The organism is Pseudomonas aylmerensis, from assembly GCF_001702265.1.
GTDB lineage: Bacteria > Pseudomonadota > Gammaproteobacteria > Pseudomonadales > Pseudomonadaceae > Aquipseudomonas > Aquipseudomonas aylmerensis.
In genome coordinates this window covers 173015-286705 of the sequence record NZ_MAUE01000026.1, presented here as the reverse complement: position 1 = coordinate 286705, position 113691 = coordinate 173015, and the positions used below count along the sequence as shown (strand labels likewise).

General features: G+C 63.5%; 103 protein-coding genes and 2 pseudogenes (2 of these 105 only partly in view). 44 read left to right on the top strand and 61 right to left on the bottom strand.

Annotated features, from left to right (window positions below; genetic code table 11):
* Nucleotides 1–722, top strand: the final stretch of a protein-coding gene (locus BBG20_RS18920) for an SMEK domain-containing protein (RefSeq protein WP_065905903.1). 883 nt of this gene lie to the left of the window's left edge; 722 of the gene's 1605 nt are visible here — the last part of the coding sequence; the start codon falls outside the window, past its left edge; it ends in the stop codon at nt 720–722.
* Between the two features lie 69 nt (nt 723–791).
* On the opposite strand, the gene BBG20_RS18915 is transcribed toward BBG20_RS18920, so the two are convergent.
* From BBG20_RS18915 to BBG20_RS18880, 8 genes are all read right to left on the bottom strand, one after another.
* Nucleotides 792–2036, bottom strand: a complete 1245-nt coding sequence (locus BBG20_RS18915; RefSeq protein ID WP_065905902.1) for an OprD family porin — start codon at nt 2034–2036, stop codon at nt 792–794.
* 88 nt (nt 2037–2124) lie between these two features.
* Nucleotides 2125–3510 (bottom strand): tripartite tricarboxylate transporter permease, encoded by a 1386-nt coding sequence (locus BBG20_RS18910; RefSeq protein WP_120448214.1) that lies wholly within the window; start codon nt 3508–3510, stop codon nt 2125–2127.
* Nucleotides 3510–3992 carry a hypothetical protein gene (locus tag BBG20_RS18905; RefSeq protein WP_065905900.1) on the bottom strand — a complete coding sequence of 161 codons (483 nt, stop codon included), beginning with the start codon at nt 3990–3992 and terminating at the stop codon, nt 3510–3512. The genes BBG20_RS18910 and BBG20_RS18905 overlap by 1 nt, the downstream gene beginning before the upstream one ends.
* A 51-nt stretch (nt 3993–4043) precedes the next feature.
* Nucleotides 4044–4439 carry a hotdog family protein gene (locus tag BBG20_RS18900; protein ID WP_065905899.1) on the bottom strand — a complete coding sequence of 132 codons (396 nt, stop codon included), beginning with the start codon at nt 4437–4439 and terminating at the stop codon, nt 4044–4046.
* A gap of 2 nt (nt 4440–4441) precedes the next feature.
* A complete protein-coding gene (locus BBG20_RS18895) occupies nt 4442–4897 on the bottom strand; it encodes an FAS1-like dehydratase domain-containing protein (RefSeq protein WP_065905897.1) in 456 nt (151 codons plus the stop codon).
* A complete protein-coding gene (locus tag BBG20_RS18890; protein WP_065905895.1) occupies nt 4894–6120 on the bottom strand; it encodes a CaiB/BaiF CoA transferase family protein in 1227 nt (408 codons plus the stop codon). The genes BBG20_RS18895 and BBG20_RS18890 overlap by 4 nt, the downstream gene beginning before the upstream one ends.
* A gap of 17 nt (nt 6121–6137) precedes the next feature.
* Nucleotides 6138–7034: a hydroxymethylglutaryl-CoA lyase gene (locus tag BBG20_RS18885; RefSeq protein ID WP_065905893.1), complete on the bottom strand. Its 897-nt coding sequence runs from the start codon at nt 7032–7034 to the stop codon at nt 6138–6140.
* Between the two features lie 2 nt (nt 7035–7036).
* Nucleotides 7037–8323, bottom strand: a complete 1287-nt coding sequence (locus tag BBG20_RS18880) for a hydroxymethylglutaryl-CoA reductase, degradative (RefSeq protein WP_065905891.1) — start codon at nt 8321–8323, stop codon at nt 7037–7039.
* A gap of 134 nt (nt 8324–8457) precedes the next feature.
* Between BBG20_RS18880 and BBG20_RS18875 the strand changes: the two genes are divergently transcribed.
* Complete coding sequence (locus BBG20_RS18875; RefSeq protein ID WP_065905889.1) at nt 8458–9834, top strand: aminotransferase-like domain-containing protein; 1377 nt, start codon at nt 8458–8460, stop codon at nt 9832–9834.
* 223 nt (nt 9835–10057) lie between these two features.
* Nucleotides 10058–10621, top strand: coding sequence for a manganese efflux pump MntP (mntP, locus tag BBG20_RS18870; RefSeq protein WP_065905888.1), 564 nt, complete (start codon nt 10058–10060; stop codon nt 10619–10621).
* 45 nt (nt 10622–10666) lie between these two features.
* Here mntP and BBG20_RS18865 read toward each other — a convergent pair whose 3' ends face one another.
* The gene (locus BBG20_RS18865) at nt 10667–11734 is read right to left on the bottom strand and encodes an NAD(P)-dependent alcohol dehydrogenase (protein WP_065905886.1); all 1068 of its coding nucleotides are present in this window, start codon (nt 11732–11734) and stop codon (nt 10667–10669) included.
* A 149-nt stretch (nt 11735–11883) separates the two neighbouring features.
* On the opposite strand from BBG20_RS18865, the gene BBG20_RS18860 reads away from it, so the two are divergent.
* Nucleotides 11884–12702, top strand: a complete 819-nt coding sequence (locus BBG20_RS18860; RefSeq protein WP_065905884.1) for an alpha/beta fold hydrolase — start codon at nt 11884–11886, stop codon at nt 12700–12702.
* Nucleotides 12703–12847: 145 nt separating this feature from the next.
* Complete coding sequence (locus tag BBG20_RS18855) at nt 12848–13846, top strand: NAD(P)H-quinone oxidoreductase (protein ID WP_065905882.1); 999 nt, start codon at nt 12848–12850, stop codon at nt 13844–13846.
* Between the two features lie 34 nt (nt 13847–13880).
* Here BBG20_RS18855 and BBG20_RS18850 read toward each other — a convergent pair whose 3' ends face one another.
* From BBG20_RS18850 to BBG20_RS18840, 3 genes are all read right to left on the bottom strand, one after another.
* A complete protein-coding gene (locus tag BBG20_RS18850) occupies nt 13881–15005 on the bottom strand; it encodes an alkene reductase (protein WP_065905880.1) in 1125 nt (374 codons plus the stop codon).
* An 80-nt stretch (nt 15006–15085) separates the two neighbouring features.
* Nucleotides 15086–15763 carry a type 1 glutamine amidotransferase domain-containing protein gene (locus BBG20_RS18845; RefSeq protein ID WP_065905875.1) on the bottom strand — a complete coding sequence of 226 codons (678 nt, stop codon included), beginning with the start codon at nt 15761–15763 and terminating at the stop codon, nt 15086–15088.
* Nucleotides 15760–16389, bottom strand: a complete 630-nt coding sequence (locus BBG20_RS18840) for a TetR/AcrR family transcriptional regulator (RefSeq protein ID WP_065905872.1) — start codon at nt 16387–16389, stop codon at nt 15760–15762. The genes BBG20_RS18845 and BBG20_RS18840 overlap by 4 nt, the downstream gene beginning before the upstream one ends.
* Nucleotides 16390–16561: 172 nt before the next feature.
* On the opposite strand from BBG20_RS18840, the gene BBG20_RS18835 reads away from it, so the two are divergent.
* The gene (locus BBG20_RS18835; RefSeq protein ID WP_065905870.1) at nt 16562–17500 is read left to right on the top strand and encodes a GlxA family transcriptional regulator; all 939 of its coding nucleotides are present in this window, start codon (nt 16562–16564) and stop codon (nt 17498–17500) included.
* On the opposite strand, the gene BBG20_RS18830 is transcribed toward BBG20_RS18835, so the two are convergent.
* The 3 genes from BBG20_RS18830 to BBG20_RS18820 are packed head-to-tail and all read right to left on the bottom strand — an operon-like array spanning nt 17487 to nt 21717.
* Nucleotides 17487–18908 (bottom strand): aldehyde dehydrogenase family protein, encoded by a 1422-nt coding sequence (locus BBG20_RS18830; RefSeq protein ID WP_065905868.1) that lies wholly within the window; start codon nt 18906–18908, stop codon nt 17487–17489. The two genes, BBG20_RS18835 and BBG20_RS18830, sit on opposite strands and share 14 nt — an antisense overlap.
* Nucleotides 18905–20200 carry an aminotransferase class III-fold pyridoxal phosphate-dependent enzyme gene (locus tag BBG20_RS18825; protein ID WP_065905865.1) on the bottom strand — a complete coding sequence of 432 codons (1296 nt, stop codon included), beginning with the start codon at nt 20198–20200 and terminating at the stop codon, nt 18905–18907. Before BBG20_RS18825 ends, BBG20_RS18830 begins: the two co-directional genes overlap by 4 nt.
* 11 nt (nt 20201–20211) lie before the next feature.
* Entirely contained in the window at nt 20212–21717 is a 1506-nt protein-coding gene (locus tag BBG20_RS18820) for a serine hydrolase domain-containing protein (RefSeq protein WP_065905863.1), read from the bottom strand.
* 140 nt (nt 21718–21857) lie between these two features.
* Here BBG20_RS18820 and BBG20_RS18815 point away from each other — a divergent pair, with 140 nt between their 5' ends.
* A complete protein-coding gene (locus BBG20_RS18815) occupies nt 21858–22736 on the top strand; it encodes a GntR family transcriptional regulator (protein WP_065905861.1) in 879 nt (292 codons plus the stop codon).
* Between the two features lie 146 nt (nt 22737–22882).
* Here BBG20_RS18815 and BBG20_RS18810 read toward each other — a convergent pair whose 3' ends face one another.
* The 7 genes from BBG20_RS18810 to BBG20_RS18780 all read right to left on the bottom strand — a co-directional run bounded on the left by BBG20_RS18810 (nt 22883) and on the right by BBG20_RS18780 (nt 30391).
* Complete coding sequence (locus BBG20_RS18810; protein WP_404940346.1) at nt 22883–24121, bottom strand: OprD family porin; 1239 nt, start codon at nt 24119–24121, stop codon at nt 22883–22885.
* A gap of 157 nt (nt 24122–24278) precedes the next feature.
* Nucleotides 24279–25907, bottom strand: coding sequence for an ABC transporter ATP-binding protein (locus tag BBG20_RS18805; protein WP_065905857.1), 1629 nt, complete (start codon nt 25905–25907; stop codon nt 24279–24281).
* A 2-nt stretch (nt 25908–25909) separates the two neighbouring features.
* The gene (locus tag BBG20_RS18800) at nt 25910–26764 is read right to left on the bottom strand and encodes an ABC transporter permease (protein ID WP_065905855.1); all 855 of its coding nucleotides are present in this window, start codon (nt 26762–26764) and stop codon (nt 25910–25912) included.
* Nucleotides 26761–27702, bottom strand: coding sequence for an ABC transporter permease (locus BBG20_RS18795; protein ID WP_065905853.1), 942 nt, complete (start codon nt 27700–27702; stop codon nt 26761–26763). The genes BBG20_RS18800 and BBG20_RS18795 overlap by 4 nt, the downstream gene beginning before the upstream one ends.
* A gap of 12 nt (nt 27703–27714) precedes the next feature.
* A complete protein-coding gene (locus tag BBG20_RS18790; protein WP_065905851.1) occupies nt 27715–29271 on the bottom strand; it encodes an ABC transporter substrate-binding protein in 1557 nt (518 codons plus the stop codon).
* Nucleotides 29272–29537: 266 nt separating this feature from the next.
* The gene (locus BBG20_RS18785; protein WP_226940003.1) at nt 29538–29804 is read right to left on the bottom strand and encodes a hypothetical protein; all 267 of its coding nucleotides are present in this window, start codon (nt 29802–29804) and stop codon (nt 29538–29540) included.
* A gap of 80 nt (nt 29805–29884) precedes the next feature.
* The gene (locus BBG20_RS18780) at nt 29885–30391 is read right to left on the bottom strand and encodes a GNAT family N-acetyltransferase (RefSeq protein WP_065906117.1); all 507 of its coding nucleotides are present in this window, start codon (nt 30389–30391) and stop codon (nt 29885–29887) included.
* A 180-nt stretch (nt 30392–30571) separates the two neighbouring features.
* Here BBG20_RS18780 and BBG20_RS18775 point away from each other — a divergent pair, with 180 nt between their 5' ends.
* On the top strand, nt 30572–31444 hold the full coding sequence (locus tag BBG20_RS18775) for an undecaprenyl-diphosphate phosphatase (RefSeq protein ID WP_065905849.1): 873 nt from the start codon (nt 30572–30574) through the stop codon (nt 31442–31444).
* Between the two features lie 64 nt (nt 31445–31508).
* On the opposite strand, the gene BBG20_RS18770 is transcribed toward BBG20_RS18775, so the two are convergent.
* From BBG20_RS18770 to BBG20_RS18750, 5 genes are read right to left on the bottom strand one after another with little or no spacing between them, the layout of a single operon-like run.
* Complete coding sequence (locus BBG20_RS18770) at nt 31509–32471, bottom strand: Dyp-type peroxidase (protein WP_065905847.1); 963 nt, start codon at nt 32469–32471, stop codon at nt 31509–31511.
* 49 nt (nt 32472–32520) lie between these two features.
* Nucleotides 32521–33339 (bottom strand): sugar phosphate isomerase/epimerase family protein, encoded by an 819-nt coding sequence (locus tag BBG20_RS18765; RefSeq protein WP_065905844.1) that lies wholly within the window; start codon nt 33337–33339, stop codon nt 32521–32523.
* 1 nt (nt 33340) lies between these two features.
* A complete protein-coding gene (locus tag BBG20_RS18760) occupies nt 33341–34540 on the bottom strand; it encodes an NAD(P)/FAD-dependent oxidoreductase (RefSeq protein ID WP_065905842.1) in 1200 nt (399 codons plus the stop codon).
* Nucleotides 34537–34863 carry a MocE family 2Fe-2S type ferredoxin gene (locus BBG20_RS18755; protein ID WP_065905839.1) on the bottom strand — a complete coding sequence of 109 codons (327 nt, stop codon included), beginning with the start codon at nt 34861–34863 and terminating at the stop codon, nt 34537–34539. The genes BBG20_RS18760 and BBG20_RS18755 overlap by 4 nt, the downstream gene beginning before the upstream one ends.
* 29 nt (nt 34864–34892) lie before the next feature.
* Nucleotides 34893–35987, bottom strand: a complete 1095-nt coding sequence (locus BBG20_RS18750; RefSeq protein ID WP_065905837.1) for a fatty acid desaturase family protein — start codon at nt 35985–35987, stop codon at nt 34893–34895.
* A 162-nt stretch (nt 35988–36149) separates the two neighbouring features.
* Between BBG20_RS18750 and BBG20_RS18745 the strand changes: the two genes are divergently transcribed.
* Complete coding sequence (locus BBG20_RS18745) at nt 36150–37199, top strand: LacI family DNA-binding transcriptional regulator (protein WP_065905835.1); 1050 nt, start codon at nt 36150–36152, stop codon at nt 37197–37199.
* 262 nt (nt 37200–37461) lie between these two features.
* Here the strand turns inward: BBG20_RS18745 and BBG20_RS18740 are convergent, their stop codons facing one another.
* Nucleotides 37462–39426 (bottom strand): sigma-54 interaction domain-containing protein, encoded by a 1965-nt coding sequence (locus BBG20_RS18740; RefSeq protein ID WP_065905832.1) that lies wholly within the window; start codon nt 39424–39426, stop codon nt 37462–37464.
* A gap of 184 nt (nt 39427–39610) precedes the next feature.
* Here BBG20_RS18740 and BBG20_RS18735 point away from each other — a divergent pair, with 184 nt between their 5' ends.
* From BBG20_RS18735 to BBG20_RS18725, 3 genes are read left to right on the top strand one after another with little or no spacing between them, the layout of a single operon-like run.
* Nucleotides 39611–40630 (top strand): Gfo/Idh/MocA family oxidoreductase, encoded by a 1020-nt coding sequence (locus tag BBG20_RS18735; RefSeq protein WP_065905830.1) that lies wholly within the window; start codon nt 39611–39613, stop codon nt 40628–40630.
* Nucleotides 40627–41406, top strand: coding sequence for a TIM barrel protein (locus BBG20_RS18730; RefSeq protein WP_065905829.1), 780 nt, complete (start codon nt 40627–40629; stop codon nt 41404–41406). The genes BBG20_RS18735 and BBG20_RS18730 overlap by 4 nt, the downstream gene beginning before the upstream one ends.
* A gap of 19 nt (nt 41407–41425) precedes the next feature.
* A complete protein-coding gene (locus tag BBG20_RS18725; protein ID WP_065905828.1) occupies nt 41426–42352 on the top strand; it encodes a sugar ABC transporter substrate-binding protein in 927 nt (308 codons plus the stop codon).
* 986 nt (nt 42353–43338) lie between these two features.
* Here BBG20_RS18725 and yghU read toward each other — a convergent pair.
* Genes yghU through BBG20_RS18705 form a run of 4 tightly spaced genes read right to left on the bottom strand, consistent with a single transcriptional unit; the run spans nt 43339 to nt 49966 of the window.
* Nucleotides 43339–44175, bottom strand: a complete 837-nt coding sequence (gene yghU, locus BBG20_RS18720) for a glutathione-dependent disulfide-bond oxidoreductase (RefSeq protein WP_065905826.1) — start codon at nt 44173–44175, stop codon at nt 43339–43341.
* 2 nt (nt 44176–44177) lie between these two features.
* Nucleotides 44178–45623: an efflux transporter outer membrane subunit gene (locus tag BBG20_RS18715; protein ID WP_083221434.1), complete on the bottom strand. Its 1446-nt coding sequence runs from the start codon at nt 45621–45623 to the stop codon at nt 44178–44180.
* The gene (locus tag BBG20_RS18710; protein WP_065905824.1) at nt 45616–46785 is read right to left on the bottom strand and encodes an efflux RND transporter periplasmic adaptor subunit; all 1170 of its coding nucleotides are present in this window, start codon (nt 46783–46785) and stop codon (nt 45616–45618) included. Before BBG20_RS18710 ends, BBG20_RS18715 begins: the two co-directional genes overlap by 8 nt.
* A gap of 1 nt (nt 46786) precedes the next feature.
* A complete protein-coding gene (locus BBG20_RS18705) occupies nt 46787–49966 on the bottom strand; it encodes an efflux RND transporter permease subunit (protein ID WP_065905822.1) in 3180 nt (1059 codons plus the stop codon).
* A 275-nt stretch (nt 49967–50241) separates the two neighbouring features.
* On the opposite strand from BBG20_RS18705, the gene BBG20_RS18700 reads away from it, so the two are divergent.
* Complete coding sequence (locus BBG20_RS18700; protein ID WP_207200648.1) at nt 50242–50715, top strand: MarR family winged helix-turn-helix transcriptional regulator; 474 nt, start codon at nt 50242–50244, stop codon at nt 50713–50715.
* Nucleotides 50716–50726: 11 nt separating this feature from the next.
* On the opposite strand, the gene BBG20_RS18695 is transcribed toward BBG20_RS18700, so the two are convergent.
* Nucleotides 50727–51953 (bottom strand): MFS transporter, encoded by a 1227-nt coding sequence (locus BBG20_RS18695; RefSeq protein ID WP_065905820.1) that lies wholly within the window; start codon nt 51951–51953, stop codon nt 50727–50729.
* 100 nt (nt 51954–52053) lie between these two features.
* On the opposite strand from BBG20_RS18695, the gene BBG20_RS18690 reads away from it, so the two are divergent.
* Genes BBG20_RS18690 through BBG20_RS18680 form a run of 3 tightly spaced genes read left to right on the top strand, consistent with a single transcriptional unit; the run spans nt 52054 to nt 54166 of the window.
* A complete protein-coding gene (locus BBG20_RS18690; protein WP_065906112.1) occupies nt 52054–53016 on the top strand; it encodes an AraC family transcriptional regulator in 963 nt (320 codons plus the stop codon).
* Nucleotides 53013–53525 (top strand): G/U mismatch-specific DNA glycosylase, encoded by a 513-nt coding sequence (mug, locus tag BBG20_RS18685; protein WP_065905818.1) that lies wholly within the window; start codon nt 53013–53015, stop codon nt 53523–53525. The genes BBG20_RS18690 and mug overlap by 4 nt, the downstream gene beginning before the upstream one ends.
* A 38-nt stretch (nt 53526–53563) precedes the next feature.
* On the top strand, nt 53564–54166 hold the full coding sequence (locus BBG20_RS18680) for a glutathione S-transferase family protein (RefSeq protein ID WP_065905816.1): 603 nt from the start codon (nt 53564–53566) through the stop codon (nt 54164–54166).
* A gap of 18 nt (nt 54167–54184) precedes the next feature.
* Here BBG20_RS18680 and BBG20_RS18675 read toward each other — a convergent pair whose 3' ends face one another.
* Nucleotides 54185–54952, bottom strand: coding sequence for an SDR family NAD(P)-dependent oxidoreductase (locus tag BBG20_RS18675; protein ID WP_065905815.1), 768 nt, complete (start codon nt 54950–54952; stop codon nt 54185–54187).
* 137 nt (nt 54953–55089) lie between these two features.
* Between BBG20_RS18675 and BBG20_RS18670 the strand changes: the two genes are divergently transcribed.
* Nucleotides 55090–56238, top strand: coding sequence for an aldose epimerase family protein (locus BBG20_RS18670; RefSeq protein WP_065905811.1), 1149 nt, complete (start codon nt 55090–55092; stop codon nt 56236–56238).
* A 102-nt stretch (nt 56239–56340) separates the two neighbouring features.
* On the opposite strand, the gene BBG20_RS18665 is transcribed toward BBG20_RS18670, so the two are convergent.
* From BBG20_RS18665 to BBG20_RS18645, 5 genes are read right to left on the bottom strand one after another with little or no spacing between them, the layout of a single operon-like run.
* Nucleotides 56341–57345 (bottom strand): substrate-binding domain-containing protein, encoded by a 1005-nt coding sequence (locus BBG20_RS18665; RefSeq protein ID WP_065905809.1) that lies wholly within the window; start codon nt 57343–57345, stop codon nt 56341–56343.
* Between the two features lie 37 nt (nt 57346–57382).
* Nucleotides 57383–58246, bottom strand: a complete 864-nt coding sequence (locus BBG20_RS18660; protein WP_065905807.1) for an SMP-30/gluconolactonase/LRE family protein — start codon at nt 58244–58246, stop codon at nt 57383–57385.
* 20 nt (nt 58247–58266) lie between these two features.
* On the bottom strand, nt 58267–59847 hold the full coding sequence (locus tag BBG20_RS18655) for an aldehyde dehydrogenase (NADP(+)) (protein WP_065905805.1): 1581 nt from the start codon (nt 59845–59847) through the stop codon (nt 58267–58269).
* Nucleotides 59848–59857: 10 nt separating this feature from the next.
* Nucleotides 59858–60847: an AraD1 family protein gene (gene araD1, locus BBG20_RS18650; protein WP_065905803.1), complete on the bottom strand. Its 990-nt coding sequence runs from the start codon at nt 60845–60847 to the stop codon at nt 59858–59860.
* A gap of 15 nt (nt 60848–60862) precedes the next feature.
* Nucleotides 60863–62185: an MFS transporter gene (locus BBG20_RS18645; RefSeq protein ID WP_065905801.1), complete on the bottom strand. Its 1323-nt coding sequence runs from the start codon at nt 62183–62185 to the stop codon at nt 60863–60865.
* 192 nt (nt 62186–62377) lie between these two features.
* Between BBG20_RS18645 and BBG20_RS18640 the strand changes: the two genes are divergently transcribed.
* From BBG20_RS18640 to BBG20_RS18615, 6 genes are all read left to right on the top strand, one after another.
* Nucleotides 62378–64114, top strand: coding sequence for an IlvD/Edd family dehydratase (locus BBG20_RS18640; RefSeq protein WP_065905799.1), 1737 nt, complete (start codon nt 62378–62380; stop codon nt 64112–64114).
* A 47-nt stretch (nt 64115–64161) separates the two neighbouring features.
* Entirely contained in the window at nt 64162–64884 is a 723-nt protein-coding gene (locus BBG20_RS18635; protein ID WP_065905797.1) for a FadR/GntR family transcriptional regulator, read from the top strand.
* Between the two features lie 259 nt (nt 64885–65143).
* On the top strand, nt 65144–66514 hold the full coding sequence (locus BBG20_RS18630) for an MFS transporter (protein WP_083221433.1): 1371 nt from the start codon (nt 65144–65146) through the stop codon (nt 66512–66514).
* Nucleotides 66515–66546: 32 nt separating this feature from the next.
* Nucleotides 66547–67536, top strand: a complete 990-nt coding sequence (locus BBG20_RS18625; RefSeq protein WP_065906108.1) for a LysR family transcriptional regulator — start codon at nt 66547–66549, stop codon at nt 67534–67536.
* Nucleotides 67523–68935, top strand: coding sequence for an aspartate ammonia-lyase (locus BBG20_RS18620; protein ID WP_083221440.1), 1413 nt, complete (start codon nt 67523–67525; stop codon nt 68933–68935). The genes BBG20_RS18625 and BBG20_RS18620 overlap by 14 nt, the downstream gene beginning before the upstream one ends.
* Nucleotides 68936–68996: 61 nt before the next feature.
* Nucleotides 68997–69674 carry an SOS response-associated peptidase gene (locus BBG20_RS18615; protein ID WP_065905792.1) on the top strand — a complete coding sequence of 226 codons (678 nt, stop codon included), beginning with the start codon at nt 68997–68999 and terminating at the stop codon, nt 69672–69674.
* Nucleotides 69675–69684: 10 nt separating this feature from the next.
* Here the strand turns inward: BBG20_RS18615 and BBG20_RS18610 are convergent, their stop codons facing one another.
* Nucleotides 69685–70776, bottom strand: coding sequence for an NADH:flavin oxidoreductase/NADH oxidase (locus tag BBG20_RS18610; RefSeq protein ID WP_065905789.1), 1092 nt, complete (start codon nt 70774–70776; stop codon nt 69685–69687).
* A gap of 78 nt (nt 70777–70854) precedes the next feature.
* Here BBG20_RS18610 and BBG20_RS18605 point away from each other — a divergent pair, with 78 nt between their 5' ends.
* Nucleotides 70855–71166, top strand: a complete 312-nt coding sequence (locus tag BBG20_RS18605) for an ArsR/SmtB family transcription factor (protein ID WP_027603612.1) — start codon at nt 70855–70857, stop codon at nt 71164–71166.
* Nucleotides 71167–71174: 8 nt separating this feature from the next.
* Here BBG20_RS18605 and BBG20_RS18600 read toward each other — a convergent pair whose 3' ends face one another.
* The 5 genes from BBG20_RS18600 to BBG20_RS18580 form a co-directional block, all read right to left on the bottom strand.
* Nucleotides 71175–71636: a metallophosphoesterase family protein gene (locus BBG20_RS18600; RefSeq protein WP_065905787.1), complete on the bottom strand. Its 462-nt coding sequence runs from the start codon at nt 71634–71636 to the stop codon at nt 71175–71177.
* 7 nt (nt 71637–71643) lie between these two features.
* On the bottom strand, nt 71644–72399 hold the full coding sequence (locus BBG20_RS18595) for a Fic/DOC family protein (RefSeq protein ID WP_065905785.1): 756 nt from the start codon (nt 72397–72399) through the stop codon (nt 71644–71646).
* A complete protein-coding gene (locus tag BBG20_RS18590; RefSeq protein WP_065906106.1) occupies nt 72396–72659 on the bottom strand; it encodes a hypothetical protein in 264 nt (87 codons plus the stop codon). The genes BBG20_RS18595 and BBG20_RS18590 overlap by 4 nt, the downstream gene beginning before the upstream one ends.
* 122 nt (nt 72660–72781) lie before the next feature.
* Nucleotides 72782–73810, bottom strand: a complete 1029-nt coding sequence (locus BBG20_RS18585) for a GGDEF domain-containing protein (RefSeq protein WP_065905782.1) — start codon at nt 73808–73810, stop codon at nt 72782–72784.
* Nucleotides 73795–74673 carry a hypothetical protein gene (locus BBG20_RS18580; protein WP_065905780.1) on the bottom strand — a complete coding sequence of 293 codons (879 nt, stop codon included), beginning with the start codon at nt 74671–74673 and terminating at the stop codon, nt 73795–73797. The genes BBG20_RS18585 and BBG20_RS18580 overlap by 16 nt, the downstream gene beginning before the upstream one ends.
* A gap of 261 nt (nt 74674–74934) precedes the next feature.
* Between BBG20_RS18580 and BBG20_RS18575 the strand changes: the two genes are divergently transcribed.
* From BBG20_RS18575 to BBG20_RS18565, 4 genes and pseudogenes are all read left to right on the top strand, one after another.
* Nucleotides 74935–75825 carry a bestrophin family protein gene (locus BBG20_RS18575; RefSeq protein WP_065905778.1) on the top strand — a complete coding sequence of 297 codons (891 nt, stop codon included), beginning with the start codon at nt 74935–74937 and terminating at the stop codon, nt 75823–75825.
* A gap of 145 nt (nt 75826–75970) precedes the next feature.
* Nucleotides 75971–77053, top strand: a pseudogene (locus BBG20_RS33530) (HAMP domain-containing protein); the annotation flags it as partial.
* A gap of 318 nt (nt 77054–77371) precedes the next feature.
* Nucleotides 77372–77914, top strand: a pseudogene (locus BBG20_RS33525) (methyl-accepting chemotaxis protein); the annotation flags it as partial.
* Between the two features lie 105 nt (nt 77915–78019).
* Nucleotides 78020–78841 carry a DeoR/GlpR family DNA-binding transcription regulator gene (locus BBG20_RS18565; protein WP_065905775.1) on the top strand — a complete coding sequence of 274 codons (822 nt, stop codon included), beginning with the start codon at nt 78020–78022 and terminating at the stop codon, nt 78839–78841.
* A 318-nt stretch (nt 78842–79159) separates the two neighbouring features.
* Here the strand turns inward: BBG20_RS18565 and otnI are convergent, their stop codons facing one another.
* The 12 genes from otnI to BBG20_RS18505 form a co-directional block, all read right to left on the bottom strand.
* Nucleotides 79160–79942, bottom strand: a complete 783-nt coding sequence (otnI, locus tag BBG20_RS18560) for a 2-oxo-tetronate isomerase (RefSeq protein WP_065905774.1) — start codon at nt 79940–79942, stop codon at nt 79160–79162.
* 15 nt (nt 79943–79957) lie between these two features.
* The gene (locus BBG20_RS18555; protein WP_065905773.1) at nt 79958–81418 is read right to left on the bottom strand and encodes a GntT/GntP/DsdX family permease; all 1461 of its coding nucleotides are present in this window, start codon (nt 81416–81418) and stop codon (nt 79958–79960) included.
* Between the two features lie 96 nt (nt 81419–81514).
* A complete protein-coding gene (gene otnC, locus BBG20_RS18550; protein ID WP_065905772.1) occupies nt 81515–82159 on the bottom strand; it encodes a 3-oxo-tetronate 4-phosphate decarboxylase in 645 nt (214 codons plus the stop codon).
* Nucleotides 82156–83448 carry a 3-oxo-tetronate kinase gene (otnK, locus tag BBG20_RS18545; protein ID WP_065905771.1) on the bottom strand — a complete coding sequence of 431 codons (1293 nt, stop codon included), beginning with the start codon at nt 83446–83448 and terminating at the stop codon, nt 82156–82158. The genes otnC and otnK overlap by 4 nt, the downstream gene beginning before the upstream one ends.
* A gap of 10 nt (nt 83449–83458) precedes the next feature.
* Entirely contained in the window at nt 83459–84433 is a 975-nt protein-coding gene (ltnD, locus tag BBG20_RS18540) for an L-threonate dehydrogenase (RefSeq protein WP_404940344.1), read from the bottom strand.
* Nucleotides 84434–84501: 68 nt separating this feature from the next.
* Nucleotides 84502–87606 (bottom strand): autotransporter outer membrane beta-barrel domain-containing protein, encoded by a 3105-nt coding sequence (locus BBG20_RS18535; protein ID WP_083221432.1) that lies wholly within the window; start codon nt 87604–87606, stop codon nt 84502–84504.
* Between the two features lie 106 nt (nt 87607–87712).
* Nucleotides 87713–88747, bottom strand: a complete 1035-nt coding sequence (locus BBG20_RS31930) for a fimbrial protein (RefSeq protein WP_083221431.1) — start codon at nt 88745–88747, stop codon at nt 87713–87715.
* Complete coding sequence (locus BBG20_RS18525) at nt 88744–91251, bottom strand: fimbria/pilus outer membrane usher protein (protein ID WP_158267394.1); 2508 nt, start codon at nt 91249–91251, stop codon at nt 88744–88746. The genes BBG20_RS31930 and BBG20_RS18525 overlap by 4 nt, the downstream gene beginning before the upstream one ends.
* Before the next feature lie 120 nt (nt 91252–91371).
* Nucleotides 91372–92067 (bottom strand): fimbrial biogenesis chaperone, encoded by a 696-nt coding sequence (locus BBG20_RS18520; protein ID WP_158267395.1) that lies wholly within the window; start codon nt 92065–92067, stop codon nt 91372–91374.
* Between the two features lie 91 nt (nt 92068–92158).
* Complete coding sequence (locus BBG20_RS18515) at nt 92159–92716, bottom strand: fimbrial protein (RefSeq protein ID WP_065905762.1); 558 nt, start codon at nt 92714–92716, stop codon at nt 92159–92161.
* Between the two features lie 370 nt (nt 92717–93086).
* Complete coding sequence (locus BBG20_RS18510; protein WP_065905760.1) at nt 93087–93725, bottom strand: response regulator transcription factor; 639 nt, start codon at nt 93723–93725, stop codon at nt 93087–93089.
* A 16-nt stretch (nt 93726–93741) separates the two neighbouring features.
* The gene (locus BBG20_RS18505) at nt 93742–96633 is read right to left on the bottom strand and encodes an ATP-binding protein (protein WP_065905758.1); all 2892 of its coding nucleotides are present in this window, start codon (nt 96631–96633) and stop codon (nt 93742–93744) included.
* Between the two features lie 301 nt (nt 96634–96934).
* On the opposite strand from BBG20_RS18505, the gene BBG20_RS18500 reads away from it, so the two are divergent.
* The 7 genes from BBG20_RS18500 to BBG20_RS18470 are packed head-to-tail and all read left to right on the top strand — an operon-like array spanning nt 96935 to nt 102123.
* Nucleotides 96935–97525 carry an amino acid synthesis family protein gene (locus BBG20_RS18500; RefSeq protein ID WP_065905755.1) on the top strand — a complete coding sequence of 197 codons (591 nt, stop codon included), beginning with the start codon at nt 96935–96937 and terminating at the stop codon, nt 97523–97525.
* Between the two features lie 45 nt (nt 97526–97570).
* A complete protein-coding gene (locus BBG20_RS18495; protein WP_065905753.1) occupies nt 97571–98404 on the top strand; it encodes an alpha/beta fold hydrolase in 834 nt (277 codons plus the stop codon).
* Nucleotides 98401–99882, top strand: coding sequence for an aldehyde dehydrogenase (locus BBG20_RS18490; protein ID WP_065905751.1), 1482 nt, complete (start codon nt 98401–98403; stop codon nt 99880–99882). The genes BBG20_RS18495 and BBG20_RS18490 overlap by 4 nt, the downstream gene beginning before the upstream one ends.
* Before the next feature lie 12 nt (nt 99883–99894).
* Nucleotides 99895–100380, top strand: coding sequence for a flavin reductase family protein (locus tag BBG20_RS18485; protein WP_065905749.1), 486 nt, complete (start codon nt 99895–99897; stop codon nt 100378–100380).
* An 11-nt stretch (nt 100381–100391) separates the two neighbouring features.
* Nucleotides 100392–100781, top strand: coding sequence for a carboxymuconolactone decarboxylase family protein (locus tag BBG20_RS18480; protein ID WP_065905747.1), 390 nt, complete (start codon nt 100392–100394; stop codon nt 100779–100781).
* A gap of 23 nt (nt 100782–100804) precedes the next feature.
* Nucleotides 100805–101557: a GntR family transcriptional regulator gene (locus BBG20_RS18475; RefSeq protein WP_065905745.1), complete on the top strand. Its 753-nt coding sequence runs from the start codon at nt 100805–100807 to the stop codon at nt 101555–101557.
* 2 nt (nt 101558–101559) lie between these two features.
* Nucleotides 101560–102123 (top strand): NUDIX hydrolase, encoded by a 564-nt coding sequence (locus BBG20_RS18470; RefSeq protein WP_065905743.1) that lies wholly within the window; start codon nt 101560–101562, stop codon nt 102121–102123.
* A 450-nt stretch (nt 102124–102573) separates the two neighbouring features.
* Here the strand turns inward: BBG20_RS18470 and BBG20_RS18465 are convergent, their stop codons facing one another.
* Entirely contained in the window at nt 102574–102867 is a 294-nt protein-coding gene (locus tag BBG20_RS18465; protein WP_065905741.1) for a DUF1330 domain-containing protein, read from the bottom strand.
* A 69-nt stretch (nt 102868–102936) separates the two neighbouring features.
* Between BBG20_RS18465 and ribBA the strand changes: the two genes are divergently transcribed.
* From ribBA to BBG20_RS18440, 5 genes are all read left to right on the top strand, one after another.
* The gene (ribBA, locus tag BBG20_RS18460; RefSeq protein WP_065905740.1) at nt 102937–104046 is read left to right on the top strand and encodes a bifunctional 3,4-dihydroxy-2-butanone-4-phosphate synthase/GTP cyclohydrolase II; all 1110 of its coding nucleotides are present in this window, start codon (nt 102937–102939) and stop codon (nt 104044–104046) included.
* Between the two features lie 227 nt (nt 104047–104273).
* The gene (locus BBG20_RS18455) at nt 104274–105299 is read left to right on the top strand and encodes an ABC transporter substrate-binding protein (RefSeq protein WP_065905739.1); all 1026 of its coding nucleotides are present in this window, start codon (nt 104274–104276) and stop codon (nt 105297–105299) included.
* On the top strand, nt 105296–106213 hold the full coding sequence (locus tag BBG20_RS18450; protein WP_065905738.1) for an ABC transporter permease: 918 nt from the start codon (nt 105296–105298) through the stop codon (nt 106211–106213). The genes BBG20_RS18455 and BBG20_RS18450 overlap by 4 nt, the downstream gene beginning before the upstream one ends.
* 6 nt (nt 106214–106219) lie before the next feature.
* On the top strand, nt 106220–107029 hold the full coding sequence (locus tag BBG20_RS18445; protein ID WP_065905737.1) for an ABC transporter permease: 810 nt from the start codon (nt 106220–106222) through the stop codon (nt 107027–107029).
* Nucleotides 107030–107046: 17 nt separating this feature from the next.
* Nucleotides 107047–108207, top strand: a complete 1161-nt coding sequence (locus BBG20_RS18440; RefSeq protein ID WP_065905735.1) for an ABC transporter ATP-binding protein — start codon at nt 107047–107049, stop codon at nt 108205–108207.
* Nucleotides 108208–108332: 125 nt separating this feature from the next.
* On the opposite strand, the gene BBG20_RS18435 is transcribed toward BBG20_RS18440, so the two are convergent.
* Genes BBG20_RS18435 through BBG20_RS18425 form a run of 3 tightly spaced genes read right to left on the bottom strand, consistent with a single transcriptional unit; the run spans nt 108333 to nt 110814 of the window.
* Nucleotides 108333–109073, bottom strand: a complete 741-nt coding sequence (locus BBG20_RS18435) for a PAS domain-containing protein (protein ID WP_065905734.1) — start codon at nt 109071–109073, stop codon at nt 108333–108335.
* Nucleotides 109074–109733, bottom strand: coding sequence for a response regulator (locus BBG20_RS18430; protein WP_065905732.1), 660 nt, complete (start codon nt 109731–109733; stop codon nt 109074–109076).
* The gene (locus tag BBG20_RS18425; protein ID WP_226940004.1) at nt 109702–110814 is read right to left on the bottom strand and encodes an ATP-binding protein; all 1113 of its coding nucleotides are present in this window, start codon (nt 110812–110814) and stop codon (nt 109702–109704) included. Before BBG20_RS18425 ends, BBG20_RS18430 begins: the two co-directional genes overlap by 32 nt.
* A 183-nt stretch (nt 110815–110997) precedes the next feature.
* Here BBG20_RS18425 and BBG20_RS18420 point away from each other — a divergent pair, with 183 nt between their 5' ends.
* The 4 genes in view from BBG20_RS18420 to BBG20_RS18405 are tightly spaced (at most 28 nt apart) and all read left to right on the top strand, a layout consistent with a single transcriptional unit that may run on beyond the window.
* Nucleotides 110998–111444: a dimethylamine monooxygenase subunit DmmA family protein gene (locus BBG20_RS18420; RefSeq protein ID WP_065905729.1), complete on the top strand. Its 447-nt coding sequence runs from the start codon at nt 110998–111000 to the stop codon at nt 111442–111444.
* Nucleotides 111441–112370 (top strand): PDR/VanB family oxidoreductase, encoded by a 930-nt coding sequence (locus BBG20_RS18415; protein ID WP_065905727.1) that lies wholly within the window; start codon nt 111441–111443, stop codon nt 112368–112370. Before BBG20_RS18420 ends, BBG20_RS18415 begins: the two co-directional genes overlap by 4 nt.
* Nucleotides 112371–112381: 11 nt before the next feature.
* Nucleotides 112382–113398: a heme-dependent oxidative N-demethylase family protein gene (locus BBG20_RS18410; protein WP_065905726.1), complete on the top strand. Its 1017-nt coding sequence runs from the start codon at nt 112382–112384 to the stop codon at nt 113396–113398.
* Between the two features lie 28 nt (nt 113399–113426).
* On the top strand, nt 113427–113691 hold the start of the coding sequence (locus tag BBG20_RS18405; protein WP_065905724.1) for an aminomethyltransferase family protein. It continues 866 nt past the right edge of the window; the window shows 265 of its 1131 coding nt (coding positions 1–265); the start codon lies at nt 113427–113429; the stop codon falls past the right edge of the window.

Sequence of the window (113691 nt, the reverse complement as noted above, 5' to 3'; positions counted from 1 at the left end):
TCGACACCCCCTTCGACTGCTTCCACGAAACGTCGCCGGGGGAATGGGAGGTGCCCTTGCTGGTGTTCTACAAAGCGCACGGACCCTACGGCGATGTCTATGCGCATTTAGGGGTACAGCCTTGGAATGTGCTGCATCACCGTCAGGCCGCGTTCTTTCTGGCCACCGCCATTCGCGACTTTGCGCGCCAGGGCTTGGGCCATTTCAGCGTCGAGTGGGAGCAGTGGCCGCGCAACGACATCCTCGCCAGTTGCACCGGTACGCTATTGGCCGAGCTGGTGCCAAACCGACGCGGGCGACCGCTGGACGAGCGCGACTGGATCCGTTTCGATGGCCGCTGGCAGTTCCCCGGCCGACCGGACCTGACCACAGCGTTCAACGATGAGTATCTGCCCACCGTGCTGCATGGATTCCAGCGCCTGCAACAGCGCCAGCACCGATTTCGCGTGCTGCAGGAATATGTCGATACCCAAGCCGCCTGGAGTGCCCTCGCGGCCCCGGCACCCGGCGCGAAGCGTGTCGACGGCTATGCGGCGTGTGACATCGCACAGATCTGCCACGTGCCCTTGCGCTGCGCCGACGCCCTGGGCAACGAGCATGAACTGTCGGTAGACAAGGCGCGCGAACTGATCGATGAGCAACTGGAGATGGCCGCTGCGGACCCGAAAAAGCGCTTCGTCTTCCTCGATATCCGCGTCGATCCGGCGCGCGCAGACAGTTAGCACCGGGCTCGGATTGTCTGGGGCAGGTATCTGCAGGCACGCCGGGCGGCGTGCCTGCCGATCAGTGGCCTAAAGCAACGAAAGCGGGTAGCTGATGATCAACCGGTTCTCATCGAACTCATTGGTGCTGAAGTCCCGGCGCAGGGTCGAATTGCGCCAGCGCACGTTGAGGTTGCGAGCCGGCCCGCTCTGCACCACATAGGCCAGTTCGGACTCGCGCCCCCATTCCTTGCCATCGGTGATCGCGCCGACATGCGCGTTGTCGCCACGGATATAGCGGGTCATCAAGGTCAGGCCCGGCAGGCCCTGGGCGGCGAAATCATAGTCGTAGCGTACCTGCCACGAGCGCTCCTTGGCCGCGTCGTAGCTGGAGTTGTAGCTGTCGTTGGCCAGGCTGGTGCCGGCCGTGCCGTTGACGCGCATCCAGCCGTTGTCGCCGGACATGCGCTGGGCGCCCAGGTAAAAGGTGTGCGCGCCAGTACGCGCCGAGAGCATCGCCGACATCGCGCGGTTGTCCAGGTTGCCGGCCAGGGCCTTGGCGTTTTCTTCACCGGAGAAATAGCCGAGGTTGGCGCCCAGTACCCAGCTGCCCACCGGTTGGCTGTGGGTCAGGTTGAAGTAGCGCTGCTGGTAGATGTCCGCCAGTTCCGAGTACCACACGCCGAGCTGGGTTTTCTTGTCGTTGAACTGGTATTCGGCACCGCCGAAGTTGAAGCGGTCGGAGGTGGCATCGGGGCGCCCGGCCATGAACATGTCGTCCATGCTCGCGTCGTTGCGCGGGCTGTTGGCGCGAAACTGGCCGCCGTACAGGCTCAGGCCGCTGATCTCCCTGGATGTCAGTTGCGCGCCACGGAAGGTCTGGGTCAGCGAACGACCGTCGTCGGACCGCAGCACCGGCAAGGCCGGCGCCCACTCACCGGCCTTGAGTTCGGTGTTCGACAGCTTGGCCTTGAGCGCCACGCCGAGCCGTCCGAAATCATCCGCCGGCCGCCCGTCATCGTGCACCGGCAACAGCTGGGTATTGGCCGTGCCCTTGCCGCCGTCGAGCTTTACCGAGTACAGGCCCAGCACGTCGACACCCAAGCCGACCACGCCGGCGGTGTATCCCGAGCGCGCATCGAGGATAAAGCTCTGGGTCCACTCCTCGGCCTTGGCCTGCGGGTAGTTGCCGTTGACGAAGTTGCGGTTGAGGTAAAAATTGCGCAGGTTCAGCGAGGCCTTGCTGTCGTCGATAAAGCCGTCGGCGTAGCTGCTGCCGGCCGTGAAGACCAGGCAGGTGAGCACCACAGGGTTGGCACGTAAAAGGATCTTCATTGTTATTATTCCTTTTCGGGAGGCGAACGCCTCCCCTCGCAGATAACGGGTATCTGCTGGCTTGAGAGATAAGGTGAGGTGGAGCGGTTTAGTTGCCGGTCAACGCAATGATCGCCGGCACCGTCAGCACGGCGGTGTAATAGCCCATGAACTGCACACCGATGTTGAAACCCAGGAAGCGTGCGAGGAAGCCGCCGAGCAGACCCACGGTGACAATCACCATCAACCCCAGCAGCCCGCCTTCCCAGATACCGATCACCAGCACCAGGCCGATAAAGGTCGCGATCACCGCTTCATGGCTGATCTTGCGCACCACAAAGGCGGCGGCGCCGTGGGCAAAGTTCATCGTGAAGGGGTACGCGACCAGGATCGCCACGATCACCGCGAGCATGCCGTAGCCGAGGAATTCCCAGGTGTTGAGCAGGTTGTGCAGGTTGTTGATCTCGCCGGTGGCGTTGTCGACGAAGAAGCGCGGCGGCGCGTTGAACAGCGGCGCGGCCGGGCCGGCGGCCACCGGACTCAGCGGCAGCCCGAAGGCCATCAGCGGGATCAGGGTTTCGGCGATGTAGGTCGACTCGGTGACGCCGTTACGCGCGGTGATCACCGTGGTCAGGCGGTCATAGGCCTGCTTGATCCGCGAGCCGATCACTTCGCCCATGATCACCGTCATCGCCACCGGGCTGAACACGAAGGTGGCGCTGGAAACGCTGGCAGCCATGGCCGTGACGCGCACCTGGCGCGGGTTGATGACCTTGAACGGGTTGGGAAAGTAGCCGCTCCAGCCCTTCACGTCCGGGGCCAGGGAAAACACCCGGTAGTGGTCCCGACGCATGCGCTGGCGCTCACTCGGTGCCAACAGCGAGAACAGCGAGGCAATCAACGGCGCCACGGCGATGCCGAGGAAGTAACTCACCGACAGCTTGACCCCGTATTGCCCGGTCAGCGCCTGCAACGCGACGATCACCACCACAAACGGCACCAGCGCCAGCACGGCGGCCCAACGCCCGGCAGAGAAATAGGCAATGGTGAACGCCGCGCACAGGAACACCCACGGCGCGAACTGCTTGATCACCGCACCGAACGGCGCCAGCAGCACCGCGAACAGCACCGACAACGGCACTGCGATCAACGCCGCCACCGCGCCACCGGAGATCATCTTGCGCAGGGCAATATGCGGCACGCCGAGTTTGCGCAGGTAATTGGCATCCGCCAGCAGGGCCGTGGCCGAGGTGTCGCCGGGAATCCCCAGCAGCGCGGTCGGCACGGCATGCGTCATGTGCTTGGCCACGGCGCCGGCCAGGAAGAACGTCAACACCCCGGCCGGCGGCGCGCCCAGCAGCACCACCAGCATGGTCAACGGTGCGAGGGTGGTGGTCTCATCCGTGCCGGAGACCAGGCCGATGGCTGCGAACACCACCGCGCCGAGCAGCCCGAGGGCGAAGGCCATCATGATTTCATGCAACAAGACTTCCATCACCCGCGCCCTCCGCTGAGGCTGGGGGTCAGTGCCGGTGCCTGGGCGACCGACACGTTTTCTTCGCGGGCCTGGGCTTCCCGGAACAGCTCATACAACTCCAGCTCGCGCAGTTCGGCGATCACCTCGGCGGACAAGTCCTCAAGGCGCCCGAGGCTGCCGTATTCCTTGAGCAGGTCAGCCACCACTTGTTCGCGAAAGCTCTGGTCGGCGACGTTTTCCTGCACGTCGCGCTTGGGTGCAAACAGCCTGGCACTGATGGCGCCACCGGCCAGGCAGCCGAGAATGCCGATCAGCATGGCGTAGGCTCGCGCCATCTGCGCCGACTCCACCAGGTGGTGCAGCACTTGCTGCGCGGCGAAGTAGGCGCCCAGGCTGACCACCGCGCCAATGCCGATGGACATCGCCAGGTCACGGCCATCAATGGTGTCGCCCCAGACCTCGTAGAGGTTTTGCCTTTTCGGCGGTAAACGTTGCTGCATGGTGCCCTCCGGCCCTTTCGGGCTTGTTGTTTTTATAGGGGGGTGAAGCGTTCAGGGTCGGCGCAGCGTGGCGCGCCCCACGGTGGTGGCCTGGCCCTGTTGATTGACGATCTGCAACGCCAGCGTGATGCGTTCGCCCTCCACGGCCTGGATTTCACCGTGGGCGGTCAACACGTCACCGACGTAGGCGGCGCGCCGATTGCTGTACTCGAAGGCCAGCAGTTCGTCGCTGTCCTCCATCCAGTCGTAGAGCAACTGCGTCAGCCAATCGCCCTGCAACGGGCCATCGACCAGCAGCGCCGGATGGCCTTCCTGGTGCTGCGCGTATAGCAGGTCATAGTGGATGCGGTGGGCATTCCAGATCGCCGCGTTGTACAGGAACAGTTGCACGGTGCCCGGCGTGTATTGCCGTGACGGCAAGGCCTGGCCGATGTCGAGGGTGGGCATGATTATCTCGCTATCCGGGTCAGGTATTCGGTCACGAGCGGCTCGCCCGCCTCGTTCTCGAAACGGTTTTCGAACACCAGGAAAATCAGCGGCCCTTCGGCGCCCTGTTTTTCGTGGATGTCCACCAGGGTCTGGCGGCACACCAGCACATCGCCGGGGTAAATGCGCCGATTCACTTCATAGCGGCTGCCGCCGGCGAGGATGCGCTTGAGCGGCAGCTCGGGCAGCAACGGGCTGTCCGGGCAATGGCCGTCTTCACGCAGGTGGTCGAGGGGCAGCACCGGCATCAGCACGCTGAACAAAAACATCAGCGGTGCTTCATCACCGGCGAGGAACCGCGCCTGGCGCTGCCCGGTGGCGACCGCGTATTTACGGATATCCTGGCGGTTGACTTGAAAACGCACCGGCGCCAATGCCTGGCCGATGCAGCCTGTGATTTCGGCGGTAAGCAGGCTCAAATCACACCTCGCCGGACCAGGTCCTCGTACTGCGCTGCGTCCAGGCCCAGCCAATCGCGGTAGACCTGCTGGTTATGCTGGCCGACACCCGGCGCGCTGGCGCCCTTCTCCAAGGTGCCGCCGGAGAGCTTCACCGGGTTACCGAACACCTCGAAATGCGCGCCCTGGCATTCGACGCTGACCACCATGTCACGCTCGCGCACGTGCGGGTCGGCGACCACTTCATCCATGCTCTTGATCGGCGACAACGGGAAGCGGTCGCCGGTCAAAGCTTCCAGCTCGGCCTTGGTGTGCGCCGCGCACCAGCCTTCGACGATGGGCTTGACCCGCCGCAGGTAAGTGGCCTGCTCGAAACGCTTGGCCATGGTGTCGATTTCCTGATCGCTGGCCAACGCCGCATCACCGAAGGCATGGCAGGCCTCGCGCCAGAACTTGTCCGTGTAGGCGCCGAAAAACACAAAGCCGTCCTTGCACGCATAGCGCCCGTAGGGTTTGACGAACGGATGGCCGTTGCCGGTCGGGCCGACCACTGCGCCGGTCTCGGTGTAGGTGACCAGGGCGTTTTCGGTCAGCGAGATAATCGAGTCCTGCTGGGACACGTCCACCAGTTGCCCCTGGCCGCTGCGCTCGGCTTCACGCAAGGCACCGAGGGTGCCAATCGCGGCATACAGGGCAGCGGACAGATCCCCCAGCACGGTGCCGACGCGCATCGGCTCTTCCACGGTGCCATTCATCGACCACAGCCCGCCGGCGGCCTGGGCGCTGCTGTCGAACGCCGGGCGCGACGAGTTCGGCCCATGCTGGCCGAAGCCGCTGATGGCGGTGAACACCAGTGCCGGGTTGACCGCCTTGAGCACCTTGTAGCCCAGGCCCAGCTTGTCCATCGTACCGGGGCGGAAGTTCTCGATGACGATATCGGCCTTGCGCACCATGTCGAGGAACGTCGCCTTGCCGTCGGCGTGCTTGAGGTCCAGGCACACCGCCTGTTTGTTGCGGTTGAACTGGGCGAAGAAACCGCTGACCGGCGCCTGGCTGCTGCGACTCATGGGCGGGAATTCACGGGTCAGGTCGGGGTCGGTGGGGTGCTCGATCTTGATCACCGTGGCGCCCATGTCCGCCAGCAGCATGGCGCAGTACGGCCCCGCCACTACACGGGTGAGATCGAGGATAGTCACGCCCTTGAGCGGGCCGAAGCCGGCCAGGGTGTCGGTAAGAGGGTTCATGGGTTCTCCAGTTATTGTTATTGGGGACGTGCACGCAGCGCCTTGGCCACCCGCGATTCGCCGGTGCGTTGCAGCCGGTTATCAATAAAGACGGCTACCTCCAGCAGTTTTGCAAGGTCGACGCCGGTGGCGATGCCCTGCCCCTCAAATAGATACACCAGTTCCTCGGTCGCGACGTTGCCGGTGGCCCCTGGAGAATAAGGGCAGCCACCCAGCCCCGAGACCGAGCTGTCGAACACCCGCACCCCGGCCTGCCACGCCGCCTGCACATTGGCCACGGCCATGCCGTAGGTGTCATGGAAATGCCCGGCCAGGGCACTCAGCGGCACCGCGTCGGCACAGGCCTGGATCAACCGCGTGGTCGCGCCCGGCGTGCCGGTACCGATAGTGTCGCCGAGGCTGACTTCGTAGCAGCCCATGGCGTACAGCGCCTGGGTCACCGCGACCACCTGCGGCACCGGCACTGCGCCGCTGAACGGGCAGCCGAGCACGCAGGAGACGTAGCCACGCACCGCCACGCCGGCTTCCAGGGCCTTGGCCAGCACCGGTTCGAAGCGCTTCAGGCTCTGGGCAATCGAACAGTTGATGTTCTTCTGCGAAAACGCTTCGGACGCCGCCGCAAACACTGCCACCTCGCGGCAACCGGCGGCCAGGGCCATGTCCAGGCCTTGCAGGTTGGGTACCAGCGCGGTGTAGGTCACGCCATGGCGCTCGCCCAGGCCACGCAGCACGGCAGCGGAATCGGCCATCTGCGGCACCCAGCGCGGCGACACGAAGGCCCCCGCCTCAATGGTGCGCAAGCCAGCATCGGCGAGGCGTTCCACCAGCGCGATGCGGGTGTCCACCGACAGGCTGCGCGCTTCATTCTGCAAGCCGTCGCGCGCGCCCACTTCCACCAGCCGAACGCTGTTCATGCTCACTGCCCGCGCTTGTCGAGCAACAGCGCCCGGGCACTGTCGGCGCGCACGTCATGGGTGGCGACCATGCGCTCGACCAGCCACTGCACTTCGTCCCCACGGGCACCAGCGGACAGCGCCACATTGCGCGCATGCAATGCCATGTGCCCGCGCTGGATGCCTTCGGTGGCCAGCGCGCGCAACGCGCCGAGGTTCTGCGCCAGGCCAACCGCCACGGCGATTTCACCGAGTTCCTGGGCGCTTTTCACCCCAAGGATGCGCAGGGACAACTGCGCCAGTGGATGGGTCTTGGTGGCGCCGCCGACCAGGCCGAGCGGCATGGGCATCTCCAGGGTGCCGACCAGGTGGCCCTCGCGGTCTTTCTCCCACGTGGTCAGCGACCCATAGTGCCCGCTGCGGCAGGCGTACGCGTGCGCCCCCGCCTCTACCGCGCGCCAGTCATTGCCGGTGGCGACTACCAGCGGGTCGATGCCATTCATGATGCCCTTGTTATGGGTGGCGGCGCGGTACGGGTCGATGGCGGCGAAGGTGTAGGCGTCGATCACCCCTTCGATCACCTCTTCACCGCTGTACTCGGCGGTGGCCAGGTGCTGCGGGGCAATGCGCAACTGGGCACGGCACAAACGCAAATCGGCCAGGTTCGACAGGATGCGCAGGCGCACCTTGCCGCCGGTGAGACGCTCCATCAGCGGCGCCACGGCCTCGGCCATGGTGTTGACCGTGTTGGCGCCCATGGCGTCGCGCACGTCGACGATCAGGTGCGCCACCAGCATCGGCCCGCGCGGGCTGTCGGCGAAGGTGTGCACCTCGATATCGCGGCAGCCGCCGCCCAGAGTGTTGAGCAACTGATCCTTGCTGTTGGCCAGGGCGATGATTTCATCTTTGTTGCGCAGCAGGCTCAGCCGCGCATTGAACGGGTCGCTGATGCCGATGATCTGCACCTGCGCGCGCATCAGTGGCGCGCTGCTGGAAGTCTGGAAACCGCCGGCCGGGCGCGTCAGCTTGGCCATGAACGAAGCGGCAGCCACCACCGACGGCTCTTCCACCACCAGCGGGATCACCACGTCGCGACCGTTGATGCGGAAATTGCTGGCCACGGCATACGGCAATTCGAATTTGCCGATGACGTTTTCGATCATGCCGTCGGCGATTTCCAAGGGCAGCGCACCGGCGTCACGCAGCAGCGCCACATCGTCATTGCTCAAGCCGAGCAAGGGTTGCAGGTGTTCAAGACGCTGGCGCGGGGACAGGCTGCGGAAGTTGGGCAAGCGGGAATCGATGGGCATTCAGGGGCTCCTCAAGGAGTCATTTGTTATTGGATGCCGCCAAATTGCCCCATCTGTAGCCTTGAAAGAAGGTACAGTTTTGCCGGACAGTTCAGCCACTGTACCCATAACAAGAACCCACGAGGAATTGCAGCATGTCGCGCCCGACCCTCGCGCAACAGGTGGCCAGCGCCATCGCCCAGCAAATCACCGACGGCGCCCTCAAGGCCGGCGAGAAGCTGCCATCGCTGCGCGAATACATGCGCCTGCATGGGCATTCCAAGAACACAGTGATCACCGCCTACGAGCACCTGGCCGCCGACGGGCTGGTGGAGGCGCGCCATGGCCAGGGCTTTTTCGTGATCAAGCGCGTGGCCCACACCAGCGAAGACGAAGAGAGCCAACCCTACAACCGAGCCCTCGACACCATCTGGATGATGCGCCAGCAATTTGTGCGCGACCCGGGCCACTCGCACCTGGGCGAAGGCTTCCCGCCGGTGGAATGGCTGATGGACATGCGCCTGGACAAGTTCCACCGCCAGGTGGTGCGCGCCGGGGTGACCACGCTGTTTCGCTACGGCACACGCCTGGGCAACGCCGGGCTGCGCGCACGCCTGGTGCAAAAGCTGGCGGACTACGCGCTGCCGGTGTCGCCGCGCCAACTGGTGACCACCTTGGGTGCCAACCATGCGATGGACTTGATCATCCGGCGCTACCTCAACCCCGGCGACCCGGTGCTGGTCGAAGATCCCGGCTACTACCCGCTGTTCGGCAAACTGCAGTTGCAGGGCGCGCGCATGTTCGGCGTGCCGCGCGAACCCGACGGGCCGAACCTGCAGGCGCTGGAGCAGTTGATCAAGGCCCATCGCCCGCGCCTGTTTTTCCTGCAGTCGATCGGCCACAACCCCACCGGCTCGGACCTGTCCCCGGCCAAGGCGCACCAGTTGCTGCGCATCGCCGAGACCTACGACCTGCTGCTGGTGGAAAACGATGCGATGGCTGACTTCAAGCCCAGTTCGGCGATCAAGCTGTCGGCCCTCGACCAACTCAACCGCACCTTGTACGTCGGCAGCTTTTCCAAATCGGTGTCGGCAGCCCTGCGCGTGGGTTTTATCGCTGGTAGCAAGCAGCGCGTCGAGGAACTGGCGGACATCAAGATGATCCTGCACAACAGCGGCGCCGAGTACAGCGAGCGCACCATCGACGTGATCCTCGGCGAAGGGCACTTCCTGCGCCACCTTTCGCGCCTGCAGGATCGCCTGCGCCACGCCACCGCCCGAGGCCTGGCGCTGCTCGACGAACTCGGCGCCGAGGTGTTCTGCCGGCCCGAGCAGAGCCTGTACCTGTGGGCCCGCTTCCCGACTGTCGAGGATGCCAACGCCCTCACCCGCCTGTGCCTGGCCCAGGGCGTGATGCTCGCGCCGGGGGCGATCTTTTCCACGCAACCGAAGAACACAGTGCCGTGGACGCGCCTGAACGTGGCTTACCTGGATGACCCGGTGTTCTGCCGGATCATCCGTGAACTGCAATAAGGCCTTTTGACAAATTTTTCATCTACGCTCGCCTAAGATCGCCCACCTCGTTGGGGAGTAACCTGCTTCTGATCCTGTCGGAAGCGTTCGTATCAACATATTCGGCAACCTGCCGTGGTGCGAACACCGTCTTTTCGGTTGGTGAGACCAGCGACACATCCATGCCTAAAGTCGGGCGTGTGGGTGTGTCGTTGTCTCATATAGCCCGACTGGAAGCCTGACCGTGAACCCCATTTCCCTGATCCTTCTCGCCCTTGCCATGTCCACGGACGCCTTCGCGGCGGCCATCGGCAAAGGCTCCAGCCTGCACAAGCCACGCCTGACCCAAGCCCTGCGCGCCGGCCTGATCTTCGGCGTGATCGAAGCCATTACCCCGATGATCGGCTGGGCCATCGGCCATGCTGCGACGCGTTGGGTGGAGAACTGGGACCACTGGATCGCCTTCACCCTGCTCGCGGTGCTGGGCCTGCACATGATCTACAACGGGCTCAAGGCCGACGATGAGGAGGCCGAGAAACCAACCCAGCATTCGTTCATGATCCTGGCGGTCACGGCGTTTGCGACCAGCATCGACGCGCTGGCGGTGGGCGTGGGCCTGGCGTTTGTCGACGTGAATATCCTGGTGGCCTCCGCCGCGATCGGCCTCGCGACCATGACCATGGTGACCATCGGCATGATGCTGGGCCGGGTGCTGGGCACCGTGGTGGGCAAACGTGCCGAGATCGTCGGCGGCGTGGTGCTGATGCTGGTGGGTGCGACAATCCTGTACGAACACCTCTCAGCCTGAATAAAACTGCAGGAGCCGGCAAGCCGGCTCCTGCAGGGACGAGCCTCAGGCCGCGTGGCTTGCTTTCTTCAGGCTGTCCATATCGATCACGAATCGATACTTCACATCGCCCTTGAGCATCCGCTCATACGCCTCGTTGATCCCCTGGATATCGATCATCTCGATGTCCGAGACAATCCCGTGCTTGGCGCAGAAGTCGAGCATGTCCTGGGTCTCCTGGATCCCGCCGATCAACGAGCCAGCCAGGCTGCGGCGCTTGAAGATCAGGCCGAATACCGCCGGCGACGGGTGCGGACTGTCGGGCGCGCCGACCAGGGTCATGGTGCCGTCACGCTTGAGCAGGTTGAGAAACACATCCAGGTTATGCGGTGCAGCGACGGTGTTGAGGATGAAGTCCAGGCTGTTGGCGACCTTGGCCATTTCATCCGCGTTCTTCGACACCACCACCTGATCGGCCCCCAGGCGCAGGCCGTCTTCGCGCTTGTTGGGTGAGGTGGTGAACAGTGTGACGTGTGCGCCCATCGCATGGGCGATCTTCACCGCCATATGCCCCAGGCCACCCAGGCCGACCACGCCGACTTTCTTGCCGGGGCCGACTTTCCAGTGGTGCAGCGGCGAGTAGGTGGTGATGCCCGCGCACAGCAGCGGCGCCACCGCTGCCAGGTTCGAATCATCGTGGGAGATGCGCAGCACGAACTTCTCCTTGACCACGATGCTGTCCGAATAACCGCCAAAGGTGTTTTCACCGCCGAACACCGGGCCGTTGTAGGTGCCGGTAAACCCGTTCTCGCAGTATTGCTCCTCGCCCTCGGCGCAGGACGCACAGTGCTGGCAGCTGTCGACCATGCAGCCGACGCCGGCGAGGTCGCCGACCTTGAATTTTTTCACGTTGGCGCCCACCGCTGTCACACGGCCGACGATTTCGTGGCCGGGCACCGAGGGATACAGGGTGTTGTTCCACTCATTGCGCGCTGTGTGCAGGTCGGAGTGGCAGACGCCGCAATACAGAATGTCGATCTGGACGTCCTCGGCCCCCGGCGCGCGGCGCTCGAAGGTGAAGGGCTTGAGGGCATCCTTGGCGTTCTGGGCGGCGTAGCTGTAAGTCTTGGCCATTTCGTTCACCTGTGTGATCTGACGGTAGAGGTCAGTGGACCAGCATAGACGCTGGACCGTTCAACCGAGCACACCGGTACAAGCCCTTCGTCCGGTTTCACGCAATAGTGCGCTAGAGTCTTTCAGCCCCCTCAACCAGGAGTTTTTGCATGAGCACATTTGTTGCAAAAGACGGTACCCAGATCTATTTCAAGGACTGGGGCAGCGGTAAACCGGTGTTGTTCAGCCACGGTTGGCCACTGGACGCCGACATGTGGGAATACCAGATGGAATACCTCAGCAGCCGCGGCTATCGCACCATCGCCTTTGACCGTCGTGGCTTTGGTCGCTCGGACCAACCCTGGACCGGCAACGACTACGACACCTTCGCCGACGACATCGCCCAGTTGATCGAACACCTGGACCTCGAGGACGTGACCCTGGTGGGCTTCTCCATGGGCGGCGGCGATGTGGCCCGCTACATCGCCCGCCACGGCAGCGCACGGGTGGCCGGCCTGGTGCTGCTGGGCGCCGTCACCCCGTTGTTCGGCCAGAAGCCCGACTATCCGCAGGGTGTCCCGCTCGATGTGTTCGCAGGGTTCAAGACCGAGCTGCTGAAGGATCGCGCGCAGTTCATCAGCGATTTCAACGCACCGTTCTATGGCATCAACAAGGGCCAGGTCGTCTCCCAAGGCGTGCAGACCCAGACCCTGCAAATCGCCCTGCTGGCCTCGCTCAAGGCCACGGTGGATTGCGTCACCGCGTTCGCCGAAACCGACTTCCGCCCGGACATGGCGAAGATCGACGTACCCACCCTGGTGATCCATGGCGATGGCGACCAGATCGTGCCGTTCGAGACCACCGGCAAAGTGGCGGCGGAGTTGATCAAGGGCGCCCAACTGAAGGTGTACAAGGACGCGCCCCACGGGTTCGCGGTGACCCACGCCCAGCAGTTGAACGAAGATCTGTTGGCGTTCCTAAAACGCTGAGTTAATGTCTGCCTTTATCGGCCGGGCTTGCCCGGCCTTTTTTTACGCGCTCGAATCTCGCGCGGTCGCCGGGCACGATCGTGCTGAACCGCCGCCCCCTCGCCACGGTCCCAACCCATACGTTCATCGCTGCAGGTAGGCTCAAATGACACTTCCCAAAGAAATGACCCTGATCGAAATCACCGCCCCCGGCGGCCCTGAAGTGCTGCAACCGCGCCGCGCCGATGTGCCGGTCGCAGGCCCCGGCGAGATCCTGGTCCGCGTGCATGCCGCCGGCGTCAATCGCCCGGATGCGTTGCAACGCGCCGGCAAGTACCCGATGAAACCCGGCATGAGCCCGATCCCCGGCCTGGAAATCGCCGGTGAAGTGGTGGCGCTGGGTGACGGTGTCAGCGAATACGCCGTGGGCGACAAGGTCTGCGCCCTGACCAATGGCGGCGGCTATGCACAGTTTTGCAGCGTGCCGGCCACCCAGGCGCTGCCGATCCCGCAAGGCATGGACTGGATTCAAGCCGCCGCCGTGCCGGAAACGTTCTTCACCGTGTGGGCCAACCTGTTCGGCCTGGGCGGCGCCCACGAAGGCCAGCGTGCGCTGATCCACGGCGGCACCAGCGGCATCGGCACCACCGCGCTGATGCTCTGCCGCGAGTTTGGCCTCCAGGCGTTTGCCACGGCCGGCAGTGCCGACAAGTGCGCCGCGATTGCCAAACTGGGCGGCGAGCCGATCAATTACCGCGAGCAGGACTTTGCCCAGGTCATCGCCGAAAAAACCGCCGACAAGGGCGTCAACGTGGTGCTGGATATCATGGGCGGCTCGTACCTGAGCAATAACCTCAAGGCCCTGGCCATGGAAGGTCGCCTGGTGATGCTGGGCTTCCTCGGTGGCGGCAAGGGCAATGACGTCGACCTGCTGACCATCATGGCCAAGCGCGCGATCATCACCGGCTCGCTGCTGCGCTCGCGAACCAAGGACGAAAAGGCCGCGATTGCCGCGCAGTTGCGTGAGCACGTGTGGCCGGTACTGGCCGCCGGGCGCTGCCTGCCGATCATCGATAAAGTCTACGAATACACCGATGCGGCCCAGGCCCATGCGCGCATGGAAGGTGGGGACCACATCGGCAAGATCGTGTTGCGGGTGGCGTAATCAGCGGGCAACCCCTCCCGGATTGGCGGCGTGATTACCCGAGGTAGGTGGGGTAGTCGATATAACCTGCTTCTCCCCCACCGTACATCCCCTCTTCGCGCAGCGGATTCAACGGCCAGCCCTTGAAGATCCGCTGCGGCAGGTCCGGGTTGGCAATGAACGGCCGCCCGAATGCGATCAGGTCCGCCAGCCCCGCCTCGACCAGGCGCGCGCCGCGTTCGGCGGTGTAGCGCCCGGCGTAAATGATCCGCCCGCTGAACGTCTCGCGCACAGCCTGGCGGAAGCTGTCGGGCAGGTCGGGCGCGTTGTCCCAGTCGGCTTCGGCGATGGACAGGTAAGCAATACCCGACGCCTCCAGCACCTTGATCGCCTCGATATAGGTGTGATGCGGGTCTTCCTCGACCAGGCCGATGTACACGCGGTCCTGGTCGGTGCCGCTGAACAACGGAGAAAACCGCACGCCCAGGCGTTCCGGGCCGACCACTTGGCACACCGCTTCAACAATCTCGCGCAGGAACCGCAGGCGGTTATCCAGCGAGCCACCGTATTCATCATCACGCTGGTTGGCATGCGCCGAGATGAACTGGTTGACCAGGTAACCGTTCGCCGAGTGGATTTCCACCCCGTCAAAGCCGGCGTCCAGCGCATTGCGGGCAGCCTGGGCGTACTGCGCGACCAATGCCTTGACCTCAAGCGTGGTCAAGGCGCGCGGCACCGGCGGTTGCTTCAGCTCGCCGACGCCAGGCCCGGTTTCGATAAAGGCCTTGGCCTGCAGCGCGGCAATCGCCGAGGGTGCGACCGGCGCCGCGCCCTCAGGCTGCAACGCGTTGTGCGACACACGGCCGACGTGCCAAAGCTGGGCAAAGATCACCCCGCCGTCGGCATGCACGGCATCAGTGACCGTGCGCCAGCCATCAATCTGCGCCGCCGAATAAATCCCCGGCGTCCACGCGTAGCCCTGGCCACGGGGCTCGATCTGCGTGCCCTCGCTGACCATGAAACCGGCACCGGCACGCTGGCGGTAGTACTCGGCCATCAGCGCGGTGGCGATATCGCCAGGTTGGGCACTGCGCTGGCGGGTCAGGGGCGGCAGTACGACCCGGTTGTTCAATGTGTGGTGGCCGAGGGTGACCGGCGTACTTAAAACAGGCTGGGTCATGTGAAATTTTCCAAATTCAGGACGAACAAAAGCGTTGGCGACGCTTGCGCGTCGCCAAGGAGTGACTGCAGTTAGTTAGCTCAGGCGGTGAGTTTCAGCAGGGCCTTGGCCACATCGCTGGAACTGGCAGGGTTCTGCCCGGTGATCAACAAACCATCTTCGAGGACAAAAGAAGCCCAATCAGCGCCCTTCTCATAGTGGCCGCCGAGTTTCTTGAAATCATCTTCGATCAGGAACGGCACCACATCGGTGAGGCCCACCGCCGCTTCTTCCGAGTTGGAGAAGCCGGTGACGCGACGGCCCTTGACCAGCGGCTCGCCATTCACCGCCTTGACGTGACGCAAGGCCCCCGGTGCATGGCAGACAAAGCCGATGGGCTTGCCGGCACGTTCGAACGCTTCGATCAGCGCGATGGAGGTCGGCGATTCCGCCAGGTCCCACAGCGGGCCGTGCCCACCTGGGTAGAACACCGTGTCGAAGTCGTCCGCGTTGACCGTGTCCAGCTTGACGGTAGTAGCCAGCGCCTGCTGTGCAGCCGGGTCGGCGGCGAAGCGGCGGGTCTGCTCGGTTTGCGCATCCGGCTGATCACTCACCGGGTCGAGCGGCGGCTGGCCGCCGGCCGGGGAAGCCAGCACCAGTTCGGCACCGGCGTCCTTGAACACGTAATACGGTGCAGCAAATTCTTCGAGCCAGAAGCCGGTCTTGCGGCCGGTGTCGCCAAGCTGGTCGTGAGAGGTCAGTACCATTAATACTTTCATTTTCCAGTGCCTCGATCGATGTGAATGTCAGGGTTTTCAGGGCGACCCAACAGCTGTCGGGTCAGCAACAACGCCTCGTCAAAAGGCGCGGGTGTGCGGGTGATCTTGCTCATGACGCTGGCGCCCAGCCATAACGCGTACAGCTGCCGGGCCAGGACCTGCGGGCTGTGTTCGAGCAACAGCGAGCCGTCCTGCACGCCGCGCTGCATGGCTACGGCGAGTAAATCGATGGTGCGTGAGGTGCCCCGCTGCAATGCCAGGCGCATGGGCTCTGATAGGTCTGACACCTCCGCGCCGAGTTTGACGGCAAGGCATTTGCCGGCATCGGTGCAGCCCGTCTGGTTGTCGATCCAGCACTGCCAGTAGCGCATCAATTTGGCGTGCTGGGACAAACCCGTCTGGTTGAACAGCTGTTCCATGCCCTGCACGTACTGGTCGAAGTAGGTGTCGAGCAGGACCACGCCAAACGCGTCCTTGGACGTGAAGTAGTGATAGAACGAGCCTTTAGGCACTTCGGCGGCTTGCAGTATTTCGTTCAGGCCGACCGCAGAAAATCCCTTGGCGCCGACAATCGGCCGTGCACTGTCAAGAATGATCTGCCGTGCACTTCTGGTTTCGTTGCTCATGTCTTCATCCCGTCCGATTAGACCAGTCGTCTCGTCGTTGGGTGAATGTTAGGGATGGGGCCAGCCGCTCACAATGTCATATCCGCAAGGATTCCGGACACGCCGCAAAGGCGGTTGCCGTTTTCCCGGCAGCCGCCGACAATCGCCTCTCCCACGCTCCTGGAGAGATGCGATGCACAGCGTTGCGCTGATGGTTTACCCGAACTTCGAATGCCTGAGTCTCAGCGTCGGGTCGGTGTTCGAGTGCGCGAACCTGCTGCGCGGCGAACCGGCTTATGAGTTTCACCTGGTGTCGGAGAATGGCGGTGCGGTGATGGCGTCCCAGGGTTTCTCGGTGAACACCACCCAAGTGCGCGCCGAAGGCTATGACACGCTGATTGTCAGCGGCTACATGGAGTTTCGCCTGCCGGAGCTGAGCCTGCTGGAACTGGTCAAGGCCGCCTCTGCGCAATCGCGGCGGATCGCCTCGTTGTGCATGGGCATCTTTGTACTGGCCGAAGCCGGCCTGCTGGAGGGCAAGCGCACCACCACCCACTGGATTCACGCACCGGCCTTTCGCAAGCGTTACCCGGCTATCCACCTGGAAGAAGACAAGCTGTTCGTGGTCGACGGCCAGATCTGGACCGGCGCCGGCATGAGTGCCGGGGTCGACCTCGCGCTGGCGATGGTCGAGAACGACCTGGGCAGCGATCTTGCGCGGCGCATCGCACGCAAGCTGGTGATTGCCCAGCGCCGGGGCAGCGAGCAGTCGCAGCTGTCGGCCTTGCTGGAACTGGACCCCAAGTCCGACCGCGTGCAATTGGCCCTGGCCTACGCCCGCGAAAACCTCACCCACGACCTGTCGGTGGAAGCCCTGGCCGAGGTCGCCCGGCTCAGCCCGCGCCAGTTCAGCCGCGTGTTTCGCGAGGAAACCGGGCAGACGCCGGCCAAGGCCATCGAGTCGCTGCGCGTGGAAGCCGCGCGGGCAATGATGGAGACCAGCCGCCACCCGGTGGAAGTCGTCGCCCGCGAAACCGGCTTCGGCGACCGCGAGCGCATGCGCCAGGCCTTCCTGCGCGCCTTCGGCCAGCCGCCGCAGGCGATGCAACAGGCGTTGTTCAATCCGGGCTAGGCTGGTAGCCGAACAGTGACTTCACTTCCAGATAGTCCTCCAGCCCGAACACGCCCCATTCGCGGCCATTGCCCGACTGCTTGTAGCCGCCGAACGGTGCGCCGTTGTCGGCCTTGCTGCCGTTGAGATGGACCATGCCGGTGCGCAGGCGCCGGGCCACGGCACGTGCACGCTCCAGGCTGCCGGCGGTGACATAGCCCGAGAGCCCGTAAGGGCTGTCATTGGCAATGGCAATCGCCTGGTCTTCGCTGTCGTAGGGGATGATCACCAGCACCGGGCCGAACACTTCCTCGCGGGCAATCGGTGTGTCTGGATCGACATCGGCGAAGATCGTGGGCCTGGCGTAGAAACCCGTCGTCACCCCGTGCGGGCGTCCCACGCCGCCGCAGACGGGCGGGCTATCGACGGCCGCGAGCAACGCCTGCACCCGCTCGAACTGCGCCTGATTGGCCAAGGGTCCCATGGCCGTGGCGGGGTGGCTGTCGTCGAAGCAGACCTGCGCGGCGACTGCCTGTGCAATCGCCACCGCCCTCGCCTGCAACGCCCGTGGCACCAACATTCGCGTCGGCGCATTGCACGACTGCCCGCTGTTGCGAAAACAGCTGCTGACACCATGGCGCACCGCCGCCTCCAGGTCGGCATCGGCCAGGATCAGGTTGGCCGACTTGCCGCCCAGTTCCTGCGACACGCGCTTGACCGTGTCCGCCGCCGCCTTGGCCACCGCGATGCCCGCGCCGGTGGAGCCGGTGAAGGACAGCATGTCGATACCGGCATGCCGCGCCATGCCGTCGCCGACCGTCGGCCCGTAACCGTTGACCAGGTTGAACACGCCCTTGGGCACCCCGGCGCGGTGCAGGATATCGGCCAGCAGCATGGCCGACAGCGGCGCCTTTTCACTGGGCTTGAGCACCATCGTGCAGCCCGCCGCCAAGGCCGGGGCGAGCTTGCAGGTGAGCTGGTTGAGCGGCCAGTTCCAGGGCGTGATCAGGCCGCACACGCCGATCGGCTCGCGACTGATCAGCGTGCTGCCGTGGGTGCGGTCGAACGCGTAGTCTTCGAGCACCGCATAGGCCCGCTGCAAGTGGCCCAGCCCGGCCGGCACGTGGGCACTGCGCGCCAGTGACAAGGGCGCGCCCATCTCCTGGTGCACGCACTGCGCCAGGGCCTCGCTGTGTTCGCGATAGCCCTCGATGATCGCCGCCAGCAGCGCCAGGCGCTGCTCCCGCGTCCACTGGCTGTAGTGATCGAAGGCGCGCCGGGCGGCAGCCACTGCCCGGTCGAGGTCGCCAAGCGTGCCCAGGCTGATGGTCGCGACCGCGCACTCGGTGGACGGGTCGATCACTGCCAGGGTCTCGGTGCCCAAGGGCTTGACCCACTGCCCGTCGATATAGAAATCCCGGTGGTTCATCGCGTCGCCTCAAGGGCCTGCGCCAGGGTGTGGAAGATCAGCGCAAGTTGTTCCTGGTCGAGGATCAGCGGCGGCGACAACACGATATTTTCTCCGGACGCGCGCACCAGCACGCCTGCATCGAAACAGCGCTGGGCCACCTCGGCCGCGCGTGCCCCCGGCGCCCCGTCGCGGGGCTTGAGTTCGACGGCACACAGCAGGCCAATCGCACGCACATCAAGCACCAGCGGCTGTTCGCGCAGCGCCAGCGCAGTGGTTTGCCACAGCGGGGCGATCTGCTGCACATGGGCGTTGATGCCCAACTCTTGATGCACTTCAAGGGTCGCGAGACCTGCGGCGCACGCCAGCGGATGGGCGGAATAGGTGTAGCCGTGCATCAATTCAATCGCCTGCTCCGGGCCTTGCATGAAGGCCTCATACACAGCGCCACTGACCAGCACGCCGCCCATCGGCACCGCACCGTTGGTGAGGCCCTTGGCCAGGGTCATCAGGTCCGGGGTCACGCCAAACGCCTGGGCAGCGAAGCTGTGGCCGACACGGCCGAAACCGGTGATCACCTCGTCGAAAATCAGCAGCACGCCATGCCGATCACACAGCTCGCGCAGGCGTTGCAGGTAGCCGAGTGGCGGCGCATACACCCCGCCGGAACCGGTCACCGGCTCGACAATCACCGCCGCCACCGTGGCCGGGTCGTGAATCTCCAGCAGGTGCAGCAAGGCGTCCGCATACTGCACGCCTTGCTCCGGTTGGCCGTGGCTGAAACGCGAGCCGGCATCATAGGGCAGCGGCAGGTGCGCGACGTCGCCGAGCAGCGGCCCGAAGTCGCGTTTCTGCCGGCCAATGCCGGACACCGACAGCCCGCCAAAGCCCATGCCGTGGTAACCCTTGGCGCGGCCGATCAGTTTGGTGCGGCGGCAATCGCCGCGGGCCTGATGGTAGGCACGGGCGATCTTCAGCGCGGTGTCCACCGCTTCCGAGCCGGAGTTGGTAAAGAACACTTTATCCAGGCCGTCCGGGGCGCTGGCCACCAGCCGATCGGCCAGGGTCAGTGCGGCGGGATGGCTCATCTTGAACGAGGACACAAAGTCCAGGCGCCCCGCCGCTTCGCGAATCGCCTCGACAATCCGCGCCTGGCCGTGACCGGCGTTGACGCACCAGAGCCCGGCCATGGCGTCGAGCACCTGGCGCCCATCAGTGGTGGTGTAATGCATGCCGGCGGCGCGATCAAACAGCATCGGCGCGCGGTTGAACGGGCGCATGGCGGTAAATGGCGCCCACAAGGAAGAGGTCATGGGTGTACTCCTTAAGACGCGATGCGCGTGCCGATCAGGGTCGGGCGCTGCAAGGCGCCGGCATTGGTATTGACGCCGCGCGCGAAGTGCAGGCGGCCGTGATGCAAGCGGCAACTGACGTGGTCGCCGAAGGCGGTTTCAACAAAGCGCCAGTCCATGCGCAACTCGCCCTCGGCAGTCCAGCAGGCCTGGGCGACCACCGGGGTCTGCTCCGGCTGGTATTGGTGGTGCAGGTAATTGCCGGTGAGGCTGGTGATCGACTCCAGCGGCTGCTGGAAACCCGCGCGCAGGTGATGGGTGCCACGGTGGTCGACGAGGGTGAAGTCGCAGTGATCGGGATGGAAATCAAAAGCCAGTTCGCGCACGCCGTCTTCATTGGGCTCGATGCTGAAACGGCCTTGCAGGGTGGTACTGGCGGGCGAGCTTTTCAGGCCTTGCAACGTCGGCAGGTGCAGCTCGTCAATCAGCGCGTCCAATTGCGCCTGGCTGCCCTGGGCATCCGCACTCGCGCGGCCCAGCGCCGGGAACAGGTGTTGCCACAGCGCCTGGTGCAAGCGCTTTTCACCCAGGCGCAGGCCGCAGGTGAACACGATGACCGTGTCCTGTGCCGGCAGCACGATGCACTGCTGGCCGAACACGCCAGAGGCGTAGTAGCCACCGTGCTCGGTCATCCACCACTGGTAGCCATAGCCTTCGCGCTGGGCTTCGTTGGCTTTGTTCTTGTCGCGCGGCAGGTACTGCTTGCCGTCGAATTCGCCCATCCACACATCCTGCACCTGGTTGCGCGTGGCGTCGTCGACCCACTGTGGCGAGAGCAACTGGCGGCCCTGCCATTGGCCACGGTTGAGGTGCAGCACGCCGAACTTCAGCGAGTCTTCGCTGGTGCAGCTCAAGCCGTTGCCACCGGCGTTGAACCCGCCTGGCGCCAGGTCCCACTCCAGGCGGTCGAGGCCCAGGTGATCGAGGACGCGCGCCTGCAACAACGCGTGCAGGGTCTGCCCGGTGACCTGGGTGACGATAGCCGAGAGCATGAAACTCGAGGCACTGCTGTAGATGAACGACTGGCCCGGCGGCTCGTCCACCGGCTCCTTCAGAAACGCCTCGACCCAACTGCTTTGCAGGTTGCGCCAGTCACCGCCGGAAATACCGCGGGTGTGGCCGGTGCGCATGGTCAGCAGATCCTCGACCGTCATCGCCGCAAGGTTCGCACTGACAGGTTGCGGGCACAGCTCGGGGAAGAAGCTCACGACCTTGGCGTCTAGGCTCAGGCGCCCGTCATCGATCAACAGGCCGACGGCGGTGGCGGTCCAGCTCTTGGTTGCCGAATGCTGCACGTGGGGGCGGTGCGCCGAATAAGGCCGCCAGAAGGCCTCGGCCACCACTGCGCCCTGGCGATACAGCATGAAACTGTGCAGCTCCAGGCCGGCCTCGGCCACGGCCCGGAGGAAATCGAGAATGCCGGCCGGGTCGACGCCGCGTTCGGTGGGCAGGGCCCGGGGCAGCGGGATGTAAGTCATGATGGGTCCTCTGGATGTTTTTATATTTCAAATAATGCAGATAAAGATTTGATCGACGCGGCGCTGATGTATTTGAGCCGCCTATAATTCAGCTTTTCCGGGTATCCTTGCCTCCCCTGTCACAGGAAAGACTTCGCACCATGGCCCCACTCACTTCGCTGCAGACCAAAGTCGCCGGGCAGATCCTTGCCGCCATCGCCAGCGGCGACCTGCAACCCGGTATGCACCTCAAGGAAGTGGAACTGGCGCAGCGCCTGGGCGTATCGCGCTCGCCGATCCGCAGTGCGCTTTCCTACCTGGCCGAACAGCAGGCCATCGAGCCGCTGCCGCAGCAGGGCTATCGCGTCCCGCTGCAGGCAACCGATGGCCTGGCGCAGCAATTCAGTGAGTTGCACAACGAAGAGGACCAGCTGTACACGCGGCTGATCGACGACCGGCTGAACCAGGTGCTGCCCGACCAGATTTCCGAAAGTGATTTGCTGCGCCGCTACGGCGTTGGCAAAAGTGTGTTGCGCCGCTGCCTGCTGCGGCTCTCGGATGAAGGCGTGATGCAGCGCAAGCACGGGCATGGCTGGCAATTCCTGCCGACGCTGAACAGCCCGCAGACGCGCTTCGAGAGCTACCGCTTCCGCATGCTGCTGGAGCCGGCCGGGCTGCTGGAACCGACCTTCAAGATCCACCCGGAACACTTCCGCCGCTGCCGCGAGCGCCAGATGGAACTGCTCGAAGGCAAGGTCGACGGGCAGCGCTTTATCGAATGCAACGCCGAATTCCACGAACTGCTCGCAGCCGCCTCCGGCAACGGCTACATCCTGCAGGCGATCCAGCAACAGAACCGCTTGCGGCGGCTGACCGAGTTCCACACGGTGAACAACGTGGAACGCGTGAAAGTCTCGTGCCAGGAACACCTGGCAATCCTCGATGCGCTGGAGCAAGGCGATAACGAGTGGGCGTCGACGCTGCTGCATCGACACCTGGATGTGGCCAGCAAGTTGCGGGTGGCGCGGAACAAGGGATGACGGGTTGCCCCGGTGGGCATCCCTGTTTCGCCTAGGCGCACGGTCCCAGACCGCAAACCCAGACGCAGGAATGGAGCGGTACGCCGACATACCGCCATCGCAGGCAAGCCGGCTCCCACATTCAGACCGAGTCGCCCCCACTCGCATCACCAGAGCGCCACGGTATAGCCAACAATCACCCGGTTCTCATTCATATCCCGGAGATAGTTAGCCTTGCTCAACCCATTGCGCCAGCGCAACGACACCCCTTTGAGCGCCCCGGACTGAAACACATAGCCCAGGTCAATATCGCGCTCCCACTCACGGCCCTCCCCCACAAACCCCTTCACCTCGGCCTGGTCGCCCTTGGCCCAACGCGTCGAAAACGTCAGCCCCGGCACGCCCAACGCGGCAAAGTCGAAGTCATACCGCGCATGCCAGACGCGCTCGTTGGTCTGCGAGAAGTTGCTCAACTGGTACTCGGAAAACAGGTAGGTATTGGTCCCGTCCACATAGGTAAACGGCGTCTCGCCATACTGCTCCTGATACCCCCCGCCAACGCTGTGGCCCTTGTAGCTGAACATCGCCCGCGTACTCAGCGCGCGGTTGTCGACCTTGCCTGCAAGCCCCGCACCGGACTTGTCCGCATCGAAGTAGCGGATGTCGGTCTTGAGGGTGCCGCCGCCCAGGGCGAAACTGTTTTTCATCCCGACGAAATGCTGCTGGTAGATGTCCTCCAGTTGCGCAAAGTGATAGGTGAGGGTCATGCCCGGCGTAAGCTTGTAGTCGCCGCCGGCAAAGCGGAAGCGGTCACTCTTGCCGGAGCTTTTGTAGGCGCCGCTCTGGCTGGTCAGCGCCATGTCTTCGTAGTCGGTGGACTCGCGCTGTTTGGTCTGGTCGATCTGCCCACCGATCAACGCCAGCCCGGCGATGTCCGTCGAGGTCACCTGGGTGCCACGAAAAGTCTGCGGGAACAGCCGGCTGGTGTTCGGTTGCAAGGTCGGCAGGTCCGGCAGCAGGTAGCCGCTGCGCAGTTCGCTCTGGGCAAAGCGCACCTTGCCGGTCACGCCATACTTGGAATATTCATCGTGGGCACGCTTGGCATAACTCGGCTTGCCCGGCGTCGCGTCGTTGTCCCGCGACAACAGGCCGGAGCCCGAGCGGTCCGGGCTGGAATCGAGTTTCAGGCCGAGCATGCCGACCACGTCCACCCCAAAGCCCACGGTGCCTTCGGTGAAGCCCGACTTCAGGTTGAGGATAAAACCCTGAGCCCATTCCTCGCGCTTGGATTGCCCGGCGTCCTCGCGATAATCACGGTTGAAGTAGTAGTTCTTCAGTTCCAGATCAGCCTTGCTGTCCTTGATGAAGTCCGCCTGGGCCGGGACGCACAGCAGGCCCCCGCTCATGAGGCCGACGCCCTTCAGGATCAGGTTGAGGTTGTTGTTATGCATGTTCTTGGCTCCTGGCAGTCGTTATCGGTGAGTAGGTCTTATTGTTTTTCTGGGCACGACATTCCCCATCGCGCAGGGTTTGAAGGCCTGCACGCCGGGTGAAATCAGGGGGTTAAATCGCCGGTCGTATTCGGTAGCCGCCGTCCGGCAGTTTCTCCAGCGGGCTGGCGGCGGCCAGCAATTGCCGGGTGTACGGGTGCTGCGGATGGTCGAAAATCTGTTCGCGCGCCCCCACTTCCACCACAGTGCCCTGGTGCATCACCGCCACCCGATGGGCAATGCGCTCCACCGCCGCGAGGTCATGGGAAATGAACAGGCAGGCAAAGCCGTACTGCGCCTGCAGGCGTTCGAACAGCTCGAGAATCTGCTTCTGGATAGTCATGTCCAGCGCCGAAATCGGCTCGTCGGCGATCACCAGTTGCGGGTGGCGCACCAGGGCGCGGCCGATGGCGACGCGCTGGCGCTGGCCGCCGGAGAGCTGATGGGGGAAACGCTCGACAAACTGCTCGCCCAGGCCGATGTCCTGGAGGGTCTGCGCCACCCGCTCACGTCGCTGGGCGGCGTTCAGGCCGGGTTCGTGACGCAGCGGTTCGGCGAGGATGTCGCCGATTTTCATCCGCGGGTTCAGGGACGAATACGGGTCCTGGAAGATCATCTGGCATTGCAGGCGGTGCGTGCGGTTGGCGGCCTTGAGGATGTCCACGCCCTTGAAGCGGATCGCACCGGCGCAAGGTTTGATCAGGCCGACCAGCGAGCGCCCGAGGGTGGTCTTGCCCGAGCCGCTGCCGCCCACCAGCGCCAGGGTTTCGCCGGGGGCAATCACCAGGCTCGCGGAGTGCACCACACGGGTGTGCTGGCGCTTGCCCCAGAACGAGGTCGGCCCCGGGTGCTCGATGCACACCTGGTCCACTTCCACCAACGGCCCGTTGCTGGCCGGCAATGGCGCCAGCACGCCGCGCCGCGGCAACGCCTCCAGCAACTGGCGGGTGTACTCGGCCTTGGGCGCCAGCAGGATATCTTCAATCGTGCCCTGCTCCACCGCCTGGCCGTGACGCATTACCACCACCTTGTGCGCATAACGGGCGACCAGGGACAGGTCATGGCTGATAAACAGAATGGCCGTGCCCTGCTCGCGGGTCAGTTCCAGCATCAGCTCGATCACGTCCAGCTGCGCCAGGCAGTCCAGTGCGGTGGTGGGCTCGTCGGCAATCAACAGCGCCGGACGCAGCAGCATCACCGAGGCCAGCATGATGCGTTGGCGCATGCCGCCGGAAAACTGGTGCGGATAGGATTCCAGGCAGCGCTCGGCGGCCTTGATGCCGATGCGCCGCAGCATGGTCAGGCAACGCTCGCGGATCTGCGGCGGGTCGAGGTCGGTGTGCAGCCTCAGCGCTTCGCTCATCTGCTGGCCGATCTTCAGCGCCGGATTGAGCGACACCATTGGTTCCTGGAACACCATGCCGATGCTCGCGCCACGAATCGCGCGCAGCTCCTCGGGGCTGACGCTGGCCAGGTCACGGCCCTGGAAATCCAGGCGCCCGCCGCAGACTTGCATGGGCAACGGCAGCAGGCCGATGGCGGCGCGCGCGGCCATGGTCTTGCCGCTGCCGGACTCGCCCACCAACGCGACGATTTCACCGGGCGCGATGCTGAAACTCAGGTCGTCGACTGCCAGCGGGCCGTGTTCGCCCACGCGGATCTGCAAGTGTTCGACGTTCAGCAAAACAGGATTGGCGGACATCTTCACTTCCTCATCCGGGGGTCGAGACGATCGCGCAGGGCATCGCCAAACAGGTTGATCGCCAGCAGCGTCAGGCAGATAAACAGCCCGGGGAACACGCCCAGCCACGGCGCCGAGGCGATATACGGCCGGCTGCTCGCGAGCATGTTGCCCCAGGTCGCTGCCGGGGGCGGCACGCCCAGGCCGAGGAAGCTCAAGGCGCTTTCCGACAGCAGCGCCCAGCCGAACATGCTGGTGGCCAGTACACACAACGGCGCCAGGCAGTTCGGCGCGATGTGCCGCAGCATGGTGTACAGCTCGGAGTTGCCGATCACCCGCGAAGCTTCGATGTACTCCAGCTCGCGCAGGGACAGCACGGTGCCGCGCACCACGCGCACCACCGACGGCGTGTAGGCGATGCCCAAGGCGAGCACGATCCCGTATTTGCTCGCACCGATGATCGCCATGATGCCCAGGGCCATGAGAATGCCCGGAAACGCCAGCAAGGCATCGTTGAACATCATCAGCACGCGGTCGGTCCAGCCGCGTAGGTAACCGGCGAGCATGCCGATCAGGGTGCCGGCCAGCACGGCCACGCTGACCGTCAGCAGGCTCACCCACAGGCTGGTGCGCGCGCCGATCAACAGGCGGCTGAACACGTCGCGACCGAACTCGTCGGTGCCCAGCCAGTGCGTGGCCGAGGGCGCCTGGAAGCGCGACATCAGGTCGATTTTCAGCGGGTCGAACGGTGACCACACCAGGCCCATCAACGCCAGCGCAATCAAGGCCACCAGCAGCCCGCCGCCGATCAGGGCATTGGCCGGCGCCCACACGCGTCGACGCCTGGCCTGCACGGGCACGGCAATACTCGAACTCATAACTTCACCCTTGGATCGAACAGCGGATAGAGCAGATCCACACACAGGTTGACCAGCACGTAGATAAAGGTGATCAGCAACAGGCAGCCCTGCAGCACCGGGTAGTCGCGGGCGAAAATCGCATCCACCATCAAGCGGCCTATGCCTGGCAGGGTGAACACGGTTTCCAGCACCGCGATGCCGCCCAGCAGGTTGCCGAGGATCAGCCCCACCAGGGTCCAGGTCGGGGCGAAGGCGTTGGGCAATGCGTGTTTCCACAGCACCGCGCGCTCCGACAAGCCCTTGGCGCGGGCATGGGCGATGTACTCCAGGCGCAATACTTCAATGGTGCTGGCCCGCGCCATGCGGGTGATCGCGCCGACTTCCACCAGCGTCAGGGTCACCACCGGCAGCACCATGTAGCTGATCGCCTGCCACGGCGCCTGGGCGAAACTGACGTAGCCCACCACTGGCAGCCAGCCGAGCTGGATGCCAAAGGCATGCAGCAGCAGCAGGCCGAGCCAGAAGCTGGGGATCGACAGCAGCAAGGTCGCCACCGACACCAGGCCGAGGTCAAGCGCAGTGTTCTGTTTCCAGGCGGCTATCAGGCCGATGGGCACCGCGATCAGCGTGGCGAACAACACCGCCACCAGCACGATGGTCGCGCTGACGCTGAAGCGGTCCAGGATCAGCGGCAACACCGCCTGCTTGGTGCTGATGGAAAAGCCCAGGTCAAAGCTCAACACCGCCTTGAACCAGATCAGGAACTGCGTCACCAACGAGTGATCCAGGCCCAGAGTGTGGCGCATCTCGGCCAGGCTCTGGGGGTCGGCCATATCGCCGAGCATCAGCAGCGCCGGGTCGCCCGGGATCAGGCGAATCAAGGCGAAGACCATCACCGAAATCAGCAACAGCGTCGGGATCGCCATCCCGAGTTTTTGCAGGATAAAACGCAACATGCTCAGGCCTCGTTAATGGGCAGCGAGGCTGACGCCCCACAACCGTGGCGACGACACCGGCCACGAATGGAAGCCCTTGACGCTGTCCCGCAGCGCTGCGGCGACCGTGCCGTTGTAGATGATCACCATCGGCGTGTCGTGGATCATCATCGTGTGCAACTGGTCGAACAGCGCCTGGCGCCTGGCCGTGTCACTCTCGCGCACCGCTTCGCGCAGCACCGCCTGCGCCTGGGGGTTGTCCCAGACCTTGCGCGGCTCCTTGCTCTTGTCGCCCATCAGTGAATCGAAGCTGGTGGCCGGGTCGAGGCGCGACGAATAAGAGAACGCCATCATCTGGTAGTTGCCGCTCTGGTAGCGCTCCAGCTGCGTGCCCCACTCCAGGGTTTCCATCTGGATATTCAAGCCACTGGCCACCGCCATCGCCTGGCTGAGCAGGCCCATGTCGAACATCTGCGAATAGCGTTTGTTGACGATCATCTTGATCGGCTGGCCGTGGTAGCCGGCCTCGCTGAGCAAGCGCTGGGCTTCCTGCGGGTCATAGCGATAACCCTGCCTGGCGGTGGCGCTGTAGAACGGGCTGGTCTGGGGGATGGCCGAGTTGTTCGGCTCCGAGGTGCCGTTGGACAGGGCGTTGACCATTTGCCCGTAGTCCAGGGAATGGGCGATGGCCTGGCGGATGCGCACATCCTTGAGCAGTGGGTCGTTGGTCTGGAACAGCAAGCCGCAGATCGCCATGATCGGGCTGAACGAGATCTGCACACCCGGCGTGGTTTTCAACTCCTGGGCATCGCTGGCGCTGACATTGGGCAGCAGGTCGATGTTGTTGGACATCAACGCGGCCTTGGCCGATGACGGGTCGGGGATCACCATGAAACGTACGGCGTCGACCAATGCGGTCTTCTTGCCGGTAAAGCCATCCGGCCCGGCCTCGTCGCGCGGGCTGTAGTCCTTGAAGCGCGAGAGCACCACGTATTGGCCGGGTTTCCATTCATCGAGGCTGAACGGGCCGGTGCCGATCGGCGCCTTCCAGCTGCCGTCCGCCGCCAGCGAATCGCGGTGCAGGATGCCGCTGCCGCCGCAATCGGGGCGCGCCATGGAAGCCAGGAACAGGCCGCTGGGCTGGTCGAGGTGGAACACCACGGTCAGCGGGTCCGGCGCATCGATGCCGGTAATTTTCGCCCCGCCACGGCCATCGAATTCGGCCAGGCAGCGCCACTGGGTTTTCGGGTCGAGGTAGCGCTCCCAGGTCCACTTCACGTCGGCGGCGGTCAAGGTCGCGCCATTCTGGAAGTGCACGCCGTCGCGCAGCTTGAAGGTGTAGGTCATGCCGTCAGCGGAGCGTTGCACCTCACGAGCCAGCAACGGGCCGACGGAGGCGTCTTCACGGTGGGCCACCAGGCCTTCGACGATGTGCAGCATCACCGTGTCGGTGTTTTCGTCACGGTTGACGCCCGGCTCGGTGCTGCGGATGTCGGCATTCAAGCCGACGCGCAAGGTGGTCTGGGCCTGCGCAAGGCCGGCGCCGAGTGCGAGGGTGACGCACAGCGTGCCATTGAGTAAGCGATTCACGGGAGATGTTCTCCTTCGCTGAAGAGACCGGCCTGGGGCAGGAGCCGGCTTCAAGCCTGTGTTAGGTCGTTGTTGTTATGGCCTGGCCTGAGGTCAGTGCCGCGGATGTTTTTTGTTTTTTTAAATTCGCCGGGACATATTCACAGTACAAGCCCGGCTTGTAAATGTTTTTTTGTGCATATAAAAACATTGCCGACTAAGCGGTGTTTTTCTCCAGGCAACAAAAAAGAGGCCGAAGCCTCTGTTGGGGCAAACCCGCGCCTGCCCTAGCGGCAGTGGTAAGGACTTTCGCTCTTGAGCTCTTCGCCGGTGTTGAGGTCACGGATGGTCACCGTGGCTTTCGGGAAGTTCTGGCAGAACATGTTGCGCGACGAGTAGATGGCACTGCCGTGGCTGGTGATGACCATCGGGATCGGCGCACCGGAGACGTCGACGGCCGTGACGTTGTAGTCACCCGAGAGGGTCACGCAACCGCCGAGCATCAGCAGTGCGGCAGCCGCCGCCAGGTACTTGATCGAAGCAGACATAGGCATTTCGCATCCTTGTGAAATTCAGGGCCAGGGTGGTCGACGAGGCTAGGAGCGGCTTGGCCGCCTTGAGTTCAACCCTGTGTTCAGTGCAGCGCCGCGCGGGTAATCAGGTAGCTCACCAGTTGCGGGTCATCGTCCAGCTCGAGGGTCTGCACCGGGCGTGGCAGGTTATCCAGCACCGTGCGCCAGAACGCCTGGGACACTTCGTCCTGGTCATAGAAGCGCACCAGCCAATTGGCGTGGCCACTGCACAACACCTGCGTGGCGATGGCGCGGCCAATGCCTTTGCGGCGATAGCGCTTGAGGATAAACAGGTCGGCCAGTTCCAGGGCGTCGAGGCCCGGCAACTCACTGCCTTCGATCAGCAGGAAGCCGGCGATATAGCCATCGACCAGCAGCAGGTTGGCGCTCCACTGCGGATCCTGCCAGTAACGGGTCAGGTGTTCGTCGTGGATGTAGAAGCGGCCATCGGCCTCGACGTCTTCCTGCTCCCAGTCCGACGACTCGTAGGCGTAGTACTGGTAGAGATTGCGGATCAGCTCGGCGTCTTCCGGCCCGGTCTGGATCAGTTCAACAGTGGTTTCAGGCATGGGGGTCTCGGTGAAAAAACGCAGGGCGCCATTGTTCACAAATCCTCTCGCCAGGCCAATACATTGTCTAACCTTTCTGCTTGCTGAACCGAATGCGGATTTGTCTGGCGAGGCCTAAAACTTTGAAACATTTGGAATAAACTCCGCCAGCCCTCCCCTTTTTCTCCAAGGACATGCATTTTGACAAACGTCTGTTCCGCCGGCCTGGATGTAGGCTTTGCCTCCCTGGATTACCTGCAGATATTTATCCTGGGCGTGATCCAGGGCATTACCGAGCTGCTGCCGGTGTCGTCCACCGCCCACATGCGTGTGGTGCCCGCCCTGCTCGGCTGGCAGGATCCCGGCTCGGCGTTTTCGGCGGCGATGCAGCTGGCGGCGCTGGCGGCGGTGGTCAGTTATTTCTGGCGTGATGTGCGCCAGGTGGTCACCGGCAGCATCGGTGCGGTGCGCCAGGGCGACTACGACAATCAGTGGTTCAAGCTGGCGGTGGCGATTGTGCTGGCGACCATTCCGATCGGCATTGCCGGCCTGGCCCTGTCCTCGACGTTGAACGCCTGCAACTCGCCGTTGCGCGGGCTGATGGTGATCGGCATTTCCTGCGTGGTGATGGCCGTGCTGCTGGCGGTGGCCGAAGTGCGTGCCCGGCATACCCGCGACATGAGCCAGATGCGCCTGCGCGATGCACTGATCGTCGGCATTGCGCAGATCGGCGCGCTGATCCCCGGCGTGTCGCGCTCCGGTTCGACGCTGACGGCCGCGTTGTTCCTCAACTTCAAACGCGAGGAAGCCGCGCGATTTTCGTTCCTGCTCGGCCTGCCCGCCATCGCCCTTGCCGGCTTGAAAGAGCTGTGGGTGCTGCTGCACGCCGACATGCCCGTACACGCCTGGCCGCACCTGATCTTTGGCCTGGTGGTGGCCAGCGTCTCGGCGTTCTTTGCGATCTGGGGCCTGATGAAGTTTTTGGAACGGTTCTCCACCTGGCCGTTTGTGATTTACCGCGCGTTGCTCGGGGTGTTCCTGATCGTCGCAGTCAGTACCGGCTTGCTGAGCTAAAACCGCTTCTGTAGTAGCCGGCTTGCCGGCGCCTACAGTTGGGATGCGTACTTCCTGGGTCGTGCTATTGCCCGATCGTTCGGTCGGCCAGCTCTTCCAGCAGGTCGGCCGAGGGCACGAAGAACAGGCCGCCGGTGACCGCCGTGCTGAAGTCCAGCAAACGGTCATAGTTGCCCACCGGGCGGCCGACGAACATGTTCTCCAGCATCAACTCCAGCGGCTCCGGCGAGCGTGCGTAGCCGATGAAGTAGGTGCCGAACTCGCCGGCACCCGGGCGGCCGAAGGGCATGTTGTCACGCAGGATTTTCACTTCCTCGCCGTTCTTGTCGGTGATGACCGTCAATGCGCTGTGGGAGTTGCTCGGCTTGGTCTCCTCATCCAACTCGATATCCGAGAGTTTCGTGCGCCCGATCACCTTCTCCTGGGCTTCGACTGTCAGGCCGTTCCAGGCTGTCATGTTGTGCAGGTACTTCTGCACCAGCACATAGCTGCCGCCCTCGAATTCCGGGTCTTCGGCGCCGACGATGGTGAACCCCACGGCCTTGCGGCCTACCGGGTTTTCCGTGCCGTCGACAAACCCGATGATGCTGCGCATGTCGAAGTAGCGAAACCCCTGGACTTCATCCACCACCTTGACACTGTCGCCCAGCGCAGCCATCACGTGGGTGGCGAGTTCAAAGCACAGGTCCATCTGCTCGGCGCGGATATGCAGCAGGATATCGCCGGGCGTCGACACCGCCATGCGCCCTTCCACACCGAACTCCCGGAACGGGTGCAGCGCCGCCGGGCGTGGTGCGCCGAACAATCGATCCCAGGCATCCGCGCCAAACCCGCAGACACAGGTCAAGTTGCCCGCCGGCACCCGCTTGCCCACCGAACGCACCAGCCCGGCGATGTCCGCGCACCAGGCGCGCACGTGATCTTCACGGCCTGGGGTGACGGTGGCGACCATGAAGATCGCGCTGCTGGTGATCGGGTGGCAGACGGACTGCGGCTCAAGAGGCGGCTGAACGGAGGAAGTCGGCATGGGGCAAATCCAGGCTAAGGGCGAGAGTGAACCCGCGCAGATTAGCAGATCATTTCTGACACTCCTGCCACACATCGCGAATCAACGCCTTGAGCTTGAGCGCTTCGGCCCAGCGATCACTGATCTCGCGACCGTCGGCGCCGGTGATCGCATAGGGCGGCGGGCCGAGTTCGCAGGTGAAAGACAGGCTCTGCGGGGTGTCGGGACGCGCCAGCCAGTCCTCGATGCCGTAGCGCCACCAGCCGGTAAACCGCTCGACCCACGCTTGATGCTGGGGAAATTCGAGCGACACCTGCACCTGCTCGCTGCTCGCCACGCGGCCATGGAAGCCCCAGCTGTGACGCAGGATCGTGCGTATCTGTTGATCATCCTCGACGGCCCCGGGCTCGGGCAACTCGCGGCCGACCACGTAGTGCGACAGGTCCGCCAGCAGCTTCAGGTCGGGCATCTGCGCCAGCAGGTCGAGGGTGAACAACAGGTCATTGGTGAGGCGATAACGGTGGGTTTCCAGCAGCACCGGAAAGTCCACCTGCTCGGCGAGGCGCTGCCAGCCTTCGACCAGCCTGGCGGCCTCGGCCTGGCTGCGCGGCCGCACATCGGCTTGCAGGGTCAGGTGATGGCAGCCATGACGGCTGATGACATCCAGCGCCGCCGCCAGATCATCCACCGTTTGCGGGAATAACTGCCCCTCGATCTGCAAGCCGCAGGCGCTGGCGGCGGCGTGCAGGCGCGCGACATCCGCGGCTTTCCAGTAATGGTCGGTGACGCCATCGAAACCGGCGGCGGCGATGCGCTCCAGCTGTGCTTCCAGGGGACCGGGCTCGGTTTGCATGGCCCACAGCGATTGAAATACCAGAAATTGGCGCATATCAGCCTCGCAGCAATTGTTTAAGCGACAGGTCGGGGTCGGCCAGGCTGGTGGGGTTGAGTGGGATGCGTGCACTGATCAGCCGTTCGCAGAGCTTGATGTCCTTGGCCACGCTGTTGCCCGGCGCCCAGCCGCAGGCGCCTTGCAGGTGGTGCTCGGCATCCAGGTAGAACAGCAGCAGGCCGCCCGTGGGCAAGGGTCGGCTGACGGTCAGCGCGGTGCTCACGCCCACCGTCTGCAAGCCCCAGTCGTACTGGTCGGACCAGAAACCGGGAAGCGACTCGAACGCCAGCTCGCGCCCCAGCAGGTTCAGCGCGGCGTGCCGGCCCTGGGCCTCGGCATTGCGCCAGGTTTCCTGGCGCTGATACTGGCCGTCCAGACGAAACTCGCAGACATCGCCGGCCGCGTAGACATTCGGCGCGCTGGTGCGCAAGTGTGCGTCGACACGAATGCCCTGCCCGACGTCCAAGCCCGCCGCTGCAGCCAATTCGATATTGGGCTGCATGCCGATACCGACCACCACCAGGTCGCAGGGCAACCGTTGCCCATCGACCAGCACTACCGCGTCAGCGTCGATGGACTCCAGGGCCACATTCAAGCGCACCTCCACGCCGTGAAGGCGGTGCACGTCCAGCAAGGCTTCAGAGATGACCGGCGGCAGCACGCGCCCGGCCAGGCGTGGACCAGCCTCCAGCAAGGTGACGTCGCACCCGAGGCCGCGCGCCGTTGCCGCCACCTCCAGGCCGATAAAGCCACCACCGATCACCACCAGCCGAGCGCCTGGGCGCAACGCGGCTTTCAGGGCCAGCGCTTCATCGTGGGTGCGCAGGTACAACACATTCGCCTGGGCCTGGGGCAGGCGGCGCGCCCTGCCCCCGGTGGCCAGCAGCAACCCGGCATAGGCCAGCCACTGGCCGTCGGCCAATTGCAGGCGCTGCTGCGCGGGGTCCAATTGGCGCACCGGGTTGCCGGCGATGTGTTCAATGTCCAACTCGGCCAGCCGCGCCTCGTCGCACAGGCTGCACCCCGCCAGGTCGATGCTGCCCTGCAACAAGCCCTTGGACAGCGGCGGGCGCTCGTAGGGCAAATGCGCTTCATCGCCGATCAGGATCAGGCGCCCGCTGTAGCCTTCTTCGCGCAGGGTCAGCGCCGCACGGCCACCGGCATGGCCGGCGCCGACGATGATCAGGGCGTCGTTCATCCTGCGGCCGTGACGGCGAGCAACACCCGCCCCGCTTCGACCCGCACCGGATAAGTCTTGAGATTGACGCAGACCGGCGCGCCGAGGGCCTTGCCGGAGCGGTAATCGAAACGCCCGTTGTGCTTGGGGCACTCGATCACGTGGTCCATCACCAGGCCGTCGGCCAGGTGGATTTTTTCGTGGGTGCACAGGCCGGCGGTGGCGAAAAATTCATTCTCGGCCGAGCGATACACCGCATAGGTATGTGGTCCGTGGTCGAAGCGCATCACGTCTTCTTCGTCTATTTCGCCCACGGCGCAGACGTCGATCCATTGATCGTTCATGGCGATTATCTCTTGTTTTTTAAAGGGGCTCAGCCTGCAGTGGCTTCTGCATGCACGGCGGTCGTGGCGGCGGGCTGGGTGCGCTGGCCAATCGGGCGTTGCACGAAGTACGTGGGATCGCTGCGCTGCTTCCAGATCGTCGGCAGGATCTCTTTGTACGCCTCGAGGATATTCGCGTACGGCGGCGGGCAGTCGCCGCGAATCTCTTCATGCAGCTGCGCCAGGGCGTGGTACGGCACCATTGGGTACATGTGGTGCTCGAGGTGGTAGTTCATGTCCATGTAGATAAAGCGCAGCACCCGGTTCATGTAGATGGTGCGGCAGTTGCTGCGGTGGTCCAGCACATCTTCGGCCAGGCCCACGTGCTGGGTGAGGCCGAACAGGTAGCCAAGCCAGGCCCCATAGAGGCTCGGCAGGCCCACCAGCATCAGCGGCAGCCAGCTGTGCAGGTACAGCGCAGTGCCGATGACCAGCGCATAAATGCCGACCCAGATACGCGCGGCGCGAAACACCTTGGGCCACTCGGATTCGGGGATGAAGTCCTGCTCCTGCGCACTCATCTGGCCGATGGCATGGCGGGCCACGCCACTGAAGGTTTTCCAGGCCAGCGGCAGGTTGAACAGGCTGAGAAACATCATCCACAGGCTGGGCGGGCGCGGCTCGACGATCTCCGGGTCGCGGCCGACAACGATGGTGTCGGTGTGATGCCGGGCATGGCTCCAGCGCCACACATGGGGTTCGAAGATGCACATGAAGCTCGCCACCTGGTACAGCGCGTCGTTCATCCAGCGGGTCTTGAACGCGGTGCCGTGGCCGGTTTCATGCCAGCGCGGGTTGGACGCCGTGCCGTAGAGCACGCCGTAGGCCATGAAGAACGGTACGCAGGCCCATGAGCCCCAGAACCAGTAGCCGCCAAAGCCGGTGACCAGCAGCGCCGAGATCCAGAGAGCGGTGTCGAGCAAGGCCGGGCCGTCGCGGCGCTGCATCAATTCTTTCATGCGTTTACGCGAAATCGGCGATTGGTACCAACTGGCCGAGACCAGGCCTTTTTCCGCCGCGCGGGCAGCCTCAGGGCCGGTCAGGCTGTAGTCACGACGGGTGGGATGAGCGGTGTGTCCAGGCATTGTTATTGTTCTCCGCAAGCGTGGGTGTTCAGGTGCCTTGCGAAAGAAACCATAGAGCCTGGGTAAATCACCCTCAAGGCCTTGAATCCATTCCCTATCAAGCTATCATCCAGGCCCAGCGGGGCTTGATAGTTTTCTATCAAGACGCTCAATGGGCCTGTCATGAACAACAATAAACGCCCGACCATCGCCACCGTGGCCGCCCAGGCGGGCCTCAGTGTGGCCACCGTCGACCGGGTCCTGAATGCCCGCGCGCCGGTCAATCCGGACACCGCCGAACAGGTGTTCCAGGCCGCCGAAGCCGTGGGCTATTTTGCCGCGCGACTGATCGGCCAACGCATTCGCGAACGCCGTCCCACCTACCGCTTCGGCATCCTGCTGCTGGGCACCGCCCAGGCGTTCTACGCCAACCTCGCACACTCGATCAGCGACGCCGCGCAGCACCACGCCACGGCCAACCTGACCTGTCAGTTCGACTACATCAACGACCGCACACCCAGCGCCATCGTCGCGCAGATCGAGCAACTTGCCGTGCAATGCGATGCGCTCGCGGTGGTCAGCTTTGCCCATCCGCTGATCAACGCCTGCCTGGCGCAAATCCGCGCGGCCGGCGTGCCGGTGGTCGCGTTGCTTTCGGATATCCATGAACACGGCGTCGAGCCCTATGTCGGCCAGGACAATCACGTGGTCGGACGCACCATGGGTTGGCTGCTCGCCCGCACCTGCGGCGCACGCAAAGGCAGCGTCGGGATCCTGTTGGGTGGCCACCGTTTCCTCGGTCACCAGGCGCGGGTCGAAGGCCTGCACAGCTACCTCGCCGAACACGCGCCGGGCCTCAAGCCACTTGAGCCGCTGATCAACCTCGACAACTGCGACATCACCGAAGAAGCCACCCTCGACCTGCTCACCCGCCACACCGACCTGCGCGGCCTGTGCGTGGTCGGCGGTGGCGGCGACGGCGTGATCAACGCCCTGGCGCAACTGCCCAAGCGCCCGACGCTGTGCAGCATCCTGCAGGAGTCCACCGCGCTGTCCCGCCAGGCACTGAGCCAGGGCCTGATCGATGTGGTGATGGACTCACAGCCCCGGCAGACGGCGCACGCACTGGTGCAGTTGCTGGTGCAATTGCAAAGTGGCGAAGGGTTTGATCCGCTGCGGCATCGGGTGCATATAGCGCCGCAGATCGTGACGTCGGAGAACATGGGGGCTTGAGGGCTGGTGCTTGGGGGACGCGGAGCGTCCGTGGAGGCATTCCCACGCAGAGCGCGGGAACGATCAGTAGGTAGCGTTTTTTCATGGCTTGTAAAGGGCCAGCAAGGCCATCTGGGACAATCCTCGCCGCTGCTGGAATCGGTGGCCCGTCTGCGTTTAGGGTGGCTCTGTGTCCGGAGCATCTTAGGGTGCGCTGCCCCGCAGTTCAGCCAAAGACCGCGCCATCGATCCTTACCTGCCCACCCTACTGTGAAGGCGCCGGCTACAGGGGGCTGCGAAAATCTGCGGCACTCAGGCCAAACCGGCTCATCTTGTTGTACAGCCCACCCCGCGACACGTTCAGTTGCCGCGCGGCCAGGCGGATGTTGCCGCGGGTGGTGGTGAGTGCGGCGACGATGGCGTGCATTTCGTGGCTGCTCAGGTCCTGGGCGGGCTGGGGTTCGTAGTGGCGCAGGGTGGCGCGCGGTCTGGTTTCCAGGGGTAGATCGGCCGCCTGGATCAGTTCGCCCGTCGCCAGGTTGGTGGCGCGCTCCACGCTGTTTTCCAGCTCACGCACATTGCCCGGCCAGGCGTAGGCCGAGAGCATTTCCAGCGCTTCGGGGGAAAAGCCCTGCACCGTTTTACGCAGCGAACGCGCACAGCGCGCAAGAAAGTGCCGCGCCAGCAACGGGATATCTTCACGGCGCATGCGCAGGGGCGGCACGGTCAGGTTCAGCACGTTGAGGCGGTAGTAGAGGTCTTCACGGAATGCACCCTCGGCCACCGCCTGGCTGAGGTTGCGGTGGGTGGCGGCAATGATGCGCACGTCCACCTGCCGCGAGTTCTTTGCACCGACGCGGGTGATTTCACCCTCCTGCAACACTCGCAACAGGCTGACCTGGGCGTCGAAGGACATGTCGCCGATTTCGTCGAGAAAAATAGTGCCGCCATCCGCCAATTCGAACTTGCCCGCCGAGCCGCCACGGGCCGAGCCGGTGAAGGCCCCTTCGACGTGGCCAAACAGTTCGCTTTGCACCAGGTCCCGTGGGATCGCGCCGCAATTGACCGCCACAAACGGGCCATTGGCGCGGTCGCTGGCATTGTGGATGGCCTGGGCGAACAGCTCCTTGCCGGTGCCGCTTTCGCCGAGGATCAGCGTGGTGGACTCACTGCGACTGGCGATGCGCCCCAGGTGCAGCGCGTCCTGGATGGCCCGCGAGGTGCCCTGGATGGTGTCGAAGGTGTAGCTCGCCTGGGTGCCGACGATGCGCCGGGTGATCTCGCGGATGCGCCGGTTTTCACGCAGGGACACGATTACCCCGCCCTGCTCCAGCGGGCACACCGAGACCAGGCACGCGAGCTGGCTGCGATTGTGCAGGTGAAAGGTGCAGTCGAGATCGCGAACCGCCTCACCCAGCGCGGCGCTCAATTCACTGCGGCCCAGGCGCTGGAACGGCTGGCCGAGCAGTTCCAGCCCCACGCCGAACAACTGCCGGGCATAACGGTTGAGGGCCTTGATGCAGCCGCGCTCATCCAGCACCACCAAGCCTTCGTTGAGCACTTCGAGCACCGTTTGCTGTTCTTCCAACAACCCTTGCAGGGCCATTTGCCGCGACACCGCCTCGGCCGCCGCCTGCACCGTGCCCAGGGTATGAAAGTGAAACCAGCCGGGTTCGGCGGTCAGGGTCAGCATGGCCAGCGTCTGGCCCTGGGCGTTTTTGATCGGCGCCGCGGCGCAGTGCATACGGCGCTGGCGCAGGCCGCTGGCGAAGTTTTCCTCGGCCAGCACGTACACCAGATGGTCCTCGGCCAGCGCCAGGCCGGTGCAGTTGGTGCCCTGGACCGACTCGAGCAGGCGACTGCCAACGGGGGTGATATCCAGCCCACAGAAATACAGGGTGATGCCATCGGCATCGGTGAGGTTGATATGGCCGCGCGGGTTGTAGGCCAGCAGCCCATGCATGACTTGCGCTGCTGCGGCGATCAGCACGCGATGGCTGGCCAGGGTGGCGGCAAGCGTATCGGCGCTGGCAAAGCGGTAGGCGTTGTCTGCCGGGTCGATCCCGGCCTCGACGCTGCGCCGCCATGAATCCCAAATCACCTGGCGGACCGCCACCGGGCGTTGGACCTGGCCACTCCGGCAAGCCTGCCACGCGTGCTCCAGCGCGGCCACCGGGCCGTCGTTGAGCGCCGCCGGCCCCAGGGCCGTGAGGTAGTCGAGGTCTTGCACGCTGAACGCCATGCTCATCGGATTATCCATGTGTAGATTTTTGACATGTCAGTATAGACATGTCATTGAAATGAACACATTTTGTTTATTTAGATTAATTAATCCTTACACATCAATAACTTGTGAATTGGCACAGGCTTTGCTCCTGCCCCTATGCCTGCCAGGACCGTCCTGGGGCCAACAATAAAAAAGGGGTCACTTCATGAGTACACAGAACATCCGCCTGGGTTTGATCGGTGCCGGTCGCATGGGCAGCTTTCACGGCCTTACCGCCGCCCGGCATATCCCCGGCGCCTGCCTGGCCGCCATTGCCGACCCGACCCCAGGCCAAGCCGCACGGCTGGCGGCGGAACTGGGCGTGGAGAAGGTCTACACCGACCCGCAGCAGTTGCTCGACGACCCGGACATCGATGGCGTGCTCATCGCCGCCCCGGCCCGCAGCCATGCCGAACTGGTGATCCGCGCCGCGCGCGCCGGCAAGGGCATCTTCTGTGAAAAACCCATGGCCATCACCCTCGATGAAGCCGACCGCGCCATCGCCGCCGCTGCCGATGCGCGGGTGCCGCTACAAGTCGGGTTCAACCGACGATTCGCCAAGAGCTTTCGCACCGCGCACCTCGACGTGGCGGCCGGGCGTATCGGCACGCCGCAGCTGTTGCGCTCATTGACCCGCGACCCGGCGCTGAACAACCCGGCCAACTCGCCACAGTGGGTGATCTTCCTGGAAACCCTGATCCACGACTTCGACACCCTGCGCTACCTCAACCCCGGCGCCGAAGCGCTGCAGGTGTATGTGATGGCCGATGCGCTGATCGCCCCGGAATACAAAAGCAAAGGGTTCCTCGACACCGCCGTGGTTGCGATCCGCTTTGACAACGGTGCGATTGCCACCGCCGAAGCCAACTTCCAGGCGGTGTATGGCTACGACGTGCGCGGCGAAGTGTTCGGCAGCGCAGGCATGCTGAGCATGGGCAGCCTCAACGAGTCGGACCTGGTGCGCTACCTCGCCGAGGGCATCCAGGCCGACACGCAGCGCATGGACACTGACCTGTTGCGCGACGCCTACATCGCCGAGCTCAACCATTTTGTCGACTGCCTGCGCACCGGCGCCCAGCCCCTGGCCAGCGGCGAAGACGCGCGCGCAGCCCTGGCAATTGCCCGCGCCTGCATCGAGTCATTCGAAACCGGCAAGGCCGTGGCCGTGCAGGGAGCCCGCCGATGATCCCGTTCAAACTGGCGATCAGCGCGGAGATGGTGTTTCTCGACCTGCCGTTTGTCGAGCGCGTACAGCGCATTCATGCACTGGGTTTCAGCGCCGAAATCTGGAGCTGGACCGACAAGGATATCGCCGCACTGGCGGCCACCGGCGCTGACTTCACCTCCATGACCGGCTATATCAGCGGCACCCTCACCGACCCCGACGGCATCCGGTCATTGCTCGACAGCGCACGCGAGTCCCTGGGCGTGGCCGCGCAGCTGAACTGCCCGAGCCTCAACCTGCACGGTACCGGACTGGGTGAAGGCGGCCTGCCGGTGCGGCCCGTCACCCAGACCACCGGGCGCATGTGGCTGAGCGCGTGCAAGACCCTGGAAAAAATCGCACGCCTGGGCGAAGACGCCGGTCGTGTGTTCCTGCTGGAAAACCTCAACACCGAGGTCGACCACCCCGGTGTGCCGTTCGCCCGCGCCGACGAGACCCTGGCGCTGATCGAAGCCGTGGGCAGCCCGCACTTGAAGATGAACCTGGACCTGTACCACGCGCAGATCGGCGAAGGCAACCTGATCGAACTGATCCAGCGTGCCGGCAGCGCCATCGGTGAAATCCAGGTAGCCGACGTGCCCGGGCGCCAGGAGCCGGGCACCGGCGAGATCCACTACCCGGCCATCGCCAGGGCCTTGCACGCCATGGGTTACACCGGCGTGGTCGGCCTCGAAGGCTGGGCCAGCGGCGACAGCGAGCTGGCCCTGGAGCGGTTCCGTCAAGCGTTCACCCTATAACAATAAAAGGAACATTCTCATGCATCGCTATTCATTGATCGTTGCCGCGTTTCTATTGCTGTTCAGCCAATGGAGCTTCGCCGCGTACCGCATCGGCGTGAGCATCGCGCGGGTCGACGACAACTTCATGACCTACGTGCGCACCGGCCTTGAAGCCGCCGCCAAACAACAGGACGTGCAGATCCAGTTCGAGGACGCCCAGGGTGATGTAGTGCGCCAACTCAACCAGGTCGAAGGCTTCCTCAACCAGAAAGTCGATGCGGTGATCGTGCTGCCGGTCGACACCTCGGCCACCGCCAACATGACCCGCGCCGCCGTCGCCAGCAAAATCCCGCTGGTGTACGTCAACCGTCACCCGGACGAACGTACGCTGCCCAAGGGCGTGGTCACCGTGGCCTCCAACGATATCGAGGCCGGGCAACTGCAGATGCGCTACCTGGCGGAAAAACTCGGCGGCAAGGGCAATGTGGCGATCATCATGGGCGACCTCGCGCAGAACGCTACCCATGACCGCACCGAAGGCGTCAAGCAGGTACTCAAGGACTTTCCCGGTATCAACATCGTCGAGCAGCAGAGCGCCGAATGGCAACGCAGCAAAGGCATGGACCTGACCAGCAACTGGCTGCTGGCGGGCACGCCGTTCGACGCGATCGTGGCGAACAACGATGAAATGGCGATCGGCGCCGCCATGGCATTGCAGCAGGCGGGCAAGGCCAAGGGCGAGATCGCGATCGTCGGCATCGACGGCCTGCCCGATGGCTTGGCCGCGATCAAGCGCGGGTTGCTCACTGCCTCGGTGTTCCAGGACCCCAAGGCCCAGGCCACCCAAGCGGTGCAATCGGCGATCCGGATGATCAAGGGTGAACCGATTGAATCGGAAGTGTGGGTGCCGTTCGAATTGATCAAGCCCGAGCAGGTGGCGGTGTTCGAACAGCGCTACAAATAGGCGGGTACATGAAGATCCACATGCGGAGGCGGCCGGGCACAGGAATTAGGCCAGCCCCTCCAAAAACTGTGGGAGGTGAGCCAGGCACAGAACTCAGTCCAGCCACAAATCAGTGTGGGAGCTGGCTTGCCTGCGAAAGCGGTGGGTCAGCTGCATCATGGTTGACTGCCCCCCCGCCTTCGCGGGCAAGCCCGCTCCCACAGTGGAACTGTGTGAGGCAAAGGAATTAGGCCAGCCCTCCACAAACTGTGGGAGGTGAGCCAGGCACAGGAATCAGGTCAGCCCCTCCAAAAACTGTGGGAACTGAGCCAGCCACAGAATTCAGTCCAGCCACAAATCAGTGTGGGAGCTGGCTTGCCTGCGAAGGCGGTGGATCAGCTACATCATGGTTGACTGACCCACCGCATTCGCGAGCAAGCCCGCTCCCACAGTAGAACTGTGTGAGGCAAAGGAATTAGGCCAGCCCTCCACAAACTGTGGGAACTGAGCCAGGCACAGAATTCAGTCCAGCCACAAATCAGTGTGGGAGCTGGCTTGCCTGCGAAGGCGGTGGATCAGCTACATCATGGTTGGCTGACCCACCGCATTCGCGAGCAAGCCCGCTCCCACAGTGGAACTGTGCCAGACACAGGAATCAGGCCAGCCTCTCCACACACTGTGGGAGCTGAGCCAGGCACAGGAATCAGGTCAGCCCTTCCACAAACTGTGGGAACTGAGCCAGCCACAGAATTCAGTCCAGCCACAAATCAGTGTGGGAGCTGGCTTGCCTGCGAAGGCGGTGGGTCAGCTACATCATGGTTGACTGACCCACCGCCTTCGCGAGCAAGCCCGCTCCCACAGTGGAACTGCGCCAGGCACAGGAATCAGTCCAGTCCCTCCAAAAACTGTGGGAGCTGAGCTAGACACAGAAATCAGGCCAGCCTCTCCACAAACTGTGGAACCTGAGCCAGGCACAGGATTGAGGCCGGCCACACGTTCACCGACTGTCAGTCCAGATCACTCGCATCGTGCCGCTCTGCCAGCTGCTCTTCCGGCGCCCCTGAAACTCGGTTCACCCGCCGCCCGCGCTGCACGGCAGGTCGCGCTTCGATCGCCTCGGCCCAGCGCAGCACGTGCTTGTACTCGTGCACCGACAAGAACTCCGCCGACTCCCCATACAAGCGGCCTTTAACCAACCCGCCATACCAGGGCCAGATTGCAATGTCGGCGATGGTGTATTCATCCCCGGCAATGTACTCGCTCACCGCCAGGCGCTGGTCCAGCACATCCAGCTGCCGCTTGGTTTCCATGGCAAAGCGGTTGATCGCGTACTCCATCTTGCTCGGCGCATAGGCATAGAAATGCCCGAAACCACCGCCCAGGTACGGCGCGCTGCCCATCTGCCAGAACAGCCACGACAGGCACTCGGCACGCGCGGCGGGCTCTGTCGGGAAGAATTCCCCGAACTTCTCCGCCAGGTACTGCAGGATCGCGCCGGACTCGAACACGCGGATCGGCTGCGCACCGCTGTGATCCATCAAGGCCGGAATCTTCGAGTTCGGGTTAACCGCGACAAAGCCGCTGCCGAACTGGTCGCCGTCGCCGATCTTGATCAGCCAGGCGTCGTATTCCGCGCCGGTGTGCCCCAGGGCCAGCAGTTCTTCCAGCAGGATGGTGACCTTCTGCCCGTTGGGTGTGGCCAGGGAGTACAGCTGCAGCGGGTGCTTGCCCACCGGCAAGACCTTTTCGTGCGTCGCGCCGGCGATGGGCCGGTTGATACTGGCGAAGGTGCCGCCACTTTCGGTGTCCCAGGTCCAGACCTTCGGGGGTACGTAGTCGGTCATGCTTACTTCTCCTTGGTTTCAGTACTGTTCGATGTCGCCAGTTGGGCCACGTTCCATCCGCCGCCCAGGGCCTTGATCAGGCCCACATTAGCGCTCAATTGCTGGGTTTGCAGTTGCAATACGCTGCGCTTGGCGTCCAGCGCCGCCACCTGGGCGGTCACCACGTCCAGATAGGCCACCGCGCCCTGGCGGTAACGCGAGGTAGACAGGTCCTCGGCGTATTGCGCCGCAGCGGCAGCATCACGTTGATCCTCCAGGGCCGCGCCCAGGCCGGCGAGCTGCGACAGGTTGTCTTCGACCTGCTCGAACGCCGCCAACACCACGCCGCGGTATTTGGCCGCCGCTTCATCGGTGGCAGCCTTGGCAATGTCCACCTGCGCCTGGCGCGCGCCGCCGTCGAACAGCGTGCCCACCAGCGACGGGCCAATCGCCCAGAATAGGTTCGGCGCACTCAGCAGGCGGGCAAACTCGTCACTTTGATAACCGCCCTGCGCACTCAGGGTGATCTGCGGAAACCACGCGGCCTTGGCCACGCCGATACGCGCATTGGCGGCCGCGATCCGGCGCTCGGCAGCGGCGATATCCGGGCGCCGTTGCAACAGGCTGGACGGCACGCCGGTCGGCACCGTCGGCAAGGCTATCGGCGCGACATTCACCGCCACGCTATAGGTCGACGCCGACTCGCCGAGCATCGCCGCGATCGAATGCTCGAGCAGCGCGCGTTGCACCTGGCTCTGGCTCAACTGCGACTTGACCGTCGACAGCTGCGTGCGCGCCCGCGCCACATCCAGCCCGGAGACGATGCCGCCGCCGTGCAGGCCTTCGGTCAGGCTCAAGGCCTTGGCGTAGGCGTCGCGGCTCTGCGCCAGCAGTTGGTTCTGCCAGTCGATGCCGCGCAGGCGCAGGTAACTGTCGGCCAGTTGCGCCTGCAGGCTCAGGCGCACCGAGGCGAGGTCGGCCTTGGCCGCTTCAGAATCACTGGTGCCCGCGGCGACGGTGTCGCGCACGCGGCCCCACAAGTCGACTTCATAGTCGACCTCCAGGCCCAGGGTCGCGGAGTTGTAGATATCCGGCGAGGTTGCCGAGCGCAGCGGCTTGGTGTCCGACTGGCGAATGCGCTGGCCGTTGCCAATCGCCGACACCGTCGGGAACAGCCCCGAGCGCGCCTGGGCCACATAGCCCTGGGCTTGCTGATAGTGCGCCAGCGCCGCGCTGAGATCCGGGTTATTACGCAGCAACTGTTGCTCCATCGTCTCCAGCTGCGGGTCGTTGTAGAGGCGCCACCAACCGTCACGGTTGGCCTGGTCGTCGGGGCTGGCGACGGTCCATGGCCCTTGGGTGCGGAACTGCGCCGCCACCGGCGTGGGCGGCACCTTGAGTGGTGGTGCGAGGGAACAGGCGCCCAGGCCCAGGCAGGCGGCCAGGGCCAGCAACGTAGGCTTAGCCATGGGGTTTGATCTCGACAGGCGCGGCGGCCAATTGCACCGCATCATCATCGGCAAGGCCATCCGGCGGCGTGTCGATCACGCGGTCGGCGGCCTGCAGGCCACTGGCGATTTCCACGCTGTCGCCAAAGTCGCGGGCGATGCTCACGGTCTTGAAACGCACGTGGTCCTGCGCATCCAGGGTCGCGACGCGCATGCCCTTGTCATCGAAAACCAACGCGCTGGACGGCACGCGCACCACGTCGGCCTGCACCGGCAGGTCGAACTGCACGCTGGTGTAGCCGCCGGGCAAGAGCCGTCCACCGGGGTTGTCGACCAGCAGCTGCACGAGGGTGCTGCCGGACGCCGCGTTCACCGCATCGGCGGTGGCGATCACCTTGCCGGTGAAGGTTTCGCCACGGTATTCCGGCACGCTCAAGCGCGCAGTGGTGCCTTCGCGGATCTGCGGTGAGAAGGTCTGCGGCACTTGCACGTAGACGCGCAGGCGGCTGACATCGGCCACCGCGAACAGCTCCTTGCCGGCCGTGCCGCCGGCGCTGATCAACGCGCCGACATCCGTGCTGCGGGCGGTGACCACCCCGGCAAAGGGTGCCACCAGGCGCTGGAAGCCCTTGGTCGCGACCAATTGGTCGACGTTCGCCTTGGCCGCCGCCACCTTGGCCTGCTTGGCGGTCAGGTCACCGGTGCGCTCATCGACGTCCTGGCGCGACACCGAATCGGTCGACAGCATGGCCTGCCAGCGCTTGGCGGTGGTCTGGGCCAGGTTCGCATCGGCCTGGGTCGACGCCAGCGTGGCGCGGGCCTGCAGCAACTGCTGGTCGAGTTCGGGGGTGTCGATTTCAGCGAGCACCTGCCCGGCCTTGACGCGAGTGCCGATGTCGACGTTCCAGGATTTCAGGTAGCCATTGACCCGCGCAAAGATCGACGCGCGCGAATACGCCTCCATGCGCCCCGGCAGATTGAGCACCGGGCCCTGGGCGATGACCACCGGTTTGATCAGGGTCACGCTGGGCAAGGCCTGGGCGTCGGTCCAGGTCTTGAGATCCCGCGACTCACTGGCGCGCACGCCGATGCCGACCACAACGATAAGCACCACGACCACCCCGCCCACGATCAGCCACAGCAGGCCACGGGAAGACTTTGGTTTGGAAAGAGCAACGGACATGTCAAACCCCTTGGGTAACGGTGGTCGCAACCCGGGCGTGCTGGCGACGCCCGTGGACCAGACTGAAAATCAGCGGAACCAGAATCAACGTGGCGACGGTGGCAAACGCCAGGCCACCGATCACCGCACGGCCCAGCGGCGCGTTCTGCTCGCCGCCCTCGCCCAGGCCCAGGGCCATCGGCGCCATGCCGATGATCATCGAGATGGCGGTCATCAGCACCGGGCGCAGACGGGTGAAGCCGGCCTCCAAGGCGGCCTGTACCGCATCGCCGTGCACCGCCAGGCGTTCACGGCAGAAGCTCACCACCAGGATGGCGTTGGCAGTGGCCACGCCCATGCACATGATCGCCCCCGTCAGCGCCGGCACCGACAGCGGCGTGTGCGTCACGAACAGCATCCACACGATGCCCGCCAGCGCCGCCGGCAACGCGGTGATGATCACAAACGGATCGGCCCAGGACTGGAAGTTGACCACGATCAGCAGGTAGATCAGCACCACCGCGCCGAGCAGCCCGAACAGCAAGCCGCTGAACGCCGCGTTCATGGTCTGCACCTGGCCCTGCAGGATCACTTTGGAGCCGGTCGGCACTTCACCGGCGTGGGCTGCAATGATCTTCTGGATATCCGCCGCGACGCCCCCCAGGTCACGGTCCTGGATCGCCGTGAGCACCTCGACCACCGGCTGGATATCCGACTGGGTGAACACCGAGTTGCCGTGGCTGCGCTGGATGTTCGCCAGGCCGCCAAGGGTCTGGTCGGTGGCCGCCCCGGCGCTGCCGCTCAACGGCAGGTTGTGCAGCGCCGCCAGGGTGTCGAGGCTGTATTGCGGGGTCTGCATGACGATCGGATAGGAAATCCCGTTGGCCGGGTTCAACCAGAATGTCGGCGCCACCTGGCTGGAACCGGCGAGGTTGACCACCAGGCTGTTGGTCAAGTCGCGCTCGGTCAGCCCGACCAACTGCGCGCGGGTGCGGTCGACGTCGATATTGAAGGTCGGCAATTGCCGCGACTGCTGGATGCGCGCATCCACCACGCCCGGCACCCGGCGAATATCGCGCAGCAAGGCACTCGCATAGGTGAAGTTGCCCGCGAGATTATTGCCGGTGATCTGCAGGTCGATAGGCGCCGACGAGCCGAAGTTGAGGATCTGCCCGACGATGTCCGAGGCCGGGAACGAGAACACCGCGCTGGGGAATTCCCGTGGCAGGGTTTCGCGCAGTTCGCGCATGTATTCGGCGGTCGGGCGGTGGTCTTCGTTGAGGCTGATCTGGATATCGCTGTCCTGGGAACCCACGGTGCCGGTGTTGTTGTACACCACGTTGATGCCGCTGATGGACAGGCCGATATTGTCGACCAGGGCCTTGAGTTCGGTGGCGGGAATCTTGCGCCGGATCGCGTTTTCGATATCGGCGATCAGGCGCGCATTGCTTTCCACCCGCGTGCCGACCGGCGCCCGCACATGCAGCAGGATCAGCCCGGAATCGACCTCGGGGAAGAAGTTGCGCCCAAGGAACGGCACCAGCGCGAACGACACCGCGACAAACGCCAGCAGGCCGATCACCACCGTGCGGCGATGGTGCAAGGCGGTGTCGAGGACACCGTGGTAACGCTCGCGAAACGCTTCGAAACGCCGTTCGAAACCGCGCTGGAAATTCACTAGCGGATTGCGCGACGGCGCAGGCCCGGCTTCGCCATGCACATGCGGCTTGAGCAGGTAGTTGGCGAGGGTCGGCACCAGGGTTCGCGACAGGATGAACGAGGCAATCATGGCGAAGATCACCGCTTCGGCCATCGGCACAAACAGGAAGCGCGCCACGCCGTCGAGGAAGAACATCGGCACGAACACGATGCAGATACACAACAGCGACACGAACGCCGGGGTGACGATCTGCGCGGCGCCGTCGAGAATCGCGGTCTCCACCGGCTTGCCCTGCTCCAGGTGCCAGTTGATGTTCTCGATGGTCACCGTGGCGTCGTCCACCAGGATCCCCACCGCCAGCGCCAGGCCACCCAGGGTCATGATATTCAGGGTTTCGCCGAGGGCCGAGAGCGTGGCGATCGAGGCCAGGATCGCCAGCGGAATCGAGGTGGCGATGATCACCGTCGAGCGCCAGCTGCCGAGAAACAGCAGGATCATCAGGCTGGTCAACGCCGCCGCGATCAGGCCTTCACGCGCCACGCCGCTGATGGCCGAGCGCACGAAGAGCGACTGGTCGCCGATCAGGTCGATATTCAGGTTGGGCGGCAAGGCGGCCTTGTTGTCGGCGAGTTTTTCCTTGATCCCGGCGACCACGCCCAGGGTCGACGCCGAACCGGTCTTGAGCACCGGCAGCAGCACCGAGCGGTTGCCGTTGACGTGCACGATGTTGGTTTGCGGCGGGTTGCCGTCGCGCACGGTGGCCACGTCGCGGATCAACACCGTGGTGCCGTCGGCGGTCTTGATCGGCAGGTTTTCCAGGTCATGGAAATCCGAAGGGGCGTTATTCAGTTGCAAGTTGAACTCGTAGCTGCCGATCTTCTGCGTGCCCACCGGGGTGATCAGGTTCTGCGTGGCCAGGGCCGTGGCGACATCCTGCGCCGACAGGCCACGGGCTTGCATGCGCGCCGAATCGAGGTCGATCTGCACCTGGCGACTCTTGCCGCCGAACGGGTATGGCAAGGCTGCACCGGGCACGCTGGTGAGCATCAGGCGCACCTGGTTGAGGCCGATATCCCCGAGGCGCTGCTCGCTCAGGCCGGGGCCCGACAGTGCCAGTTGCACGATGGGCACGGTAGAAGCGCTGTAGTTGAGCACCAGCGGCGGTACGGTACTCGGCGGCAGTTGGCGCAGGATCGCCTGGGACACCGACGTCACCTGGGCGTTGGCGGTGCTGATGTTGACGCCCGGCTGGAAGAAGATCTTGACGATCCCGTAGCCGTTCATCGACTGCGCCTCGATATGGCGGATGTCGTTCACGGTGGTGGTCAGCACCCGCTCGAACGGCGAGGTGATGCGCCCCGCCATCTGGTCGGGCGGCAGGCCGGTGTACTGCCAGATCACCGCGATCACCGGGATGCGGATCTCCGGGAAGATATCCGTGGGCGTGCGCCAGGCCGCGAGCGGGCCGATGATCAGGATGAAAATAGCCAATACCAGGAAGGTATAGGGGCGCCGCAATGCGATGCGCACGAGGCTCAGCATAGAAGGTGATCCGGACAGGGGGTTGGATGAGCCAGCAGGCGTTGCCATGCCGTTTTCCCGCCTCGCCCCATGTGGATCCTGGGGAGTTTGCAGCGACATCCAGGTCACAAAGAGGCATACGCCACAATATCGAATTTAGTGGCGTACGCAACTAATTTGTTTCAAGCTGTCTCAGTATTCATCTAAAGGGCATCTCCGGTCTGAAAGGCCTTGTCCTGAGAGGTCTGGCAGGCATAATCGCCAGCGTCGAGTTTTGTATCAGAGAGTATCCGCCCTTGAAATCCGCCAAGCCTTGCACAGACAACCCCAGCGCCTGCGTAAACGGTGCCGTGCGCCGCACCTCGCGGCGCCTGGGCCAGATCTATGACGAGGCCTACGCGCCCTGCGGGTTGAAAGCCACCCAGTACGCGGTGCTCAACCATATCGCCAAGGCCGGCACGCCGAAGATGGGCGAGCTGGCGCAAACCCTGGTGATGGACCTCTCGGCACTCGGCCACACACTCAAGCCGCTGGTACGCGATGGGCTGGTGGAGTTGCGCGTGGACGAACTCGACCGCCGCACGCGGCGCGTGCTGCTGACCGAGCAAGGCGTGCAAACCCATGCGGCCGCCAAGCGCATTTCGAACAAAATGGCCGAGCGCTTTGACCTCGCCTTCGGCCGTGAAGCCGCGGCCCAGCTGCGCCAGACCCTGGACCTGATTGCCTCTGACGCGTTTGCCCAGGCCTTGCTGGCCCAGGCAGACGACTGACGACCCTCGGTCTAGACGTGCAGCGCCACACCTGCGGCGCCGGCGTGCCCCGGTACCTGTACCCGCAGCGCGATCAACCCGGCCGCCACCACCATCAGCACGCCGCCGGCGATAAACACCCCGTTGATCCCGCTGAGACTGAACATCACCCCTCCCCCTGCCGCCCCGGCGGCAATCGCCGATTGCACCGATGCCACCACCATGCCGCCGGCACTCTCGGCCTGATCCGGCACGGCGCGGGCCACCCAGTTCGACCACGCGACCGGCACGCCACCAAACGCCATGCCCCACAGCGCCAGCAGCAGCGCCTGCCCCGGCAGTGACGCCGGCAGCAGCACCAGCGCCAGCGCGGCCACGCCCACCAGCAAGGGCATCAGCACCAGGGTGGTACGGGGATGGCGCACCAGCAGCCAACCGGCCAGTAACGTGCCGGCAAAGTTCGCCACGCCGAATCCGAGCAGCATCAGCGCCAGCCCTTCGCTGCCAACCCCGGTGGTGCTTTCCAGAAACGGCCGGATATAGGTGAAGAGCGCAAAATGTGCGGTGTGTACCAGCACGCAGCCGAACATGCCGATGGCGATCCCCGGACGCAGCAGCACCTCCAGCACGGTGCGCAGGCGCGCCGTACCAGTCGGCGCCAGGCGCGGCAACGTCAACAGTTGGAAGGCCAGCGTCACTCCCCCCACCGCCGCTGCAGCGAGAAACGCACTGCGCCACCCATAGAGACCGCCGAGGTAGCTGCCCAGCGGCACGGCAACCACGGTGCCCAGCGCAATGCCACTGAAAATGATCGATAGCGCACGCGCCAACAGCGCCGCTGGCACCAGCCGCATCGCGACGGCCGCCGCCATGCTCCAGAAACCTCCGAGGGCAATGCCGAGCAGCACGCGCATCACCAGTAGCACCCACAGGCTGGACGAGCACGCCACCAGCAGGTTGGACGCGATCATCAGCGTGGAAAACCCCAGCAGCACCAGGCGTCGGTCGATGCCACGGGTCAGGCCCGGCACCAGCAGGCCAGCGAACAACGCCACCACCGCCGTCACCGTCACTGCCTGCCCGGCCAGGGCTTCGGACACGCCAAGGTCCAGCGCCATCGGCGTCAGCAGGCTGGCGGGCAGGTATTCGGCGGTCAGCAGGCCGAACACCCCCATCGCCAGGGAAAACACCGCCATCCACGCCGGGGTGGCCGGCTCGGCCCTGCTGTCGACAGGGGCATGAGACACACATTCGTTCATCACAGACATCCTCAAGCTATTAACGTGGCGGCCAGTCTAGGTGTGGCCACCAGGATGATCTATGATGTAAACCCTTGAGTTTTTGATCGAAACCCCGAACATGACCGCCCAGAACGCTTTTGACGTGTCCTCCGAGCTGATCAATGAACTGCTGCGCAGCATGCGCCTGAGTGGCGTGCAGTACCGGCGCATCCAGGCCGGGCCGGTGTTCGGGGTGAGCTTTGCGGCCAAGCCCGGGCATGCGTATTTCCACTTTCTCGCCGCCGGATGCGCCACCTTGCGCCTGGAAGACGGCAGCCTCTACGAGCTGTCGGCGGGCAATGCCGTGTTTATCGCCCACGGTGGCGCGCACGCGCTGGTCTCCAGCCCGCAGGCTTGCGTGCAGGACATCACCGACTTCGACGCCGCGCCGCTGGGCGATAGCGTCTGCGCGGTGAATGCCTCGCCCGAGACGCCCTCCCGCACCCTGCTGTTCAGCGCCTGCATGGCGTTCGAACTCGACAGCCTGCAAGGCCTCGGCAGCCTGATGCCGGCCTTGATGCTGATCGACGCCGGCGGCCAGCGTTACCCTGGCCTGATGCCGATCCTGGCGGTGATGGAGCGCGAAGTCTCCAGCGCGCGTATCGGTTACGCGGGGATTCTCGCGCGCCTGGCCGATGTGGTGGCGGCGATGATCGTGCGCGGCTGGGTCGAATGTGCCTGCGGCAATGCCTCGGGGCTGGTCGCTGCGTTGCGTGACCCGCGCCTGGCTGGCGCCCTGCTCGCCCTGCACCAGCAACCGGGGCGTGACTGGAGCGTGGCCGAGTTGGCGGCGCATTGTCATACCTCGCGCTCGGTGTTTGCCGATCGGTTCCAGGCCACCCTCGGCATCCCGCCGCTGCGCTACGTGACCGAGTTGCGCATGCGCCTGGCGGCCCAATGGTTGACCCTGGAGCGCTTGCCCATCGAAGCCGTCGCGTTGCGGCTCGGCTACACCTCCCAGGCGGCGTTCAGCCGCGCCTATAAACGCATCACCGGGCAACCGCCCGGCGCCAGCCGCCAGGGCTTGCGGAGCCCGGCATGAACGAGCGGCTCGAAGACATTCTCGCCGACCACTTGGACGTGGTGTTCTGCGGCATCAACCCCGGCAAAGGCTCCGCCGCCCTCGGCCTGCACTTTGCCAACCGCAGCAACCGCTTCTGGCGCACCTTGCACCTGGCCGGTTTCACCCCGCACGAAATCCGCCCCGAAGACGGCCCCACGCTGCTGCACTACCGCTGTGGCCTGACCACCGTGGTCGAGCGCCCCACCGCCAGCGCAGGCGAGCTGGCCCGGCATGAATTCACCGATGCGGCGGCGGCCTTCGAAGAAAAAATCCGCCGGTATGCGCCACGTGTCGTCGCCTTCCTCGGCAAGGCCGGCTACAGCGCCTTGTCCGCTCAGCGCGAGATTGCCTGGGGGTTGCAGCCGCAGCTGCTGGGCGGAGCGTCGGTGTGGGTGTTGCCCAACCCGAGTGGGCGCAACCTGGCGTTCAGCCTGGAGCAGTTGGTGCAGGCGTATCAGCAATTGCGCAGGGCAAGCGATTGCCCTTAATCTCTTCGGCCCATCACCCTGGTAGCAATGGAGGCTCAATGAAACTGATCGGCATGCTGGACTCGCCCTACGTTCGCCGCGTGGCCATTTCCCTGGAGTTGTACGGAATCGACTTCGTGCATGAATCCTTGTCGGTGTTCCGCACCTTCGACGAGTTTGCGCAGGTCAACCCAGTGGTCAAGGCCCCTACGCTGGTGCTGGACGACGGCACGGTGTTGATGGACTCCAACCTGATCCTCGATTACCTGGAAGCGCTGGCCCCGGCCGGGAAAAAGCTGCTGCCCGAGCAGCCCACGGCACTCGCCCGGGACTTGCATGCGCTGGGCCTGGCGCTGGCGGCCTGCGAGAAAAGCGTACAGATCGTCTACGAACACAACCTGCGGCCAGCCGAGAAGCTGCATGCCCCCTGGCTTGAGCGCATCAGCGGCCAATTACTTGCGGCCTATTCGCTGCTCGACAAGCACTTGGCCGACAACGACAGTGAGGCACTGACCCAGGCCTCGCTGACGGCGGCAGTGGCCTGGTCTTTCAGCCAGCTCACCGTGGCGTCGGTGGTGAAGGCGGAGGCCTTTCCCCATGTGCGACGTCACGCCGAGCGGCTGGAACAGCATCCCGCCTTCAAGCAATACCCGATCGAGTAAGCCCTCCGGGGCATGCCATCAGACCCAGCCGCCGTCGACGATGAAGTTCTGCGCCGAGCACATCGCCGACGCGTCCGAGGCCAGGAACAACGCCATGTTGGCGATATGCTCCGGCAGCACGCTGCCCGGCAGGCACTGGCTGCGACTGATCAGGTCCCTGGCCGCATCGTCCACCCACATCGCCAGCTGCTTTTCGGTCATCACCCAGCCGGGCACCAACGTGTTGACGCGAATCCGGCTCGGCCCCAGCTCGCGCGCCAGGGCGCGGGTCATGCCATGCGCGGCGGCCTTGCTGGCGGCGTACACCGGGTAGCCGGCCGAGGCCATCATCCAGCCGACCGAACCGAGGTTGATGATCGACCCGAAACCTGCGGCTTTCATCATCGGCACCACGGCCTTGGCAGCGAAAAAGGCGTGCTTGAGGTTGACGGAAATCAGTTTGTCGAAGGTATCCGAATCGACCTCCTCCAGGGTGTGACGCACGTCATTTGCCGCGTTGTTCACCAGCACGGTGATCGGCCCCAGCGAGTGCTCGAAACGCGCAATGGCCGCCTTGTAGGCGATCTCGTCAGTGATATCGCAATGGCCGAATTCGACGTTGTGCCCCTGTGAAACGAGCAGCGCCGCCAGGCGCTCGCCCTGGCTCTGGGCGCGGTCGACAAACCCGACCCGGGCGCCCTGTGCAGCGAAGGCGCGCACCATGGACTCGCCAATCCCCGAAGCACCTCCGGAGATCAGTACGACCTTGTCCCTGAGGTCGGGATAAACAGCCTGCTGGATACTCATATCGCGTTCGCCTCACCTAATTAGTCTTATTTTATTTTGCAAATACGTGGTTAAAGGCTATAAATCTGCTGTCCCAACCACGAAATATCGCACATTAGTAGAACTATTCCGACAAAACAACAAAAGGAAGTTCGACCATGAAGCACCCTCGATACCTGCTCTCGGGCCTGGCCATGTCCCTGCTGGTTGCCAGCGGTGGCGCCCAGGCCGCAGGGCTCAGCAGCGAACACAAACCCTTCGGCAAAACCAACGACGGCACCGCCGTCGAACAGTACATCCTGCGCAACAGCCACGGCATGCAGGCCACGGTGATCACCTACGGCGGCGTGCTGCAGTCGCTGAAAGTGCCGGACAAACATGGCAAGGTCGAAGACGTGGTGCTCGGCTTCGACAACGTCCAGGGCTATCAGGCCGGCACGGCGTTTTTCGGCGCGACCATCGGGCGCTTTGGCAACCGCCTGGCCGGGGGCACCTTTGAACTCGACGGCACGCGTTACCAGGTGCCGCTCAACGATGGTCCCAACTCGCTGCACGGCGGTGCCCAGGGTTTCGACAAGCACGTGTGGAAGGCCGAGCCGGTCAACGACAAGGGCTCTGTCGGGGTGAAGCTGAGCTACCTGTCCAAGGACGGTGAAATGGGCTTTCCCGGCAACCTGAAAACCGAGGTCACCTACCGCCTCAACGACAACAACGAGCTGCACATCGACTACCAGGCCACCACCGACAAACCCACGGTGCTCAACCTGACCAACCACAGCTACTTCAACCTGGCCGGCGCCGGCAACGGTGACATCCTCAAGCACGTCGCCACCTTGCATGCCAGCCACTACACGCCCGTCAATGCCACCTTGATCCCCACCGGCGAACTGGCACCGGTCAAAGGCACGCCGATGGACTTCCTGAAACCCACGCCGATCGGCCAGCACCTCAAGGACGATCACCCGCAGCTCAAGTTCGCCGAGCCAAAGCAAGGCGGGTTTGATTTCAACTGGGCGCTGGATACCCGGGGCGACATCAAACAGCTGGCGGCCGACGTGCATGACCCGGCGTCGGGTCGGCGTCTGCAGCTGTACACCACCGAGCCCGGCGTGCAGTTCTATACCAGCAATTTCCTGGATGGGACGGTGAAGGGCAAAGCGGGCAAGACCTACGCGCACTGGAGCGGTTTCACCCTGGAAACCCAGCACTTTCCCGATGCGCCGAACCAGCCGGGCTTTGCCTCGACGCGCCTGGACCCGGGGCAAACCTACACCCAGCACACCGTGTTCAAATTCTCCGCCGATTAACCACAGCAAGCGGGCCGGCTCGCGAAAGCGTGGTGTCAGTCACCCACGCCTTCGCAAGCCAGCCCGCTGCCACTTTTGATCGTCACACGGTGCCGCCCTGCCTCAGTTCCACAAGCCGATTTTTTCCAGCTCCTGCTTGAAGTTCTCGCGGGTGATCAGGGTCACCTCGTCCATCGCGGTGTACTTCGGCGGCTCGGTGCCTTTGGTCACCCACTCGTACATCATCAGCGCAGTGTTGTAGCCCTCAATGTGCGGGCTGGGCAGCATCGAGCCGAAGAAACCGCTCTCGGCTTTCTTCAGTTCGCCGATGGCGTCGGTGCCATTGATGCCGATGCCGATCACGTTGGCGGCCTTGAAGCCAGCGCTTTCGGTGGCGCGCACGCCGCCGAGCACGGTGTTGTCGTTCATGCCGCCGATGATCAGGTTTTTCGCGCCGCCGGGCAGCTTGACCAGGGCCGAGTTGGTGGCGTCCATGCTGCCTGGGACGTCGAGGGTCTTGGCGGCGGTGAACAGGATGTGATCCTTGGGCATGCCGGCATCTTCAAGAGACTTGACCGAGCCGTCGGTGCGCTTCTTGCCGGTGTCGAGTTCGTTGAAGGTGTTGATCACCGCATAGGTGTCCTTCCAGTCCCAGCCGCGCTTTTTCGCCTCGGCGGCCATGGCCGCGCCCTGCTTCTGGCCGACTTCGAAGGCCGCCATGCCGAGGTACGGCACGTCCTCCATGAAGTTGCCCTTGGCATCGACAAAGCGGTCATCCACGGCAATCACTTTCAGGCCATTGGCCTTGGCCTTGGCGACGATGGCCGGGCCCAGTGATACGTCCGGCGGGCAGATCACAAAGCCCTTGGCGCCGTTGGCCGCCAGGCTGTCGATGGCCGAGAGGGTCTTCTCGCCATCGGGCACGGCGATCTTGATCACGGTGAAGCCATGTTCCTTGCCGGCTTTTTCGGCGAAGGCCCATTCGGTCTGGAACCACGGCTCTTCAGCCTGCTTGACCAGAAAACCGATCTTCACCTCTTCAGCGGCCAGCAACAGCCCGCTCAAGCTCAGGGCCGAGACCGCCACAGCGGCGCAGCACAGGGAACGCAAACCACGACGACGATTCATACGGTGACTCCTTGTTGTTGTTTTTGAATGTCTGGGGTTAACCGGCAAAGCGGTGACAGGGCTTGCCTGGCACGTCGACCTCGATGGCGAGTACCGCGCCATCGAGGGGATGATCCAAGGGGCTGGCGGCGCTGGTGATGTACAGCGTGGTCAGGTCGGGGCCACCGAACACGCAACTGGTCGGGCGGCTGACGGGCAGCTCGATGACGCGGTCCACCTGCCCGTCCGGCGTCAGGCGCAGCAGGCAGCTGCCGTCCCAGCGGGCGTTCCACAGATAGCCTTCGACGTCCATCGCCGAGCCGTCAGGCCCACCACGCGCGTGCGGGCCGAACCACACCTGGGCCGGGTCGAGTTGGCCATCGGCCTGGATCGCGTGCCGGTACAGGGTGCCGTCCATGCTGTCGCCAAAATGCACCTGGCGACCGTCGTCGCTCCACAGCAAGGTGTTGGGAATACCCAGGCCGTGCAGCAGCGGCGTGACCTGCCCATCGGCGTCGATGCGAAACAGGCCACCGGAGCGACGGGTGATCGGCAGGTCTTCACCCTGCTCGCCGATATTGTTCTGCATGGTGCCCAGCCAGAGCCGGCCCTGGGCATCACAGCGCGCTTCATTGCCACGGTTGCCCGCCTGCGGGTCGGCCACGCACAGCAGGGTCAGGGCCTCGGTGGCCAGGTCGAGGCGATAGACCCCACTGCTCAAGGTCACCAGCGCATCGCCGCGTTCACACGGGATAAAGGCCGAGACATGCTCGGGCAACTGCCACACCTGCAGCTGCCCGCCCATCAGGCGCAGGGCCTGTTTGCCGGCGATGTTGACCCAATACAGCGCCTGGGTCGGTGCATCCCAGAACGGCGCTTCGCCCAATTGCGCACGGTGCGCGGTCACTGCGCTCAACGACATGAAACCTCCTGATCAGGGTTTTACAGCGACTCGCGTGATGGCGTGCCATCCACCAAGCGCTGGATACGCAACGGGTTGGCGTTTTTCAACGCGTCGGGCAGCAGGCTATCAGGGTAATTCTGGAAGCACACCGGGCGCAGGAAACGCTCGATGGCCAAGGTGCCGACCGAGGTGCCCCGCGCGTCCGAAGTCGCCGGGTACGGACCGCCGTGCACCATCGAATCGCAGACTTCGACGCCGGTCGGGTAGCCGTTGAGCAGGATGCGGCCGACCTTCTGTTCCAGCAACGGCGTGAGTTCGGCGAACTGTTGCAGGTCGTGCGGCTCGCCAATGATCGTCGCGGTGAGCTGGCCGTGCAGGCCTTGCAGGGCGGCGCTGAGTTGGGCCTGGTCCGCGACTTCGACGAACACCGTGGTGGGGCCGAATACCTCTTCCTGCAGCACTTCGTCACCGTCAATCAGCAGGCGCACATCAGCCTTGAACAACTGCGGCTGGGCCTGATTGCCCGCCTGGGCACTGCCGGCCAGGTGCTGGATGCCGGGGTGCGCCAGGAGCTTGGCCAGGCCGTTGCCGTAACTGCTCAAGGTGCCGGCGTTGAGCATGGTTTGCGCCGGCTGAGCGTCGATCAATTGCGCGACCTGCTGGGTGAACGCGGTGAATGCGGGCGAAGCAATGCCAATCACCAGGCCCGGATTGGTGCAGAACTGGCCGCAGCCTTGCACCACCGAGGCGGTCAGGTCGCGGGCGATGCTGTCCGCCCTGGCGTGCAACGCCTGCGGCAGCACGATTACCGGGTTGATGCTCGACATCTCGGCAAACACCGGGATCGGCTGCGGGCGCGCGGCCGCCATATCGCACAAGGCGCGCCCGCCCTTGAGCGAGCCGGTAAAGCCCACCGCCTGGATTGCCGGGTGCTTGACCAGCGCTTCACCGACGCCGCCGCCGAAGATCATATTGAACACCCCCGCCGGCATCCCGGTGGCCTCGGCCGCGCGGAGGATGGCATCGGCGACGCGCTCGGCCGTCGCCATATGCCCGCTGTGGGCCTTGAACACCACCGGACATCCCGCCGCCAAAGCCGCGGCGGTGTCACCGCCCGCAGTGGAAAACGCCAGGGGGAAATTGCTCGCGCCAAACACTGCCACCGGGCCCAGGCCGATGCGGTACTGGCGCAAATCCGGGCGCGGCAAAGGCTGGCGCTGCGGCAAGGCCTTGTCGATACGCGCACCGTAGAAATCGCCGCGACGCAGCACCGTGGCGAACAGGCGCATCTGCCCGCTGGTCCGCCCGCGTTCGCCGTTGATCCGCGCGGCGGGCAATGCCGTTTCACGGCACACCAGCGCCACAAAGTCATCGCCCAACGCGTCCAGCTCGTCGGCCACCGCCTCCAGGAACTGCGCGCGGCGCGCGGCACTCAACCCACGGTACACCGGGTAAGCGGCGGCTGCAGCCTTGGCGGCGGCGTCGATTTCCTGCGGCGTGGCCTGGTAGAAATCCTGCGGCAAGGCTTCGCCGGTGGTTGCATCCAGGCTTTGCAGCGTGATGCTGCCGAGGGCGCTGCGCTGGCCGCCGATGTAGTTGTGGCCGAGGAACAGGGTCATGAAACTCTCCTTAAAGGCTGATGACGTGGCCGGGTTCGAATGCCGTGTCGGCGCTGCCGACACTGTTGACCAGCGGCGCGCCGAACTCGGCCTGGCTGATCTCGAACACATCGCCCGGTCGGGTACGTATACCGTCGGCGAATGACAGCGTGGCGGTGCCGAAGAAATGAATGTGCACATCGCCTGGCGTGAGGAATTGACGGTATTTGAAGTGGTGATACTCAAGATTGTCGAGGCTGTGGCACATATTCGCTTCGCCACTGAGGAATTCGTTCTGCCAGATCACCTCGCCGTCGCGCAGCAGGCGACTGGTGCCCGCCAGGTGCTGGGGCAACTCGCCCACGCGCAGCTCGGGACCGAAGCTGCAACTGCGCAGCTTGGAATGGGCCAGGTACAGGTAGTTCTTGCGCTCCATCACGTGGTCGGAGAACTCGTTGCCCACCGCAAACCCCAGGCGATAAGGCTTGCGGTCCGGGCCGATCACGTAGAGGCCGCCGATTTCCGGCTCTTCGCCGGCGTCGTCGGCAAACGACGGCACCGGGAACGCCTGGCCGGGGCGCACGACAATGCTGCCGTCGCCCTTGTAGAACCACTCGGGCTGCACGCCCACCTCGCCGGCCGCTGGCTTGCCGCCCTCCACGCCCCATTTGAAGATCCGCATGGTGTCGGTCAAGGTGCTCTCGTCGCCGGCCTGGTGCATCTTGTCGCGCGCGGCGGCGCTGCCCAGGTGAGTCAGGCCGGTGCCGCTGATCAGCATGTGCGCGGGATCGGGATGATCCAGTGGCGGCAAAATCTTCAGCTCGGCCAGCAGTGTGGCGTAGTCGTAACGCTCACCCAGGCCCAGGCTATCCACCTGTTGCGCCAGGCCCACGCCAGCGTCGATGGCGGCCAGCGCCACCTCACGCACGCTGCGCGCGGTATTCACTTCGCGCACGTCGGCGCCTTCCACCACGCCGACCCGGCGCTCACCGTTGTGCAACTCGAACTGGACTAAACGCATGAAGCTTCTCCTCGATTAAGTACGTGTGGCGCCACGCGCACTGGCGGCGAACTGGTCGGCGGGCAGCGCATGCTTGCGCTCCAGCACGCGGTAGACCACGCCGGTCAAGACCAGCCCGAACACCATCACCGCGGACAAAAAGTACAGGCCCGACGCCAGGTTGCCGGTGTACTCCTTGAGTGCGCCGATCACGAATGGGCCGATGTAGCCGCCGAGGTTGCCCACGGAGTTGATCAAGGCGATCCCCGCCGCTGCACTCGCGCCGGCGAAGAAGCGCCCCGGCAAGGTCCAGAACACCGCCGTGCAGGAAAACAGCGCGAATGCCGCCAGGCTCAGTGCCGCCATTTGCAGCACCGGCGCACTCAGCCAGGCGCTGCAGAACAAACCGATGGCACCCAGCACGTAGAGCACCGCCAGGTGGCCGTAGCGGTCGTTCAGGCGGTCGGAACTGCGCGGGATGATCAGCAGGCCGATGATCCCGAAAATGTACGGCACCGCTGAGATGAAACCGGTGACCAGGTCGCTGCCGCCGAACTGCTTGATCAGGGTTGGCAGCCACAGGCCCAGGCCATAGATGCTCAGGGTCACGGGCAGGTAGAACAGCGCCAGCAGCAACACGCGTTTGTCCTTGAGCGCGTGCAGCGGGTTGCCATGGCGGGTCTGGCCGTAGGCCTGGAGGTCCTTGGCCAGCTCACCGGTGAGCCAGGTTTTTTCGTCCTCGCTCATCCACTTGACCTGCTGGGGGCCGTCCGGCAAGTAGCGCAACACCGGCCAGGTGAGCAGGATCGCCGGGGTGCCGATCACGATGAACAGCCACTGCCAGCCGTGCAGGCCGAGGATGCCGTCCATGCCCAGCAGGCCGCCGGACACCGGGCCGGTGATCATCATCGCAATCGGCTGGGACAGGATGAACAGCCCGAGGATCTTGCCGCGATGGCGCACCGGGAACCACTGGGTGATGTAGTACAGCACGCCCGGAAAGAAGCCCGCCTCCGCCGCGCCGAGCAGGAAACGCATCACATAGAAACTGTGCGGGCCTTGCACGAACGCCATGCCGATGGTGATTGCGCCCCAGGTGATCATGATCCGCGCGAACCAGCGCCGCGCACCGAAGCGGTCGAGCATCAGGTTGCTGGGAATCTCGAACAGGAAGTAGCCAATGAAGAACAACCCCGCACCCAGGCCATAGGCGGCGTCACCGATGCCGACGTCGGCGCCCATGTGCAACTTGGCGAAGCCCACGGCGGAACGGTCCACGTAGGCGATCAGGTACAGCAGGATCAGGAAGGGAATCAGTTTCAGCGTGATGCGCCGAATAAGCCGCAGCTCCTGGCTCATGGGGGTCGATCTCCGATTGTTGTTTTTATAGAAGCTCGGGGGACGCCTCTCGCGAAAATCCGCCAGGGTCATACCTCAGTTGGATCGACTATATAGTATGACTATTTGCAAAACAACACTTCCAAAGCCGAGTCTTTGCGCTTATGTTTAAGCAAGCTTAGAACATATAGTCATACAATAAGAGAATCGATCATGCCTGACAAAAAGCCCGGCCTACGCTCTGCCCAGTGGTTTGGTACCGCCGACAAAAACGGCTTCATGTACCGCAGCTGGATGAAGAACCAAGGCATCGCCGACCATCAGTTCCATGGCAAGCCGATCATCGGCATCTGCAATACCTGGTCAGAGCTGACGCCGTGCAACGCGCACTTCCGCCAGATCGCCGAGCACGTCAAACGCGGCGTGATCGAGGCCGGTGGCTTCCCGGTGGAATTCCCGGTGTTCTCCAACGGAGAGTCGAACCTGCGCCCCACGGCCATGCTCACCCGCAACCTGGCGAGCATGGACGTGGAGGAAGCGATTCGCGGCAACCCCATCGACGGCGTGGTGCTGCTGACCGGCTGCGACAAGACCACCCCCGCCCTGCTGATGGGCGCCGCCAGTTGCGACGTGCCGGCCATCGTGGTCACCGGCGGGCCGATGCTCAACGGCAAGCACAAGGGCCAGGACATCGGCTCGGGCACGGTGGTGTGGCAGCTCAGCGAACAGGTCAAGGCCGGCACCATTACCCTGGATGATTTCCTCGCAGCCGAAGGCGGCATGTCGCGGTCGGCGGGCACCTGCAACACCATGGGCACCGCGTCGACCATGGCGTGCATGGCCGAGGCGCTGGGCACGTCGCTGCCGCACAACGCGGCGATTCCGGCGGTGGATGCGCGCCGCTATGTGCTGGCGCATATGTCCGGCATGCGCGCGGTGGAGATGGTGCGCGAAGACTTGAAGCTGTCGAAGATCCTCACCAAGGCAGCGTTTGAAAACGCCATTCGCGTCAACGCGGCCATCGGCGGCTCGACCAACGCGGTGATCCACCTCAAGGCCATCGCCGGGCGCATCGGCGTCGAGCTTGACCTGGATGACTGGACCCGCATGGGCCGGGGCGTGCCGACCATCGTCGACCTGCAGCCGTCCGGGCGGTTCCTGATGGAGGAGTTCTACTACGCCGGCGGCCTGCCTGCGGTGCTGCGCCGCCTGGGTGAAGCCAACCTGATCCCGCACCCGAACGCGCTGACCGTCAACGGCAAGTCCCTCGGTGAGAACACCAAGGACTCGCCGATCTACGGCCAGGACGAAGTGATCCGCACCCTCGACAACCCGATCCGCGCGGACGGCGGCATCTGCGTGCTGCGCGGCAACCTGGCGCCCCTCGGTGCGGTGCTCAAGCCGTCGGCGGCGAGCCCCGAGCTGATGCAGCACCGGGGTCGCGCGGTGGTGTTCGAGAACTTCGACATGTACAAGGCGCGCATCAACGACCCGGAGCTGGAGGTGGATGCCAACTCGATCCTGGTCATGAAAAACTGCGGGCCCAAGGGTTATCCGGGCATGGCCGAGGTCGGCAACATGGGCCTGCCGGCCAACCTGCTGGCCCAGGGCGTGACCGACATGGTGCGGATTTCCGATGCACGCATGAGCGGCACCGCCTACGGCACGGTGGTGTTGCACGTTGCGCCGGAAGCCGCTGCCGGCGGGCCGCTGGCCACGGTGCAGGAAGGCGACTGGATCGAACTCGACTGCGCCAACGGCCGCCTGCACCTGGACATCCCCGATGCCGAGCTGGCGGCGCGCATGGCGGACCTGGCGCCGCCGCAGAATCTCATCGTCGGCGGCTATCGCCAGCTGTACATCGACCATGTGCTGCAGGCTGACCAGGGTTGCGACTTTGACTTCCTGGTGGGCTGCCGAGGTGCGGAAGTCCCCCGGCATTCCCACTAATTGGGATGCTATGATGCCGCCTATTTAGCCAGAGCATCTTCCCTGTTATGGATCACCAGCCGTCCAAGCCGCGCAAGAGCATGCATGCCCAGATCGTCCAGGACTTGGGCATGCACATCGTTTCCGGTCGCTTCAAGCCCGAAGAACGGCTGCCCATGGAGGCCACGCTCTGCGAGGAATACAAGGTCAGCCGGTCGGTCTTGCGTGAGGCGACCCGCGTGCTCAGCGCCAAGGGCCTGGTGTACTCCAAGCCACGGGTCGGCGCAGTGGTGCGGCCGCGGCTGAAATGGCACCTGCTCGACCCGGACGTGCTGTCCTGGCTGATGCAGACCACGCCGCACAGTGAGTTCTTCAACACCCTGGCCGGCGTGCGGCGCATTCTCGAACCGGAAATCGCCGCCATGGCCGCGACCACCGCCACCGCTGAAGACATCGCCACCATCGAAAAAGCCTACCGGGGCATGGAAACTGCGCAGACCCACGAACAGCTGCTGCAGGCTGACCTGGACTTCCACCGCGCCATCGCCGACGCCACCCGCAACGACCTGCTCGCCTACATGTGCAACATGCTCTCGTTGCCGCTGCGCGAGTCGATCAACATCACCAACCGCCGCCCGGATATCCAGGGCCTGAGCCTGCCCCGGCACAAGGCGATTCTCACCGCGATCCAGAACCGCGACGCACTTGGCGCGCGGCATGCCTCGCTGGTGCAACTGGATGACACGCGGGTGGCGCTGGATACGGTCATGAATGTGCTGACCCCGCTTTAACCCCCCTCTCCGGATACCGCGCGCGCCCCAACGAGGGCGCGAGCGATCTGCGCCCTCATTACCTGGCCAAAAGCCCCCCGCTCGACCGCGCCGCCAACGCCGCGCAGGCCAGAGTTTCAAGAATCCCGGCGCCCAGTATCAGCTATCTTGATACTCATCAAGCGTCTGCTGATTTCGTGAAGTGACCGCCCTAGACTCCTGCTCAACCGATGCCCAGGCACGGGATCCCACACCTATAAAAATGCAAGGGGAGAGACGAATGAGTGGTCAAGTAGCGTTCGAAGACCTTCCGCTGAGCCGCTTCCATATCCGAACGGTGTTCAGCGGCACAGGCGGTCAGTTCAGTGACGGGTTCGTGCTGGGTATCATCGGCATCGCCGTGAGCATGGCGGCGGGGCCGCTGCAGTTGACGGCGCTCTGGATGGGCTTGCTCGGCGCCGCCTCGCTGGCGGGGCTGTTCCTGGGCAGCCTGTGCGCCGGGCCGATTGCTGACAGGTTCGGCCGACGCACGATTTTCGCCTGGGACATGCTGCTGTTCGCGGTGATTTCCGCTTCGCAGTTCTTCGTCACGTCCCCCGAGCAATTGCTCGCGCTGCGCCTGTTGCTCGGCCTGGTGCTGGGGTTCGACTATGTCGTGAGCAAGTCCCTGGTGACCGAGTTCGCCCCCCGCCGCTACCGTGGGCGCTTGCTCAGCGTCCTGGCGGCGGCCTGGGCGGCGGGTTATGTGGCGGCCTACCTGGTCGGGTTTGCGATCCGCGAAATCGGCCCGGATGCCTGGCGCCTGATGCTCGCCCTCAGTGGCGTCCCCGCCTTGCTGATCCTGCCGCTGCGCCTGGGCGTGCCGGAATCGCCCATCTGGCTGATGGCGCGTGGGCGCAGCGAGGAAGCCCTGGCGATTGTGCGCAGCAAGTTCGGGCCACACGTCTACCTGCCCGCTCCGGCTGCCCAGGCCAACACGTCCGGACAACAAAGCCGCTGGGGCGAGTTGTTCAGCCGACGCTGGCGCAAGAACACCCTGGTCGGTTGCGTGTTCTACACCTGCCAGGTGATTCCGTTCTTCGCCCTGGGCACCTTCGCCCCCAAGGTGCTGGAAGCACTGAATGTGCAGGACAAATTTGCCGGCGGCCTGGTCTACAACGTGCTGTTGCTGGTCGGCGCCCTGCTCGGCCTGCTGGTGATCGACCGCCTGTCGCGCCGGGTCTTCCTGGTCGGTACCTTCTACCTCAGCGCAGCCGGCCTGGCCGTGCTTGCCTACGCCGGCTTCGGCCCACTGGGCACCATCCTCGCCTTCGGCTTTTTTGCCTGCGTGATGGCGGCCGCGGTGAACCTGGAATTTGTCTACCCGCCGGAATTGTTCCCCACCCACCTGCGCGCCTCGGGGATCGGCCTGGCCGTGGCCGCCAGCCGCTTCGGCTCGGCGGTGGCGACGTTCCTGCTGCCCGTCGCGGTGCAGCAAGTCGGGGTGCACGCGGCGCTGGGCGTGTGCGTCGGCGTGCTGGTCGTCGGCGGCGTGTTCTGCCATTTGTTTGCACCGGAAACCAGCAAGGAAGACTTGTCGGGCGTCACGCCCGATACCGACCCAGGGTTATCGCCGGCGCTGTCCACACCCGTGGGGCGTACGCCGAAGTAACCGTTGAAGCGCGTCAGCGAGCGAGGATGAAGATGTCAACGAACAGGCTTATCGACATGTATGCGGTCCAGGTGTTCATCGCGGTGGCCGAGGAAGGCAGCATGTCGGGCGCTGCAACGCGCATGGGCATTTCCCAGTCCGGGGTGTCGCAGATGGTGCGCCAGCTGGAAGACGAACTGGGCGTGGTGCTGGTCGACCGCACCACCCGCCCGCTGGCCCTGACCGCGTTCGGCGTGGCCTTGCGCAATCGCGGCTCGGTGTTGAGCGAGGAGTTGTCCCACCTCAAGGCCCAGGTGATCGACGCCGGGCGCGGCGTCAATCCGGACCTGCGCATCGGCCTGGTGGACTCCTTCGCCGCCACCTGCGGTTCGGTGTTCACCCGGCAATTGCTGGGCAAGGTAGCGCAGCTGTCGATTCGCACCGGGCTCAGCCCGCAACAAGGCGAGTCCCTGCTGCGCCGCGACCTCGACCTGATCGTCACCAGCGACCCGCTGATGGACGCCAACGACGTGATTCGCTACCGGCTGTTTTCAGAGAAGTACTTTGTGATCACGCCCAACCAGCTGCGCAGCGAGATCAACTCGATCGAGGATGTGCGCGCGCTGGCCAACGTGCTGCCGGTGGTGCGCTTCAACCGCATGTCCCAGGTGGGCCTGCAGATCGAGCGGCACCTGCGCAGCCTGAATGTGCGGGTGCCCAACCGCCTGGAACTGGATAACGCCGATGCGTTGACCTCGATGGTCGCCGAGGGCATCGGCTGGGCGGTCACCAGCCCGATGTGTTTTCTGCAGGCTGCTTCGTGGGTGGACAAAGTGACCGCGCACCTCACCCCGGACCTGCACCTGGAGCGCTCGCTGTACCTGGTGGCGCGACGTGATGAATACAGCGCCTTTTTCGCCGATGCCTGCGAAACGGCGCGCAATGTGATCCTCCATTCCTTCCTGCCCAGGCTCAAGGCCCTGGGCACCGGGGTGGAGGCGTTAATTCAAATAGAAGAAGGTGATGCTCGTGAGTACTTTTGATGCTGCCGCTGCACGACTGGAAACCGATTACGTCGGTGAAGTGCACATTCCCGCCGGCAAGTTGTATGGGGTCAACTCGGTACGCGGGTTCGATAACCTCAGCGTGTCACCGTTGACCATCGCCCACTACACGGCGTTTCGCGACGCCTTTGCCCAGTGCAAGTGGGCAGCCGCCCTGGCCAATCGCGGCTGCGGCGTTATTGCCCAGCCGCAGTGCGAGGCGATTGTGCAGGCCTGTGGCGAAGTGATCGCCGGCCGCTGCGATGACTCGCTGATCGTCGATCTGCTGGAAGGCTCCGGCGGCACCTCCACCAACATGAACTTCAACGAAGTCATCGCCAACCGCGCGCAGCAGTTGCTGGGGCACGCGGCGGGCTCATACGAGGTGGTGCACCCCAACGACCACGTCAATGCCTCGCAATCGACCAATGATGTCTACCCGGCGGCCCTGAAGATCGCCACCCACGCGATGCTCGGGCCGCTGATCGATGAAGTGGCCCAGTTGGCCGCCCGCTTCGACCAGAAAGCCGAGCAATTTGCCGATGTCCTGCACCTGGGCCGCACCTGCCTGCAGGACGCCCAGCCGATGCGCCTCGGCCAGCTGTTTTCCGGGTATGCCGCCCTCACCCATCGCCTCGGTGCGGAGCTGGCGGCCGTGCGTGAAAAACTGCGGACCCTGCCTCTGGGCGGCACCGCCATTGGCACCGGGTTCGGCGCGCCGGCGGCGTATCGCGCGTCGGTCTATCAGCATCTGGTGCAGATCACGGGCATCGAGTACCAGGCCCCGGAGAATGCCTTCGACGCCATGCAGAACATGGATGTATTTTCGCGGGTCTCCGCCGAACTGCGCACGTGCTCGGCATCCCTGGCCAAGATCGCTTCGGACCTGACCCTGCTGTCTTCCGGGCCGGTGGGCGGGATCGGCGAATTGAAACTGCCCGAAGCCCAGGCCGGCTCCTCGATCATGCCCGGCAAGGTCAACCCGGTACTGCCGATGGCGATGATCCAACTGAGCTTTGCAGTGATCGGCAACGATGCGGCGGTGGCGCAGGCGGTGCAGGCAGGCCAGCTGGAGATCAACCACTATGAGCCGCTGGTGGCGTCCCGCGTGTTCGACAGCATTGCGTTGCTGACCCAGGGCATCCAGCGGTTTCGCGAAAAGTGCATCAACGGGATCACCGCCGATACGTCGCGCAACGAGCAGCACCTGACCGCATCGATGGCCGTCGCCACTGCCTTGGTGCCGCAGCTGGGCTACGCCCGTGTCAGCCAGCTGGCACGCCAATCGGTGGCACAGGGGCGCTCGCTGCTGTCGATCCTGGAAGCGTCCGGGCTGATGAGCCAGGCCGAGGCCATGGCCGCAATCGAGCGCTCCTCGCGGCCGGTGTTCGAGGGCTGACACCCGTTGGGCCGTTACACCGTCAGCGTCTACGCTCAAGGCTTAGCCGGAGGGTTCAGCCATGTGCGGACGATTGACGCAGTACCGGGGCATTCATGACTTTGTCGCGGCCTTGAGCATGCCCAATGCCTGGGTCGATAACGCAGGCGACCAGGCGCGCTACAACGTCGCGCCGTCGACGCCGGTTGCGCTGTTGCACCTGGAGCAGGATGTGCTGCACGCCGATCGGGTGCGCTGGGGCTGGCGCCCGCATTGGGCCAGGGACCGTGCGGCGCCCATCAATGCCCGCGTGGAAAAAGTCGCCCAGGGGGCTTTCTTCCGCGCGATCTGGCCGCACCGCGCCATTGTGCCGGTAGACAACTGGTTTGAATGGGTGGACGAAGGCGGCCCGAAAAAGCAGCCCTACCTGATCCGTCGCCGGGACGGCGCGCCAGTATTGTGCGCCGCCATCGGCCAACTGCCCGACGCCGATGAAGGCGCGGGCGAGCACGACGGGTTTGTGATCATCACCGCCGACAGCGCCGGCGGCATGGTCGACATTCACGACCGGCGGCCGGTGGTGCTCAATCCGGCACTGGCGCGTGAATGGCTCGACCCGGCAACGCCGCTAGCGCGTGCCGAGCAGTTGCTGTTGTTCCAGGGCGAACCCAGCGAAGTGTTTGAATGGTTCAAGGTCGGCACTGCGGTGGGCAATACACGCAACGACGGGCCCGGCTTGATTGAGCCCGTCGCCGGCTAGGCGGTTCGCCTCAGCGATAGCGTTCCAGCCAATGCGCGTAAGGCGCAGGCAAGGTCCAGGACGACTTCTCTACGCCCAGTTCCTTGGCGGCAAAGTAGGCCCAATGGGGGTCAGCCAGGTGTGCTCGGCCGACCGACACCAGGTCCAGCTGGCCGGCCTGCAATGCGCCGTCTGCCAGTTGCGGGGTGCCAAAGCCCCAGGCCGAAGTCACCGGGATACCGGCTTCGCGGCGGACGCGCTCGGCGATCGGACCCATAAACGCAGGCCCCCACGGGATGTTGGCGTCGGGGGTCGAGAAGCCCACGCTGACGCTCAGCAAGTCCAGGCCACCGGCCTTGAAACGACGGGCCAGTTCGATGGACTCGGTGAGGGTCTGTTCGTCGCGCCCGTCGTATTCGATCACACCGAAACGCGCGGTCAGCGGCAGGTTTTCCGGCCAGACTTCACGCACCGCCGCGAGGGTTTCCAGGAGGAAACGGCTGCGGTTGTCGAAGCTGCCACCGTAGGCGTCGGTACGCTGGTTGGAGTGCTCGGAGAAGAAGCTCTGGCCCAGGTAGCCGTGGGCGAAGTGCAGTTCGATCCATTCAAAGCCAGCGTCACGGGCACGGCGCGCGGCGTCGACGAAGTCCTGGCGCACCCGGGCGATGTCGTCCAGGGTCATGGCGCGTGGGACCTGAGGCAGGTTGGCACCGAACGCGATGGCCGACGGCGCGATGGTTTCCCATCTGCGGGCATCGGAAGCCGGGATGTGGTCATCGCCTTCCCATGGGCGGTTGGCGCTGGCCTTGCGGCCGGCGTGGCCGATCTGGATGCCTGGCACCGAGCCGGCGGCCTTGATGGCCTTGACCATGGGCACGAACGCCTGGGCGTGGGCGTCGCTCCAGATACCGGCGCAGCCTGGGGTGATACGCCCCTCGGGCGCTACAGCGGTGGCCTCGACCACCAGCAAACCGGCGCCGCCACGGGCCATGCTGGCCAGGTGCACGAGGTGCCAGTCGTTGACGATGCCGTCATCGGCCATGTATTGGCACATTGGCGGGATGGCGATGCGATTGCGCAGGGTGACGTCTTTGAGTTTGAACGGTTCGAACAAAGCGGACATTGAGAACTCCGGGAGCGAGTGGTTGATTCGATAGTTCGATGGTAATCGAACTATGGTATTCGATGATAGCCCCCTGTTATGATTCGTTTCATGCGAGCCTTTAAACACCCCACCCCGGAAGACCTGACCCTCGAGCGCCTGTTGTACGCGCTGAGTGATCCGGTGCGTCTGGAGATTGTCCGCTGCCTGGCCGGCGTGCCCGAGGCCAGTTGCGGCGAACTGGACGGCGGGCGCCCCAAGTCCAGCATGTCCCACCACTTCCGGGTCCTGCGCGATGCCGGCCTGGTACACACCCGCAGCGTGGGCACTACCCATATGAATTCATTGCGCGGCGAGGTGCTTGAGGAACGGTTTCCGGGATTGTTGCAGAGCATCCTGACGCAACGATAAAAACCGGATCAGTCCAGCAGCGCGACCAGCCGCGACTCGATCGTCAGCTCCTGCACCTCCAGCACCGCCAACGTCACCGGCAACTTGAAGCGCCGCCGCCCTGCACTGCCGGGGTTCACATACAGCGTTGCGCCCCGCCATTCGATCAGGGGCTTGTGCGAATGGCCGGTGATCACCAGCCGCGTAGGCGTGTCGAGTAAGGCGGGTACGTCGGCGATGTCATGCACCACCAACGTCCGCCATCCGTCCACATCCAGCAGCAGATGGTCGGGCACCTGCTCCGCCCACGCCGCGTCCTGGTCATTGTTGCCACGCACCACGTGCAGGGGTGCGATCTGTGCCAACTGCTCAAGAATCTCAGGGCTGCCAATATCGCCGGCATGGATGATCTGCTTGCATCCCTGCAAGGCCGCCACCGCTTCAGGCCGCAGCAGGCCATGGGTATCGGAAATCACGCCAACTCTGGACATCGTGGTCCTATTTTTTGGATGAAGGCGCAGCGAGCGATTGCGCTCTGTAGGTTGTGTAAATCTTTTGAACCTCAGGATTATCAAGGCTTTCGTAGGTAATCCTTTCCTTATCAAGCCCATCCAGACCTTTTAGGCCACCTATCATTCCTGGCCATTCATCACGATGTGCAATATCGACCACGAAGGGTTGCAGGTAATCATTCAGATGCCCTTTAAACGGCTCTTTGATTTCCGCACTGAGTGCCCGGAGGTAATCATCCTTGTTGGTTTTTGACCATTCAATGGCGAACTTGGCTCGATAACAAAGCTCCATGAAAACCAGCAGAATCGTGCGCCCATTGCCATCGAGAAAAGGATGCGCGAATGCCAACTGGCCCATGACGTCACCAGGGCGCTCCCTGAAGCGCTTCTTGTTCGACGCCAGCTCAAATGCATAGTCGACGGAGAGCTTGATCGATGCCGGATGCTCAAACGGGGTATGGTGTGGATCGTCTTGAGAACCTTTGAAAACGGCAAGATGTGGAACAAGCTCAGTTCGATCCTTACCCGCCCAGTGATAAAAATCCGAGAACAGGATCTCGTGCACTTTGAGTACGGACGAGTAATCGATACTTTTTTTTTGGGCCAAGTATCGAAGCGCGTCTTCCATACTCAGTTCGAACGATAGATGCTCTGACTCTTTTACTTCGATGGGATCTTTAAGCTGTAGAGCATTTTGAAGGTACCCAGCGGTCTCAAAATCGCCGAAGGGATCAAAATTCATGCGCTTAGCTTCTTCTTGGAGCGCCGCTTCTCTTTGAGGTAACTGCCCTGAAGCGCCAGGGTTTCCGATTTACTCAGAACACCCTTCCTCTTGAGATTGACCAACAGTTGCTCCACACCATCCAGCTCGACCACATCGCCAGCCAGGCTGGTAATCGCAGCAGCCATCCGGCTTATGCCATCACGCTCAGCGGTAACATGATGAGCCCTGGCCAGGCGGCGCACATGGCTGGCAATACTGATATCGGCGGTTTTAGTCATCTGAAATCCCTCAATTAGCCTCCAGAGCATAGCATGGCGCCCTCCTTCCACCTCAACCGAAGCGCACGTCACTTAAACGTTTCTGGTCCAAGGCGAACCTTCCCCGCAAGCCGGCGTCCGAGCTAAGGCACTCCATGGCAGACCGGCGCGCCATCCAAATACACGCGGTCCTTGCCGTTGCCCTTGGCGGCGTAGAGATTGCGGTCGGCACGCTTGAGGACCGTCGACATATCGTCCCCAGCCGTAAAACGCGTCATGCCCGCACTGCAGGTGTAGTGATGGGGCGGTGCGACACTGTAGCGAATCCCATGCAATAGCCGCAGCGCAAAATCGCTGGCGACATCAGGGTCATCGCCCACCAGCAGCACGCCAAATTCCTCACCGCCAATCCTGCCGAAACTGTGGCTGCCGGGGGTGGATTTCAGGCACGCGGCCATCGCGCAGAGAATCCTGTCGCCGACGTCATGGCCGAACTGGTCATTCTTCAACTTGAAACTGTCGATATCCAACATCATGAAGTAACCGGTATCACCGGCCTCAATCAGTTTGGCGAAACTCTCCATAAAGGCTCGCCGGTTCAGGATGGAGGTCAAATAATCCGTCTCGGCCAATTCCCGAAACTCACTCTCGACCAGTAACACGGAGCGCAGGTTTTTCAGGTAATAGACATTCAAGATAAAGCCGATCGCCACCGACGCGGCGCAAAAGATAACCACGTAGCTGTCGACGCCTTCATAGAGGCTCAGTTGAATGCTGGGCCACGTCAGCAACCAGACCACAGCGGCGCAGAACAGAAAATCCTGGACCACGATAAACAGGATTGCGCTGCTCATCACCAAGGTCACGGCCAGCGGCAAGGCGAACACCTGCAACGCGGGGCGGGTGTGAACCACATAGGCAAAACCTGCGGTCAGCAGCACCATGTAGGCCACGCCCAGCGCCCGCCACAGCACATACTGAGTCACCACCCGGTGGACCCCATACACCGCGCACAGACCCATCGTGACCAGCGCGACCGGCCAGCCGAACATCTCTGCGCGATCAACCAGCAACACCGCCAGCCAGGCGAAAATCCCGATCAGTTCGGCCTGGGCAATGGCGGGCGACAACAGCCTTTGCATCCGTGGCCTGAGTTTCACATTAGCTGGCATCCCGTCACTCCCTGTGCATGAGTGGCCGCTTTGTTATCGACATGACTCAGTTGAAGACTGTGCAGGCAGGTCGCAAACGAATAAGCCATGAACCGCCTTACCAACACGATAAAAGGTGGCAGGACTTCAAGCAGTGTCTTGGAATGAACCTTGAAATAGCCCCGGTCGGCCCCCTCTTGCACCAGACGAATAACGTGGGTCTTGGACACCGAGAGTTGCTCAGCGATGGAAAGGTACGACGAAGACCTGAAACTTGCCCCTTGATTATCCAGCGCACACGCATCGTTATAGATCGCCAGCATCAACATATGCCCGGCATCGCGCTTTACCAGCCAGTAACAGTCGGGCATCAACAGGTCAATGGTCACGTTATGGCTCAGAAGGACCGAAAACCCTTTGAAATAACGTGCCAGATAGGCGCGATCATCCAACCCGTTCATTGAGCCGCACACTGCGGTTTCCGGGCACATCACGCCCAGCGGCTCGACCACCGACGTGAGCATCCGCCTGACCTCCTCGCAGGCTTGGGATGACGGGCTGAATACCCGCAAACGGCTGTCATCCGCATGCCTGGACACCGTCATGAACCCCAGCGCCCGGAACAGCAGGAAGATCGACTCCAGGCTGTTTCTGGAACAGAACCCACGCGCCATACAAAACTCTTTCACCTCGGACAGCAATGGCACCGGTTTGGAGAAATACGTGCTCAATAACGTAAAGGACACCATCAAGCGACTGAACTTGAGTGCGGTCTTGTAGAAAAAGGGTCTTTTTGAATAGCACTCCAGCAAGATCGAATAATGGGTACGAATACACGCTTCAAAATCCACATGGCGCTCGAACGCCCGCGCCGACTGTTCCATCGCCAACTTCAACGAACCACTGCACATGAGAAAGAGCCCTGATCAAACAACTTGGATTCACTGATCTCAATTGCAGCACCGATAATGGCGTTTTGCCTTGGGCGCAATCTATCGTGATTAGCGCAGGGGACACCGTCGCTACCAAAATTGTTCCAAAAAGACCCCGATGGCTTAACCGTTTCAGTCGCTGCGGCGAACCTTCCCCGTAAGCCGGCGTCCGAGCTAAGGCACTGTCGCCGACCGCCGCCGCGAGGTTCTCGTTTGAAAGCCGCCATCATCAAAAAGTACCGCCTGATCATCAAGACCATGGGCTACGTGGGCTGGGCCCTGTTCTGGCTGTTGCTGTGGGACGTTGCCGTCACCGTGGACTTCATGCTGTTCCTGACCACCAAGATCAACTTGCCGCTGATGCCGCTGACGCTGCTGGGTTCGGCGCTGGTGGTGCTGATCAGTTTTCGTAACAGCAGCGCCTACAACCGTTGGTGGGAAGCCCGCACGTTGTGGGGGGCGATGGTCAACAATTCGCGCAGTTTCGCCCGCCAGGTGCTGACCCTGCTCGATGACCCCGACGGCGAAGTGAACCCGGTCAAGGCCACGCTGTTGCGCCGCCATGTGGCCTACGTGAACTGCCTGGCCGCGCACCTCAAGGGCGAGCCGTGCCCTGAAGAAGTACGCGCGTTTATCCCGTCCGAAGAGTTCGCGCGCAACGGCGCCACCAACAATTTTGCCAATGACATCCTGACCGGCTCGGCGGCGCTGCTGGCCAGGGAATACAAGACCGGGCACCTGGACAGCATTCGCTTGGCGCGGCTGGAATCGACCCTGGTGGACTTGTCCAACGCCCAGGGCGGCATGGAACGGATCGCCAACACGCCCCTGCCCTACCCCTACGTGTATTTTCCGCGCCTGTTTATCTCGCTGTTCTGCCTGATCGTGCCGGTGGGCCTGGTCGAATCCCTGGGCTGGTTCACACCGCTGGCCTCCACGGTGGTGGGCTTCATGCTGCTGGCCATCGAGCGCATCGGTACCGACCTGCAAAGCCCGTTCAACTCCAGCGAGCACCAGATCCAGATGGAAACCATCTGCGAAACCATCGAGAAAAACCTGCAGTCCATGCAGCGTGATGCGCTGGGTGGCGACCGGATCGGTTGACCGCCCACTTCGGCCTCAAGTGCGTGCCCGCGCAGTCGATATACAGGGGGTACGCATGGGCAGCACCTCCCCGATAACAACACATGCGACGCTCGACGCTACTGTTTTCCCCTTGCCAAAACTATAAATACCCGCGGGTGAAGTCATGAATATCAAGCAGAAGCTGACCTGGGCCTTTGCGGCCATCGCGTGCCTGCCGGTCATCCTGGTGGCCGTCCTGGTGGTGCTGAATGTGCGCGAGGGGGCCCTGGCCAATTTCCTCGACAGCAGCGGCCGCGAGATCCGCCAGATCGACAATGGCATGAAGCAGTTCTTCGATGGCATCAGCCAGAACGTCGATTATGTGGCCAAGGACCCGCGCGTTGTCGCGGCCAAGGACCTCAAGAACTACGCCGGCGCCGACGCCGCGCAAATCCCCCTCACCCCCACGAACAAAGACCTGCTGGATATTTTCGACCAGTTCGCCAAAAGCCATCCCAGCACCGCCTACCTGTCCCTGGGCCTGAGCGACGGTGGCTACGCCAGCTGGCCGGACGACACCAAACTGAACAATTACGACCCGCGCGTGCGCCCCTGGTATAAGGCGGCCATCGCCGCGCCGGGCAAAACCGTGCGCACCGGTGCGTATTACTGGGCGCCGGACGACGTGGTATTGATCGGCACCGTGCACACCGTGGCCGACGCCACCGGCAACATCCTCGGCGTGGTCGGCCTGGACGTGTCGCTCAAGCAGCTCACCGAACTGGTGCGCAACATCAAGCTGGGCGACAGCGGCTATCTGATGCTGGTGGAAGCCAACGGCAACGTGCTGGTGGACCCCAGCGACGCCAAGCATAACTTCAAGCCCCTCGCCGATCTCGGCGCCAACTACGCCGAACTGGCCAAGCGCGGCGACGGCGTGACCCAGGTCGACATCGACGGCGTGGCCTACATGGCCAACGTGGTCAGCTCCAAGGACCTGGGCTGGCGCTTCATTGGCCTGATCAAGCGCGACGAAGTGATGGCCGGTGCGACGAGCCTCACGTGGTTGATCGCTGCGATTGCGGCAGCACTCGCCGTGGTCTTCGCGATTGTCGGCGCCAGCTTTGCCAGCGTGATCGTGCGCCCGATTCGCGGGGTCGCCAACGGCCTGCAGGAGATCGCCGAAGGTGAAGGCGACCTGACACGCCAGCTCACGGTGCAGGGCAAGGACGAAACCGCCACCCTGGCGGGCTGGTTCAACCAGTTCCTGGGCATGATCGCGCAGTTGGTGCAGCGTATCGGCAATGCCTCCTCCGACCTGCAGACCGCCGCCGCCGACACCAGCGAAGTCGCGCACAACATGAACCAGGCGGCCGGCCGTCAACGCGAAGCGGTGGAGCTGGTCAGCACCGCTTTCAACGAGATGGTGGCCACCGCCAACGAAGTCGCCCGTTCCTGCAGCGCCGCCGCAACCAGCGCCGATGAAGGCTATCGCGACGTGCACGACGGCCAGCAGCATATCGGCGAAGCGACCGGCAGCGTGCTCAAGCTCAGCGAAGACCTGCAGCGCTCGACCCAGACCATGCAGCAGCTGGAGCAGGACAGCAAAAACATCAACACCATCCTCGACACCATTCGCTCGATTGCCGAACAGACCAACCTGCTGGCGCTGAACGCCGCGATTGAAGCCGCGCGCGCCGGTGACCAGGGCCGTGGTTTCGCGGTGGTTGCCGACGAAGTGCGGGCACTGGCACGGCGCACCGCCGACTCCACCGGCGAGATCGACAGCCTGTTGGGCAACCTCGCCCGCCGCACCCAGGAAGTCACCCAGCAGATGCAAGGCAGCCTGCTGGTATCGCACACCAGCGTGGAGCGTATCCAGCAGGCGCGCGACAGCTTCGACAAGATCCGTGGCTCTGTGGATTCGATCCGCGACCAGAACACCCAGATCGCCACCGCCGCCGAGGAACAGCACCAGGTCGCGGAGGAGATCAACCGGCACATCGCGCAGATCCACGCCGACGCGCAGTTGGTCGAAGGCTTCGCGCATTCGGCGCAGACCGGCTCGGGTCGCTTGACCGATATTTCCGGCCAGCTCAAGGGCCTGGTGGGACGCTTCAAGTTCTGACCGGCCATGCGCGGCAATCGCCTGCAGGGAGCAGGCGAACGCCGCGCGTATTCGCTACTATGTGCAGCAGTTGCCCGCCCATAGTCAGATCGATCCGGAGCCTCAATGCCCAACCCCAAGGACACTGCCCCCGACAGCAGCGCCCCGATGATTCCCGAGCAGCGGCGAGAGTTGATCCTGCGCCAGTTGCGCAAGCATCAAGTGCTCAGCGTGCATCAGTTGATGGAGATGTTCGACTGCTCGCACATGACCGTGCGCCGCGACATCGCCCTGTTGGAACAGGACGGCCGCGCGTATTCGGTGACCGGTGGGGTGCGTATTGCCAGCCAGCTGCACAGCGAGCCCAGCCATCAATCCAAGGCCGTCGTCGAATTGCCGCAGAAGCAGGCGATGGCGCGATTGGCCGCGCGACTGCTGCACGCGGACATGACGGTGTACCTGGATGCCGGCACCAGCACGCTGGAGATCGTGCCCTACATCAAGGCGCTATCGGGGATGACCGTGGTGACCAACGATTTCGGGATCGTGCAGGCCTTGATGGACGCGCCGCAGGTGACGGTGATCCACACCGGCGGGCAACTCGACCATGACAACCATTCTTCGGTCGGCGGCCTGGCGGTGGCCACCCTGCGCCAGGTGGTCACGGACATCGCGTTCGTGTCGACCAGCTCGTGGGACCTGCACCGCGGCATCACCACGCCCTCGGCGTTGAAGGTCGAGGTCAAGCAAGTGGCGATGCAATCTGCGTCCCAGGTCGTGCTGGTGGCGAGCAGTTCCAAATACGGCACCTTCAGCATGTACCGCATCACCGGGCTGGAGCCGTTCGACATAATCATCAGCGACGACGCCCTCGCCCCGGCTGCCGCCGATGGCATCCGCAAGCGTGGCATCGAACTGATGCTACCCAGCGACCCGCCGCCCGCCTGACCCTCCCCCTCGCCGGCAACCCAGCCCCTACCTGGTGATCCCTATCGCCAAACAAAAATCCCCACGGCCACCCCGCCCCCCCTTGTGGGAGCCGTCGAGCCCCAGCGAGGCCGCGAAGACGCCGGCATAGGCGCTAGAGATCTACCTGCCCCCCCTCGCCAGCAACCCAGCGCCCACCTGGTAATCTCTATTGCCAAACAAAAATCCCCACAGCCCCCGCCGCCTCCCTGTGGGAGCCGTCGAGCCCCAGCGAGGCCGCGAAGGCGGCGGCATAGGCGCTAGAGATCTATCTGCCCCACCCTCGCCAGTCCCCCCAGCTCAACGCACCTTCCAGTCCCGCAACCACTGCAGCCCCACCGACGTATCGCCCCGTGGCCGGTACTCGCAGCCGACCCAACCGTCATACCCCAGTTGATCCATCAGCTCGAACAGATACGCGTAGTTCACCTCACCCAGGTCCGGCTCATGGCGGTCAGGCACGCCGGCAATCTGGATGTGGCCGATGCCGTCGAAGTCGCGGCGCAACTTGGTGGCCAGGTCACCCTCGACAATCTGGCAGTGATAGCAGTCGAACTGCACCTTGAGGTTGCTCGCGCCAACTTCACGGCAGATGGCGTGCGCCTGGTCCTGGCGATTGAGGAAAAAACCCGGCATGTCGCGAGTGTTGATCGGCTCCAGCAGCACCGTGACGCCGACCTTGGCCGCCGCCGCGCTGGCGTAGGCCAGGTTCTCCAGGTACACGGCATGATGACGCTCGCGCAAGGACTCCGACGGCAACAGCCCGGCCATCACATGCACACGGGAATTGCCCAGCACCGCGGCATAGTCCAGCGCCCGGTCGAAGCCGCTGCGAAACTCGGCCTCACGCCCCGGCAGCGTGGCGATACCGCGCTCCCCGGCGGCCCAGTCGCCTGGCGGCGCGTTGAACAGCGCCTGCTCCAGGCCGTTGTCGCTCAGGCGCTGCTTGAGTGCCTCGGCGCTGTAGTCGTAGGGAAACAGATATTCCACCGCGTCAAAACCATCGGCCTTCGCCGCAGCGAAGCGCTCGAGGAAATCATGTTGCGGGTACAGCATGCTCAGGTTGGCAGCAAAACGAGGCATAAAAGCTCCCAGGATTCAGACAAAAGGCCAGATCAGCAGGGTTATCAGGAAACCCAAAGTACCGAGCAACGTGGTGATCACCGTCCACGTGCGCAAACCGTCCGCGACGTTGAGCCCGGCAAGCTTGGTGAAGATCCAGTAGCCGGCGTCGTTGATATGCGACATCGCCAGCCCGCCACCGCCCATGGCCAGGCACAGCAGCGCCATGTGGTTGGGGGTGAGGTTGAGCGTCACGATCAGCGGGCTGATGATCCCCGCCGTGGTCACCAGGGCCACGGTGGTCGAACCCTGCACCGCGCGCAGCAACATGGTCAACAAGAAGCCCAGCGCCAGCAACGGCAGGCCGGTGGTGCGCAGCATGTCGGAGACTACCGCGCCGATGCCGGTGTCCACCAGCACCTTGCCGAACACGCCGCCGGCACCGGCGATCAGGATCACCATGGCCACACCCGGCAAGGCCGAGCCGATCACGTCGGACACCTGGCTGCGGCTCCAGCCCCGGCGTGAACCGAGCAGCCAGGCGCACAGCAACGTATCGATCAGCAGCGCCACCAGCGGCGCGCCGAGCACGGTCATGACCCCACGCAGGGTCGACTCGATCGGCAGCAACGAGGTCGCCAGGGTGCCCAGCAGAATCAGCACGATCGGCAGCAAAATCAGGCCGACAATCAAGCCGAAACCCGGTGCAGGCGCCGCCGGCAGCTTGGCGGCGATGGCGCTGGTGGATTCCTCCAGGCCCATGTGCGACTCGGCCACGGCACTCTGTTGCACCGCCTGTGGGTTGCCGTTGGTCCAGGCGCGCAAGTCTTCATTGGTCACGTGCGGGCCGTACACTTCGGCGCGGATATCGTCGGTCATCGGGTAGAAACGACGGGTCATGCGCCCTGCCACGCGGTAGCCGATGTAGCACAGCAACGCGGTGATCGGCAGGCCGAACATCAGCACGCGGCCCAGGTCGGCACCCAGTTGGCTGGCGGCAGCCACGGCACCGGGATGGGGTGGCAGGAAGGCATGCACGGTCAGCAGCGCCGCACACATCGGCAAGGCGAACACCAGCAGCGGCTTGCGCGCGCGGCGGGCCACGCCATAGGCCAGCGGCATCAGGATAATCACCCCGACCTCGAAGAACACCGGCACCCCAATAATGAACCCGGCGATGGTCAAGGCCAGCGGCGTGCGGCTATTGCCGAAACGCTCGATCAGCGACTTGGCCAGGGCCTCGGCACCGCCGGACAGCTCGATGATCCGCCCGATCATCGCGCCCAGGGCAATGATGATCGCGATATGCCCCAGGGTCTTGCCCATGCCGCCTTCGATGGTCGCGACCAGGTCAGCCGGTTTCACCCCGGCCACCAGCGCGACCACGATACTGACCAGCATCAGCGCCACAAACGGCTGGAATTTGTATTTGAGTACCAAAAACAGCAGCAGCGCGATGCCCGCGCCGGCGGTTAACATCAGAATCAATGGGCTCATGCGGGTAAGTCCTGTTGTTATTGTTTTTTTAAGCAAGCCGGGTCCGTCGAGCGTCAAACCAGGCGCTCGGGCAGCACTTGCGGTGTGTCTTGCGGGTTACCAGTGCGCGCCGAACGTCTCGCGCAATTCATCCAGTGCCGCCTGATCCAGCGGCGCCGGCCGAGGGTTGCTCATCAACCACAGCCGTGCGGTTTCTTCCAACTCTTCCAGCGCGTAGCTGGCCTTGGCCACCGAGCTTTCCCAAACTACCGGACCGAGGCGTTCAAGCATCACCCCGCGCACGCGGTTGGCCAGTTGCGCGACTTGCTCGGCGACCTTGGGCGAACCCGGGCGCTGATAGCCGATCAGTGGAATGTGCCCGACTTTCATCACCTGATAAGGCGTGAGCGGCGGCAAGATATCGTCCGCGCGCCACACCCCGGCCAGGGTCAACGCCACCAGGTGAGTGGAGTGGGTATGCACCACGCCGCCGACACTCGGGTTGCGGTCGTAGACCTGGCGATGCAGGGCCAGGGTCTTGGACGGCTTGTCCCCGGACACCCACTCGCCCTTGAGGTTGACCTTGGCAATGGCGCCAGGCGCCAGGCGACCGAGGCACACATCCGTCGGCGTGATCAGCCAGCCATCGTCGAGGCGCGCGCTGATATTGCCGGCACTGCCCACGGTGTAGCCGCGCTGGTACAGGCTATGGCCAACGTCGCAGATTTCTTCGCGCAGGGCCTGCTCGTCGGTGCCGCTCATTGCGCACCTCCGGCCAATTGCGCGAGGGCTTTGGTGAAGAAGTCGCGGCCACCGAAGTTGCCGGATTTCAGCGCGAGTGCCAGCGGCTCGGCAGAACTGCTGACGGTGGCCGGCACGCCCGGATCAATCTGCGCGCCGATCTGCAGCAGGTTGACCCCGAGCGCCTTGACCACCGCGCCGGAGGTTTCGCCGCCGGCAATCACAAAGCGTCGCACGCCTTGCTCGCGCAAGCCCGCCGCGATCGCCCCCAAGGCATTCTCGACCAGCGCGCCGGCGCGTTCGACGCCGAGCTGCTGTTGCACCGCCTTGACCTCGTCCGGGGTGCTGCTGGCGTAGATCAATACGGTGTGTGCACTGCCCTGGGCAAACGCCAGCGCCTGGGCCACCACCGGCTCACCGGCGGCCAGGGCCAGCGGGTCGATGCGCAGCGCCGGGCGCCCCGATTCGCACCAGGCGGCGACCTGGCCGAGGGTCGCCACCGATGCACTGCCAGCCAGCACAACCTCGCCGCCGCTGATGCTTGGCAACGCCGCCGCGTCGAAATCACGCAGTTTGCCGGCGCGACGAAAATTGCCCGGCAAGCCCAATGCCAGGCCCGAGCCGCCGGTGAGCAATGGCAAGTCGGCGCAGGCACTGCCGAGGGTGTAGAGATCCTGGTCCGACAGCGCGTCGGCGATGGCAATGCCCACGCCTTGCGCGCGCAGTTCGGCAATCTTGTTGCGCGTGGCCTCGACGCCGGCAGCGATGCTGTCATAACGCAGCAGCCCGACCGGCAGTTGGGTCTGGCTTTGCAGCACGCGCACCAGATTCGCGTCGCCCATCGGCGTCAGCGGGTGATGCTGCATGCCCGACTCGTTGAGCAGTTGGTCCTGCACAAACAGATGCCCGCGAAAAATCGTGCGGCCGTTTTCCGGGAACGCCGGGCAAGCCAAGGTGAAATCACTGCCCAGCGCCTTGAGCAAAGCTTCGCTGACCTGGCCGATATTGCCGGCGGCGGTAGAGTCGAAGGTCGAGCAGTACTTGAAGAAAATCTGCTCGCACCCCTGCTCGCGCAGCCAGGCCAGTGCGGCCAGGGACTCCTCGACCGCCTCGGCGACCGGTGTCGTGCGCGACTTGAGCGCGATCACAATCGCGTCCGCATCCAGCCCGGCCGCGACTTCACGGCTGGGGATGCCGATGCTTTGCACCGTGCGCATGCCGCCACGCACGAGCATGTTGGCGAGGTCGGTGGCGCCGGTGAAATCGTCAGCGATGCAGCCCAGCAATGGGCGTGCCGTTGGGTTAGTCATGCGGCGTTCCTCACACAGGCTCAGGCTTGGCAGTCGGCAGGTCGATGCCGGGGAAAATCTTGATCACCGCCGAGTCGTCCTCACGGCCAAAACCGGCACTGGAGGCCTGCATGAACATCTGGTGCGCGGTCGCCGAGAGCGGCAGCGGGAATTTGCTCGCGCGGGCAGTATCCAGCACCAGGCCGAGGTCCTTGACGAAAATATCCACCGCCGACAGCGGCGTGTAATCGGCCTTGAGAATGTGCGGCACGCGGTTTTCGAACATCCAGGAATTGCCGGCGCTGTGGGTGATCACCTCGTACAAGGCATCCGCATCCACGCCTTCGCGCAGGCCCAGGGCCATGGCTTCGGCAGAGGCGGCAATGTGCACCCCGGCGAGCAACTGGTTGATGATTTTCACCTTGGAGCCCAGGCCATGCACATCGCCCAAGCGGTAGACCTTGCCCGCCATGCCAGCCAGCACGGTTTCGGCCTTGGCGTAGGCCGCTTGCGGGCCGGAGGTCATCATGGTCATTTCGCCGGCCGCCGCCTTGGCCGCGCCACCGGAGATCGGCGCGTCCAGGTACAGCAGGCCCTGGTCCGCCAGGCGCTGGCCAAGCTCGACGGCGTAGGTCGGGGCCACGGTGGCGCAGCCGATCACCAGGCTCGCCGGGCGCAACGCCGCCACCGCGCCGCCTTCACCGAACAGGACTGTTTCGGTCTGCTCGGCGTTGACCACCACGGTGATGATCACATCACAGGCATCCGCCATCAGCGCCGGCGACGCGCACGCCACCCCGCCTTCGCTGGCGAACTGCTGGGTCACCGCGTCGCGCACATCACAGGCATGCACATTAAAGCCTGCGCGCAACAGCGAACGGGCAATGCCCAGCCCCATCGCGCCCAGACCGATCACACCGACATTCTTATTATTCATGGGGTACTCCAGGGGTAAACGGCGGCTCGCGCTACACCGGCGAGCCGCATTGGAATTGCAGTCGATCATCCACCAATGAACGGATTATGTGAAGTTATTTTTCGATTTAACATTTGTTAACATTGGTCGCCGCCGATTTACCACGCCAGCCGGTAACCAATGTTCAAAGCCCACGGGCGCTTTTGGGTAGAACTGTCACTGGTCTCGACATCGGCATATAGATGCTGGCTCCTGCCCATGGCCGCAGTAATACCTGCCCCGGCATACCAGCCACCGCCATTGCCGTCGGGGTGGCTGCTGACGTCGTTGGTCTTGACCTGGTTGCGCGCTGACAGGTCCTGGATCCAGCCAGCCTTGAGGTACGGCTGGATCGCAAAATCACCCTCCAACCGCATCTGGCGCCCAACCAGCGCGCCGCCGCGCAACTGGGCTGAAATGCCATCGTCGGCGTCGACGCGCATGTCGTTGCTCAACCGGTAACGATCACCGCCACCGTACAACGCCGACAACTGCGCTTGGGGCTCAACAAACCAGCCATGGGAGAAATCCAGGCGCTTGCCGGTTTCCACCGAGAGGCCAGCGCCGTTGCTGTGGGTTTTACCGCTGACGCGTTTGCCGTCGGTAGCGTCCACGTCGAACCGAGTGGACCAGCGATTGAGTGTCAGCAGGCTGTCAGTGTACCAACCCGAATCGTCCAGGTAAGTGGCGTAGGCACCGATGTAGTAACTTTCGAGCTTACCGCTGCCCTCGCCATTGAAGCTGCGATTGGCGTGACTGTAACCGGCAAGGCCGCCGAGGATCAGCGAACCGTTGCTGCGCGCCATCCGGCCATCCACACCCACCTGGACGCCGTTGAGGTTCTGCGTGAAGTGCCGCCCTGCGCCGTTATCCAGTTGCTGCTCCTGACCATAGCTGCGCATCCACACCCCTTCGTCGTGGCCATCGCCGCGCACATCGCCCAGGCGCTGGATCAGGCTGCCGCGCTCAGCATCCCAGGTGTCACGCAGGGTCGCCAACGCGCTGCTGTTGATCGCCGCGCTGGCGGCAGTGGACAGTTGCTCGGTGATGTTGACCAGGCTCCACTGCGATTGGCCGCTCGCACTGTCGTCACGTTGCAAGGTGTAGCGGTAGGTGCCTACATCCACCTCCTGGCCACGGTTGGCCAGCGTGAAGTCGCCGACGCCCCCCTGGCTGTCGATCAACAGCAATTTCTGCCCGCCGCCCGACGGCTCGGTGCCGCTGTTGCGCACCAGCAACTGGTTATTACCGGTCACCTGGCCGCCCACCTCAAGCCGGTCGCCGCGCAGCGCGCCCAGATCAGTATTCATGATGTACTGCCCGTCGCCCTGAAGGTCGCCGACGACTTTCAGGCGCATGAAATCGCTCGCTGCCGGCGTGGCGAATTCCACGCTGCCCTTATTTGTCAGTTGGCCGACACTGGAGTCGCCCCGCATCAGCCAGGTGCTGCTGTCGTCCAGACTGAGGCTGGAATGGCCAGGGGTATCGTTCACCGCACCTTCGAGGCGTGACTGATTGTTCAGGCTCAACTGCAGCGCGCCACCCTCGACCAGGACATCGCCATCGATGAACGAGTGATCGCTGTCCAGCCGGACGAGGTCGGCGGCCAGCCCATTGGCACCGTCGGTAATCCATACTGCCGTCGCGGGCTGATCGGCGCTGCGCCCCACCAGGCTGCTGTGGGTCAGATGACTGAGCAAGCTGCCGCCGGAGACGCGCAAGGCACTGCTGTCGTGGGCCAGTACCGTACTGTCAGTGAGATCGAGTTGGTTGGTGATACCCGCGATGGTTGCCTGGCTCACCAGCCCGTAGGCTTTCTCTCCAGCGGTCTCGATGTGGGTGTCGGTCAGGTCTGCCGTGGCATTGTTGCTGACCGACAGGCCATACGCCGAGTTACCTTCGGTGACCACATTCGTGCGAGTCGTCTGCAAGCTGGCATCATCGCCTGAAACCAGTAGGCCATGACTGAGATCACCGTGGGTCAACAGCTGGCTGTCGGACAACACCATCCGTGTCCCGCCCAGCCGGGCTAAGGCGCCGACCGACCCGACGCCAAAGGTCTCGATCACCACGTTCATCACATCGAACGTCGCCCCGGGCGCCCCCGACTGGCCACCGATCACGTCGGTTGATGCATAGAGCCCGTGGGACGAGTCACCGTGGGTGACCACGCGGCCGCCGTCCATCTGGAAAATACCGGCGCGATTGTCCACCGCGGCCGCCTGTGTGCCCCATGTTTCCAGCTGACTGTCGTGCACGTCGGCGTGACTGTCGCTGCCGGGCATCCAGATCGCCGAACCATTATCCCCTTTGGCGCTGATCTGGGACTCGTACAGTTCCAGGGACGCACCTTTGGCATCAAGGTTGATGCCGTTGCCGGTTTGAGAGAGGACCTGGGAATTGCGTACTACCGCCGTCCCCCCACCGTTGGGAGAACTCGGCCGGATCAGGATGCCGTCAGTCTTGGCCTGGATGCTGCCATTGCTGAACTCCAGACGTCCTTCTTGCATCTCCACGCCCTGGGCGCCGTCGGATTGTGCGGTCACGCCGTCGGCGGTGACCACGCTGTCCGTACCGGTGATGGCGATCGCGGCAGTCTGGCCATGGGCGGTGGCGCTGACGTTGTTCAACTTGATGCGCGCCCCCTGTTGCGCCCGCACTGCGTAGGCCGCATTGCCGGCGGTCGATACGCTCGTGCCACTGGCGCTGATGGTCGAACCGGCGCCCATGGCAGAGAGCCCGTCGGCCATAAGCCCTGTAGTGGTGACCGTGCCGCCGATGATCTGCGCGCTGGAGCCCTGATTGACCATGACCCCACGGCCACGGGCGCCGTCGGTGGTGATGTCGGTCTGCCCCAGTTGCACATGCGAGCCTGCACCGCTGGCGCTGGCACCGTCGCCGAAATAGCCGCTGGCCTTGATGGTTGAGCCCTGCAGTGTGCCCCGCCCACCGCCCTGCGCTTGCAGCCCCGTCACGGCATCGTTAGGCCCGCCGGCGGTCGCGTGGATATCCATGGTCGTGCCGATGAATTCATTTTGCCCCCCCACAACGCGAACGGCCGCACCTTTGCCGGTGAACGAAACCTGGTCATTATCCAGTACCAGCAGGTCACCCGCCTCGGACGATACGTCAACAGGCCCGATAGTGGCCGCCTGCACCGGCGCCAGTGCAACGAAGAGGGCATAACTGATTGCAAAACTGAGGGGTTTCTTCGCAGAGTTCATTAATCCAATCCTTGACGTTAGTTGTCATCCAACAAAAGCGCTCGGCAACAGAATGCCCGCCATGCCCCCAGTCAGAGAGGGCGTAGCAAACCCTTTAAAGCGCCTTTTATTGATACTTCACAGTGACCGTTGCGGTACCTTTTACAAGCCCGGGTGTGACGCAATTAGTGCCGCCAGAACTTTGGTAATAACGCACTAAATAGGGCAAGTTGAAACTTGTCGAATTGTTAAACACCGTGCCCACGACTTGAGTCGCCCCGAGTATCGCGGGCAGCCCGCTGGAGGCATCGAGTACTTGCAGCGCCACGCAAGAGGCATTGTTCACGCCGGCCTGCGGTTTGATCAGGCCCAGGCTGCCGTCGGGCATGAACTTGTCTGCGTCCAGGGTCAGGGTGACTGCGCCGTTGGCTCCGGAACAGGTAAACGGCACGTTGAAAGGTGTGTCGCCCGTGGTGGAGCCCTGCCCGGTGAAGCGGCCGAATGGCGCCGGAGCCAGATCCACACTCAGGTCGCCGATCGAGCAGGTACCCGTTTCCGGCACGATTTCACTGCCGCCACCGGTGATGCGCGTGGTCAGGAACACACCACTGTTGAACGGGTAAACACTCTGCGCCGTGTTGTTGGTGTAGGTACCACCCGCCAATGCACCGGAACCGACGGTGTCGCTCAGCTTGATCAATTCAACGACAACTGTTCCGCCGACATTGAAGACCAAGGTGTTTTGCGCCGCCGAGCCACTGACACCGGGCATCCCAAGTTTCCAGGTGGTCTGTTCTCCAGCATAAAACGGTGAAGCCGATTGTGCGGGTATCCAACTGGTACGCATGCCGACACCGGCAATGTTAGTTGTGTAGACGTTAGTGATAGTAGTGGCAGTGCCTTGTACGACTCGCCATTGCGTTGTATCACCCGGCTTGCAAGAAACAATGGCGAAAAAACTGCCAACAATAGGAAACTCCTTACTGTAAAACACGTCACCCACGGCAACCCCCGAAGGTACCGATATGCGGCCCATGGTTATATCGACTACCGCGCCTTCCTGATAGTTGGGCATCATCCCGCACACCGCATAAGCCGACGTTGAAACCATTAGCCAGGCACACACCTGAAACACTGCATAAATAAGTCTGGTCATTTTCATCGACTGCTCAGACGGGTACCTTCGCGCAGCAGGCACGGCGCTTGCGTTTGTAGCAGCCCCTTGGTGCCGCTCGCCGTTTTCTCGCCGAATCGATATGCAACCTGACAGGTTGATTCGTCCGGCAGGTTCACGCTCAGTGCGCCGTTGTTTTCAACGCCTTGGACAAACAGGTTGTTGCCCTGGCCGACCACACCGACCACATTGCCACGCTCGTCGCGTACATCCGCGCCGAACGGCAACTTGAGGTTGCTGCCATTGGTGATATGGATCACCGCCGACCGCCCGACCCGGGTCTGGAAATCGACGCGGACAATTGCGCCGGCAAAGGGTGCGACCTGTTGCGTGGTGTTCTGGAACGTGACATCCATCGAGCTGCCCTTGGGGTCCAGGTTGATATTGTTCATGCGATAGGGCGATAAATACGGCATCACGCCATAGCCGTTTTTATCGATGACCAGGCCGGACAATCCACCAATGCTCGCGCCCTCGCCGCCCGGTGCGGAGACCAGTGCAATGGTGTCGCCGGTATTCGGCGATAGCGTCACCCCGCCGCTGTGCACCACCAGGCTGCCATCGCTGCCCAGCGAGGTGGATTTGTAGTCCCCACCCTGTTCGTACGACGCGCGAACGGTGCTGCGGTCGCCGCGGTATTGAGCATTGACGCTGCCCGAGCTTGAGGTGTTGGTGTCCGCCGCGTGGGCGACCCCGTAGCTCAGGCGCCCCTCGTCATCGGCCACCCCGCTCAAGTAGTTGCGCAGCGTGCTGCCTTGCCCGCGCCCGCCGGTGTACTGCGTGCTCAGCGTCGGTGACTTGGCGCCGCTGCCCAATGGAATATTCAGGCTCAGGAAGTACTGGGTCTGGGCGCCGACGAACTCATCGTTATTGCGACTGGCGGAAAGGCTGTAGCTGACATCTCCGACGCTGCCGTTGAAGCCCACTTCAAACTGCCGGCTCGAGGATCCCGAGCCCCCCCAGGTCTTGCTGGTGCTACCGGTCAGGAACAGCGAGCCATAAGTGCTTACCGGCTGATCGATGCTGATATCGAAGCGGTCACGCTCATTGCCATACCACAGCCATTCATCCTGATAGCCCGGGGTCTTGACCCGCTCACGCGCATCGACCGCCTGGGAAAGCGTCATGTATTTGGACGACGAGTAGCGGTAGGCAGCGAGGGTAAAGTTAGTGCGGGTTTCGCTCAGCAACTTGCTGTACGCCACCTTGACGCTGTGCCCCGAAGCCGAACCGCTACGAGCGCCCAGTTGGGTGGTCTCCTGGGTCAGGTCGACCGAAAACGCCCCCAGCGAGGTGTTCAGTCCGACACCCGCGAGCCCCGCGTGAAAGCCTTCGCTGACCTGGAACCCGCCGTAGCCGGTCAGGCTGTTGTTCAGACCATAGAACAACGTGCCCTGGAACAGATGGGCATCGCTGGCCAGGTTCTGGTTATACAGCCGGCCAGCCACCAGGTCGTATTTGGCGCGCCCCGGACGCATCAGGTTGGTGATCGACGAATAAGGCACATCGAAGCGCCGCTCACTTCCGTCGGCCTCGGTAACCACGACATTCAGGTTGCCGCCATAGCCTGTGGGGTACAGATCGTCGATCACGAAGTTGCCGGGCGTGACCGTGGTCTGATAGAGCTTTATATCGTTCTGCCACACCTCCACTCGCGCATTGCTGCGCGCGAAACTGCGGATCACCGGCGCGAAACCGATCTGTGAATCGGGAAACATGCGCTCGTCCGAGGCCAGGCTGACACCGCGCACAGCGATGCTGTCGAACCCCACGCCTTTGGTATTGATCTCGCCCAGGGTCACCTGGCTCTTGAGCTGCGCCACTGGCCGCTGAAGGTAGGTGGACATGCGGGTCCATTCGGCTTTGCCCCCCTGGGTCCAGTTCACATTTGCGTTATGTCGGAACTGCCAAAGGCCAAAATTGAACCCGCCACGCAAGCCCAGGTAGGCAGAGTCGGTGCTGCCGTAGTGGTCGTTCTGTGTGCTGAAATAGTTCAGATTGTAATCAAGTTTCGCCGCGGTAATGCCCGCGTCCCAGTACTCGGGCTCTACATAACCACGCGGGGTACGCCGCAAGTTGGCCTGGGGGATTTGCAGGTAGAGCTTCTGCTCACCGATGTCGGCATAGGAGACCGTGTTGGGCAGCACCGCCTTGAGCTTGCGACAACCGTTGAACGGCACCAATGGCTGTGTATCGATGCCCAGCCGTTTCAGCGCTGCGAGCGTGAAACAGGCTTGCGCGATATTGCTGTTGGCCTCATCTGCAAACTCGACCTTGGCGCGCGTCACCTGCTTGCCATTGATGTAAACCTCCAAATCGTAATTTCCTGGCAATACCGGGTTGCCCTTCTGGTAACGCGACATATCCGTACGCTTGGCATTGCCCACCAGAAACGAACTGGTGAACTCGGCATCCTGGAAGTCCACCTGTGCAGCGGCCGCCGGCAGCACCGGCTCATCCGCCATCACGTTGTCATCTGCCGTGCTGAACACGAGGCACGCGACCGCCCAGAAACGAACGATTGAGCATGACGGTGCCGCCAGAAACACTTTTCTGCGTAATATCGATCGATCAAAACGGTTCATAGACTTTTAACAAAAGGGTAATTGAACTTAGTCGAACTGCGCGTTCACGGTTTTCAAGGCGCCATAGTCGTTAATATAATTAAACTGTATGCCCTGGGCTTTTAGTTCAGGCAGGCGCGCGGTCTGCGGGTGCAGTTCAAACACGGCTTCGCCGCCCGGGGCAACCATATGATTACCGTCAGTATTACTGAGTGTCTTGCCCGCCCACTTCACCTGTATATCGGCAAACGAGACATGCAATGGCGAAGTATTCGTGCAGCGCAACTTCAACTGTGCGCCGTCGCCGAACACCTGCCACGTCAAATGCTTCGCGGCGTCATGCAAGGAGCTGCGGAGTGTCGCGGGTCGATAGAACACTTTAATTCGACTTTGAACAGCCAATAACAAGTTATTCTTGTTTCTCGACTTTTCCGGCACCGGTGGTACTTCAAGTACATTCAGCCAGAACAGCGATTCACGGTCTGGCCGCAATGCTGTTCCATTGAACAGGATCCGCAGGGTCTGCGAGGCCTGGCCTTCGATACGGGTCAGCGGCGGCATGATCAGGAACGGCGCGGAGCTGTTCTCCGGCGTAGAGTCGGTGGCGCCGTCATCCATCCACGATTGCACCAGTGCCGGGGTCGCGCCCTTGTTCGACAGGGGCAGCGTGACTTCACGTTCGCCGCCTGGATAGATCAACCGAGTGCCGCCCAAAACGATATTGGCGCGAGCATCGAAGCTCATTAAATAAATGAGCAGGCAACCTGTTAATAGACGATATATCCGCATAGTCAGGGTAGTCCCCTCTGCGCGATGTCCGCGCAGAGGGACGTTCTCAGTTATAGCTCAATTGGTATTTGACCTGGCTCTTCACCAGGCCCGCCGTGGACTTGCCGGTCGCGTAGTACTGCACGCCGTAGATCATTTCAGCCGCACCGTCTTGCACGGTGAAGCTCTTGGCAGCGCCAGCGTCGCCTGGCTTGATCACGGAGTTGTCTGCGTAGTTGTAAAGCTGCAGGCCCACATTGGTGGCGGAGGTATCGCCGCTCAACTGGTTTTTCAGCACGCCCGAACTGACGTCGACCAGGTTGGCATCGTAGAGAAACTGCGCGCGTACATTGGTCACGGTCGGCGAGCATTGATTGACCGCAATACGGAAGTTGGACGGCATCGCGGTAGCACCGGCCTGGGCCAGGTCAGCCACTTTGGCGGTCGCCAGGTCCACGGTAAAATCGCCCGACGAGCCGGTGGTCACCTGGCAAGTTTCATCCGTAACTTTACCGTTAAAAGTAATAGTACCGGCTTCCGCGGCGCTGACAGTAGTGGACAACATCAGGCCACCACACACACTCAGGAGCGCCGCCTGCACAGGCAGTAAACGTTGCTTCTTCATACTTCATCATCTCTCAAGTTTATATTCATTGGCGTTACTTTAATAACGCATCACAGGGCCGCACTTCACTTCACGAGTTGCTGGGTATCCACCTCCTGACTTCGTAATTAATCCTTTTTCGGGCGCACAGTGACCCGCTGCCTTGAAGTGCACTGTTGCGCACAACTGCAATAAGAAACGGTTCTTTTCTAGTGCAACTCAACCAGCACGGCTACAGGTAGGTGACGTGACTTAGTCTATTGAGGTGCGGGCTGACGCTGTGGGCGCCATTATGCGAGCCGACTCGGTGGCTGTCTTTAAGATCAAACTGAAAATAGGCCCAGGGCGAGAACTGTCTTTCGGTTCAGCCCACGTAAACCGCTGGCACGACTTACAGGAAAAGCTGCGCGTCCGCACAGAAGGCCAACAACGCTTGATCATTTTCGACGCCCAACTTGCGCATCGCCGAGACCTTTTGTGCGCTCACTGTCTTGGTGCTTCTATGCAAAAGTGCCGCGATTTCACGACCACTCAAGCCCGATACAAAATGCCGCAGCACTTCGTATTCGCGCATCGTCAGCCGAGCGGCCCTGGCTTGCATCTGGCTGTCGCTGTTCGACAGCGCTTGCACTGGTGGCTGGTATTTGCGTCCCTGCGACAACGCCTGCAGTGCTACCGCAATCTCATTGAAATCACCACTTTTCAATATTACGCCCCACACACCCAGGTGATAGAGACCGCTGAGAATCAGGGGATTGGACAGCATGGTGAATACCAGGATGCGGGTGTCACCAAAGCGCCGGCACAGCAACTCGATCATCTGCAATCCATCGCCATGAATTCCGTCGCCGGGCATGCTGTAGTCGGCAATCACGACATCGGGCGAAAACTGCTGGTGCATCTGCACCAATTCAGTAGGCCCCTTGGCGATACCCACCACTTCAAAGCGGTCATCGCGCTCGACTATTTCCTGCACCGCCATCGCCACAATCGGATGGTCGTCGGCTATCAACACAGTGGTCTTTTTCATGGTTTGTATTCCAGTCTCAGTCGTTGGATGTAGGGGGCTCGCCGTCCGTATTCGGCGCGAGGCCCGCCAGTAGTCGCTCTATACCGTCCATGAGTTCAATAACGCCCTTGGGAATTTTGTGCGTGGCGATCAGTTGCTGCTCCAGCGCTTTGCACGCGTCTGCCAGCTGCTTCGCCTGCACCGCCGCCAGCGAGCCGCGCAGCCGATGCAACTGCGGCACCATGGCAGCTACGTTGTGTTGCTGGCTGGCGTCGCGCAGGATTTTCAGGTCTGCGCGCGTGGTATTCACAAACAGTTCATGCAGTCGCGGTGAGAGCGCCACAAACGCCGGCAGTTCTTCCTCCTGCGGCTCAAGTATTTGCGCGGGCGGGCAGCAGCGTCGCAACACTGCGTACAAATCACTCAGGCTCACGGGCTTTACCAGCCAGGCATCCATGCCGGCTGCGACGAAGCGTCGGGTTTCTTCCTGCAGGGCGCTGGCGGTGATGGCGATGATCGGAAGCGTTACGCCCTGCTGACGCAGCGCACTCAATAACTCGAACCCATCCATCTGCGGCATGTTGATGTCGGTCAGTAGCGCATCGAAATCCGGCGACCAGCGCGCCAATGCGTCAAGACCGTGACTTGCCAGGGTGACGCGACAGCCGAGCTGCTCGAGTTGCTCCTTGATCAATGCCTGGTTCATCGGGTTGTCGTCGGCGACCAGCAGGTTCAGGCCCAACTTACCGGGATGCCGAGACAAGCGGGCCCGCACGGCGGTCGGCGGTGCCTGCTGCCCCAAGGCAAAGCTGGCACTGAAACTGAAGCAGCTACCCACCCCGGGTTCGCTGGCCACGCTCAATCGACCGCCCATCAGTTGGGCCAGTTGCGCGCAGATGGACAGGCCAAGCCCGGTGCCAGCAACGGTATGCGCATGTCGGTGCGCCTGGTAGAACGGCTCGAACAGATGAACCTGCTGCTCGGCCGCAATACCCACGCCGGTGTCGGTGACTTGCCACGTCAGCGTAGCCCTGTCGTCGCTAATCGCGGCGCTCAACTGCAGCGTTACACCGCCGTGCTCGGTGAACTTGAGGGCATTGCTGAGCAGATTGGTGAGCACCTGCCGGATACGCCGCGCATCCCCATGCACCCCAACCGGTACACCGGCATCGACATTCAAGCGCAACTGCACGCCCTTGCCCTGTGCGGTGCCGCTGTATTCGGCGACGACCTCCTCGGCCAATGCGAGGGGGCTGAAATCCGCCGACTCCAGCGCCATCTCCCCCGCTTCGATCTTGGACATGTCCAGCACATCGCTGACCAGTTGCAGAAGCATTGAAGAGGAGCGCTCGATAATGTGCAGATAGTTGCTTTGTTGCTCGGTCAACTGTGTGAGCCCCAGCAACTCCAGGGTACCCAACGCGCCATAGAGTGGCGTGCGGATCTCATGGCTGATGGTCGCCAGGAACCGCGACTTGGCGGCGCTGGCCTCGGCGAGCTTCTGCTCCACCGCCTTGTGTGCGCTGATGTCGCTGAACGCGCAGAGCACCACCGCCTCGCCGCGATAGCGGGCTGAGGCGAAACTGCCGTGCAATGTGTGGCCGTGGCGGCTGTGGAAAATCACATCGCCGTCGGGTTGCGCCGGGGCAGGATTGAGCCCCCAATGCTCACTCAACTGCGTCACCGCCTGGGCATCCCCCAGCATTCGTTCGGCCAGTGGGTTTTGCATGATCAGGTGCCGATCCGCGCGCCTGAGCACACACAGTGCCACAGGGGCAGTCTGGATTACCGTACGGCTGAAAGTGTCGCTTTCGACGATCTCAAAATGGGCCTGGCGCGCGGGCGAAACCACCTTGCGCGCGTACCAGCGAATCGCCACCCAACTGCTCAACACACTGGCCAGCAGCAGCCCAATGCCGCCAAGCAACTGCCACTTGGCGTAGCCGAAAAAGCTTTGATAATTCAGTTCGTACAACGCGACCCAACCACCGGCACTGGGGCCGCCCATCTTGAACAGCAGGCCTTGCGCAGTGAAATTCAGGCCCTGCCGATAGCTCTGCGCTACACCGACTGCATCTATCAACGAGTCGCCCTGGGGAGACAACAATTGCAAGCGGTCGTAGATCGGCCGCTCGAACAATTGCTCGGGATCATTGATGCGCTCCAGATCCAACAGGGTCACGATGAAGATCCGACGCTTGACCTCAGGTGTCCACCAGAGCGCATCGGGCAGCCTGAAATCCAGATAACCCAACAGCTCACGGGACTCGCCGGCAATGAAATGCTGCGCTGGCGCCCAGCGCACGTGGACTCCCCCTGTCGAGTCTTTACCGACTGGCAGCGCGGTGTAAATCCGCTCGACTGCCGCCAGGTAGTTCTCCGTTGTCAGCAGCGCACGCCCCGGAAACCGGTCGATGGCAGGCACAGCCATGCTGGTGTTGCCCAGCGCGCCGATGACGAACACCTGCGGTGCCGGGTACACCGAGGTACTCCAGAAACGGCTGTAAAAATTCGCCAGCATCACCCCCAAGGCGAAATTGCCCGGATGCGGGCCGGACGTTACGTGCTGCTGCGCCAGGGTAAACGGCATCGAAAACGTATATTGCGCCGCCTCAAAGATCCGCACGCCTGGCGTGTCGACACGCATTTGGCTCTGTACCGTCAGACCCGACGTCGGTTGGTTCTGCGAGGCCTGGTTGCCGTGTTGCGCAATCCTGTCGATGAATTTTTCGTGCTGATGGATATCACCCACCAATCGGTTGAAATGCAGCATCACCTTGTTGCGCTCTTCGGCAACCACCTTGCTCAACGCCCAATAGCAGGCGGCCAGCATTAACAGGTTAAGAAAAAGCGCGCAGATCAGCACGGTATTCAGGCGCAGGGACGTGCTGGCGAGCTTGCGAATCAAGCTGTAGTTGCGTTCGGGCATAGGTTCAAAGTCCGGTCTCGTAAGACGGCACGGTGGTAGCGGCATAGAGCCAGGCGCTGTATGCCACAGCTGGAGGTGAGTATGGCGTAACACGGCAAGTTCGCCTTGCCAGGCTAGAAGCGGCGCCAAGTTTAAAAAAGGGGGCGTTTTTACCAGATGAGCATCTCGCAACGATTGATCGAGATCAAAAAAACGCATCACCCAGCTGTACCGTTTGCCGACCCGATCTTGTGGCGCTTGCACTTGTCATATTATGGTATACCATCATACACAGATCCACTTACCTCAGACGGAGCAGCCCATGAGTTTCGAAATTCGCAAGATCGTCAGTTACGTAGAAGAAACCTTCATTGAAGGCGGCAAGGCCTCGGACACGCCGGTGACCATGGTCGGCCTGGCCGTCGTGTTGAAAAACCCGTGGCTGGGTCGCGGTTTCGTCGAAGACCTCAAGCCGGAGATCCGCGCCAATTGCTCCGACCTCGGTGCACTGATGGTCGAGCGCCTGGTGGGCATCATCGGCGGCGCCGAGAAGATCGAAGCGTATGGCAAGGCCGCCGTCGTGGGCGCCGATGGCGAGATCGAACACGCGAGCGCAATCATCCATACCCTGCGCTTCGGCAATCACTACCGTGAAGCGGTCAAGGCCAAGAGCTACCTGAGCTTCACCAACAAGCGCGGTGGCCCTGGCACCTCGATCCAGATCCCGATGATGCACAAGGACGACGAAGGCCTGCGCTCGCACTACATCACCCTGGAAATGCAGATCGAAGACGCCCCGCGTGCCGACGAAATCGTCGTGGTGCTGGGCTGCGCCGATGGCGGCCGCCTGCACCCACGGATCGGCAACCGTTATATCGACCTGGAAGAACTGGCCGCCGAAAAGGCCCAGTAATCCCGGCGGCTAACACCCTAATAAAAAGGTATGCAGGAGCGCTCCATGATTCGGCTCACCGCTGAACGCACCCCGGCTGGCACCAGTTATCTGGCGACCGGCCAAGGCCAGCCTGTGGTTTTGATCCACGGCGTGGGCCTGAACAAAGAAATGTGGGGCGGGCAAGTCGTTGGCCTGGCCACGAATTACCGCGTGATCACCTATGACATGCTCGGCCATGGCGCCAGCCCGCGCCCGGCCGCCGGCACGCCGCTGCTGGGTTATGCCGACCAGTTGCTGGAACTGCTCGACCACCTGCAATTGCCTCAGGCCACGGTGATCGGTTTTTCCATGGGCGGCCTGGTCGCCCGGGCGTTTGCCCTGCATTACCCGCAGCGCCTGCAAGGCCTGGTGGTGCTCAACAGTGTGTTCAACCGCAGCCCGGAACAGCGCGCCGGCGTAATCGCACGCACCGCCCAGGCCGCCGAACATGGCCCGGACGCCAATGCCGAGGCCGCGCTGTCGCGCTGGTTCAGCCGCGAATACCAGGCGGCCAACCCGGCGCAGATCGCCGCGCTGCGTGAAACCCTGGCGGGCAACGACCCCCAGGGCTACCTGACCACCTACGAACTGTTCGCGACCCAGGACATGTACCGCGCCGACGACCTCAAGGGGTTGCGCGTGCCGACCCTGGTCGCCACCGGCGAACTCGACCCGGGCTCGACCCCGGAAATGGCCCGGCAACTGGCCGATCGTATTCCCGGCGCCACCGTTGCGGTGCTGGCCGAACAACGGCATATGATGCCGGTAGAATCGCCACGCCTGGTCAACCAGCTGCTGCTGGGCTTCCTCGACACGGTGTACGCCCAAAACAATCCAATCAAGGGGATCGTTGCATGACACTCGCACGCTTCCAGATGTGCATCGGCGGTGAATGGGTCGATGCCCTGTCCGGCAAGACTTTCGACAGCCTCAACCCGGCCCTGGCCGAGCCCTGGGCGCAACTGCCCGACGCTGACGAAGCGGATGTGGAGCGCGCCGTGCAAGCGGCGCAGACTGCCTTCGACAGCCCGGCCTGGCGTGGCCTCACCGCTACCGCGCGCGGCAAGTTGCTGCGTCGCCTGGGCGATTTGATTGCCGAGAACAAAGAGCAACTGGCCCAGCTGGAAAGCCGCGACAACGGCAAGCTGATCCGCGAGACGCGCGGCCAGGTCAGCTACCTGCCGGAGTTCTTCCACTACACCGCCGGTCTCGCCGACAAACTCGAAGGCGGCACGCTGCCCCTGGACAAGCCCGACCTGTTCGCCTACACCGTGCACGAAGCCATGGGCGTGGTCGCAGCAATCATCCCCTGGAACAGCCCGCTGTACCTGACCGCGATCAAGCTCGCACCGGCCCTGGCGGCGGGCAATACCATCGTGATCAAGCCGTCGGAGCACGCCTCGGCGACCATCCTCGAACTCGCGCGCCTGGCCCTCGAAGCCGGGATTCCGCCGGGCGTGGTCAACGTGGTCACCGGCTACGGTCCGAGCACCGGCGCTGCCCTCACCCGCCACTCGCTGGTGCGCAAGATTGCCTTTACCGGCGGCGCAGCCACAGCCCGACATGTGGTGCGCAGCAGCGCGGAGAACTTCGCCAAGCTGTCTTTGGAACTGGGCGGCAAGTCACCGAATATCATCTTTGCCGACGCCGACCTCGACAGCGCCATCAATGGCGCGATTGCCGGCATCTACGCGGCGTCCGGGCAGAGTTGCGTCTCGGGTTCGCGCCTGCTGGTGCAGGATGAAATCTACGATGAGTTCGTCGAGCGCCTGGTGGCGCGCGCCCAACGCATCCGCATCGGTAACCCGCAGGACGACGCCAGCGAAATGGGGCCCATGGCCACCGCGCAGCAACTGGCCGTGGTCGAAGGCCTGGTGGCCGATGCCATCGCCGAAGGCGCGCGCCTGCGCACCGGTGGCAAGCGCCCGCAGAATCTCGGTGAAGGCTGGTTCTATGAGCCGACGCTATTCGAATGCGACCGCAACTCGATGAAGATCATGCAGGAAGAAGTCTTCGGCCCGGTGGCCTCGGTCATCCGGTTCAAGGACGAAGCCGAGGCATTGGCGATCGCCAACGACTCGCAGTTCGGCCTCGCCGCCGGCATCTGGACTCGCGACCTCGGCCGCGCCCATCGCCTGGCGCGGGATGTGCGCTCGGGGATCATCTGGGTCAACACGTACCGCGCGGTCTCGGCCATGGCGCCCATCGGCGGTTTCAAGAACAGCGGCTACGGACGCGAAAGCGGCATCGATTCGGTGCTGGCCTACACCGAGCTGAAAACGGTGTGGATCAACCTCTCCCAGGCGCCGATGCCTGATCCTTTTGTGATGCGTTAAGAGACCCCGACCATGATCGAACCCGGCATTTACAAAGACGTCATGAGCTCCTTCCCTTCCGGCGTCACGGTGGTCACCACCCTCGACCCGGACGGCGGCATCGTCGGCATCACCGCCAGCGCGTTCAGCGCGCTGTCGATCGACCCGGCCCTGGTGCTGTTCTGCCCCAACTATGCGTCGGACACCTACCCGATCCTGCGCGACAGCAAGCGTTTCGCGATTCATCTGCTGTCCGCCGACCAGACCGCCGAGGCCTACGCCTTCGCCGGCAAAGGCAAGGAGAAGGCCAAGGGCATCGAGTGGCACCTCAGCGAGCTGGGCAACCCGCTGCTGGCCAAGGCCACGGCGATCATCGAATGCGAGTTGTGGCGCGAATACGACGGCGGCGACCACGCAATCATTGTCGGCGCGGTGAAGAACCTGATCCTGCCCGCGCAGCCGGTCACGCCGATGATCTATCACAAAGGCAAGCTGGGCCCGCTGCCCACCCTGGCCTGAGGAGCTGATTGATGAGCACTGAAAAGTACCAGCAGGGCCTGAAGATCCGCACCCAAGTGCTGGGCGAGGCCTACGTGCAGCGTTCGATCGACAACGCCGACGATTTCACCCGGCCGCTGCAGGAGATGGTCACCGAGTACTGCTGGGGCCACGTGTGGGGCCGTGAGGGTTTGTCGCTTAAAGAACGCAGCATGATAAACTTGGCAATGATTTCGGCCCTCAATCGGCCCCACGAACTCAAGCTGCATGTGCGCGGCGCCTTGCGTAACGGGCTGAGTCGTGAACAAATACGCGAAATTCTGCTTCAGGTCGGTATTTATTGCGGGGTTCCCGCCGCCGTGGACAGTTTCCGACTGGCCCGGGAAGCGTTCGCCGACGCCGATGCCGAGGCCTCCAGTTAACCGCTACATTCAGAGCAGACCCCATGAAACGCCTGCCACTCGACGACAGCTTCAAGGTCAATCACAACCCGGTCACCCTGCGCGAAATCGTGTTGGAGAAACTGCGCAGCGCCATCATGAACTTCCAGCTGTTGCCGGGTGACCGCCTGGTGGAGCGCGACCTGTGCGACCGCCTCGGCGTCAGCCGCACCTCGGTGCGCGAAGCCTTGCGTCACCTGGAGTCCGAAGGCCTGGTGGAATTCGCCGATGCCAAGGGCCCGCAGGTCGCAATCATCACCCTGGCGGATGCCGTCGATATCTATGAACTGCGCTGCGTGCTCGAAGGCTTGATCGTGCAGCTGTTTACCCTGCGCGCCAAGGCCAAGGACATCAAGGCCCTGGAAAAAGCCCTCGAGGAAAACCGCAAGGCCCTCAAGGACGGCGAGCTGCAACAGGTGATCGATTCGGTGCAGGGCTTCTACGACGTGTTGCTCGAAGGCTCTGGCAACCACGTGGCCGCCACGCAGTTGCGCCAGTTGCAGGCGCGCATCAGCTACTTGCGCGCGACCTCGGTGTCCCAGGAAAACCGTCGCGGCACCAGCAACCAGGAAATGGAACGCATGGTCCAGGCGATCAAGAGCGGCGACCCGCTCGCTGCCCACCAGGCCTGCGTCGACCACGTACGCGCCGCGGCTGCGGTGGCCCTGGATTACCTCAAGCGCAAACAGGAAGAGACCGGCAAAGTCCCCGAGATCACCCTGCCCATCGCCCTCAAAGAACCCCGCATAGGTCACTGAGCGTGTTCAGCCCAAGCTTTTGCCCGAAATGTGGCGGCAGTGACCTCGGTCACCAGCGGCCACCGGGCGATACGCATGAGCGCCTGATGTGCCGTGGCTGCGGCTACATCCACTACATCAATCCGAAGATCATCGCCGGTTGCATCATCGAGCAGGACGGCAAATACCTGCTGTGCCAACGCGCAATCCCACCGCGCCCCGGCACCTGGACGCTGCCCGCCGGTTTCATGGAAGGTGGCGAGACCACCGAACAGGCCGCGCTGCGTGAAGTCTGGGAAGAAAGCGGCGTACGTGCGGAGATCCTCTCGCCCTATTCGATCTTCAGCGTGCCGAAGATCAGCGAGGTGTACATCATCTTCCGCGCCATCGCGCTGGAGATCACCGGCCAGTTCGGGCCGGAGACCCTCGACTACAAGTTCTTCGCGCCCGAGGACATCCCCTGGGACAGCATCTACTACCCGGCCATCCGGCAGATCCTCGAGCGTTACATCGAAGAGCGCCAGGCCGGGGTGTATGGCATCTACATCGGCAATGACGACAGCGGCAAGATCCATTTCATCCGCTGATCTCCAGACCGAACCGAGTCCCAGTGTGGGAGCTGGCTTGCCTGCGATGGCATCCACCGGGTTTACCGGATGTACCGAGGCGCCTGTATCGCAGGCAAGCCAGCTCCCACATTCGGACCCGGTTTGGCTGTTAGACCTAGTTCGCCAGGCCGAGATTTAGAGCCTCTACCACGGCAAGGCCCATTTCATCCGCTGACCTCCAAGCCCAGACACGGATCAAAAAATGTGGGAGCGGACTTGCTCGCGAAAGCAGTGTGTCAGGCACCGAATGCATCAACTGACACTCCGCCTTCGCGAGCAAGCCCGCTCCCACAGTTGAATCGGTCTATGCCCGATAGACCTAGGTCGCCAGGCCGAGATGCAGGGCCTCTACCACGGCAAGGCCCATTTCATCCGCTGATCTCCAAACCGAACCGAGTCCAAGTGTGGGAGCTGGCTTGGCTGATACAGCTAGGGCGCCAGGCCTTCCACAATAATAATCTGCGCGACCCCAGCCCCCTCCCGGTGCCCCTTCGCCTCCTGGTACTCCACAGACTCATAACACGCCACCGCCTGCTCATAACTATCAAACTCGATCACCACGTTACGCTGGCGCGCCGGCCCGCCTTCGAGCGCGGTGCTGCGCCCGCCCCTGGCCAGGAACCGCCCGCCAAACTTCGCAAACGCCGCCGGCGCGCGTTGGGTGTATTGCGTGTACTGCTCTGCATCGGACACATCCACATGGGCAATCCAGTAGGCCTTCATCGCGACATCCTCTTGTTTGATTTTTGTGGTATACCATAATACATACAACCAACAAATCGAGCACTCTACATGGCCTTCAACAGCATCGCAGACATCATCGAAGACTACCGCCAGGGCAAAATGGTGCTGCTGGTGGACGACGAAGACCGGGAAAACGAAGGCGACCTGTTGCTGCCTGCGGCCTGCTGCACCGCCGAGACTATCAGTTTCATGGCCCGCGAAGCCCGTGGCCTGATCTGCCTGACGCTGACCGACGAACACTGCCAGCGCCTCGGCCTGGAACAGATGGTGCCGAGCAACGGCAGCGTGTTCAGCACCGCGTTTACCGTGTCCATCGAAGCCGCCACCGGCGTGACCACCGGGATCTCCGCCGCCGACCGCGCGCGCACCGTGGCGGCAGCCGTGGACAGCAACGCCGGGCCCGCCGACATCGTGCAACCGGGGCACATCTTCCCATTGCGCGCCAAGGACGGCGGTGTGCTGACCCGCGCCGGCCACACCGAGGCCGGTTGCGACCTGGCGCGCCTGGCCGGGCACACCCCGGCCTCGGTGATCGTCGAAGTGATGAACGACGACGGCAGCATGGCCCGCCGCCCGGACCTGGAGATTTTCGCGCGCAAGCACGGGATCAAGATCGGCACCATCGCCGACCTGATCCACTACCGCCTGAGCACCGAACGCACGGTGGTGCGCATTGGCGAACGCGATCTGCCCACGGTGCACGGCACGTTCCGCCTGATCACCTTTGAAGACCGCATCGACGGCGGCGTGCACATGGCCATGGTGATGGGCCAGCTGCGCCGCGATGAACCCGCGCTGGTGCGTGTGCATGTGATCGACCCGCTGCGCGACCTGGTGGGCGCCGAGTACAGCGGCCCGTCCAACTGGACACTGTGGGCCGCCCTGCAACGCGTCGCGGCAGAAGGCAGCGGCGTGGTGGTGGTGCTGGCCAACCATGAGTCGTCCCAGGCACTGCTGGAGCGCGTGCCGCAATTAACCCAGACACCGCGCCAGTTCAGCCGCTCGCAGTCGCGGATTTATTCGGAAGTCGGCACCGGGGCGCAGATATTGCAGGACCTGGGCGTCGGCAAGCTGCGTCACCTCGGACCGCCCCTCAAATACGCCGGGCTGACCGGCTACGACCTGGAGGTGGTCGAGAGCATTCCCTTCACCGAATGATGGATAACCGGTAAGGCAAAATGCTTGCACAAAGTTTGGAATACCATAATATGATATTCCATAGACCGAACGCTTTCGCCAAGTGCGCCCGCCAGGGATAGCACCAATAACAGCCCTTGGCACGGTCGCCTTTTGGGGCCTCGAATAGGGGCCTCGATAAACCTACTGCTCCCGATAGGCGGGCATTACCAAGCCCGCTCAATAACAAAACAAATGAGGGCGTGAAAATGGTGTTGAACAAACGTGCAACCGCAGTGCTGTTCGCGGGCTTGCTGGCCACGGCCACTCACGCGGCCCTGGCGGCCGAAAGCGTCAATTTCGTGAGCTGGGGCGGTAGTACCCAGGATGCGCAGAAGCAGGCGTGGGCCGACCCTTTCAGCAAGGCCAGCGGCATCACCGTGGTCCAGGACGGCCCTACCGACTACGGCAAACTCAAGGCCATGGTCGAAAGCGGCAACGTGCAGTGGGACGTGGTGGATGTCGAGGCCGACTTCGCCTTGCGCGCCGCCGCCGAAGGGCTGCTCGAACCCCTCGACTTCTCGGTCATCCAGCGCGACAAGATTGACCCGCGCTTTGTCTCCGACCATGGCGTCGGCTCGTTCTTCTTCTCCTTCGTACTCGGCTACAACGAAGGCAAGCTCGGCGCTGGCAAGCCGCAGGACTGGACCGCGCTGTTCGACACCAAGACCTACCCCGGCAAACGCGCCCTCTACAAATGGCCAAGCCCCGGCGTGCTCGAACTGGCGCTGCTGGCCGACGGCGTGCCCGCCGACAAGCTCTACCCGCTGGACCTGGACCGCGCCTTCAAGAAACTCGACACCATCAAGAAAGACATCGTCTGGTGGGGCGGCGGCGCGCAGTCGCAACAACTGCTGGCCTCTGGCGAAGTCAGCATGGGCCAGTTCTGGAACGGGCGCATTCACGCACTGCAGGAAGACGGTGCGCCCGTGGGCGTAAGCTGGAAGCAGAACCTGGTGATGGCCGACATCCTCGTCGTGCCCAAAGGCACGAAAAACAAAGCCGCTGCGATGAAGTTCCTGGCCAGTGCCAGCAGCGCCAAGGGCCAGGCGGATTTTTCCAACCTGACCGCCTATGCTCCGGTGAACATCGACAGCGTGCAGCGCCTGGATTCAGTCCTGGCGCCCAACCTGCCGACGGCGTACGCCAAGGACCAGATCACCCTCGATTTCGCCTACTGGGCCAAGAACGGCCCGGCCATTGCGACACGGTGGAATGAATGGCTAGTCAAATGAAAATGACGGCAACCACGCCGACCGGGAGCGCCCTCGGCGCTGCCGGCCCGGTGTCCGGCAAAGCTTCGGCGCCGTCCCTGGCGCAGCGCTGGCGGGGGGCAAGCAACCTGCTCCCGGCCCTGCTGTTCCTCGGCCTGTTCTTTCTCGCACCGCTGATCGGCCTGCTGCTGCGCGGCGTGCTGGAGCCGGTGCCGGGCCTGGGCAACTATGAACAGCTGTTCGCCAACTCGGCGTATGCGCGGGTGCTGCTCAATACCTTCTCGGTGGCCGGCCTGGTGACGCTGTTCAGCCTGCTGCTGGGCTTCCCGCTGGCCTGGGTGATCACCCTGGTGCCCCGTGGCTGGGGGCGCTGGATCCTGAATATCGTGCTGCTGTCGATGTGGACCAGCCTCCTCGCCCGCACCTATTCCTGGCTGGTCCTGCTGCAGGCTTCGGGGGTGATCAACAAGGCGCTGATGGCCATGGGCATCATCGATGCGCCGCTGGAGATGGTGCACAACCTCACCGGCGTGGTGATCGGCATGAGCTACATCATGATTCCGTTCATCGTGCTGCCGTTGCAGGCGACCATGCAGGCCATCGACCCGATGATCCTGCAGGCCGGCTCGATCTGCGGTGCCAGCCCGTGGACCAACTTCTTCCGGGTGTTCCTGCCGCTGTGCCGGCCGGGGTTGTTCTCCGGTGGCCTGATGGTGTTCGTGATGTCCCTCGGTTACTACGTCACCCCGGCGCTGCTCGGCGGTGCGCAGAACATGATGCTGCCCGAATTCATCATCCAGCAGGTGCAATCGTTCCTCAATTGGGGCCTGGCCAGTGCCGGCGCAGCGTTGCTGATCTTCATCACGCTGGTGCTGTTCTACTTCTACCTGAAGCTTCAGCCGGAATCCCCGGTTGGCGCCAGCAATGCGAGGTAAGCCGTCATGCTGCTGACTCCCAATGCCATGAGCCGCAGGATGCGCCTGGGCCTCTACACCACCACCGGCGTGATCGGCGTGTTTTTGCTGCTGCCGATTGTATTCATCGTGCTGCTGTCGTTCGGTTCGTCCCAGTGGCTGGTATTCCCGCCGCCGGGCTGGACGCTGAAATGGTACGCGCAGTTCTTCTCCAACGCCGACTGGATGAACGCGGCGATGGCCAGCCTCAAGGTGGCGGTGCTGACCACGGTGTTTGCCGTGGCGCTGGGCTTGCCCACCGCATTCGCGCTGGTGCGCGGGCGCTTTCCCGGCCGTGAGTTGCTCTACGGCCTGTTCACCCTGCCGATGATCGTGCCGCTGGTGATCATTGCCGTGGCGGTGTATGCGCTGTTTCTCAAGCTCGGCTACACCGGCACGATGTTCGCCTTTGTGGTCAGCCATGTGATTGTCGCGCTGCCGTTCACCATCATCTCGATCATCAATTCGCTGAAACTGTTCGACCAGTCGATCGAAGACGCGGCAGTAATCTGCGGCGCCTCGCGCCTGCAGGCGGTGTTCAAGGTGACCTTCCCGGCGATCCGCCCGGGCATGGTGGCCGGCGCGCTGTTCGCGTTTCTCGTCTCGTGGGATGAAGTGGTGCTCAGCGTGATGATGGCCAGCCCGACCCTGCAAACCCTTCCCGTGAAAATGTGGACCACCCTGCGCCAGGACCTGACGCCTGTGATCGCCGTCGCCTCGACGCTGCTGATCGGCCTGTCGGTACTGGTCATGGTGATTGCCGCCGTCGCTCGTCGACGCACTGAAACCCGCGCTTGAGCGCCGAGGATTAAGACATGAGTGCAGTGATCAAAGACCCCGCCCAGAACCCTGGCCAACCCCTGGTCAGCCTGCGCAACCTGAACAAGTACTACGGCGAATTCGCCGCCGTGGACAATATCTCGCTGGACATCCAGGACGGCGAATTCCTCACCTTCCTCGGCTCCAGCGGCTCGGGCAAAAGTACCACCCTGTCGATGCTCGCCGGCTTCGAAACGCCGAGCAGCGGCGAGATCCTGGTCAGCGGCCAGTCGCTGGTCAACGTGCCGCCGCACAAGCGCGACATCGGCATGGTGTTCCAGCGCTACTCGCTGTTCCCGCATTTGTCGGTGCGCGACAACATCGCCTTCCCCCTGGCGATCCGCAAACTGGCCAGCGCCGAACGCGAGAAACGCGTCGACGCCATGCTCAAGCTGGTGCAGCTCGAACAGTTCGCGCATCGCCGCCCTTCGCAACTGTCCGGCGGCCAGCAGCAACGCGTCGCCATCGCCCGCGCGCTGGTGTACGAGCCACGCATCCTGCTGATGGACGAACCCCTCGGCGCCCTCGACAAGAAGCTGCGCGAAGACCTGCAGGATGAACTGCGTCAGTTGCACCGGCGCCTGGGCATCACCATCGTCTACGTGACCCACGACCAGGAAGAAGCCATGCGCCTGTCACAGCGCATCGCGATTTTCAGCCACGGCAAGATCGTCGGCCTCGGCAGCGGCTTTGACCTGTACCAGAACCCGCCGAACGCGTTTGTCGCCTCGTTCCTCGGCAACTCCAACTTCCTCAAGCTCAAGGCCCAGGGCAATGCGGCAGCGGTGTTCGAAGGCCAATCGCTGTCGATCCGCCTGACCAGCGGCCTGCACACCGAGCAGGAGGTGCTGTTGATGGTGCGCCCGGAAAAAGCCCTCGCCCTCAGTGTCGAGCAAGCCGCCGAGCAGCCCCTGGCAGCGGGTTGGAATGAAGTCTCGGCAATGGTCGGCGAAGTGTTGTTCCTCGGCGAAAGCCAGACCTGCACGGTAAAAACCCTCGGCGGTACCTCGATGACGGTCAAGGCGTTGTCCGCCGCGGGCATGCCGCTGAAAGCCGGCGACCCGGTGCGCGTGCGCTGGGCCACGGCGGATGCGTGCGTGTACACCGAGTGGGCTGAGAGTGACCTGAACAAGGCGGCCGGCTCATTGAGTCACTAGGGACACGCCGAAACAATGTGGGAGCGGGCTTGCTCGCGAATGGGGTGGAACAGTCAACGTCTGCAGCGACTGATCCGGCACATTCGCGAGCAAGCCCGCTCCCACATTTTGAATGGCGTACAGACTCAACGCTTGCGCTCGAAAATCGCCCCCTCGATCCCCAGTACCTCACGGGTATCGGCATAAATCCCCACGCCCTTTTCCCACACGTGCTTGATCGACTGATCGGCGCAGCGAATCTGGTAATTGAGCTCGAACGGTTCATGCCGCGACAACGCGTATTGCACCTCGCGCCACACGTAGTCGGCATCCTGCGCGAGGATCAGGCTGTTGTAGGTGAACTCATGGTTGTCCACCAGACGCTCGGCGGGATAGCCGGTGAGTTGCAGGCAACCGGCACTCACGAATTCCATGGTCCAGTCGCGGTTGTTGCGGCCGCGATAGATCAGCCCCGGCATGCTGTCGAGCAGGCTCACGCTGCTGCGCTGACTCGCCTGCAGGGCGATTTCACGGCGCTTGTGCGCGGTGATATCGCCGGCCACCAGGTAGAAGCCTTGCGGGCCGCGCTTGAGGCTGATCTCGAACCAGCGCAGTTCGCCACTGGGGTGCACAAAGCGCAGGCGCTGGTTGAAGCAGGTGTCGGGGCGCCGGCGCAGTTCGTTCAGGGCCTGGCGCCATAGCGGGCGATCTTCCTGGTGCACGTAGTCGATCAGGTTGCGCTCCCCGCCCGGCGCGCCCATCAGCTCGGCCCAGGCCAGGTTGAAGTGGGCGATGTGGCCGTTGTCGCGCAGGTGCAGCAAGGCCGCGGGAAAACAGTCCATCAGGTCCATCGGCGGGAGCGCAAAGGCGTCGGGGCTGTCCCTCATTTAATGGCGCTCCTCGTGCTTGAGCAAACTGCCGCTGTGCACCCAGGCCGCCAGCTCCAGCCGTGAATGCAGGCCGAGCTTCTGCAACAGGCTGCGCACATAGATCTTGACCGTGCCGTCGCTGATACCCAGCTCGCGGCCGATTTGCTTGTTGCTCATGCCGGCGGCAATCAGCGCCAGGGTCTGGCCTTCGCGCTCGGTGAGGTGGTCGTTGCCCGGGGCCTCGCTGTGCGGCGCCGGCTCGGCCTGGTCGGCAAGCAAGGCGATCAGGGTCGAGTCGAGCACAATCGCGCCCTTGTGGCAGTTGCGCATATACGCCAGCAACGCGTCGGGCTCGGTTTCCTTGAGCACATACCCGCTGGCGCCGAGGCGCAAGGCGCTCAACAGTTCGGCGCGGTCCATCGAGGCGGTCAGCACCACCACCTGGCAATCCAGGCGCAACTGGCGCAGCTCATCAAGCACCTGCAGACCACTGAGGCCGGGCATGTGCAGGTCGAGCAAGACCTGTTGCGGGGTCAGGCTCACGGCGAGGTTGATGCCTTCTCGGCCGCTGGCCGCCTGCCCCACCACTTCGAAGTCGCCACTGGCGTCGAACAACTGCGCCAGGCCCTTACGAAACAATGGGTGATCATCGATCAGTAGTAAGGTCGTGCAGTCCATCGAGACTCCCCTGTGGCTGGTCGTGGTGGCGGCGCAGGCCAAGATGCACGCGCACGCCGTGCGGGCGGATCGCTTCAATGCTCAGGCGCGCGCCGATGCTGGCGGCGCGCTCGCGGATAATCGCCAGGCCGAAATGGTTGTGCTCGGCGCATGCCTGGCTCAGGCCGATGCCATCGTCTTCCACCGACACCGAGGCTTCGCCGTCCTGGGTCTGGCGCAGCTCGATGCGCACGTGGCGCGCATGGGAATGGCGCACCGCGTTAGCCAACGCCTCGCGGATGATCTGCAAGATCTGCAATTCGTTTTCCGCGCCGAGGGCATCGTCGGCCAGGCGATTGTCCAGTTCGAAGACGATGATGCAGCGCCGCGAAAACTCCGCCACCGAGTCGGCCAGCGCCTGGCGCAGCGAGCGCCCGTCCATGGTCAGGCGTGCGCTGGTGATCAGTTCGCGCACCTGGCGTTGCAGTTGGCTGAGGCCGGCGCACAGGTCCTGCAGCGCCGGTTCGCCAAATTGCGCTTGCAGCCCATGGGCCTGGAACGACAGGTAGCCGAGTTGCTGCGCCACCGAATCGTGCAGCTCACGGGCCAGTGCGCCGTGGCGCGAGGTCGCCTGTTTGCGCAGTTGCTCGCGTTGCTGGCTGCGCAGGCACACGGTCACGCCGACTGCCTGCGCCGCCTCTTCGAGCAGTTGGCGCCAACTGGCCCCGGCGCGCCTCGGGGTGTCGAGCAGCAACGTGCCCTTCTGGCCCTCGGGCAGGCCACACACCAGGCGGTGCACGCCGCGTTGCCGACACGGCCCGCAGGCCTGGGCCGCTTCCGTCACGCAGGCATTGCGCCAGGGGCAGGTGGCTACGTCCTGGCAGCCGTCGATCAAGCCGCGTCGCGTCGGGCTCAATTCTTCGCCCCCCAGTATCAGGTTGAGCTTCGCCGGGGGCAGCAGTGCGTCGAAACGGTCCAGCAAACCCGACAAGGCACCGTCAGCGTGCAGGGGCAAGCCGGCCAGCAGCCTGCGTACGCTGCGCGCCTGTTCGGGGTGCACAGCCCCCAACCAGAGCGGCCATGCCTTCGGTCGTATTTGCACGCGTCGATCACTCCCCATCCGGTTGCCCTGCGTGAGGCAAAGCCCAGCAACTTCCATGCCCCCAACGGCGGTGCCGCAAGGCTTATCTCCAAAGGCATAGCCCTTTTTCCAGATTGAGAAGATTTTCCCCTTAGGAAAGTATCTCTCCCAACAGGAAACAAAACGCACCCTGGAGGAGCCCGCATGACGCACACCCTCAGCCGCCCCATCGTGGTGATGCAATCGGCAACCGCCTGCCCGCCGGTCATCGCAGAACTGGACCAGCCGCTGCTGCTCAATGGCGACCAGCCGGATTTCGCCCGGCGCCTGCAACAGGCACTCGCCAGCGCGACGGTGGGTTGCCGCCTCTACCTGCTGGGCGATGAAGCGTTTGCCTGGCGCATTCACGCCGAGGCACGCGCCGCCGGGCTGGAAGACGACGAGATCAGCATGACCTGCACGACGCCCGGCCTGCGCCAGGTGTATTGCGCGCATTGCGGCCTGACCCAGGCGGCTGGGCCGCAAGCCGTATTGAACTGCATCGGCTGCCACGTCGGGCTGGAGGTGCGCACGCATTTTTCCCGGCGCCTGGGCGCGTACCTTGGCGTGTGCATCAATCCCGACCAGCCCTATGCGGGGTTCCAGCCATGAGCGCGGCCCTCACGGTTCAGGTCAGCGCGGCCAGGATGCTCACGCCGGTGGTGCGCGAGCTGACCCTCAGCGCCTGCGACGGCGCCCTGCCCGGCTTCTCGCCCGGCAGCCACGTGCAGGTGCACCTGCCGCTCGCCGAGGGCAAGGTGCGCAACGCCTATTCACTTACCAGCGACCCGGCGCACACCCAGCACTACCGCATCGCCGTACGCCTGCAAGATGCCTCGCGCGGCGGTTCGCGCTACCTGCATCGGCAGGTGCAGGTCGGCGACACCTTGCAGATTTCACCACCGGCCAATCTGTTCGCGCCGCATGGCACTGCGCGTCTGCATATCCTGATTGCCGCCGGCATCGGCATTACGCCGTTCATGGCCTACATCGCCGCGCTGGAACAGCAGCAGGCCGCTTTCGAACTGCATTACCTGTTCCGGCCGGGCCTCAGCGACGCGTATCTGGATGAACTGCAACAGCGCCTCGGTCCGCGCCTGCATGCCTATGCCAGCCGCCCCGACCTGGGCCGGATCCTCGCCGACCGGCCGCTGGGCAGCCATGTCTACACCTGCGGCCCGCAGGCGCTGCTCGATGCGGTTGAGCACCACGCCACGCGCCTCGGATGGTCGCCCAGGCGCGTGCACTCGGAAGCCTTCAAAGGCGCACAACCGGGCCAACCGTTCGACCTGCACCTGCTGCGCAGCGGCCAACGCCTGCGTGTCGAGGCTGAGCAAAGCCTGCTCGAAGCCCTGGAACACGCCGGCCTGCAGGTGCCCAACCTGTGCCGTGGCGGGGTCTGCGGCCAGTGCATCACGCGCCACCAAGGCGGCGCCATCGAACACCGCGACAGTTTCCTCAGCCCGGCCGAGCAGGCCGAATTTCTGATGCCGTGCGTCTCGCGCGGCAACGGCCCCTGCGTTTCGCTGGACCTATAGGAGTGAGTGCCATGCCCCTGCAATCGAGCCCTGTGCTGAGCTACCGCGATGACTTCAGCTTTCGCAACAGCCCGGCGGCGATCCGGCGTTTTCCCTTTCCGTTTGTCGAGGACAGCTACCTGTACTCGGTGAACATCGAACCGGCGACTTCACGTGACCCAGGCTCCATCTACGAGCACGCCTTCGACATCGACGAACACTACCGCTCGGAAATGGCCGAACGCGCGCTGGTACTGGACAAGGACCCGCGCCGCTACCTGGTGATGCCGCACATGCAAGTGGCCGCCTGGGATGCCCTGCAAATGATCATGCAACACCTGGCCGCCGACTACCCGCAGTCGTTCAGCCTGACGCAAAACGGCGAGCGCTGGCAGTGGCGCAATCACCTGCTGGACATCGACCAGCACTTTATCTTCGGCGACGCCACCAGCCTGCCCTGCGCACCGCTGGAGTACATCGGCCGCCAGGTACAGGGCGACTTCGCCCTGCTCGACCAGCGTGACGGCGACCTGTACATGGACGCCGGCCTGATCACCAGCCCGGCCGACTGGTCGCTGGCCTTCGACGCCGGCATGAGTTTCAAGCAATGGCATGCGCCGGTGCCGATGGCCCACCAGATGGGCGTGTTCGAACGCGCGTTGAAATACCTGCTCAACCTGCAGGTCGGCCAGCCGGTGCGGCGCTTGAACTGGACACTGACGATCAACCCGCGCCTGGATTCCTCCCCGGAGACATTCCACGAATGGGGCGCCGATCGCGGGCGCATCACCGCGCAAAACGTCGGCCAGCAGGTGCACCTGCGGGTCGAGCTGCAAGTCATGGCGCGCCTGCCACGCAGCCACGCGGTGATGTTCAGCATTCGCACCTACCTGATCAGCCTCGACGAATTGGTCACGCAACCGGGCTGGGGCTGCCGCCTGCACCGCGTGCTGCGCGACCTGCCCGACCCCATCGCCGACTACAAGGGCATGACCCGCTACCGAAACACGCTGGTCGAGTGGTTGAGCCAGTTCGACCCACACGCCTGACCCTCATTTTCCCGACAAGGACTTTCACATGACCCACTCCTGGCGCATTTCTGCATTGGCCGAGCGGCACCGCGCCCTCGGCTCTCAACTCGAAGACTGGAACGGCATGGGCACCGCCTGGACCTACAGCACCGGGCTGGCCGACCACCACCAGGCGATCCGCACCCGTGCCGGCCTGATGGACGTGTCGGGCCTGAAAAAAGTCCACTACGTGGGGCCGCACGCCGAGAGCCTGTTGCAGTGGGCGACCACCCGTGACATCGCCAAGCTCTACCCCGGCAAATCGGTGTATG

Excerpts from the sequence above, each read along its gene's own strand:
- BBG20_RS18860 (WP_065905884.1), top strand. The coding sequence starts at position 11,884 with ATGAGCACATTTGTTGCAAAAGACGGTACCCAGATCTATTTCAAGGAC.
- BBG20_RS18800 (WP_065905855.1), bottom strand. The coding sequence starts at position 26,764 with ATGAGTTCGAGTATTGCCGTGCCCGTGCAGGCCAGGCGTCGACGCGTG.
- BBG20_RS18820 (WP_065905863.1), bottom strand. The coding sequence starts at position 21,717 with ATGACTTACATCCCGCTGCCCCGGGCCCTGCCCACCGAACGCGGCGTC.
- BBG20_RS18850 (WP_065905880.1), bottom strand. The coding sequence starts at position 15,005 with ATGACCCAGCCTGTTTTAAGTACGCCGGTCACCCTCGGCCACCACACA.
- ltnD (WP_404940344.1), bottom strand. The coding sequence starts at position 84,433 with ATGATCGACTGCAATTCCAATGCGGCTCGCCGGTGTAGCGCGAGCCGC.
- BBG20_RS31930 (WP_083221431.1), bottom strand. The coding sequence starts at position 88,747 with ATGAAAATGACCAGACTTATTTATGCAGTGTTTCAGGTGTGTGCCTGG.
- BBG20_RS18795 (WP_065905853.1), bottom strand. The coding sequence starts at position 27,702 with ATGTTGCGTTTTATCCTGCAAAAACTCGGGATGGCGATCCCGACGCTG.
- BBG20_RS18635 (WP_065905797.1), top strand. The coding sequence starts at position 64,162 with ATGGATCACCAGCCGTCCAAGCCGCGCAAGAGCATGCATGCCCAGATC.
- BBG20_RS18910 (WP_120448214.1), bottom strand. The coding sequence starts at position 3,510 with ATGGAAGTCTTGTTGCATGAAATCATGATGGCCTTCGCCCTCGGGCTG.
- BBG20_RS18440 (WP_065905735.1), top strand. The coding sequence starts at position 107,047 with ATGAGTGCAGTGATCAAAGACCCCGCCCAGAACCCTGGCCAACCCCTG.
- BBG20_RS18495 (WP_065905753.1), top strand. The coding sequence starts at position 97,571 with ATGATTCGGCTCACCGCTGAACGCACCCCGGCTGGCACCAGTTATCTG.
- BBG20_RS18905 (WP_065905900.1), bottom strand. The coding sequence starts at position 3,992 with ATGCAGCAACGTTTACCGCCGAAAAGGCAAAACCTCTACGAGGTCTGG.
- BBG20_RS18780 (WP_065906117.1), bottom strand. The coding sequence starts at position 30,391 with ATGCCTGAAACCACTGTTGAACTGATCCAGACCGGGCCGGAAGACGCC.
- BBG20_RS18630 (WP_083221433.1), top strand. The coding sequence starts at position 65,144 with ATGAGTGGTCAAGTAGCGTTCGAAGACCTTCCGCTGAGCCGCTTCCAT.
- BBG20_RS18655 (WP_065905805.1), bottom strand. The coding sequence starts at position 59,847 with ATGACCCTGTTCCTCGGCCACAACTACATCGGCGGCCAGCGCAGCGCC.
- BBG20_RS18480 (WP_065905747.1), top strand. The coding sequence starts at position 100,392 with ATGAGCACTGAAAAGTACCAGCAGGGCCTGAAGATCCGCACCCAAGTG.
- BBG20_RS18455 (WP_065905739.1), top strand. The coding sequence starts at position 104,274 with ATGGTGTTGAACAAACGTGCAACCGCAGTGCTGTTCGCGGGCTTGCTG.
- BBG20_RS18585 (WP_065905782.1), bottom strand. The coding sequence starts at position 73,810 with ATGCCAGCTAATGTGAAACTCAGGCCACGGATGCAAAGGCTGTTGTCG.
- BBG20_RS18830 (WP_065905868.1), bottom strand. The coding sequence starts at position 18,908 with ATGAACCACCGGGATTTCTATATCGACGGGCAGTGGGTCAAGCCCTTG.
- BBG20_RS18740 (WP_065905832.1), bottom strand. The coding sequence starts at position 39,426 with ATGAGCATGGCGTTCAGCGTGCAAGACCTCGACTACCTCACGGCCCTG.
- BBG20_RS18745 (WP_065905835.1), top strand. The coding sequence starts at position 36,150 with ATGAACAACAATAAACGCCCGACCATCGCCACCGTGGCCGCCCAGGCG.
- BBG20_RS18890 (WP_065905895.1), bottom strand. The coding sequence starts at position 6,120 with ATGAACCCTCTTACCGACACCCTGGCCGGCTTCGGCCCGCTCAAGGGC.
- BBG20_RS18430 (WP_065905732.1), bottom strand. The coding sequence starts at position 109,733 with ATGGACTGCACGACCTTACTACTGATCGATGATCACCCATTGTTTCGT.
- BBG20_RS18580 (WP_065905780.1), bottom strand. The coding sequence starts at position 74,673 with ATGGAACAGTCGGCGCGGGCGTTCGAGCGCCATGTGGATTTTGAAGCG.
- BBG20_RS18625 (WP_065906108.1), top strand. The coding sequence starts at position 66,547 with ATGTCAACGAACAGGCTTATCGACATGTATGCGGTCCAGGTGTTCATC.
- BBG20_RS18565 (WP_065905775.1), top strand. The coding sequence starts at position 78,020 with ATGCCCAACCCCAAGGACACTGCCCCCGACAGCAGCGCCCCGATGATT.
- BBG20_RS18810 (WP_404940346.1), bottom strand. The coding sequence starts at position 24,121 with ATGAGCGGGGGCCTGCTGTGCGTCCCGGCCCAGGCGGACTTCATCAAG.
- araD1 (WP_065905803.1), bottom strand. The coding sequence starts at position 60,847 with ATGCGTTTAGTCCAGTTCGAGTTGCACAACGGTGAGCGCCGGGTCGGC.
- ribBA (WP_065905740.1), top strand. The coding sequence starts at position 102,937 with ATGGCCTTCAACAGCATCGCAGACATCATCGAAGACTACCGCCAGGGC.
- BBG20_RS18785 (WP_226940003.1), bottom strand. The coding sequence starts at position 29,804 with ATGCCTATGTCTGCTTCGATCAAGTACCTGGCGGCGGCTGCCGCACTG.
- BBG20_RS18725 (WP_065905828.1), top strand. The coding sequence starts at position 41,426 with ATGCATCGCTATTCATTGATCGTTGCCGCGTTTCTATTGCTGTTCAGC.
- otnK (WP_065905771.1), bottom strand. The coding sequence starts at position 83,448 with ATGACTAACCCAACGGCACGCCCATTGCTGGGCTGCATCGCTGACGAT.
- BBG20_RS18665 (WP_065905809.1), bottom strand. The coding sequence starts at position 57,345 with ATGAATCGTCGTCGTGGTTTGCGTTCCCTGTGCTGCGCCGCTGTGGCG.
- BBG20_RS18420 (WP_065905729.1), top strand. The coding sequence starts at position 110,998 with ATGACGCACACCCTCAGCCGCCCCATCGTGGTGATGCAATCGGCAACC.
- BBG20_RS18660 (WP_065905807.1), bottom strand. The coding sequence starts at position 58,246 with ATGTCGTTGAGCGCAGTGACCGCGCACCGTGCGCAATTGGGCGAAGCG.
- yghU (WP_065905826.1), bottom strand. The coding sequence starts at position 44,175 with ATGACCGACTACGTACCCCCGAAGGTCTGGACCTGGGACACCGAAAGT.
- BBG20_RS18410 (WP_065905726.1), top strand. The coding sequence starts at position 112,382 with ATGCCCCTGCAATCGAGCCCTGTGCTGAGCTACCGCGATGACTTCAGC.
- BBG20_RS18755 (WP_065905839.1), bottom strand. The coding sequence starts at position 34,863 with ATGAACGATCAATGGATCGACGTCTGCGCCGTGGGCGAAATAGACGAA.
- BBG20_RS18615 (WP_065905792.1), top strand. The coding sequence starts at position 68,997 with ATGTGCGGACGATTGACGCAGTACCGGGGCATTCATGACTTTGTCGCG.
- BBG20_RS18590 (WP_065906106.1), bottom strand. The coding sequence starts at position 72,659 with ATGACTAAAACCGCCGATATCAGTATTGCCAGCCATGTGCGCCGCCTG.
- BBG20_RS18445 (WP_065905737.1), top strand. The coding sequence starts at position 106,220 with ATGCTGCTGACTCCCAATGCCATGAGCCGCAGGATGCGCCTGGGCCTC.
- BBG20_RS18770 (WP_065905847.1), bottom strand. The coding sequence starts at position 32,471 with ATGCCGACTTCCTCCGTTCAGCCGCCTCTTGAGCCGCAGTCCGTCTGC.
- BBG20_RS18515 (WP_065905762.1), bottom strand. The coding sequence starts at position 92,716 with ATGAAGAAGCAACGTTTACTGCCTGTGCAGGCGGCGCTCCTGAGTGTG.
- BBG20_RS18695 (WP_065905820.1), bottom strand. The coding sequence starts at position 51,953 with ATGAACGAATGTGTGTCTCATGCCCCTGTCGACAGCAGGGCCGAGCCG.
- BBG20_RS18500 (WP_065905755.1), top strand. The coding sequence starts at position 96,935 with ATGAGTTTCGAAATTCGCAAGATCGTCAGTTACGTAGAAGAAACCTTC.
- BBG20_RS18640 (WP_065905799.1), top strand. The coding sequence starts at position 62,378 with ATGCCTGACAAAAAGCCCGGCCTACGCTCTGCCCAGTGGTTTGGTACC.
- BBG20_RS18875 (WP_065905889.1), top strand. The coding sequence starts at position 8,458 with ATGTCGCGCCCGACCCTCGCGCAACAGGTGGCCAGCGCCATCGCCCAG.
- BBG20_RS18645 (WP_065905801.1), bottom strand. The coding sequence starts at position 62,185 with ATGAGCCAGGAGCTGCGGCTTATTCGGCGCATCACGCTGAAACTGATT.
- BBG20_RS18915 (WP_065905902.1), bottom strand. The coding sequence starts at position 2,036 with ATGAAGATCCTTTTACGTGCCAACCCTGTGGTGCTCACCTGCCTGGTC.
- BBG20_RS18415 (WP_065905727.1), top strand. The coding sequence starts at position 111,441 with ATGAGCGCGGCCCTCACGGTTCAGGTCAGCGCGGCCAGGATGCTCACG.
- BBG20_RS18835 (WP_065905870.1), top strand. The coding sequence starts at position 16,562 with ATGCACAGCGTTGCGCTGATGGTTTACCCGAACTTCGAATGCCTGAGT.
- otnC (WP_065905772.1), bottom strand. The coding sequence starts at position 82,159 with ATGAGCGGCACCGACGAGCAGGCCCTGCGCGAAGAAATCTGCGACGTT.
- BBG20_RS18715 (WP_083221434.1), bottom strand. The coding sequence starts at position 45,623 with ATGGCTAAGCCTACGTTGCTGGCCCTGGCCGCCTGCCTGGGCCTGGGC.
- BBG20_RS18485 (WP_065905749.1), top strand. The coding sequence starts at position 99,895 with ATGATCGAACCCGGCATTTACAAAGACGTCATGAGCTCCTTCCCTTCC.
- BBG20_RS18815 (WP_065905861.1), top strand. The coding sequence starts at position 21,858 with ATGGCCCCACTCACTTCGCTGCAGACCAAAGTCGCCGGGCAGATCCTT.
- BBG20_RS18610 (WP_065905789.1), bottom strand. The coding sequence starts at position 70,776 with ATGTCCGCTTTGTTCGAACCGTTCAAACTCAAAGACGTCACCCTGCGC.
- BBG20_RS18555 (WP_065905773.1), bottom strand. The coding sequence starts at position 81,418 with ATGAGCCCATTGATTCTGATGTTAACCGCCGGCGCGGGCATCGCGCTG.
- BBG20_RS18735 (WP_065905830.1), top strand. The coding sequence starts at position 39,611 with ATGAGTACACAGAACATCCGCCTGGGTTTGATCGGTGCCGGTCGCATG.
- mug (WP_065905818.1), top strand. The coding sequence starts at position 53,013 with ATGAACGAGCGGCTCGAAGACATTCTCGCCGACCACTTGGACGTGGTG.
- BBG20_RS18670 (WP_065905811.1), top strand. The coding sequence starts at position 55,090 with ATGAAGCACCCTCGATACCTGCTCTCGGGCCTGGCCATGTCCCTGCTG.
- BBG20_RS18600 (WP_065905787.1), bottom strand. The coding sequence starts at position 71,636 with ATGTCCAGAGTTGGCGTGATTTCCGATACCCATGGCCTGCTGCGGCCT.
- BBG20_RS18840 (WP_065905872.1), bottom strand. The coding sequence starts at position 16,389 with ATGAGCAACGAAACCAGAAGTGCACGGCAGATCATTCTTGACAGTGCA.
- BBG20_RS18605 (WP_027603612.1), top strand. The coding sequence starts at position 70,855 with ATGATTCGTTTCATGCGAGCCTTTAAACACCCCACCCCGGAAGACCTG.
- BBG20_RS18825 (WP_065905865.1), bottom strand. The coding sequence starts at position 20,200 with ATGACCTCTTCCTTGTGGGCGCCATTTACCGCCATGCGCCCGTTCAAC.
- BBG20_RS18885 (WP_065905893.1), bottom strand. The coding sequence starts at position 7,034 with ATGAACAGCGTTCGGCTGGTGGAAGTGGGCGCGCGCGACGGCTTGCAG.
- BBG20_RS18505 (WP_065905758.1), bottom strand. The coding sequence starts at position 96,633 with ATGCCCGAACGCAACTACAGCTTGATTCGCAAGCTCGCCAGCACGTCC.
- BBG20_RS18760 (WP_065905842.1), bottom strand. The coding sequence starts at position 34,540 with ATGAACGACGCCCTGATCATCGTCGGCGCCGGCCATGCCGGTGGCCGT.
- BBG20_RS18705 (WP_065905822.1), bottom strand. The coding sequence starts at position 49,966 with ATGCTGAGCCTCGTGCGCATCGCATTGCGGCGCCCCTATACCTTCCTG.
- BBG20_RS18710 (WP_065905824.1), bottom strand. The coding sequence starts at position 46,785 with ATGTCCGTTGCTCTTTCCAAACCAAAGTCTTCCCGTGGCCTGCTGTGG.
- BBG20_RS18435 (WP_065905734.1), bottom strand. The coding sequence starts at position 109,073 with ATGAGGGACAGCCCCGACGCCTTTGCGCTCCCGCCGATGGACCTGATG.
- BBG20_RS18845 (WP_065905875.1), bottom strand. The coding sequence starts at position 15,763 with ATGAAAGTATTAATGGTACTGACCTCTCACGACCAGCTTGGCGACACC.
- BBG20_RS18765 (WP_065905844.1), bottom strand. The coding sequence starts at position 33,339 with ATGCGCCAATTTCTGGTATTTCAATCGCTGTGGGCCATGCAAACCGAG.
- otnI (WP_065905774.1), bottom strand. The coding sequence starts at position 79,942 with ATGCCTCGTTTTGCTGCCAACCTGAGCATGCTGTACCCGCAACATGAT.
- BBG20_RS18520 (WP_158267395.1), bottom strand. The coding sequence starts at position 92,067 with ATGAGCTTCGATGCTCGCGCCAATATCGTTTTGGGCGGCACTCGGTTG.
- BBG20_RS18490 (WP_065905751.1), top strand. The coding sequence starts at position 98,401 with ATGACACTCGCACGCTTCCAGATGTGCATCGGCGGTGAATGGGTCGAT.
- BBG20_RS18855 (WP_065905882.1), top strand. The coding sequence starts at position 12,848 with ATGACACTTCCCAAAGAAATGACCCTGATCGAAATCACCGCCCCCGGC.
- BBG20_RS18465 (WP_065905741.1), bottom strand. The coding sequence starts at position 102,867 with ATGAAGGCCTACTGGATTGCCCATGTGGATGTGTCCGATGCAGAGCAG.
- BBG20_RS18535 (WP_083221432.1), bottom strand. The coding sequence starts at position 87,606 with ATGAACTCTGCGAAGAAACCCCTCAGTTTTGCAATCAGTTATGCCCTC.
- BBG20_RS18730 (WP_065905829.1), top strand. The coding sequence starts at position 40,627 with ATGATCCCGTTCAAACTGGCGATCAGCGCGGAGATGGTGTTTCTCGAC.
- BBG20_RS18880 (WP_065905891.1), bottom strand. The coding sequence starts at position 8,323 with ATGCCCATCGATTCCCGCTTGCCCAACTTCCGCAGCCTGTCCCCGCGC.
- BBG20_RS18475 (WP_065905745.1), top strand. The coding sequence starts at position 100,805 with ATGAAACGCCTGCCACTCGACGACAGCTTCAAGGTCAATCACAACCCG.
- BBG20_RS18690 (WP_065906112.1), top strand. The coding sequence starts at position 52,054 with ATGACCGCCCAGAACGCTTTTGACGTGTCCTCCGAGCTGATCAATGAA.
- BBG20_RS18805 (WP_065905857.1), bottom strand. The coding sequence starts at position 25,907 with ATGTCCGCCAATCCTGTTTTGCTGAACGTCGAACACTTGCAGATCCGC.
- BBG20_RS18680 (WP_065905816.1), top strand. The coding sequence starts at position 53,564 with ATGAAACTGATCGGCATGCTGGACTCGCCCTACGTTCGCCGCGTGGCC.
- BBG20_RS18750 (WP_065905837.1), bottom strand. The coding sequence starts at position 35,987 with ATGCCTGGACACACCGCTCATCCCACCCGTCGTGACTACAGCCTGACC.
- BBG20_RS18865 (WP_065905886.1), bottom strand. The coding sequence starts at position 11,734 with ATGGCCAAGACTTACAGCTACGCCGCCCAGAACGCCAAGGATGCCCTC.
- BBG20_RS18510 (WP_065905760.1), bottom strand. The coding sequence starts at position 93,725 with ATGAAAAAGACCACTGTGTTGATAGCCGACGACCATCCGATTGTGGCG.
- BBG20_RS18595 (WP_065905785.1), bottom strand. The coding sequence starts at position 72,399 with ATGAATTTTGATCCCTTCGGCGATTTTGAGACCGCTGGGTACCTTCAA.
- BBG20_RS18675 (WP_065905815.1), bottom strand. The coding sequence starts at position 54,952 with ATGAGTATCCAGCAGGCTGTTTATCCCGACCTCAGGGACAAGGTCGTA.
- BBG20_RS18450 (WP_065905738.1), top strand. The coding sequence starts at position 105,296 with ATGAAAATGACGGCAACCACGCCGACCGGGAGCGCCCTCGGCGCTGCC.
- BBG20_RS18900 (WP_065905899.1), bottom strand. The coding sequence starts at position 4,439 with ATGCCCACCCTCGACATCGGCCAGGCCTTGCCGTCACGGCAATACACG.